This window comes from Nakamurella sp. GG22, from assembly GCF_052976845.2.
The window spans coordinates 1-115343 of sequence record NZ_JBRIIO020000017.1 but is presented as its reverse complement, the minus strand read 5'-3'; the positions used below and the strand labels follow the sequence as shown (position 1 = coordinate 115343).

At 68.7% G+C, this 115343-nt stretch carries 95 protein-coding genes, 1 tRNA gene and 3 pseudogenes (1 of these 99 running past the window's edge); 41 read left to right on the top strand and 58 right to left on the bottom strand.

Annotated elements, in window-relative coordinates; translation table 11 throughout:
* Positions 1-433: the 5' portion of a siderophore-interacting protein gene (locus ACVBEQ_RS17525; RefSeq protein ID WP_447154588.1), read on the bottom strand. The gene continues 326 nt to the left of window position 1, outside the view; only the first 433 of its 759 coding nucleotides appear in the window; its start codon is at positions 431-433; the stop codon falls past the left edge of the window.
* 100 nt (positions 434-533) lie between these two features.
* Here ACVBEQ_RS17525 and ACVBEQ_RS17520 point away from each other — a divergent pair, with 100 nt between their 5' ends.
* Genes ACVBEQ_RS17520 through ACVBEQ_RS17505 form a run of 4 tightly spaced genes read left to right on the top strand, consistent with a single transcriptional unit; the run spans position 534 to position 4457 of the window.
* Positions 534-1565, top strand: a complete 1032-nt coding sequence (locus tag ACVBEQ_RS17520; RefSeq protein WP_447154587.1) for an iron-siderophore ABC transporter substrate-binding protein — start codon at positions 534-536, stop codon at positions 1563-1565.
* A complete protein-coding gene (locus ACVBEQ_RS17515) occupies positions 1562-2605 on the top strand; it encodes a FecCD family ABC transporter permease (RefSeq protein ID WP_447154586.1) in 1044 nt (347 codons plus the stop codon). Before ACVBEQ_RS17520 ends, ACVBEQ_RS17515 begins: the two co-directional genes overlap by 4 nt.
* Positions 2602-3654 carry a FecCD family ABC transporter permease gene (locus tag ACVBEQ_RS17510; protein WP_447154585.1) on the top strand — a complete coding sequence of 351 codons (1053 nt, stop codon included), beginning with the start codon at positions 2602-2604 and terminating at the stop codon, positions 3652-3654. Before ACVBEQ_RS17515 ends, ACVBEQ_RS17510 begins: the two co-directional genes overlap by 4 nt.
* Entirely contained in the window at positions 3651-4457 is an 807-nt protein-coding gene (locus ACVBEQ_RS17505; RefSeq protein ID WP_447154584.1) for an ABC transporter ATP-binding protein, read from the top strand. The genes ACVBEQ_RS17510 and ACVBEQ_RS17505 overlap by 4 nt, the downstream gene beginning before the upstream one ends.
* On the opposite strand, the gene ACVBEQ_RS17500 is transcribed toward ACVBEQ_RS17505, so the two are convergent.
* On the bottom strand, positions 4446-5312 hold the full coding sequence (locus ACVBEQ_RS17500) for a helix-turn-helix transcriptional regulator (protein WP_447154583.1): 867 nt from the start codon (positions 5310-5312) through the stop codon (positions 4446-4448). The two genes, ACVBEQ_RS17505 and ACVBEQ_RS17500, sit on opposite strands and share 12 nt — an antisense overlap.
* A 102-nt stretch (positions 5313-5414) precedes the next feature.
* Between ACVBEQ_RS17500 and ACVBEQ_RS17495 the strand changes: the two genes are divergently transcribed.
* Positions 5415-6107 (top strand): SDR family NAD(P)-dependent oxidoreductase, encoded by a 693-nt coding sequence (locus tag ACVBEQ_RS17495; protein ID WP_447154582.1) that lies wholly within the window; start codon positions 5415-5417, stop codon positions 6105-6107.
* A gap of 7 nt (positions 6108-6114) precedes the next feature.
* Here the strand turns inward: ACVBEQ_RS17495 and ald are convergent, their stop codons facing one another.
* From ald to ACVBEQ_RS17480, 3 genes are read right to left on the bottom strand one after another with little or no spacing between them, the layout of a single operon-like run.
* Complete coding sequence (gene ald, locus ACVBEQ_RS17490) at positions 6115-7239, bottom strand: alanine dehydrogenase (RefSeq protein WP_447154581.1); 1125 nt, start codon at positions 7237-7239, stop codon at positions 6115-6117.
* A 46-nt stretch (positions 7240-7285) separates the two neighbouring features.
* Entirely contained in the window at positions 7286-8143 is an 858-nt protein-coding gene (locus tag ACVBEQ_RS17485) for a peptidoglycan-binding domain-containing protein (RefSeq protein ID WP_447154580.1), read from the bottom strand.
* Entirely contained in the window at positions 8143-9045 is a 903-nt protein-coding gene (locus ACVBEQ_RS17480) for a M23 family metallopeptidase (RefSeq protein WP_447154579.1), read from the bottom strand. Before ACVBEQ_RS17480 ends, ACVBEQ_RS17485 begins: the two co-directional genes overlap by 1 nt.
* Positions 9046-9254: 209 nt before the next feature.
* Here ACVBEQ_RS17480 and ACVBEQ_RS17475 point away from each other — a divergent pair, with 209 nt between their 5' ends.
* Entirely contained in the window at positions 9255-9890 is a 636-nt protein-coding gene (locus ACVBEQ_RS17475) for a winged helix-turn-helix transcriptional regulator (RefSeq protein ID WP_447154578.1), read from the top strand.
* 338 nt (positions 9891-10228) lie between these two features.
* Here ACVBEQ_RS17475 and ACVBEQ_RS17470 read toward each other — a convergent pair whose 3' ends face one another.
* The 5 genes from ACVBEQ_RS17470 to ACVBEQ_RS17450 form a co-directional block, all read right to left on the bottom strand.
* A complete protein-coding gene (locus ACVBEQ_RS17470; RefSeq protein ID WP_447154577.1) occupies positions 10229-11092 on the bottom strand; it encodes a class I SAM-dependent methyltransferase in 864 nt (287 codons plus the stop codon).
* A gap of 216 nt (positions 11093-11308) precedes the next feature.
* Positions 11309-13276 (bottom strand): FAD-dependent monooxygenase, encoded by a 1968-nt coding sequence (locus ACVBEQ_RS17465; RefSeq protein ID WP_447154576.1) that lies wholly within the window; start codon positions 13274-13276, stop codon positions 11309-11311.
* Positions 13230-16772, bottom strand: a complete 3543-nt coding sequence (locus ACVBEQ_RS17460; RefSeq protein ID WP_447154617.1) for a BTAD domain-containing putative transcriptional regulator — start codon at positions 16770-16772, stop codon at positions 13230-13232. The genes ACVBEQ_RS17465 and ACVBEQ_RS17460 overlap by 47 nt, the downstream gene beginning before the upstream one ends.
* Positions 16773-16866: 94 nt before the next feature.
* Positions 16867-17826, bottom strand: coding sequence for a carbon-nitrogen hydrolase family protein (locus tag ACVBEQ_RS17455; RefSeq protein WP_447154575.1), 960 nt, complete (start codon positions 17824-17826; stop codon positions 16867-16869).
* A 14-nt stretch (positions 17827-17840) separates the two neighbouring features.
* A complete protein-coding gene (locus ACVBEQ_RS17450) occupies positions 17841-18692 on the bottom strand; it encodes a class I SAM-dependent methyltransferase (protein WP_447154574.1) in 852 nt (283 codons plus the stop codon).
* A 135-nt stretch (positions 18693-18827) separates the two neighbouring features.
* Between ACVBEQ_RS17450 and ACVBEQ_RS17445 the strand changes: the two genes are divergently transcribed.
* Both ACVBEQ_RS17445 and ACVBEQ_RS17440 read left to right on the top strand, forming a co-directional pair.
* Positions 18828-21530, top strand: coding sequence for an ATP-binding protein (locus tag ACVBEQ_RS17445; protein ID WP_447154573.1), 2703 nt, complete (start codon positions 18828-18830; stop codon positions 21528-21530).
* A 37-nt stretch (positions 21531-21567) separates the two neighbouring features.
* Positions 21568-21875: pseudogene (locus tag ACVBEQ_RS17440) on the top strand (helix-turn-helix domain-containing protein); the annotation flags it as partial.
* Between the two features lie 120 nt (positions 21876-21995).
* On the opposite strand, the gene ACVBEQ_RS17435 reads toward ACVBEQ_RS17440, so the two are convergent.
* Positions 21996-22433 (bottom strand): MarR family winged helix-turn-helix transcriptional regulator, encoded by a 438-nt coding sequence (locus ACVBEQ_RS17435; protein ID WP_447154572.1) that lies wholly within the window; start codon positions 22431-22433, stop codon positions 21996-21998.
* A 71-nt stretch (positions 22434-22504) separates the two neighbouring features.
* Here ACVBEQ_RS17435 and ACVBEQ_RS17430 point away from each other — a divergent pair, with 71 nt between their 5' ends.
* The 6 genes from ACVBEQ_RS17430 (at position 22505) to ACVBEQ_RS17405 (ending at position 28159) form a co-directional block, all read left to right on the top strand.
* A complete protein-coding gene (locus tag ACVBEQ_RS17430) occupies positions 22505-22921 on the top strand; it encodes a nuclear transport factor 2 family protein (RefSeq protein WP_447154571.1) in 417 nt (138 codons plus the stop codon).
* A complete protein-coding gene (locus ACVBEQ_RS17425; RefSeq protein WP_447154570.1) occupies positions 22918-23718 on the top strand; it encodes a maleylpyruvate isomerase family mycothiol-dependent enzyme in 801 nt (266 codons plus the stop codon). The genes ACVBEQ_RS17430 and ACVBEQ_RS17425 overlap by 4 nt, the downstream gene beginning before the upstream one ends.
* A 604-nt stretch (positions 23719-24322) precedes the next feature.
* Entirely contained in the window at positions 24323-24859 is a 537-nt protein-coding gene (locus ACVBEQ_RS17420) for a phage integrase central domain-containing protein (protein ID WP_447154569.1), read from the top strand.
* Positions 24852-25439, top strand: a complete 588-nt coding sequence (locus ACVBEQ_RS17415) for a site-specific integrase (RefSeq protein WP_447154568.1) — start codon at positions 24852-24854, stop codon at positions 25437-25439. Before ACVBEQ_RS17420 ends, ACVBEQ_RS17415 begins: the two co-directional genes overlap by 8 nt.
* 1436 nt (positions 25440-26875) lie before the next feature.
* Positions 26876-27163, top strand: a complete 288-nt coding sequence (locus ACVBEQ_RS17410) for a hypothetical protein (protein ID WP_447154567.1) — start codon at positions 26876-26878, stop codon at positions 27161-27163.
* Between the two features lie 255 nt (positions 27164-27418).
* Complete coding sequence (locus ACVBEQ_RS17405) at positions 27419-28159, top strand: ANTAR domain-containing protein (protein ID WP_447154566.1); 741 nt, start codon at positions 27419-27421, stop codon at positions 28157-28159.
* A gap of 851 nt (positions 28160-29010) precedes the next feature.
* Here ACVBEQ_RS17405 and ACVBEQ_RS17400 read toward each other — a convergent pair.
* Positions 29011-31482, bottom strand: a complete 2472-nt coding sequence (locus ACVBEQ_RS17400; RefSeq protein ID WP_447154565.1) for an ATP-binding protein — start codon at positions 31480-31482, stop codon at positions 29011-29013.
* A 403-nt stretch (positions 31483-31885) separates the two neighbouring features.
* On the bottom strand, positions 31886-34480 hold the full coding sequence (locus tag ACVBEQ_RS17395; protein ID WP_447154564.1) for an ATP-binding protein: 2595 nt from the start codon (positions 34478-34480) through the stop codon (positions 31886-31888).
* 172 nt (positions 34481-34652) lie between these two features.
* Between ACVBEQ_RS17395 and ACVBEQ_RS17390 the strand changes: the two genes are divergently transcribed.
* From ACVBEQ_RS17390 to ACVBEQ_RS17375, 4 genes are all read left to right on the top strand, one after another.
* A complete protein-coding gene (locus ACVBEQ_RS17390) occupies positions 34653-35348 on the top strand; it encodes a MerR family transcriptional regulator (RefSeq protein WP_447154563.1) in 696 nt (231 codons plus the stop codon).
* Positions 35345-36739: a DUF7125 family protein gene (locus ACVBEQ_RS17385; protein ID WP_447151844.1), complete on the top strand. Its 1395-nt coding sequence runs from the start codon at positions 35345-35347 to the stop codon at positions 36737-36739. Before ACVBEQ_RS17390 ends, ACVBEQ_RS17385 begins: the two co-directional genes overlap by 4 nt.
* 798 nt (positions 36740-37537) lie before the next feature.
* Positions 37538-37903, top strand: coding sequence for a hypothetical protein (locus tag ACVBEQ_RS17380; RefSeq protein WP_447154562.1), 366 nt, complete (start codon positions 37538-37540; stop codon positions 37901-37903).
* 212 nt (positions 37904-38115) lie between these two features.
* Positions 38116-38529, top strand: coding sequence for a hypothetical protein (locus ACVBEQ_RS17375; protein WP_447154561.1), 414 nt, complete (start codon positions 38116-38118; stop codon positions 38527-38529).
* Positions 38530-38684: 155 nt separating this feature from the next.
* On the opposite strand, the gene ACVBEQ_RS17370 is transcribed toward ACVBEQ_RS17375, so the two are convergent.
* The 4 genes from ACVBEQ_RS17370 to ACVBEQ_RS17355 form a co-directional block, all read right to left on the bottom strand.
* Positions 38685-38915: an SRPBCC family protein gene (locus tag ACVBEQ_RS17370; protein ID WP_447154560.1), complete on the bottom strand. Its 231-nt coding sequence runs from the start codon at positions 38913-38915 to the stop codon at positions 38685-38687.
* Between the two features lie 828 nt (positions 38916-39743).
* Complete coding sequence (locus ACVBEQ_RS17365) at positions 39744-39974, bottom strand: three-helix bundle dimerization domain-containing protein (protein ID WP_447151831.1); 231 nt, start codon at positions 39972-39974, stop codon at positions 39744-39746.
* Positions 39974-40198: a hypothetical protein gene (locus ACVBEQ_RS17360; protein WP_447154559.1), complete on the bottom strand. Its 225-nt coding sequence runs from the start codon at positions 40196-40198 to the stop codon at positions 39974-39976. Before ACVBEQ_RS17360 ends, ACVBEQ_RS17365 begins: the two co-directional genes overlap by 1 nt.
* A gap of 373 nt (positions 40199-40571) precedes the next feature.
* On the bottom strand, positions 40572-40784 hold the full coding sequence (locus tag ACVBEQ_RS17355) for a hypothetical protein (protein WP_447154558.1): 213 nt from the start codon (positions 40782-40784) through the stop codon (positions 40572-40574).
* 350 nt (positions 40785-41134) lie between these two features.
* Between ACVBEQ_RS17355 and ACVBEQ_RS17350 the strand changes: the two genes are divergently transcribed.
* The 4 genes from ACVBEQ_RS17350 (at position 41135) to ACVBEQ_RS17335 (ending at position 43874) form a co-directional block, all read left to right on the top strand.
* Positions 41135-41917, top strand: coding sequence for an ANTAR domain-containing protein (locus ACVBEQ_RS17350; RefSeq protein ID WP_447151832.1), 783 nt, complete (start codon positions 41135-41137; stop codon positions 41915-41917).
* Positions 41917-42681: a GAF and ANTAR domain-containing protein gene (locus ACVBEQ_RS17345; protein ID WP_447151833.1), complete on the top strand. Its 765-nt coding sequence runs from the start codon at positions 41917-41919 to the stop codon at positions 42679-42681. Before ACVBEQ_RS17350 ends, ACVBEQ_RS17345 begins: the two co-directional genes overlap by 1 nt.
* A 168-nt stretch (positions 42682-42849) precedes the next feature.
* Complete coding sequence (locus ACVBEQ_RS17340) at positions 42850-43317, top strand: phage integrase central domain-containing protein (protein WP_447154557.1); 468 nt, start codon at positions 42850-42852, stop codon at positions 43315-43317.
* Positions 43314-43874, top strand: a complete 561-nt coding sequence (locus ACVBEQ_RS17335) for a tyrosine-type recombinase/integrase (RefSeq protein ID WP_447154556.1) — start codon at positions 43314-43316, stop codon at positions 43872-43874. Before ACVBEQ_RS17340 ends, ACVBEQ_RS17335 begins: the two co-directional genes overlap by 4 nt.
* A 939-nt stretch (positions 43875-44813) precedes the next feature.
* On the opposite strand, the gene ACVBEQ_RS17330 is transcribed toward ACVBEQ_RS17335, so the two are convergent.
* Positions 44814-45506 (bottom strand): GntR family transcriptional regulator, encoded by a 693-nt coding sequence (locus ACVBEQ_RS17330; protein ID WP_447154555.1) that lies wholly within the window; start codon positions 45504-45506, stop codon positions 44814-44816.
* Between the two features lie 77 nt (positions 45507-45583).
* On the opposite strand from ACVBEQ_RS17330, the gene ACVBEQ_RS17325 reads away from it, so the two are divergent.
* From ACVBEQ_RS17325 to ACVBEQ_RS17300, 6 genes are all read left to right on the top strand, one after another.
* Positions 45584-46753 carry a mandelate racemase/muconate lactonizing enzyme family protein gene (locus ACVBEQ_RS17325; protein ID WP_447154554.1) on the top strand — a complete coding sequence of 390 codons (1170 nt, stop codon included), beginning with the start codon at positions 45584-45586 and terminating at the stop codon, positions 46751-46753.
* A 264-nt stretch (positions 46754-47017) separates the two neighbouring features.
* Entirely contained in the window at positions 47018-48364 is a 1347-nt protein-coding gene (locus tag ACVBEQ_RS17320) for a cation:dicarboxylate symporter family transporter (protein ID WP_447154553.1), read from the top strand.
* A gap of 151 nt (positions 48365-48515) precedes the next feature.
* Entirely contained in the window at positions 48516-50228 is a 1713-nt protein-coding gene (locus ACVBEQ_RS17315; protein WP_447154552.1) for an NAD-dependent malic enzyme, read from the top strand.
* A 44-nt stretch (positions 50229-50272) separates the two neighbouring features.
* Complete coding sequence (locus ACVBEQ_RS17310; RefSeq protein ID WP_447154551.1) at positions 50273-51259, top strand: malate dehydrogenase; 987 nt, start codon at positions 50273-50275, stop codon at positions 51257-51259.
* 41 nt (positions 51260-51300) lie between these two features.
* Positions 51301-52170 (top strand): fumarylacetoacetate hydrolase family protein, encoded by an 870-nt coding sequence (locus ACVBEQ_RS17305; protein ID WP_447154550.1) that lies wholly within the window; start codon positions 51301-51303, stop codon positions 52168-52170.
* An 80-nt stretch (positions 52171-52250) separates the two neighbouring features.
* On the top strand, positions 52251-53330 hold the full coding sequence (locus ACVBEQ_RS17300; RefSeq protein WP_447154549.1) for a tartrate dehydrogenase: 1080 nt from the start codon (positions 52251-52253) through the stop codon (positions 53328-53330).
* 842 nt (positions 53331-54172) lie between these two features.
* Here the strand turns inward: ACVBEQ_RS17300 and ACVBEQ_RS17295 are convergent.
* The 3 genes from ACVBEQ_RS17295 to ACVBEQ_RS17285 are packed head-to-tail and all read right to left on the bottom strand — an operon-like array spanning position 54173 to position 58051.
* The gene (locus ACVBEQ_RS17295; protein WP_447154548.1) at positions 54173-54859 is read right to left on the bottom strand and encodes a TetR/AcrR family transcriptional regulator; all 687 of its coding nucleotides are present in this window, start codon (positions 54857-54859) and stop codon (positions 54173-54175) included.
* A 52-nt stretch (positions 54860-54911) separates the two neighbouring features.
* Entirely contained in the window at positions 54912-56474 is a 1563-nt protein-coding gene (locus tag ACVBEQ_RS17290) for an amidohydrolase (RefSeq protein WP_473163186.1), read from the bottom strand.
* Positions 56475-56515: 41 nt separating this feature from the next.
* Complete coding sequence (locus tag ACVBEQ_RS17285) at positions 56516-58051, bottom strand: APC family permease (protein WP_447154546.1); 1536 nt, start codon at positions 58049-58051, stop codon at positions 56516-56518.
* Between the two features lie 82 nt (positions 58052-58133).
* Between ACVBEQ_RS17285 and ACVBEQ_RS17280 the strand changes: the two genes are divergently transcribed.
* Complete coding sequence (locus ACVBEQ_RS17280; RefSeq protein WP_447154545.1) at positions 58134-59240, top strand: LacI family DNA-binding transcriptional regulator; 1107 nt, start codon at positions 58134-58136, stop codon at positions 59238-59240.
* A 231-nt stretch (positions 59241-59471) separates the two neighbouring features.
* On the opposite strand, the gene ACVBEQ_RS17275 is transcribed toward ACVBEQ_RS17280, so the two are convergent.
* Positions 59472-59993, bottom strand: a complete 522-nt coding sequence (locus ACVBEQ_RS17275) for an ATP-dependent DNA ligase (protein WP_447154544.1) — start codon at positions 59991-59993, stop codon at positions 59472-59474.
* A gap of 41 nt (positions 59994-60034) precedes the next feature.
* On the opposite strand from ACVBEQ_RS17275, the pseudogene ACVBEQ_RS17270 reads away from it, so the two are divergent.
* Positions 60035-60649, top strand: a pseudogene (locus tag ACVBEQ_RS17270) (hypothetical protein); the annotation flags it as partial.
* 46 nt (positions 60650-60695) lie between these two features.
* Positions 60696-60887: pseudogene (locus ACVBEQ_RS17265) on the top strand (DUF3500 domain-containing protein); the annotation flags it as partial.
* A 104-nt stretch (positions 60888-60991) separates the two neighbouring features.
* Here the strand turns inward: ACVBEQ_RS17265 and ACVBEQ_RS17260 are convergent.
* Positions 60992-61064: transfer RNA gene (locus ACVBEQ_RS17260), tRNA-Asn, on the bottom strand.
* 208 nt (positions 61065-61272) lie between these two features.
* Between ACVBEQ_RS17260 and ACVBEQ_RS17255 the strand changes: the two genes are divergently transcribed.
* Complete coding sequence (locus ACVBEQ_RS17255) at positions 61273-61455, top strand: hypothetical protein (protein ID WP_447154543.1); 183 nt, start codon at positions 61273-61275, stop codon at positions 61453-61455.
* 19 nt (positions 61456-61474) lie between these two features.
* Here the strand turns inward: ACVBEQ_RS17255 and ACVBEQ_RS17250 are convergent, their stop codons facing one another.
* The 6 genes from ACVBEQ_RS17250 to ACVBEQ_RS17225 all read right to left on the bottom strand — a co-directional run bounded on the left by ACVBEQ_RS17250 (position 61475) and on the right by ACVBEQ_RS17225 (position 67816).
* Positions 61475-62140, bottom strand: coding sequence for a DUF1707 SHOCT-like domain-containing protein (locus tag ACVBEQ_RS17250; RefSeq protein ID WP_447154542.1), 666 nt, complete (start codon positions 62138-62140; stop codon positions 61475-61477).
* A 55-nt stretch (positions 62141-62195) separates the two neighbouring features.
* Positions 62196-62726 carry a hypothetical protein gene (locus tag ACVBEQ_RS17245; protein WP_447154541.1) on the bottom strand — a complete coding sequence of 177 codons (531 nt, stop codon included), beginning with the start codon at positions 62724-62726 and terminating at the stop codon, positions 62196-62198.
* Positions 62723-64720 (bottom strand): DNA primase, encoded by a 1998-nt coding sequence (gene dnaG / locus ACVBEQ_RS17240; RefSeq protein ID WP_447154540.1) that lies wholly within the window; start codon positions 64718-64720, stop codon positions 62723-62725. The genes ACVBEQ_RS17245 and dnaG overlap by 4 nt, the downstream gene beginning before the upstream one ends.
* An 81-nt stretch (positions 64721-64801) precedes the next feature.
* Positions 64802-65863, bottom strand: coding sequence for an NAD(P)-binding domain-containing protein (locus tag ACVBEQ_RS17235; protein ID WP_447154616.1), 1062 nt, complete (start codon positions 65861-65863; stop codon positions 64802-64804).
* Between the two features lie 73 nt (positions 65864-65936).
* Positions 65937-67202 (bottom strand): deoxyguanosinetriphosphate triphosphohydrolase, encoded by a 1266-nt coding sequence (locus tag ACVBEQ_RS17230; RefSeq protein WP_447154539.1) that lies wholly within the window; start codon positions 67200-67202, stop codon positions 65937-65939.
* A 2-nt stretch (positions 67203-67204) separates the two neighbouring features.
* Positions 67205-67816 (bottom strand): YdcF family protein, encoded by a 612-nt coding sequence (locus ACVBEQ_RS17225; protein ID WP_447154538.1) that lies wholly within the window; start codon positions 67814-67816, stop codon positions 67205-67207.
* 136 nt (positions 67817-67952) lie between these two features.
* Between ACVBEQ_RS17225 and ACVBEQ_RS17220 the strand changes: the two genes are divergently transcribed.
* Entirely contained in the window at positions 67953-69584 is a 1632-nt protein-coding gene (locus ACVBEQ_RS17220) for a M1 family metallopeptidase (RefSeq protein WP_447154537.1), read from the top strand.
* A gap of 3 nt (positions 69585-69587) precedes the next feature.
* On the opposite strand, the gene ACVBEQ_RS17215 is transcribed toward ACVBEQ_RS17220, so the two are convergent.
* The 5 genes from ACVBEQ_RS17215 to ACVBEQ_RS17195 all read right to left on the bottom strand — a co-directional run bounded on the left by ACVBEQ_RS17215 (position 69588) and on the right by ACVBEQ_RS17195 (position 77174).
* Complete coding sequence (locus ACVBEQ_RS17215; RefSeq protein WP_447154536.1) at positions 69588-70967, bottom strand: glycine--tRNA ligase; 1380 nt, start codon at positions 70965-70967, stop codon at positions 69588-69590.
* 160 nt (positions 70968-71127) lie between these two features.
* Complete coding sequence (locus ACVBEQ_RS17210; RefSeq protein ID WP_447154535.1) at positions 71128-71469, bottom strand: antibiotic biosynthesis monooxygenase; 342 nt, start codon at positions 71467-71469, stop codon at positions 71128-71130.
* A 64-nt stretch (positions 71470-71533) separates the two neighbouring features.
* Entirely contained in the window at positions 71534-74521 is a 2988-nt protein-coding gene (locus ACVBEQ_RS17205; RefSeq protein ID WP_447154534.1) for an AAA family ATPase, read from the bottom strand.
* Positions 74518-75666, bottom strand: a complete 1149-nt coding sequence (locus ACVBEQ_RS17200) for an exonuclease SbcCD subunit D (protein ID WP_447154533.1) — start codon at positions 75664-75666, stop codon at positions 74518-74520. The genes ACVBEQ_RS17205 and ACVBEQ_RS17200 overlap by 4 nt, the downstream gene beginning before the upstream one ends.
* Positions 75667-75722: 56 nt before the next feature.
* Positions 75723-77174, bottom strand: coding sequence for a serine/threonine protein kinase (locus tag ACVBEQ_RS17195; RefSeq protein WP_447154532.1), 1452 nt, complete (start codon positions 77172-77174; stop codon positions 75723-75725).
* Positions 77175-77252: 78 nt separating this feature from the next.
* Here ACVBEQ_RS17195 and lipB point away from each other — a divergent pair, with 78 nt between their 5' ends.
* From lipB to ACVBEQ_RS17175, 4 genes are all read left to right on the top strand, one after another.
* A complete protein-coding gene (gene lipB / locus ACVBEQ_RS17190; RefSeq protein WP_447154531.1) occupies positions 77253-77990 on the top strand; it encodes a lipoyl(octanoyl) transferase LipB in 738 nt (245 codons plus the stop codon).
* Between the two features lie 146 nt (positions 77991-78136).
* On the top strand, positions 78137-79207 hold the full coding sequence (locus ACVBEQ_RS17185) for a hypothetical protein (protein ID WP_447154530.1): 1071 nt from the start codon (positions 78137-78139) through the stop codon (positions 79205-79207).
* Positions 79204-80160 (top strand): lipoyl synthase, encoded by a 957-nt coding sequence (gene lipA / locus ACVBEQ_RS17180; protein WP_447154529.1) that lies wholly within the window; start codon positions 79204-79206, stop codon positions 80158-80160. Before ACVBEQ_RS17185 ends, lipA begins: the two co-directional genes overlap by 4 nt.
* A 146-nt stretch (positions 80161-80306) precedes the next feature.
* Complete coding sequence (locus ACVBEQ_RS17175) at positions 80307-81074, top strand: DUF4191 domain-containing protein (RefSeq protein ID WP_447154528.1); 768 nt, start codon at positions 80307-80309, stop codon at positions 81072-81074.
* A 20-nt stretch (positions 81075-81094) separates the two neighbouring features.
* Here ACVBEQ_RS17175 and ACVBEQ_RS17170 read toward each other — a convergent pair whose 3' ends face one another.
* Positions 81095-81556, bottom strand: coding sequence for an RDD family protein (locus tag ACVBEQ_RS17170; RefSeq protein ID WP_447154527.1), 462 nt, complete (start codon positions 81554-81556; stop codon positions 81095-81097).
* A 241-nt stretch (positions 81557-81797) separates the two neighbouring features.
* Between ACVBEQ_RS17170 and glnA the strand changes: the two genes are divergently transcribed.
* From glnA to ACVBEQ_RS17155, 3 genes are all read left to right on the top strand, one after another.
* Positions 81798-83213 (top strand): type I glutamate--ammonia ligase, encoded by a 1416-nt coding sequence (gene glnA, locus ACVBEQ_RS17165; RefSeq protein WP_447154526.1) that lies wholly within the window; start codon positions 81798-81800, stop codon positions 83211-83213.
* 99 nt (positions 83214-83312) lie between these two features.
* The gene (locus tag ACVBEQ_RS17160) at positions 83313-83633 is read left to right on the top strand and encodes a YciI family protein (RefSeq protein ID WP_447154525.1); all 321 of its coding nucleotides are present in this window, start codon (positions 83313-83315) and stop codon (positions 83631-83633) included.
* 183 nt (positions 83634-83816) lie between these two features.
* A complete protein-coding gene (locus tag ACVBEQ_RS17155; RefSeq protein WP_447154524.1) occupies positions 83817-86774 on the top strand; it encodes a winged helix-turn-helix domain-containing protein in 2958 nt (985 codons plus the stop codon).
* 16 nt (positions 86775-86790) lie between these two features.
* On the opposite strand, the gene ACVBEQ_RS17150 is transcribed toward ACVBEQ_RS17155, so the two are convergent.
* The 19 genes from ACVBEQ_RS17150 to ACVBEQ_RS17060 all read right to left on the bottom strand — a co-directional run bounded on the left by ACVBEQ_RS17150 (position 86791) and on the right by ACVBEQ_RS17060 (position 107204).
* Complete coding sequence (locus ACVBEQ_RS17150) at positions 86791-87249, bottom strand: Clp protease N-terminal domain-containing protein (RefSeq protein ID WP_447154523.1); 459 nt, start codon at positions 87247-87249, stop codon at positions 86791-86793.
* 8 nt (positions 87250-87257) lie between these two features.
* Positions 87258-87461: a helix-turn-helix domain-containing protein gene (locus ACVBEQ_RS17145; protein WP_447154522.1), complete on the bottom strand. Its 204-nt coding sequence runs from the start codon at positions 87459-87461 to the stop codon at positions 87258-87260.
* Between the two features lie 67 nt (positions 87462-87528).
* Positions 87529-88137, bottom strand: coding sequence for an RNase H family protein (locus tag ACVBEQ_RS17140; protein WP_447154521.1), 609 nt, complete (start codon positions 88135-88137; stop codon positions 87529-87531).
* A 21-nt stretch (positions 88138-88158) separates the two neighbouring features.
* Positions 88159-88701, bottom strand: a complete 543-nt coding sequence (locus ACVBEQ_RS17135; RefSeq protein WP_447154520.1) for a phage tail protein — start codon at positions 88699-88701, stop codon at positions 88159-88161.
* A complete protein-coding gene (locus tag ACVBEQ_RS17130) occupies positions 88698-90638 on the bottom strand; it encodes a putative baseplate assembly protein (RefSeq protein ID WP_447154519.1) in 1941 nt (646 codons plus the stop codon). The genes ACVBEQ_RS17135 and ACVBEQ_RS17130 overlap by 4 nt, the downstream gene beginning before the upstream one ends.
* Before the next feature lie 2 nt (positions 90639-90640).
* Positions 90641-91132, bottom strand: a complete 492-nt coding sequence (locus ACVBEQ_RS17125) for a GPW/gp25 family protein (protein WP_447154615.1) — start codon at positions 91130-91132, stop codon at positions 90641-90643.
* A 2-nt stretch (positions 91133-91134) separates the two neighbouring features.
* The gene (locus ACVBEQ_RS17120) at positions 91135-91416 is read right to left on the bottom strand and encodes a PAAR domain-containing protein (RefSeq protein ID WP_447154518.1); all 282 of its coding nucleotides are present in this window, start codon (positions 91414-91416) and stop codon (positions 91135-91137) included.
* A 58-nt stretch (positions 91417-91474) separates the two neighbouring features.
* Positions 91475-93295: a VgrG-related protein gene (locus tag ACVBEQ_RS17115; RefSeq protein WP_447154517.1), complete on the bottom strand. Its 1821-nt coding sequence runs from the start codon at positions 93293-93295 to the stop codon at positions 91475-91477.
* 1 nt (position 93296) lies between these two features.
* A complete protein-coding gene (locus tag ACVBEQ_RS17110) occupies positions 93297-94067 on the bottom strand; it encodes a CIS tube protein (RefSeq protein ID WP_447154516.1) in 771 nt (256 codons plus the stop codon).
* A complete protein-coding gene (locus ACVBEQ_RS17105; RefSeq protein ID WP_447154515.1) occupies positions 94064-94501 on the bottom strand; it encodes a phage tail protein in 438 nt (145 codons plus the stop codon). Before ACVBEQ_RS17105 ends, ACVBEQ_RS17110 begins: the two co-directional genes overlap by 4 nt.
* 63 nt (positions 94502-94564) lie before the next feature.
* The gene (locus ACVBEQ_RS17100) at positions 94565-97330 is read right to left on the bottom strand and encodes a hypothetical protein (RefSeq protein WP_447154514.1); all 2766 of its coding nucleotides are present in this window, start codon (positions 97328-97330) and stop codon (positions 94565-94567) included.
* A 65-nt stretch (positions 97331-97395) separates the two neighbouring features.
* Entirely contained in the window at positions 97396-97551 is a 156-nt protein-coding gene (locus tag ACVBEQ_RS17095) for a DUF6760 family protein (protein ID WP_447154513.1), read from the bottom strand.
* A gap of 2 nt (positions 97552-97553) precedes the next feature.
* Complete coding sequence (locus ACVBEQ_RS17090) at positions 97554-98036, bottom strand: hypothetical protein (RefSeq protein WP_447154512.1); 483 nt, start codon at positions 98034-98036, stop codon at positions 97554-97556.
* Positions 98036-98479: a phage tail protein gene (locus ACVBEQ_RS17085; protein ID WP_447154511.1), complete on the bottom strand. Its 444-nt coding sequence runs from the start codon at positions 98477-98479 to the stop codon at positions 98036-98038. The genes ACVBEQ_RS17090 and ACVBEQ_RS17085 overlap by 1 nt, the downstream gene beginning before the upstream one ends.
* Positions 98480-98552: 73 nt before the next feature.
* On the bottom strand, positions 98553-100103 hold the full coding sequence (locus ACVBEQ_RS17080; RefSeq protein WP_447154510.1) for a phage tail sheath family protein: 1551 nt from the start codon (positions 100101-100103) through the stop codon (positions 98553-98555).
* A gap of 333 nt (positions 100104-100436) precedes the next feature.
* On the bottom strand, positions 100437-101159 hold the full coding sequence (locus ACVBEQ_RS17075) for an eCIS core domain-containing protein (RefSeq protein ID WP_447154509.1): 723 nt from the start codon (positions 101157-101159) through the stop codon (positions 100437-100439).
* 171 nt (positions 101160-101330) lie between these two features.
* On the bottom strand, positions 101331-104117 hold the full coding sequence (locus ACVBEQ_RS17070; protein ID WP_447154508.1) for a COG1470 family protein: 2787 nt from the start codon (positions 104115-104117) through the stop codon (positions 101331-101333).
* Positions 104118-104244: 127 nt separating this feature from the next.
* Positions 104245-106311: an ATP-binding protein gene (locus ACVBEQ_RS17065; RefSeq protein ID WP_447154507.1), complete on the bottom strand. Its 2067-nt coding sequence runs from the start codon at positions 106309-106311 to the stop codon at positions 104245-104247.
* Positions 106308-107204 (bottom strand): Pvc16 family protein, encoded by an 897-nt coding sequence (locus tag ACVBEQ_RS17060; protein WP_447154506.1) that lies wholly within the window; start codon positions 107202-107204, stop codon positions 106308-106310. Before ACVBEQ_RS17060 ends, ACVBEQ_RS17065 begins: the two co-directional genes overlap by 4 nt.
* A 135-nt stretch (positions 107205-107339) precedes the next feature.
* Here ACVBEQ_RS17060 and ACVBEQ_RS17055 point away from each other — a divergent pair, with 135 nt between their 5' ends.
* Positions 107340-108284 (top strand): LLM class flavin-dependent oxidoreductase, encoded by a 945-nt coding sequence (locus ACVBEQ_RS17055; protein WP_447154505.1) that lies wholly within the window; start codon positions 107340-107342, stop codon positions 108282-108284.
* Between the two features lie 24 nt (positions 108285-108308).
* Here ACVBEQ_RS17055 and ACVBEQ_RS17050 read toward each other — a convergent pair whose 3' ends face one another.
* From ACVBEQ_RS17050 to ACVBEQ_RS17035, 4 genes are all read right to left on the bottom strand, one after another.
* Positions 108309-111065 (bottom strand): winged helix-turn-helix domain-containing protein, encoded by a 2757-nt coding sequence (locus tag ACVBEQ_RS17050; protein WP_447154504.1) that lies wholly within the window; start codon positions 111063-111065, stop codon positions 108309-108311.
* Between the two features lie 57 nt (positions 111066-111122).
* Positions 111123-111749, bottom strand: coding sequence for a helix-turn-helix transcriptional regulator (locus ACVBEQ_RS17045; RefSeq protein ID WP_447154503.1), 627 nt, complete (start codon positions 111747-111749; stop codon positions 111123-111125).
* A gap of 200 nt (positions 111750-111949) precedes the next feature.
* Positions 111950-112798: a hypothetical protein gene (locus ACVBEQ_RS17040; RefSeq protein WP_447154502.1), complete on the bottom strand. Its 849-nt coding sequence runs from the start codon at positions 112796-112798 to the stop codon at positions 111950-111952.
* Between the two features lie 214 nt (positions 112799-113012).
* Positions 113013-115343, bottom strand: a 2331-nt coding sequence (locus tag ACVBEQ_RS17035; RefSeq protein ID WP_447154501.1) for an AAA family ATPase, incomplete at its 5' end; no start/stop codon positions are given.

The window sequence follows — 115343 nt, the reverse complement described above, 5'->3', positions numbered from 1 at the left end:
CGGTGGCACGCGCGTTTTCGGGTAGCGATTCCAGGGACGCCGCAATGGCCGGGAGCGCGGACAGATCACCGGCGAACAGGTGCCATTTCACAGTCGGGTCCGGACGGTAGGCCCCGCCCGGCCCGGTGGCGACCAACCGCTGCCCCTGTGTGGCTCGGGTTGCCCACGGCGCCGCGATGCCGAGATCGCCGTGCGTGACGAAATCGATCGCAAGCCGGCCCTCAATGGGATCGACGCTGCGCACCGTATAGGTGCGGGTCGTCGGACTGCCGTCGAAGGAGAGCTTCACGTAGGAATCGGTGTATCCGTCGACGCTGAAGCCGGGCAGCGACTCCGCCTCGAAGAACACCCGCACCAGGTGCGGCGACAACCACGAGGTGGACCGCACGGTCAGCGTGTGCGTCAACCGTGTCTTCGTGCGCGCTGCCGTCACGAGGCCTCCTCGGGCTTGGCGGGGTGGTTCAACATCATCTTGGTCTTAGGTTAGCCTAACCTCGCCCGCACCGGTTGCGGCCATCAACGGAAGGAAATCGATGCTCCGAACATCACGACTGATCGGCTTGTCCGCCGCAATGGTGGTCACCGTCGGCCTTGCCGCCTGCTCGTCGTCGACCTCGGCCGACGAGCCGACCTCCGCGACTGACGCCGGATGGGCCCCGGTCAGCATCACCCATGCGTTCGGAACCACCACGATCGAGGCGAAACCGGAACGCGTGGCGACCGTGCAGTGGGCCAATCACGAGGTTCCATTGGCGCTCGGAATCGTACCGGTCGGCATGGCGGCCGCCAATTTCGGTGACGACGACGCCGACGGACTGCTGCCGTGGGTGAAGGAAAAGCTCGACGAACTGGGCGGTCCGGCGCCCGCGCTGTTCGACGAGACGGACGGCATCAACTTCGAGGCCGTCGCCAACACCAAACCCGACGTCATCCTGGCGGCCTATTCGGGGCTGACGAAGGAGGACTACGACACGCTGAGCAAGATCGCGCCTGTCGTGGCCTACCCGAAGGCGGCGTGGTCGACGTCCTGGCGCGAGACCATCGAGATGGAGAGCCGCGCACTGGGTCTCGAGACCGAGGGCAAGCAGATGATCGCGGACATCGAGCAGCAGATCGACACCGCGGTGGCGAAACACCCACAACTGCAGGACAAGTCGACGATGTTCCTGACCCACGTGGACACCACCGACCTGAGCGAGGTCAGCTTCTACACCTCGAACGACACCCGGGCGTTGTTCTTCGAGGACCTCGGCCTGTCCACACCGAAGAGCGTTGCGGCCGCTTCCGCCGCCGACGACCAGTTCGTGGGCAAGGTCAGCGCCGAACGCATCGACACCTTCGACGACGTGGAGATCATCGTCACCTACGGGGACGATGAACTGCTCGACACCTTGAAGGCCGACCCACTGCTGTCCAAGATGCCCGCAGTGGCGAACGGGGCGATCGTCACGTTGCCCGCCAGCAGCCCGCTCAGCACGGGCGCCAATCCGACCCCGCTCGCCATCCCGTTCGTGCTGGACGAGTATGTCGCGCAGCTCGCCGCTGCGGCCGACAAGGCGAAATGACCCTGCTGGACTCGGAACCCGCTGCGGACGTCGCCTCCGGGCGGCGTCCGCAGCGGACCCGGCTGCTGTGGCCGGCGCTCACCATTGTCGTCATGGCAGTCCTTGCGACCCTGTCGGTCGTCATCGGGTCGCGTGACGTCTCGTGGACCGACATCGTCGCGGGGATCGGCGGATCCACCGAGAACCTCGGCCAGGCAGCCGTTGTCAAACGGGTGCCGCGGACTGTCCTCGCCCTGCTGGTCGGCGCGGCGCTTGGGTTGGCCGGCGCGATCATGCAGGGTGTCACCCGTAATCCACTGGCCGACCCGGGCATTCTCGGGGTCAACATGGGGGCGTCACTGGCCGTGGTGGTCGGCATCGCCTGGTTCGGTCTTTCGTCGGCAACGGGCTACATCTGGACCGCCATCGCGGGAGCGGCGGTCGCCGCTCTGTTCGTCTACACGGTGGGATCGCTCGGACGAGGCGGCGCCACTCCGCTGAAACTCGCACTGGCCGGTGCGGCGACGTCCGCGGCGCTGGCCTCCTTCATCACCGCCGTCGCCCTGCCGCGCGGCGACATCGCCGAACTGGTCCGTTCCTGGCAGGTGGGCGGTGTCGGCGGCGCGTCCTTCGACAGCATCAGTCAGGTATGGCCCTTCCTGGCGGTGGGAGTGGCCATCAGCGTTGTCGCTGCGCGAAACCTCAACTCGCTGGCGCTCGGCGACGACGTGGCCGCCGCCCTCGGGGTCAGGGTGACAGCGACCCGGGCGACGGCCGCCCTGGCCGCGGTGCTGCTCTGCGGCGCGGCGACCGCGGTGGCAGGGCCGATCGCGTTCGTCGGGCTCGTCGTCCCGCACTTCTGTCGCCTGCTGATCGGAGTGGACTACCGCTGGCTGCTGCCGTTCTCGGCGTTGGCCGGCGCGTGCCTGCTGGTCGCGGCGGACATCGTCGGCCGAATCGTCGCCAGGCCGAGCGAGATCGACGTCGGCATCATCACGGCCATCATCGGCGCTCCCGTCTTCATCGCGATCGTGAGGCGACAGAAGGTCCGCGAGTTGTGAGCACCGGTCTGGTTGCCACCGACGACGCCATCCGGACGGTCTCCGCCGGCCGGGCCAGGCGCACCTACCGTCGCCGCGTGGTCATCGCAGCGTTGACGCTGGCCGTCATCGGTGGTTTCTGCGCCTCGTTGATGTTCGGGCAGACCTACTATTCCCCCTCGGATGTGGCGCGGGTCGTGTTCGGTGGGGACGTCCCCGGCGCATCATTCACCGTCGGGGATCTGCGGCTGCCGCGGGCCACCCTGGCCGTCGTCGCCGGACTCAGTTTCGGTCTCGCCGGGGTGACGTTTCAGACGATGCTGCGGAATCCACTCGCCAGTCCCGACGTCATCGGGATCAGTTCCGGCGCGGGCGCAGCCGCCGTGTTCGCCATCGTCGTGCTGTCCCTGAACCCTTCGCTCGTATCGCTTTTCGCCATCGTCGCCGGTTTGGCGGTGGCAGTGCTGGTCTATGTCCTGGCATTCAAGGACGGGGTGGCCGGCACCCGGTTGATCCTGATCGGGATCGGCATCGCCGCGATGCTCGACAGCGTGACCGCGTACGTGCTGTCGGTGGCCGGGCAATGGGACATCCAGGCGGCCAGTCGCTGGCTGACCGGAAGCCTCAACGGAATCACCTGGGATCGGCTCGCGCCCAGCGTTGTCGCGCTCATCGTGCTGGCCCCTGTGGTGCTGGGCCGATCCCGCAACCTGTCGATGATGCAACTCGGGGATGACGCGGCGTCCGCGCTCGGCGTCCGGATCGAACGGACCCGACTGGTGGCCATCGTCGGCGCGGTCGGCCTGGCCGCATTCGCGACGGCAGCAGCCGGACCCATCGCATTCGTCGCCTTCCTGTCCGGCCCGATCGCGGCCCGCTTCGTCGGCCCGAACGGTTCGCTCTTCGTGCCGGCCGCGCTCGTCGGCGCGATCCTCGTCCTGGTCTCGGACTTCGTCGGCCAGTACGCCTTCGGAGCGCGCTATCCCGTGGGAGTCATCACCGGGGTACTGGGAGCGCCCTACCTCATCTACCTGATGGTCCGGAGCAACCGGGTCAGAGGATCACTGTGACCAGCAATCACACCTTGGCCGCCGAGGAGCTGACCGTCGGCTACGGCGACCGGTTGGTGCTCGAATCGCTCGACCTTGCCGTGCCCTGCGGGAAGGTCACCGCCATCGTCGGCGCGAACGCCTGCGGCAAGTCGACGCTGCTGCGGTCGATGTCGCGCCTGCTCGCGCCGCGCACGGGACGAATCCTGTTGGACGGCAAGGCTGTTCACCAGCTGCCCGCGAAGGAGCTGGCCCGGACACTCGGTCTGCTGCCGCAGTCGCCGATCGCGCCGGACGGCATCACCGTTGCCGACCTGGTCGGCCGTGGCCGCCATCCGCACCAGCGGCTGTTCTCGCGCTGGAGCGGCGCGGACGACGTGGCGGTGGCAGCGGCGCTGGAGGCGACCAACACCCTGCCACTCGCCGACCGGCCCGTGGACGAGTTGTCCGGCGGCCAGCGTCAGCGTGTGTGGATCGCCATGGCCCTGGCGCAGCAGACCGATCTACTGCTGCTGGACGAGCCGATCACTTTCCTCGACGTGTCCCATCAGATCGAGGTTCTCGACCTGCTCACCGACCTCAATCGCGACCGGGAAACCACCATCGTGATGGTGTTGCACGACCTCAACCTGGCCGCGCGGTATGCCGATCACCTCATTGCCCTCGCGGCCGGCCGGCTGCACGCGGCCGGCGATCCGGCGGACGTGCTGACCGAGGAAACGGTTCGGGCGGTCTTCGGGCTCGACAGCCAGATCATCCACGACCCGACCACCGGCAAGCCGCTGATGCTGCCTATCGGGCGCCACCACATGTCAGCGCGCTGATCCGAGCGGAGCCGCTCCGGTCACCCGCAGGAAGTCGAGTTTCTCGGCCGCCGCCGACCCGTCAGCCGCTGTGTAGACGACGATGCGCAGGTCAGTGCCGGAGACGCTGAAGACATCGCAGTCCAGCTCGATGTCGCCGACGACGTCATGGCGCACCACTTTCCGTTCCGATCTGTGCTCGCCCACCGCGCCGCTCTCCCATAGCTCGCGGAACCGGTCGCTCGCCGACAGCAACTCCTCGATCAGCGCGGTGACGCCCGGATCATCGGGGTACCGGCCACGGACCCTGCGCAGATCGGCCACCAGCGAAGCGCCGAACGCGTCAACTCCGACTGTCCGGCTGATGATCCGGTTGTTCGCATCGCCGATGGACGCGCCGGCGAAGTGGGCCCGCAACAGGTTCGGCCGGCCCGTACCCGGTCGCAGCGGTTCGCCGAGCAGGGCAACCCACAACGGGCTCCAGCTGAGCAGATCCCAGGACGCGGTGAACACCGCCAGCGGGATCTCACCGAGGCGGGCCAGCAGGCGTTGCACGCTCGGCGGGATGTGCGCGGGCACCTCGCTGGGTGAGGGTGGCAGCAGCCCGGCGAGGACGAACAGGTGATCCCGCTCGCTGTCGCTCAGTTGCAGTGACCGGGCCAACGACGACACCACCTGGGCGGACGGCCGGCGGGCACGCCCCTGCTCCAGGCGCACCACGTAGTCGACGCTCAGCCCGGCCAGCGCGGCGAGTTCCTCGCGGCGAAGGCCGGCCGCTCGTCGTGGATCACTCACCCGAAGACCGACGTCGACCGGTGAGAGCCGGTCGCGCCAGGCACGCAGCATCGTCCCTAGCTCGCCGTGTGAATCCTGCATGGATCCCAGTCTGACAGTGCCGGCGTCGACCAGGGTGGTACTGCGGGTCCATATGCACGGCTGGGCCTGGATGAGCGGGCGGTGGCGCCGCAGACTCGAAGCATGACAACAACATTGATCACCGGCGCCAACAGAAGCCTCGGTTACGAAACCGCCCGCCGCCTCATCGCCGCCGGGCACACCGTGTGGATGGGTGCGCGCGACCCGGAGCGCGGTCACAGGGCGGCGGACGCCCTCGGCGGCCGGTTCGTGCAAGTCGACGTCACCAGCGACACGTCGGTTGCCGCCGCCGCCGATACCATCGCCGCCGCAGGGGGTCTCGACGTGTTGATCAACAACGCCGGCATCCCTGGCCCGCACAAGGAGGCCGCGGCGCTGACGGCGGAGGACGCCACCGCCGTCTTCGACACCAACGTCGTCAGCATCGTTCGGATGACCAGCGCCTTCGTCCCGCTGCTGCGCGCTTCCGCGGCTCCGACCATCATCAACGTGACCAGCGGCCTGGGATCGTTCGACCATGTTCACAATCCAGACCGGATCGAATCGATGGTCAACGCGCCGCTCTACACGTCATCGAAGTCGGCCGTCACGATGCTGACGGTCCAATACGCCCGGGCATTTCCTGAGATGCGCATCAACGCAGCGGATCCCGGTTACACGGCGACCGACTTCAACGGGCACCGCGGCCGGCAGACCGTCCAGGAGGGAACGGACGCGGTCTTCGACCTTGCCACCCGCGGCGGCGACGGCCCGACGGGCACGTTCGTCGACCGTTCCGGCATCGCGCCCTTCTGATGCGGCGTCACATGAGCAGCTCGGCCGGTTTGCGGTAGGCCAGGCCGTGCGCCTGCGCGACCGGCTCGTTGACGAGATGCCCGCGCAGAGTGCTCAATCCCAGCGCGAGCGCGGGGTCGGCCGCCGCCGCTCCGGCGATCCCCTTCCCGGCCACCTTGACCAGGTACGGCAGCGTGGCGGAGGTCAGGGCCAGTGTCGAGGTGCGGGCGACCGCGCCGGGAATGTTGGCGACGCAGTAGTGCACGACACCCTCCTCGACGTAGGTCGGGTCGGCGTGGGTGGTGGCGCGGCTGGTCTCGAAGCAACCGCCCTGGTCGATGGCGATGTCCACCGCGACGCTGCCGGGTCGCATGCTGGCGATCATCTCCCGGCTGACCAGCTTGGGCGCCTTCGCGCCGGGCACCAGCACCGCCCCGATGACGACGTCGGAGTCGGCGATGTACGCGGCCAGCCGCGCCCGGTTCGGGGTCACAAGATCCAGCCGCCCGCCGAAGATGTCCGACAGGTAGGCGAGCCGCGCCGGGTTGGTGTCGAAAACCCGGACGATGGCCCGCATGCCCAGCGCGATCTTGGCGGCCTCGGTGCCGGACACGCCGCCGCCGATGATCGTGACCTTCGCTGCCGGGGTGCCGGGTACACCGCCGAGCAGGATGCCGGCGCCACCGGCCGGGCTTTCCAGGGCGTGGGCGGCGGCCTGTACGGCCAACCGGCCGGCGACCTCGCTCATCGGGGTCAGCAGCGGAAGTTTCCGGTCCGGGGTCTGCACCGTTTCGTAGGCGATGGAATCGATCTTCTTGGCGATCAGGAACTCGGTGAGTTCGCGATCGGCGGCCAGGTGCAGGTAGGTGAAGAGCTGCTGGCCCTCGCGGAACCGGTGGTACTCGGCCGGGATGGGCTCCTTGACCTTGACGATCAGGTCCGCCGATGCGAACACCTCATCGGCGGTGCCGACCACCGTCGCACCGGCCGCCGCGTACTCCGCGTCGGTGAACCGCGACCCGTCGCCGGCGCCGGACTGGACCAGCACCCGGTGGCCGTCGTGGACCAGTTCGGCGACCCCGTCGGGCTGCACCGACACCCGGTTCTCGTTGTTCTTGATCTCCATGGGAACGCCGACGACCAGTGTGGGCACAGCAGACTCCTTCACGAACGCTGGACGATTCTTGGCGTCCAGAATGTCACTGCTGTCGCAGATACTCCTCCCAGGTCACCTTGGGTCCGGCGGGACCGGTGTCGGGTCCGTTGTTCTTCAGCCCGTTCCGGCCCAGGTAGTAGTCACCGACCTGCGCCTGGGCCTCCGGGGCCAGATCCGGGTCGCTGATCGCGACGGCGTGGATGTGCCACGGCCAGTCCCCCTCGGTCGGGCTTCTCACCCACGCGGCGAAGCCGACGCTGCGCAGCACGCCGGCGACCGTTCGGCGACGAGCGGCGGACCACCCATCGACATTGACGTCGACGGCTCCCCCGCCCGCATGGGTACCCGCCGACGTGGGGTCGGACGTGCTGTAGGAACCCTGGTCCAGCCGCAGCGACGTCCCGAGGATCGATGCCGCCTCGGTGAGCATGGCCGCCGTCCGGGCATCAACCGTCTGCCCGTCGAACAGCACCCGCGCGCCCGGCCGCACCACAGCTGTGACCGTGAAGCGATTGGTCGCCAGCTTCTTCAGCGACGTCTCTCCGGGGATCCCATTGGCCCCGAGCCCGGAGTAGCCGAGTTGTCGTTGCCAGCGGGTGCATGCGGTCACCGTCGACGTCCCGTAATGCCCATCGACGTAGGCGCCGTTCAGCAGACCCTTGGCATTGAGCGCTTTTTCAACGAGAAGGACGCTCGGTCCTGATCCGCGGGTGATGCCGGAACCCGCCTTCTGCGGATCCCATTGCGCTGCCTTGAGAACGGCGTCCATGTTGACGACCGGTAGCGCCGCCGCCTGCTGTGCGGCGCTCGCGCCGGACGGAACCGCGACGTGGCCGGCCACCGCAACTGCTATAGCAGCGATCAGCGTCGCAATCCGGTGCTGACGAATCGGGACCGGCATCAGCAATGCTCCGACCGGCTGTTGTAGGACGAGCCACCGATGGCGCCACCCCACTTGATGCAGGTGGGTGAATTGGTGCGGACCGGACCGGCGTACTCGAAGAAGTTGCCGGAGTCGGACTTCTTCGACTGTCCCTGCGGGGTGATGTACACACTGGTCGCCGTGCGGCTGCCGAGATTGCCGAACTTGAGGGTGACGGCGCAATTGTTCTTGGCCGCCTTGTTGTAGGTGAGGACGACCGCGCCGACGGATCCGAGCTTGGCGGTGTCGTTCACGACGTAGCCACTGCCGCACAGCGCCGCCGGGTCCTGCTTGGTGGCGCAGTTGTTGGACTTCATGCTCTGGCTGCCACCCTTGGCGTAGCTGTAGCCGGGGACCGCGCGGATGTTGCCGGGATAACCTGCACCGAGACGGATCTCGAAATGCAGGTGCGGGGTGATGTTGCGGTAGCTGCTGTTTCCGACCGACCCGATCGGTTGGCCCTGCAGCACGGCCTGTCCGCTGACAACCGCCAACGTCTCGAGGTGCGCGTAGTAGCTGACCCAGCCGCCCCCGTGGTCGATGGTGACCAGGTTGCCGTAGCCGTTGACGGTGCCCTGATTCTTGGCCGTCTTCACGGTCCCGGCAGCGGTCGCGACGACGGTGTCACCGCGATCGTCCGCGGCGGTGGATCCGCGGTTGAAATCGAGTTCCTCGGCGACGTGCGCGCTGGAATTGTCGTTGTTGGCCACCCAGGTCTGCCCGCAGGGGAACGGCATCTTGAATGTCGGCGCCGCCGACGCTGCGGTGGCCATGAGGACGGACAACGCCGCTGTCAACGACGTCACGAGGACTCCGGCGATCAGTCGGTGCACCAGAGAACCGCCTCGACGGTTCGCTGAGGCCGGTGGTTGAGCTGTCATGGGCTGCTCCTCGCGTGACGGTGGCCCCGGCCGGGTAGGAACCGGGTTCTCCACGGGAGAGCGTCGGCCCGCGGGGTGGCCGATGTCACCGGCAGCCTCTGCCCCCTGAGTGCCTGCAAATGCCGGGACCGCCGGCGCGACGGTGTGGCGATCAGCGCTTGCGCGCGGAGACCAGCAGGTACTCCCACTCGGACACGAAGGTGCCATCCGTGGCGAGGTTGAACTGCTCGGCGAGGGCGACCAGGTCGGCGCGGAACGCCGCCCGCCGGCAGTCAACTTTCGGTGACCTCCAGCGTGGGGTCCCGAAGATGTCGCCGACCTTGCTGTCGACGCGCCTGCGGGCCCTTTCCCGGGCCGGCGTGATCGATCGGCACGAGCAGGGCAAGCGGGTGTACTACACGCTCACACCTGCGGGCCGCGAGCTGCAGCCGGTCGTGGAATCCATTGGCCGGTGGGGCATCCGGTGGATGCCCGAACTCGGCGAACAGGACCACGACCCCCACCTGCTGATGTGGGACGTCCGGCGCAACGTCGACGCCGATGCCTTTCCGCCGAGTCGAACGGTTCTGCAGTTCTGCTTCAGCGATGTTCCACCGAACCAACGGAACTGGTGGCTTGTACTGAGCCAGGAACCTGTGAACCTGTGCGACTTCGATCCCGGTCACCCGTTGGCCGGCCGGATCGACACGCCGTTACGCCTGTTCACCCGCCTCTGGCGCGGCGGCGTCGCGTGGGCGCAGGCATTCCGGTCCGGAGAGCTTCGGGTCGACGGTCCGGCCACCGTGCAGCGGAACCTCCCCCACTGGCTCACCCGGTCCGAATTCGCGACGGTCGGGCGGCCCTGATCTACTTCGGGGTGGCCGGCGTGACGGCGTGACGTTCGACGTCAGGCAGGCCTTCCAGGTCGCAGTGTGCACACACGGTGAAGCCCCCCCGCAGGTACAGCCTGCTCAGGCACAACGTGCATCGCTTTCCGATACGAAGCATGATCATCGTCCTCTCGTCGGGACCAACTGCTGTCCGAGTCAGTCTGTGATGAAACAAGTCTCGGCGATCGGCGTTGAGTATTCGTTGAGGCTGAGTTGGTTTCGGTGTGACAGTGATGAGGTGTGGAAACGCCGCGTGTCCCGGTTCCGACGAGTGATGAACTCGGGACCCGGGACATGCGGGAACAGCTGCGATGTCAGCCGATCGGCACCGATTTCTTGACAGCGGTGACCACCAGGTACTCCCATTCCATTGCCCTGTTGCCGCCCGCGGTGCGGAACCGGCGGGCCAGGTCGTCCAGTGCCCGGTCGAGCTCGGCGACCCGCTGTTGGTCATCGGCGATGTTCCGGTAGGTCACGATCGTGGGCCCGTACGCGGCCTTGAAGAACTCCCGGAAATCCGCGTCGCCCGGAAAGCGGGTCACGGTAAGGGTGCGGCGCTCGAACCGCACATCGGTCACCCGGTCCCCGAACAGCGACAGCACGTGGTCGGGGTTGCCCCACAGCGGCGGCGGCTGTGCGCCGGGCGGCGGAACCGGCGCGTAGGGCTTCATGGTGGCGAACATCTGGCCGATGAACCCCTCCGGTGTCCAGTTCAGCAGCCCGATCCTCCCGCCGGGCCGGGTCACCCGGATCAGCTCGTCGGCGCCGGCCTGGTGGTGCGGGGCGAACATGACGCCCAGACAAGACAGCACCGTGTCGAAGCTGTCACTGTCATACGGCAGGTTCTCGGCATCGGCGATGTCCCAGGTGATGTCGACCCCCTCGGGGGCTGCGTGCCGGCGTCCGGCGTCGAGCAGCTCGGGGGTCAGATCGCTCGCGGTGACCCGGCCACCGCGCAGGGCGGCGGGGATGGCGGCGTTGCCGCTGCCGGCTGCGACATCGAGAACGTCCTGTCCTTCGTCGACGCCGGAGGCGTCGACCAGGACCGGACCGAGGGGTCCGACGACCTCCTGGACGACCGAGGGGTAATCGCCCAGGGCCCACATCGCGCGGTGCCGCTGCTTGAGCGCACTGTCGCCAGGGTCATTGGTGTGTACGGCAGAAATCGTGCTGGTCATGACTGGCTCTCCTTTGAAAGTGTTGTCGTTGTAGACATTCAGGTGGGTCATGCGGGCGGGTTGCCCGCGTCGGCGCACTGCGACAGGCACCGGGCGACAGGCACCGGGCGGACCGCGGATGACAGGTGTGATGGGCACGGCAAAGCTGCTTTCCTCAAGGGTTTGTCGTGGTTCCGCCGGCGTACGCACAGCGGCGGGGTGGCGTTGCTGGGGGTGTCAGCCGGAAATTGGGTATGGCGCGATGATCGGCAGGTGCCGCGTCGGATCGCCGACCCACTTCATTGCGAGGATGTCGGCGGAGCTCCGCCGTCCGGCGATGACGCGGAACAGTTCGTGGCGGTCGCCGTGAAGGGTGGCGACCGGATCGCCGTGCCCGACGGTCCACTGTCGCTGGCCGTCGGTGAGTTCCAGCGCCGGGAGACTGAGCCGGGCGATGCGCCCGGCGAGCCAGTCCCGGTACAGGGCGAAGCCGGTGCGGGTCACCAGGCTGCTGACGTGCGCTGGGGCGTGCAGTGTCTCGAGAAGGTCGTCGAGGTGGACGGCGAGATCGCCGACTGGGGCGAGAATCATCCACTCCGGCATCCCTTTGACGATGCCGGTGCCCTGGCGCAGGGCCTGCACCAGGTCGTTCCCGTGCCGGTGAAGTTCGCTCAGCAGAGACTCGACGTTGTCGTGACGACGGGCGTCCACGTGGTTCGCGGTCCACCGCTCGCGTCCCGCGGCGCGGTCGGGGTCGTGCCAGGCGTCGAGCGCACCGGCGTAGTACGCGCCTCGACCGGCGTCCGTGGCAACTCCCGCGACGTGCGCGAGAAGGTCACGGATCGTCCACGCGGGGCAGGCCGGCACGACGCTGGTGAGCTGCGCAGGGGGCACTTCGGCGAGAAGCGCGTCAAGACGGCGCAGCCCGTCCTCGTACGCCGCGGCAGCGCGCCACCGCTGCACCCGTTGCGGGGTGAGCACGTCGGCCATCCGGCGGCGTTTGGTGAACGTGTCGAGGAAGTCCTGGCGTGCGTCGGGGTCCGCGGCGATTCCGGCGTAGAGACTTTCGGCGTCCGGGGTCGGGAAGCGCGCCGCACGGAAGGACCATTCGGCGTGGTCCGCGGCGCGTTCGTCACGCCACCGCCCGTACCCGGCGAGATCACCGCCGTTCAGCAGCTGTTCCGCGACGTACTTGGTGTGTGCGAGCGCATCCCCGATGCCTTGGGCGGTCGAGGGGTGCTTGAGGTGTCCTGCGTCGCCCACCGTGAACCAGCCGGGCCCACTCGCCGCGCGGGAGTATCCGCGCATCATCGTCTCCGGCACCGCCGTCACCGGGCCCACCTGTGTGGCGCTGTCCAGCAATCTCGGATTGAGCACGGCCGGGAACCGTCTGACCGCTGCGGTGTAGCGCCGTTGCAGCTCCTCCGGGGTCCCTCGGGTCAGTTCCCGGGGCCCGGTGACGGAGATGAGATGCAGCCCGTCCTCGACCGGCACGGACATCACACCCGCATCGAGGTGCATGTCGATGCGGCACCAGTGCGCCGTGGGGAGCCCCGCCCAGTACGCGAGCAGGAACGCCATGTCGCCGCTCCGTTCCTCTTCGGTCGTCAGGGCGAGCCGTCTGGCGACGGTGGAGTTCCGTCCGTCCGCCGCTGCCACCCATCGCGCCGTGACGTGGCTCCCGTCGTCGAGAATCACTCCCCGCGCGGGGTCGGACACGGTTCCGCCGCCAATCACCCCGGTGACGCGCCGGCCCAGGAGAAGGCTCACTCCGGCGTCGGCGGCTGTCCGGATGAGCGCCGCATCCAGGGTCACCCGGCGGATTGACAGGCAATGATCGTGTCCACCCACGGGGCTGAAGCTGCCGGCGACCTCGCGGCCCAGAACGCGCCAGCTGAACTGCACCGGTGCAAGGCGGTGCTCTGCCCGCAAACGGTCCAGCACACCCAGTTCGTCCAGCTGGGCAAGGGAGTCCGGGAACATCACATGCGTGGACACCGTGTCGCTCGGGAAGTCGTCACGATCGATGAGGGCGACCCGCCAGCCGCCTCGGGCCAGACGAATCGCCAGGCTTGCCCCGGCGCACCGCCCACCCACCACCGCGACGTCGAAGTCCGCCGCTGGTCTCTCGGCCGGCTGATGCTCCGAGAGGGCACGCTCATGCATGCGGTGACGCCGGTGCGGGATCGTCGCTGCTGAAGTCATGGAAGGACTCTCGCCCCACCGTGTTGAGATCGCGTTGAGGCGTTGTTGACGTCGAGGCGACACCCCCGGCCTCGGGTTCGTCGACGACCCGGAGCCACCGTTCGGCGGCGCCGATGCCCCGGTACACCCGGCGAGCGTCCTCCCGGCGGTCCGCGGCCTCGCCGACGTAGCCGGCAGCGGAGAGAGCGCGCGCCCACGCCGCGAACGTCGCAGCTCGTCGCCACGGCAGGCGGTAGGTCAGGAACTCGGCCGCGGCGTCGTCGAACGATTGCCGCGCCGCGGCCCAGGCGCCTCGGGCGGCGTCGACCACCCCGGCGGCGAGCAGCACCTCACCGCGGAGACCCCGCCAGTCCTGCCCGGACGCCATGATCGACTCACAGCGGGCCACGTGTGCGGCGCCAACTACCGGTGCGGCGGCTCCCGTCACCGTTGCCAGGCGGCTGCGGATCCACACCTCCGAAGGCACCTGCGGGCCGGCCATGGAAACATCCAAAGCCCGATCGAGGACGACGACCGCTTCGTTCTCGCGACCCAGCATGAGCAGGGCTTCCGCGCACCATCGTGCGTTGAGCAGCGCGTCCTGCCGGTCTCCCGCGTCCTCGTCGCGCTGCAACGCGGCCGCCCAGTCGGCAACAGCTTGCTCCCATTTCCCGTCGCAGAAGCCGAGCAGCCGGCGGGAAACCGCGTCGGCCGGCAGCGGTGTGATCGTGCGCCGAGCCCCCTCGAGCTCACCCATCTCGATCATGGCCACGCCCAGCTGGTCGACCACGCTGGCGTGTGGATCGGTGAACGAGTCGAACCGAGGCTGGCTCAGCCCACGCCGACACCACGACCGGCCGGCCGCGGGATCCAGCAGCAACTCCGTTGCGAACAGGGCGGCGGCCTCGACCGGTCCCCATGCCAGGTAGGCGTCGCCGAGGTCCCTGGCCACCATCCAGCCCTGCTCCAGGGCGGCGAACGCCGCGGCCGGGTTGCCGCGGTCGATGGCATCCCATCCTCGGCCCCAGAAGGCGAACACCGACAAGTCCGGACGACCGATCCGGTCGGCCAGCTCCCCGGCCGACGTCGATGCCTCGGAGAGAATGTCGGTGCGCAGGCCGTACATCGCCGCCTGCGCCCTGCCCCGGTGGAGATGGAAAACGTTGCCCGGATCGGGAAGCAACCGTTCCGCGGCCTGAAAGTGTTCGAGCGCACGCGGAATGTCCATCGCGGAGTGGTGAACGCACAGAGCGCCGCCGAGCCGGCTGTGCACCGCACCTGCCGCGGCCCGGTCGCCCGAGGTCACGTACGTGGTGAGGGCCGACTCCAGCAGTGCGATCGCGCGCTGGTAGCCGATGCCGGACCGCAATCGCAAGATGGCCAGGTCCACCTCGGCATCTGCGCGCTCCGTCGGCGGCGCTGTGCGGGACAGCACCGTCAGTGCGGACTCCGCATGATGGACCGCTTCTGCCCAGGCGAACCCGCGTCGAGCGGCGGTGGACGCCTTTCTGCTCACCTCGATGGTCGCTGCGGGATCAGCCGCCGCGCCCGCTCGCTGCAGGTGTGTTGCGGCGGCGATCACGGTGAGGTCGTCGACAACGGGGGCGGACAACAATGCCGACGCGGCCTGAACGTGCAGGCGCTGCCGGCGGTGCACCGGGATGTCCGCGTAGACCGCGGCCCGCATCAGCTCGTGCGGAAACGAGAACGCTCCGGCCCAGGACTGGCCGGATTCCACCAGGAACCCGCCCCGCACCGCAGGGTCGAGGTCCGCGACCACTGTGTCCTCCGACGCGGTCACCAGCGCGGAAAGGGTTGTCAGATCCGCATCCACGCCCAGCACGGCGGCAGCGCCGAGGGCCTCGCGGGTCGCCCCGGGGAACGACGACACCCGCTGCCGGAGAACGTCCCTCACCCCGGCCGGCACGGTCGACAATGCCGCGTGATCGGTGAGGATCGCCGGCCCTTGATCGCGGACGATCTCGGCTGCGAAGAAGGGGTTGCCACCAGTGTGGTCGGCAAGTCGCCGGACGACGTCGGCGGTGGCAGTGGCACCGGTCATTCCGGTGATCAGGGCTGCGACGTCGGTCAGGGACAGTGGCGGTAAACGGATGTGCTCTGCGGTCAGGCGCACCGGATCAGCACCGAGCAGCTGCAGCAGGGCGGGATGCCGACTTCCGGGTGGATCCCGAAGGCAGACCAGGAGCATGACTGCAGGTGGAAGGTGCAGCGCGAGATCCCGCAGCAGGGTTGCGGTCGCCATGTCGATGCGCTCGGCATCCTCGATCACCAGGAGCAGCCCCTGCTGGCCGGCAATCGTCCGCAGCAACCACTGCACCGCCTGCACGATGGCTTCGTGCCGACCCGGCCGCCCGAGCGGCGTGCCGGACTGGCCATCCGCGGCGGGCACCAGCAACGTGAGCGCGGCGCGGACATCGTCCGGTGCAGAGTTCAGCACCGCCGAGATGTGAGTGCTCGCACGGAATCCCGATGCCAGCGACTGATAGGGCACTGACTCGTCCGTGCACCGGCCGACCACCACCACGGCACCGCCATCAGCGGCTCGGTGCGCCACCTCGGCCGTCAGGCGGCTCTTGCCGAAGCCGACCGGCGCCGACAGGAAGGCGACAGCGTTTCCACCCGCCGACGTGGTCGACCACAGCTCGAGCAGCCGGGCCAGCTCCTGGGTCCGACCCACCATGGCTGTACGGCGCAACGCGGCGAACACCGCATCTGGTGGCGGATGGACGGCGGCACGGACAACCGGGCGCGGCTGCTCACCCCACTCATCACCCAGCAGGACGACATCCTGCCGGAGCATGGCACTTTCGAGTTCGCGAAGCTCCGGTCCCGGGTCGATGCCCAGGTCCTCGGACAGTCGATGGCGCGTCGACCCGTACGCCGACAACGCCTCCGCCTGCCGCCCGCAGCGGTACAGGGCCAGCATCAACTGAGCGGTGAAGCGCTCATGAAAGGGGTGCGCCGCCACCAGCGACTGCAGGCGCCCGACGATCGCCCGATGACGGCCCATCGCCAGCTCGGCGTCCGCGGCCGCCTCTTCGGCGGCCACCTTCAGTTCCTCCAGCTGCGCGGCGCGCGCCTCCGCAAAAGCGGGGCCGCCCAGGTCAGAGAGCACGCTTCCGCGCCACAACGCCAATGCGTCCTGCAGTCTCGCTCGGGCAGCGGCGGGATCACCCAGGGCCAATGCCTCCTGCCCGCCCTCCACACCGCGCTCGAACAGGACGGTGTCGATGGACGACGGGTCCACCATCAGTGCGTAGCCACCGGATCGATTGACCAACGCCCCTGCCGCCCCGGCTCGTTCCAGGACGAGGCGGACGTTGGAAACATGGGTGCGCAGCGTCGTCATGGCGCCGGCGCTGGCAGATTCCCCCCACAGCCAATCCACCAACCGCTGCGATGAATGTGACTGGCGGGGATGCAGCAGCAGCGCGGCCATGAGCGCACGCGCCTTTCGCCCGCCCAGCGGTAGCGCTTCCCCCTGCGTGCCTAGCACCACCAGCGGACCCAGCACGCGGAAGCGCGCCCGCCCAACTCCCGAGCCGTCCACACACGCAACCTAGACCGGCGCCACGTCCACGAAAAGGCATTCACCACCCTGCAAGCGAGGGCGTCGCCTGACCCTGGGTGGTCGTGGTGACGGCACGCCTCGACCTGGTATCGACGGTCAGGCTGAAGATGTCCGGCCGGTGGTAGTGGCCGGTGGGATCGAATTGTCGGCGCATCTCGGCCACCTGGTTCAGATCGATGGTGGCGGTGAGGATCCCCTCCTGCAACCGCAGAGGTCCGGCGACCAGCTCTCCGGCCGGGTTGCAGATGACGCTGTTGCCGGGCTCGATCCAGTCGCCGTCTCCGGGGTCCGGCTGCGGGGCGATCCGGTGCCGGTCGGGTATGTCGTGGGGGATCTGGCTGCGATGCAGGGCCGGGTTCACCCCGACGACCCATACCCGGCCTTCCCGTGCGATGTGCTGCATGGTGGCCACCCAGCCGTCCCCACGGGCCAGCGTCGGCGCCAGCCAGACCTGCACCCCCTGCGCGTACAGGTGGAACCGCGCCAGCGGCATGTAGTTTTCCCAGCAGATGAGGCCACCCAGGCGGCCGAGGGTGGTGTCGACGACGTCGAGGGTCGAGCCGTCGCCCTGTCCCCACACGGTGCGCTCGGAGCCGGTGGGCACCAGCTTGCGGTGCTTGGTCAGAAGCCGGCCGTCGGATCCGAAGTAGAGAACGGTGTTGTAGATGGTGGTGCCGTGTGGCTCACGTTCCTGCACGCCGATGACCAGGTGCACCCGATTCGTCCGCGCGATTGCGCCGAGCCTGGCTGTCACCGGGCCCGGCACGATGACGGCCTGCTCGACGAGCCGTGCGTACCACGGGCCGTCACCGTCCCAGATGGGTGCGCTGTCGATCCACAGCGGCGTACCCGGGATGAACGCCTCCGGTAGCACGACCAGCTCGGCACCCAGCCCGGCGGCCTCGGCGACCAACTCCTCCACCCGCGCGATGGTGGCGTCCCGATCGAGCAGGACGTACGCCGCTTGTACGGCGGCCACCGTAAACCGGCCGTTCATCGTGAGCCCGAGATGACGTGCAGCTCGCAGGGGCCCACGAAACCCTCGCCGGTCTCGTACGCCTGCAAGGTCGACCCGATGTCGTCCCAGATCCGCTCGCGCTCATCCTCCTCGAGTCCGGACATCATCTGGTGGAGGGCTCCGAACGACTCCCGTTCAAACCGGACGCAGTCGGCGGCTGACGCCAGCACCAGTGGCGCGGACATCGTGTCGACCTTGATGTCGGTGAAACCGGTTTCCCGGAAGGCACTTTCGGCGACCTGCGGATCGCCGAGGCTGAACGGCCCGGGCTGACCGGGCAGCGGCGCCGGAAGCCCGGCACGCCGGCGGATCAGGGCGACCGGCTCGGCGAAGAAGGCGTTGCGGTCGGCGGTCGAATAGACGATCGCCGCGAACCGCGCACCGTCGCGCAGGCTCGACCGGATCCCCTGTAGTGCCCGCGCGCGGTTCGGAAGGTAGATCAGCCCCAGTCGGGAGATGGCCGCATCGAACTGCCCGGACCAGGTGCTGCCGATCTCCTCGCCGTCCACCTCGACGGTGGTGACGTGGCGCAGGGCGTTCTCGTCGGCCGCGCGCTGCGCATAGGCCAAGATGGCCGGTGAGATGTCGGTGACGGTGACGCTCCCCGCGGGGCCGGTCCGCCGGGCCGCAGCCATGGCCTGCCCGCCCGCGCCGCCGGCGACGTCCAGCACCTGCGATCCGGCGCCCACACCGGCGGCGTCCAGCATCGCGGCGGTGGACTCGCCCAGCCAGTCCTCCAGGGTCGGCCCCCACCGGTGCCAGGCCTCCGCGGCGTCATCCCACTGCCTCTTGGTCGTCGCCTTGTAGGCGACTGCGTCGAACGTCATGCTTCCTCCTCGGATCAGGGCTTCGACTGCTCCGAGCCAGAATCGCGCCGGTCAGCGGTACTCCACATCCGTGGTCACCACGGAACCGGCCTGCGTAGCGGGACCGACGGCAGCCCTGGGCGATGGTGACCGGCGGTGGAACGCGCGATACTGCGGCGGATGAAGACCCGGGCGTCGTCACCGGTCGGAGTGACCGACCGGGAGCGTGACGTCCTCGTCCTTGTCGCCGGGCACCTGACCAATGTCGAGATCGCCGAGCGGCTGTGGCTCTCGGTGCGCACCGTCGAGTCCCACGTGTCCTCGCTCATCCGCAAGCTCGGTGTCTCCGATCGACGAGCGCTGGCGCGCCGCGCTCAGGAACTCGACCTCCTGAGCCCGCGTCGTCTGCACCATTGGCCCCACCCGGCGAGCCGGTTCGTCGGTCGCGGCCTCGAGACCGCCGACCTGCAGGATCGCGTGCGCGAGCACCGGTGGGTGACCGTGACCGGACCAGGCGGAGTCGGGAAGACCCGACTCACGACTCATGCCGTGGAGCAGGTCGCCCGCGACCGCCCCGACGGAGCGTGGTTCATCGACCTGAGTCAGGTCGCCTCACCGGACGCAGTGATACCTGCCGTCGCGGCGGTCGTCGGGGTGGCGGAGCCGCCGGGGCGCTCGTTGGACGACACCTTGACCGAGGTGCTGAGCCGCTGCGACGCCGTCCTGGTGATCGACAACTGCGAGCACCTGATACCGGCCGTCGCTGCCTATCTGGATCGGCTGGTCGCGGCATGCCCCCGGCTCTCCGTCGTCGCCACCAGTCGCGCGCCGCTGCGCTCACCACACGAGTGGGTCTACGAGCTGCCCAGCCTGTCTCCGGACGATGCGGTGCAGCTCTTCCGCATTCGTGCCGAGGCGGCCGGGGGCGTCGTACCCGACGACCCGCGGGTCACCGAGCTGTGCGGCCGGCTGGAAGGGATGGCCCTGGCGATAGAGCTTGCCGCGGCGCGCTATCCACCGCTCGGGCTCGACGGTCTTGCCGCAGGGCTCCACGATCCGCTTCGGCTGCTGGGCTCCGAAGACGGGGCTCGTCAACGATCGCTGCGGGCCACCATCGGCTGGAGCGTCGACCTTCTCGACGATGAAGCCCGGGAGATGTTCGCTGCCCTGTGCGTTTTCGCCGGGCCGTTCACGGTCGCCTCGGCTCACACGGTCGCCCTGTCTGATCGGCTTGCGGCGGACGCGGCGCGGGTGCTCGCCGCACTCGCTGACCAGCACCTGCTCTACGTCCGGCCCGGCAACCCGACCAGGTACCACTTCCAGGAAGTCGTTCGCCAGTTCGCCGCCGAACTGCTGGCCGACCAAACGCAGCGGGTCCAGCAACAGCATGCGCAATGGGCTGCCGCAACCCTGCGGTCCCTCACGTCCGCCGAACACCCCGACATCTGGAGTCAGCGTTTCGACGAACTGGCGGTCGAGGTACGCGCCGCGCTGACCCGCCCCGTCGAGATCAGCCCGCTCGGAGAGGACTTCGCCGAGGCGCTCGTCCTGCGCGGTCGTCTCGAGGAGTCGCAGCATCGCTTCGAGGCCCTTGCTGCCGCCTCGGCCGCCGACGTCGAGGATCGGGTGCGACTACTGCGCCTCGCTGCGGGTGCCGCCGCGGCACGGCTCGTCGGCGACGAGACCATCAGACTGCTCGACACAGCCGCAGAGACGGCCGGCTCGGCGTCCGACCCGAACGCAGCCGCCGATGCTCTCGCCTGGTCGGTGATCTTCGCCGCTGCCCACTCGGGGATCATGGCTCATCCACCCCAGCAGCCCGAGATCACCCGCCGACTCGCAGAAGCCCGCCGCCTGGCCGCGGTGGGGTCGACTGCTGACGTGACCGTCGCGACGGCAAGCGCAGTGTGCCTGTCCGCCGACGATGACGAGGCCATGGCCGTCGGTCAGCGGACCGCAGACGAGGCGATCGCCGCCGGACTTCCCATCACGGCGTCAGCCGCCTTGGACAACGTCTGTAGCCGTCAGCTGGCAACAGGAGCGTTCACCGAGGCGCTCGCCACCGTGCGTGCACGCGGCGTCCTCATGAATGCCGTGAAGCTCAGTGCCGCCACGGCGTACCCGTTCAACGACTACCTGTTGATGGGCTGCGAGGTCTCGCTGGCTGCCGGCGAGCTGGCCGGCGCGCGCGACTATGCCGAACGTCTCGCCGCCCTTCCCTGCTACCGCGACTACGCGCACCCGGCCCTTGCTCGCCGGTTCCAGGTCGACCTCCTCTCCGGGGATCTGACGGGAGCAGTCCGGCGCGGGGACAGCTTCCTCACCTCGTGGGAGCGGGCCGGTCGGCACCGCGCCTCGACCCTCGCGGTCGGCACCTACTCACTCGCGGTGGCCCACGGGCTCCTGGGCAACGACAGTGAATTCGAGTTGTGGCGCGCCATCACCGAACACCTTCGGGGCGGCTCCATGACGCACACCGATGCGCCTGCCGTCGGCTGGGCGCCGACACTCGATGCCTGGCTGAGCCTGCACCGCAACCAGCCGTCCAAGGCGCTCGGCAAACTGGCTGCCGACCTGGATGACCCGCAGTGGCGCAGGAGCCCCACCTCGCTCATGTGGCGACCTTGGTACGCCGCTGCCCAAGCCGAGGCCGCAGCGCTCTCCGGGAGTCGAGAACTCCGCGCGCTGCTGACCAAGGCAACCGCCGCGGCGCATGCCAACCCCGTCGCCGCCGCCCTCGTTCGCCGTGCCGCGGCCCTGGCGCGCGGCGACCACGACGAGGTGGCCTCCCTGGCAACGACTTTCGATGAGTTGGGCGCCCGGTATCAGCGAGATCGCAGCCTGAGCCTCGCCTTGTAGTTGCCATGCCTCGTGGTGCAGCGACGGGTTGCTGCTGCTGTCGGAGCTGGGCGTGAAAGCGTTCGCCGAACGTACCGCCCGCGAGCTGCGAGCGACCGGCGTGCACGCCCGCGGACGAACAGCCCAGCCGACCGACGTCCTCACGCCCACGAGCTGCACATCGCGCGACTGGTGGCCACCGGCGCAACCTCCCGCGAGGCCGCCTCGCAGCTCTTCCTGACCCACCACACGATCGAAGCTCACCTGAGCAACATCGTCCGCAAGCTCGACATCACCTCACGCCGCCAGCTCAAGGAGGATCCGGGAGCCGTTGCCGGTCGGAATTCACTTCAAGAACCGGCATGACGCGGGTATGAAAGCTAGGCAGGAGGTTGCTGGAACAGCCGCTCAGTGCTGTCTGCCCCGGATCACCGTTGCTGCGATGCCCGGGCCTACCGGCGGCTCAATTGCCGTGCTGAAGTGCGCTCAATTCTGATGACGGACCACATTGACAATCGCGCGAAGCGTCGCGTGAAACTGGTCGTATCGCTGCTGGCCGAGGGCCCCGGCCCAGCGCTGGCCCACTGCACGGCTGATGCGGCTTCCGGTCCGGAAGAGGTTCCAACCGCGGTCGGTGTAGCGGAGAACCCGTGCCCGTCCGTCGGTGGGATCGCGTTCCAGCCGAAGGTAGCCGAGGTTCTCCAGGTCGCGGATCAGGTCATTGGTGGCTTGCTTGCTGAGCTTGAGGTGCGCTGCCAACTCGGTGGGGCGCATTCCGTCGATGGGTGGGTAGCGCAGAACCGGGCGGTGAATCTCGCGCAGATCGTCGAAGCCGGCTGCGTGCAGCTCGACATAGAGCTCGGCTTGCAGAGCTTCCCACGCCAATCGCAGCAACGCGCCGACCTGTGGCTCTTCCTCATCCATGATGCTTGACAGTGTAGTACGGTGCGCCGTACTTTCAGTAGTACCATCAGCCGTACTATCTGGAGGTCGAGATGACCCTGCCCGCCACCATGGACCGTCTCATCGAGCAGCACATGGCCGCCGAGTTGGCTGCGGACACCAGCGCAGCCGTGGCGGTTTACACCGATGATGTCGAACACGACGTGGTCGGCTGGCCCAGCGGCCCGGTGTCGGGACCGTTGGCCGCAAAGGACTTCTACGACCAATTGATCGCCGTGTTCGTCAACGAGGAGATGGCCCCGGTCCGCACGCTCTATGGTGACCACCACTGCGTCACCGAGCACCGGGCCCGCGGACGATTCCCGCACGGATTCCTGGGCGCACCACCGAGCGACCGGCAGGTGGAGTTCCGCATGCTGCACGTGTTCGAGTTCCGCGGCAATGCCATCAGCCGCGAGAACATCTGGCTCGACACCGGCGCCATCGTGGCGCAGCTGACCGCCGCATGAATAACACCAATCGGTTTGTCGCAGCAGCCGACCTACCCTCGGTCGACCGCGATGAAGCCGCCGAGGTTGGCCATGCCGAAGGCCGAGCGATGCTGGCGGTGCTCCGGACCCTCGGTGACGGCGACTGGCAGCGTGCAACCGACTGCACCCAGTGGGACGTGCGCGCATTGGTGTCGCACCTGGTCGCGCAGTGCGAGGACGGCATCAGCCTGCCGATGCTGCTGCGCCGCGAATTGGACGGACGACGACGCTTTCGAGCCCTGTCCGGGGTCGACGCTCACATGGCTGCACAGGTGGCGCAGCATGTCGACGAGCCGGGGCCGCAACTGGTGGATCGCTTCGACACGCTATGGCCGCGGGCCGTGCAAGCGCGGCGGCGGCGGCCCACCGTGCTCCGCCGCATCCCTATCGACCTGGGTGTTCCCGGCGGTTTCCGCGCACCCCTCGGCTACCTGTTCGACGTGATCTACAACCGGGACTTGTGGATGCACCGAATCGACCTGACCCGTGCCTCCGGGCAGCCGTTCGTCGTCGGGAACCACGACCGGTACATCGTCGCCCAGACGATCCGCGACCTCGCCCGACAGTGGGCGGGCCCGCCGGTGGCACTCGAACTCACCGGGCCGGCCGGCGGGTTCTTCACACTCGGCGCTGGCTGCCCGGCCACAGTTGCGAGGGCCGATACCGTCGACTACCTCCGGACACTCGCCGGTCGCTACGACGACGTGACACTGGTAGCCATCTCCGGCGACGACGCCACCCTGCCGCTGATCCGCCAGGCACGGGTTGTCTTCTGACGGCGGGCGCACCATCTCCATGGAGATCCTCTCTGCGCGGATTGGTGGATGCCGGCCGCCAGTTGGCATCGACACCTGTACGTCCATCAGACACTCGACCAGACTCTCCGAAAACGCACCGGCGCCCCGTGCTACCCGAGGCACAAACCCCCGACCGCCGGTCATCCGTTCAACGGTGCACCGGCCGACAGCCGGTCACACTCCCCGACGGGCGAAGTTGCGGCCTGCTGTATCGGAGTCCGCGACGTACGCGCGTCTGAGATGTTGCCTGGCGTACCGGATGACCCGGATCGCACACTCAGGCCAACCCGAGGCGATGGAAAGGCGCGGGGGTGAATGGGCTTGGACCCTGCAACGCGACCCGCTGCGGATCTTTTGCCTGGTGAAAGCTCCCCCGACTGGACTCGAACCAGTAACCGTCCGATAAACTGAACCGGCCATCACACTGATACTTGTTATGACCCCAATATACTGTCTGAGCTGCAGTTATCGGGGTTTGGCTGGCCACCTTCACGCCATTAAGTCCACGATGATCCACGTCGTTTCTTGTGGGTAAAGTGTGGGCTCGGGCAAGCTATCTCCCGTGGGACGACCTCAACTCAGCGTGGGCACAGCCGGCAAGGTCCGCATCTACCCCGAAGGCGCCGGGTTTCGCGCAACCACGATCTACCGAGATTTCGACGGACGCAACCGCCGCATCGAACGGCACGCGAGGACCAAAGGCGCCGCGGAGCGAGCACTGGCCGAGGCGGTCAGAGACCGAAGTCAGCCGACGGTGCACTCGGTCCTGACCCCTGGCAACAAGGTTTGCGTACTGGCCGAGGCCTGGTACGGCCAGATCGAACAAGGCCGGCGCTCCCCCGGCACACTGCGCCTGTACAGGGATCGCCTCGACCGCCAGGTCATCCCATCGCTCGGAAAACTCCGCATCCGCGAGCTCACCGTGGGCGCCGTGGACCGCCACCTCCGCGCGGTCACCGCCAGCAACGGCGCAGCGGTCGCCAAGGCTGTCCGATCAGTGCTGTTGGGGATGTGTCGCCTCGCCTGCACCCACGACGCCATGGAACGCAATCCCGTGCGGGGAAGCGACACCCATCGCTACCAAGGCAAAGCGCAAACCACGCTCCCTCACGGTGGCTGAGGTTCGCCAGCTCCGGGCGATGCTGACCTACGACGACAGAGCGATCGCCAGGGACCTCCTCGACTTCGTCGACATGATGCTCGCGACCGGCCTCAGGATCGGCGAGACCGCCGCCGTCCGGTGGCCGTTCATCGACCTCACGAACGGCACCATCGACGTGGGCACAGGCATCGTCGTCCGGGCCAGAGGCTCGGGATTGCATATCCGGGACAGCGATTCGTCGAAACCCACCGCCCGCACCCTGAGCCTGCCCAATTGGTGCGCCGCCATGCTGAGCCGGCGCAGGGCCGTAGCGATTGGTGATCTGGTGTTCCCGGCTCCGAAGGGTGGCCTCCGCGACCCGTCGAAGACCAGCGCGGATCTCAAGGACGCCTTCACCGCCGCGGGATACGACTGGATGACAAGCCACGCCATCCGGAGAACTGTTGCCACGCTGATCGATGGCGCCGGGCTATCCACTCGTATTGCCGCAGACCAACTCGGGCACTCAAAACCATCCATGACCCAGGACCGCTACATGAACAGAGAGCTAAAGGTCGCCGCCGGTGCCGCCGTTCTTGAAGTTCTCGCCGAGCCTTGATCCTCTCGCGCAACCGGTTTGCGCGTGACCCTGTGTTCGCAGTGGTGATGGCCGGACCGTACGAACCACCACCCAACACCCGCTGCACGCCACTCCTTCGGCTACTTGATGGTCATCGTGCCTTTCCCTGGGCGAACAGCGGCGCTTGGTGCAGCTGCTCCTGAACGCATGCGCGGACACTGCGGGTCAGAACCCGCCGGACTGGGGCGCGCACGACAGCCTGCAGCCAGCGATCGCATTCCAAGACGAGGACGCCTGCGGCTTCTGGATCGAGACGCTGACGGCGTCATCTGGGCGCCGGGAGATTCCAGGTTGATTCGTGATCATCACCCGATGACGCCCACCCCGACCGCGATGTTAATCGACTTTTCTTACAGCGAATGGCATTTCGGGCTTGAAGGCGCAGTCGAAATGGCAAACGCCTACCCGCGGACACCGCTGCTGCTGTACCACTGGGGGTTCGGTCGACGCCCCCCCGATTTCCCGCCCTTCAACGGCGACCCCGCGTCGCTGCTGCCACTGGTGACCCAATACCGGAAGGATTCGGGTACTGGCCCCGGGAGAGCCTTACATCCTTGGCCACTGAACCGAACCCGGTGGCGGCGCACCTCGCGGCTTTAACCCACTACTCCTGGTCGGTGCCGCCGCTGCGATTAATTGAAGCTCCTCGATCATTGATGGGAGGCTCACCGCTGTGGCCGGCCCCGTCGCGGGCGCATTGATGCCAATGACCAGAAGGTCGTTTCACCGTCTAGACGCAGGGAATCGGCAGGAAAAGAGCGGCGACGACCTCTACCACATCCAGTTCCTGCCACTTTTCTGATCCATCCCGCCCCGTTCCCCGTCCGGGCCCACTCCGCGGGCCAGTTCGAAAGGACCGGCACCGGGATCCGCTCGCTCGAGCCTTGTCGCCTGCCGCGGCCGTGGTGAAACGATATGTGACACAACGCACCTACGGTCTTCCGTTTACTGCCGCGTCTCCCGGAACGGCACCCCGAAGACCAACGAAACCTCGTTCCGGTTGTTGTTTGAGTCGCGTCGTGCGGGGCATCTTCAGGTTGCTCAGCAGTTTGCCCGGCTAGTCAATTCGGCCGCCGAACTGCGGATCTGAATGGGTCTACCGGCCCGTTCACGAAGTTGGCACGGACGCCCGCTCATCCTTGAGTGGTATGTCCCTGCCCAGATTTGGAAAGGCACCGCAGCATGTCGCTCGACCCCACCGGAGTCGGATTTCGCACCGACGCCGAAGAGTTCACCGAGCGCACGCATCCACGGCAGGTGGCTCACGTCACCCGCACAGCGCACCCTTTCTGACCGGGAGAACTGAAATCCTGCAAAGGCTCTCACTCTTCCCTGAGCGAAAAGCGGACCCGCATCCGGGTCCCGTACAAGTGTGCCCAGACCCCGGGCACGCCGACCTGATAGGAGCACCACCCATGACCAGCACCGAGAGCACCTTCCGCGCCGACACCCGCGCAGTTGAGCCGCAGCACCGGTCCAGCACCGAGACCAAGGCGTCCACCAAGACCACCGAGTTCTACGTGTTCCTGGCGGCCGTCGCCGCCGTGGTGATCACGGCATTCCTTGTCGGCCAGGACGAGAACACCGGAATCGACCCGTTCGGTGCCGTCGACGCGCTGCAGTACATCACCTACCTGTCCATCGGATACATGGTCGCCCGCGGACTTGCGAAGTCCGGCAGTCGGGAGAACTACACCATCTGATCCCGGCGGATCTCATTCGGTCGGTAACGACTCGAATGCGCCTGCGATGAGGTGACAACCGGATCGGCCCGCGCTCGCCTGCGCGGGCCGATCCGGCGACCGTACCCTGGGCGTAACGACGGCCCCGGTTGTCAGACCCCTACCGGCCGAGCGCTCACCGCCGCCGAGCCGGACTGATGGGAATGTTGCGCCACACCCTTTGCGGGTACCTCACCGCCGTCAGGTGATGAACGGTGAGGATGAGCGAGGTCGTGCGTGACCATTGTTGAGGAGTTCCAGGACGCGGTGCACTCCGTTTCCGTTCCTGCGGACACCGGGCCGGCGCGGTTGCCCATCCGGTTGACCAAGGCTTGCGTCCGGGTGCTCCCGGTGATCGGGGCGGGTTTGAGCCTGTTCAGTGCCCCGACGATGCGGATACCGATCGGCGCCAGCGACGACACCGCGGCGGTCGCGGAACGACTCCAGTTCACCGTCGCGGACGGCCCCTGTTATGCCGCGCACCAGACAGGTCGACCGGTGATCGCCGGCACGGCCGCGATGGCCCACCGGTGGCCGCTGTACTACGACCAGTTGGTCACCCAGACGTCCGTCCGAGGGGTGCTGTCCACTCCGCTGCCCGGTCCCCTGATCGGGGTAGGAGTGCTGGACCTGTACGTGGATCACCCTGAGGACCTCGACGGACTCCGCATGGACCATGTCGCAGCGGTCGCTGAACATATCGCTCACCGCTTGACGGCGGGCCCGATGCTCCCCAGCTTGCGGGACGCCTCACCTTGGGCCGGCCCGCCATGGATGACTGACCCTTCCGGTGGCCGCGGGAACGTGATGCTGGCCATGGGGATGCTCAACGTCGCGCTTGGCCTGCGAATGGACGATGCCCTGGCCGCGTTGCAGGCGCACGCCTTCGCGCACGGCCGCACCGTGGACTCCATCGCCTCGGACATCGTCCAACGAGCCCTACCCCCCACCGCGCTGGCCAACGACAGCATCATCTGAAGCAACCCGGTCCGACGCCCCCACTCCCACCACGCGACGCCTAAACGCCCACCTGCAGGGACTTTTCCGTGGTTCTTGCTCAGTTACGTGCACAGCCGCGACGGGCAAACCGGTTATCCGGCCGTACGGCAGGCCCCAGTTTCGCCGGGAACACAGGCGACACGTGTGCTAAGACGCGATGAGCACTCGGTTGGCACGAAACTCTGTCACCGCGCGGCTCCCCGGAACGGCTCACATCTGCTCGTCATCAAGGCCGTACCGCCCTAGTTGGCGGCTGTGACGGTGTAGATGACCAGCTCGGCAGACGTCCAGGCGGTCGCGGTCGAATGTGGGCTTGACCAGCGGTTCGGCAGCGGTCGCCGTGCCGCTCACCGACGTCCAGTCCGGTCTTCCGGAACGGGTCAGCGAATTCGAGACCAGACTCGGGCACGCGTTGAGCGGATGCTGCGGGATTTTCCAATTCGTGATCGCCCCGGGAAATTCTTTGCCTCTGAGTGAATCCGGGCGGGGATTGCCCGGGTGGACTAATTCCTGTCGATTTCTTCACCACCGTCGTCTCGGGGCCGATCGGTGGCGCAGTATGGGGTTCAGGGTGTCCCGCGTCCCGGGTTTTTCCGTTGGATGCTTTAAGTCCGGTCGGTTGAAAAACAGCCGGCCGGGCCGAGATCTTCTTGAGGTTGATGCGCCAGCCGTTTTCTGGCCGTGCTGCGCTGCCTGACCATCTGACTCAGACCAGCGGTGTACGGCGGGGGCCGAGCATGGTCACCGAAATCCGCGCGGGGCGCCGATCGTTCTTGACGGCAAATTCGCGAACGGTTCACGGAGAGCTCAGTTCATCTGCGATCTTGTCACTACTTCGTCTGTGACGGGGCGGTGGCGGTGCGGATGAGCAGGTCGTCGATGGTGGTGCGCCGGTACGGGAGCGCGCCGGTCGTCGTGACGGTGGCGGCGAGGTCGCGGAGTTTGGTGTTGGTGTTCTGGCTGGCCAGGGTGAGCAGCCGGAAGGCCTGTTGGGCGGTGAGCTGGTAGGTGGCCATGACCATGCCGGTGGCGGTGCCGATCATCCGGTTGGTTTCCAGGGCGCCCTTGATCTGCTCGGCGCGATGTTCGGCAGTGCTGACGGCGGTTTCCCGCAGCCGGTGCAGTTCGTGGTTGGCTCGGACCCGTGCCAGCAGTTCCCGGGAGGAGAATGGTTTGCTGATGTAGTCATCAGCGCCGGCGGCCAGGCCGTCGGCGGCGGCATCTGGCCCACCGCGGGCGGTGAGGACCAGGATCGGCAGCCGCTCGGTGACCGGGTTGCTGCGGAGCTGACTGACCAGGTGCAGGCCGCTGCGGCCGGGGAGCATGACGTCGGTCAGCACCAGGTCGGGTGGGTTGGATGTCGAATACGCCACTGGCAGCGCGGCTTCGGCGTCCGCGACAGCGGTGACCGCCCAGCCGTCATCGGTGAGCAAACGACGCAGATAGGCACGCAGGTCCTCGTCATCCTCGACGATCAACACCGCGGGCGCCGCGCCGGTGCCGACCGGTCGGCCGGTCACCCGGTCGTCCAAGGTCTTCTCGCCGACCACCGGCGGCGTGCCCAGTGGAATGGTGACCGAGATGGTCGTACCCCCACCGGGGGTACTCACCAGGTCGACCCGGCCGTGATGGGCGCGGACCAGGTCGGCGACCAGGGAGAGCCCGATACCGGTCCCGGTCGCCGGTTCCTCCGGGGCGGCTCGGTAGAACCGGTCGAAGACCTTCGCCTGGTGATCCGCGCTGATACCGGTGCCGGTGTCGGTCACGGTCAGCACCGCGTCGGCGCCGACGGTCGCCAGCCGGACCCGCACACCACCGGCGGGGGTGTACTTCACCGCGTTCGACACCAGATTGGTGACGATGGTGAACCACATCGACCTGTCTGCCGCTGCGGTCACCGGGTGTTCCGGCACCTCGACGGCGAACGCAAGGCCGGCGTGTTCGGCGGTGGAGCGGAACATGCTGGCTGCTTCGGCGGTGACCGTGCCGACGTCGATGGGGCGGCGGTCCGCGATCAGGGCGCCCGGTTGGGCGCCGGAGGCATCCAGTAGTGCGTCGACCAGGCCGCGGAGGCGTTCGGCGGCCCGCACCGCCGCTTCCAGGTCCGCCCTCACAGTGGGGTTCTCGCCGGTACTGGACAGCAGGTCCTGCAAGGGCGCCAGCAGCAACGTCAACGGAGTGCGCAGTTCGTGACTGACGTTCTGGTAGAACACCGTTTTCGCGTGATCGAGGTCGGCGAGTAACTGCAGGCGACGCTGCTCACTTTCGTGGGCGTCGGCGTCGGTGAGCGCGACCCGCAACTGCCGGCCGACGAGGTCGATGAAGGACTGGTACTCCTGATTCAAGGGCCGGTAAGGGCTGATACCCAGGATTAGTGCGCCGACCGGGACCGACCGGCCGGTCAGGATCAACGGCATCACCACTGCGGTGTCCGGCAGCAGCGGCCCCAACGGCCCCGGCGTCAAAGTTTTCCCCGCCAGCTCCCGAAGGCCTTGCAACACTTCCGCTTCCCCGGTCCGGGTGACCCTGGCCGCGGCGTCCTTCACCCATCCCAGCGCGCCGCTCCCAGCCCTCGTCGACGGGTCGGATTCCGTTGGCTCGGTGGTCAGCCCGTAACTGGCCACCACCTCCAGCCCAAGCTCCCCCGCGCCGAACTCAGCCTGGCTACCGGTCAGGTAGGCAAGCGCGAACGGCAGGCTCGCCCGCGCCCCCTGCAGCACCCGTAACGCGGCCCGGCAGGTCCCGGTCACCCCAGCCGCGGCCCCACCAGAGACCTCGCCGAGCTCACGCGCAACCCGCAATCGCCGCTCGGACAGCACCCTGGCGGTGGTTTCCGTTGCGACCGTCAGGATGCCGCCGATGCTGCCGTCGACGTCGATGATCGGGCTCTGCGAGAAAGTGAAGTAGCACTCCTCCGGGTACCCGTGCCGGTGCAGAATCTGCTGCTCATCCTGGAAGGTCACGGTGGCGCCGTCCCGGAACACCCGCTCCAGTCGGGGCCGCACCCATTCCCAGGCTTCCGGCCAGGTGTCCCGGGTGCCCTTGCCGACGGCGGACGGGTGCTTACCGCCCATCACCGGCACGTAAGCGTCGTTGTACACGGCAACGAAGTCCGCACCCCAGTTGATGATCGTCGGGAACCCCGACCGCAACACGGTCGGCACCAACATCCGCAACACCGGCGACCATGACTCCACCGGTCCCAACGGGGTCGACGCCCAGTCCACCGACCGCAACAACCCGCCCAGCTCAGCCGACGCGCCGTCGAACACCCCGTTGACGCGGGCACCATCCGTTGCCATCCGCGCTTCCCACCTTCCGTCTGCAAGCTCGCTGTTGGCCACGCCGGTCAGCGGGTGGGTCTGGTCGCGCACTCATCGTGCGTGAGCTTCGCGCGAAGCGCCACGAACACCTCGAACGGGTAACAACTTCTCCGGGCCGCCACTGCCGCCAGCGTGACGAGCCTGGGTTTCATCCCGACGTCGAACTTCCACCAAGCCGTGGAAGTCGTCGGTGCCCAACTGCCCGGCCCACTGCCTGGTCATCGTTGCCGCGTGCAGTATGTGGCGCGGAGCATGCCGCGACAGCCGGCGTGGGGGCTGCGGCGCCGCACCGACTGGCAGCGGTTGTTGAGCGCCGCCGCCGGTCCGGGACAAACGATACGAATCAGCCTTCCGCCCGCGGCACAGCGCCACCCTCGGCGCTTCAAGGTGTGACTCTCGCGCGTGAGTGCGGTCCCCGAGGGCTGGGCATTACGGGGCTGGTGCTGCCTGCGGTGCGTGCAGGTGCGGATGATGTGCGGATGATCAGGTCGTCGATGTCGGTGCGACGGAACGGTAGCGCGCCGGTTTCGCTGACCGTGGCGGCGATGTCGCGGAGTTTGCTGTTCGTGTTCTGGCTGGCCGTGGTGAGCATCCGGAACGCCTGCTCGGCGCTGAGCCGGTAGGTCGCCATGATGACCCCGACCGCGGTGCCGATGGTCCTGTTGGTGTCCAGGCCCCTGCGGATCTGTTCCGCCTTCGCCTGGGCGTCGCCGATCGCACCCTCGCGCAGTTGGTGCAGTTCGTGGTTCGCCCGGACCCTGGCGAGCAGTTCCGGTGACGAGAAGGGCTTGGTGATGTAGTCGTCGGCGCCGGCGGTGAGTCCTTCCTCGGCGGCGTCGGGACCGCCCCGGCCGGTCACCACGATCACCGGGAGCCGACAGGTCGCGGGCGTCGCCCGCAGATCGGACACCAGTTGCAGTCCGCTCCGGCCCGGCAGCATGACGTCGGTCAGGACGAGCGCGGGCGGCCCGTCGGTGTGCGAGACGGCAAGGGCCAGCGCCGTTTCCGCGTCCGCCACGGCCGTCACCGCCCACCCGTCCCTGGTCAACAAACGGGTCAGGTACCGGCGGAGGTCGGCGTCGTCCTCGACGACCAGCACCCTCGGGGCATCGGGGGCGGCCGACGGCGACCCTGATCCCGGCACGTCCGCGATCGACACCGGTTCGGCCGCCAACGGGACGGTGACCGTGACCGTGGTGCCGGCGCCGGGTTCGCTCTGCAGATCGACCCGGCCGTGCAGCGCCCGGACGAGGTCGACCACGAGGGCGAGACCGATCCCGGCACCAGGGGTGCCCTGCTGCGGTGACGCCCGGTAGAACCGCTCGAAGACCTTCGCCCGTTGCTCGGCGCTGATCCCGACCCCGGTATCGGTCACCGTGAGCACCGCGTCGGCCCCGGCCGTGTGCAGCCGCACATCGACCGCACCGTCCCGGGTGTACTTCACCGCGTTGGAGACCAGATTCGTGACGACGGTCGCCCACATCGGTGCGTCCACCACGGCCACCACCGGACGCTCGGGAAGGCACACCCCGAAACGCAGGCCGGCGCGTTCCGCGGTCGACCGGAACATGCTGGTCGCCTCGGCGGTCGGCACCGTGAGGTCTGTCGGCCGATGCTCGGCGGTCCGCACACCGGCCCGGGCGTCGGAGAAGTCCAGCAGGGCGTCCACCATGACGGTGAGACGCTCCGCGGCCCGCACCGCCGCCTGCAGGTCATCCCTGTCGACGGTGTGCTGACCGACGGTGTGATGGTCGACGCTGTGAGCACCGGGGCGGTCATCCCCGTCCACCGACTGCAGCATGTCCCGAAGCGGCGACAGCAGCAGCGTCAGGGGGGTACGGAGTTCGTGGCTGACGTTCTGGAAGAACTCGGTCTTCGCGGCATCGAGGTCAGCCAGCGCGCGGAGCCGATGCCGCTCGCTGTCGTGGGCCAGCGCGTCGGTCAGCACGATCCTGATCTGACGCACCACCAACGACAGGAACGCCTGGTACTCCCCGTCCAGGATCCGGTACGGGTTGAGCCCGAACAGCACCGCACCGACCGGGCGGGCGCGGCCGCTGACCGTCAACGGCATCATCACCGCCGAGTCCGGGGTCAACGGACCCAGCGGACCCGGTTCCACGACACCCAGAACCCTTGCGCGCACACCGGTCATCACCTCAGGGTTGCCCGATCCGATGACCCTGGCCGCGGCCGCGGTCCATTCGGCGAACCACGGTGCGTCCGCAGCGCTCACCGCCTCCGGGACCAGTCCGTAGTGGGCGACCGGCGCGGCCGGGGCTGTTGGTCGGTCGGCAGCTCCGTCGGGCGCGGCGCTGAAAGCAACGGCGAACGGAAGGCTCTCCCGAGCGGTTCCCAGGATCTCCAGAGCCGCCTCGAGCGCCATGGGAAGGCTGCTTTCGCCCAGTTGGCCGGGCGCATGACCGCCCTGAGCGATGCCGGCCATGGACAGGCCACCGAGTTCGCGGACGATCCTCATCCGGCGCTCGGACAGGATGGTCGCCGTCGTCTCGGTGGCGACCGTGAAAATGCCGCCAATCGTGCCGTCCACGTCGATGATGGGACTCTGCGAGAACGTGAAATAGCACTCCTCGGGGTACCCGTTGCGTTCCAGGATCTGCGCCTGATTGTCGAACTGGACCGTCCGTCCGCCACGCAACACCTGATCCAGGCGCGGCGCCACCCACTCCCAGGCCTCCGGCCAGGTGTCCTTGGTGGACTGCCCGACCGCCTGCGGGTGCTTGCGCCCCAGCAACGGCACATAGGCGTCGTTATAGAGGGCGACCATCTCCGGCCCCCAGTTGATCACCGTCGGAAAACCCGAGCGCAGCATCGTGGGCACCATCATGCGCAGCACCGGTGACCAGCCCGACACCGGACCCAGCGGGGTGGAGGACCAATCACGTGCGCTCAGCAGGCCGGCCATCTCACCGTCGACCCCGTCAAAGATCCGCGCATTGCTCTGCAAGAGGTTCACACCGATCCTCCGACCCCTCATCAGCGTGGTACATGTTTGGGCGGTTCGCCCGGATGACCAATAAAGAATGTAGAGCTATCAGCGCCGCCTGGCAACAGTTGAAGAAGGACTGCGCAGGTTCTTCATCAAGGCTAATAGACAGAAGCCCACGGGGTGGTCCATGATGTGCGGCGTGGAGGGGGATATAGATCGCACCGGTGTGTACAGCATCGGTGCTGTCGCCAAGATGGTGGACGTCCCGGCTCAAACGCTGCGTTCCTGGGAGGACCGCTACGCGCTGATCGTGCCGGTGCGCAGCGCGGGCGGGCAGCGGCTGTACACCCGGGACCACGTCGATGAGCTCCGTTTCGTCCGCGACCAGATCCAGTCCGGTCTCCAGCCGGCCGATGCGCACCGATTGCTCGCCGAACGGCGGCGGGCGAAGGCCGACGCCGCGGACCCCACATCGGGCGCGCGTGACGGCCGGGACGGACGTGACGACGGCGCACCGCTGGCGATCCTGCTGGCCGAACGTGACCCCTACGCCGCCGAATTGGCCGAGTACTTCCTGCGGACAGAGGGCTACATCACCACCATCGTGCTCAACGGCGACGACGTCACCCGCATTCTTGCCGACAGCCGACCCGACCTGCTGGTCATCGACCTGATGATCTCCGGCGGCGCCGGGCTCGCACTGTGCCGCGACGTTCGCGACACCAGCGCACTGCCGATTCTCGCGGTCTCCGCCATCGCCTCCGAAGACGCGGCGCTGGAGGCGGGCGCGGACGCGTTCCTGCAGAAACCCGTGCAGCCCCTGCAGTTCGTCTCGACCGTTCGGGACCTGCTGGGCACCAGCGCCTTCCTGCGTCGAACCGCGTCCGTTCGATGAGCGACCGGCTCTCGAGCGGGTCGTCGCGGCTGGATTCGATCCTCGGCGGCGGGCTGCCGCTCAACGTGATCACCCTGCTCAGCGGCCGCCCGGGAACCGGGAAGACGATCCTGGCCCAGCAGTACGTCTTCCACAACGCCACCAGCGAACAGCCCGCCCTGTACCTGACGACCGTGTCCGAGCCACTGGACAAATTGCTGCGCTTCGGCCAGTCGCTGGAGTACTTCGACAACTCCGCGCTCGGCGACCGGGTGTTCTACGAGGACCTCGGCCACGTCCTGAACGAGGACGGCCTGCCCGGTGTGCTCGCCCGGATCGGCCAGCTCCTGCGGCAACGCCGGCCCGGCCTGTTGGTCATCGACAGCTTCAAGGCGCTGCGTGCCTACGAAAAGGACGACGGAGCGTTCCGCAAGTTCCTGCACCAGTTGGCGGGCATGTTGACGGCGATGCCGGTGTCCTCGTTCTGGGTCGGCGAGTACGACGAGGAGCAGACCGCCGAGGCACCAGAGTTCGCGGTCGCCGACGCGATCATCGTTTTGAGCACGGATCGCACGGCCGAGCGCGAGATGCGGATCCTGCAGGTGCGCAAGCTCCGCGGGAGCGGCTACCACGCCGGAAAACACACCTACCGGCTCGCCGCCGACGGAATCGACGTCTTCCCCCGACTCGCCGACCCGGTCGACGCCAGCACCTACGGCGGCGAACAGGAGCGGATGTCATCGGGCGTCCCCGCACTCGACGGCATGCTCATCGACGGCTACTGGCGCGGCGCCGCCACAGTGATCGCCGGCCCGTCCGGCATCGGGAAAACCCTGCTGGCACTGCATTTCGTGGTCGCGGGCGCCGAACGGGGCGAGAAAGGGGTGATCGCCACCTTCCAGGAAAACCCGGTTCAACTGGAACGGATCATGTCCGGATTCTCCTGGACGCGAACCGATCCGAACATCGAGCTGATGTACCGCAGCCCCGTCGACCTGCACCTGGACGAGTGGGTCCACGACTTCTTCGACACGCTGGCCCGGACCGGCGCCCGCAGGGTGGCGATCGACAGCCTCGGGGATCTCCGGGCCGCCTGCGGGGACGAACTGCGCTTCCGCGAGTACATCTACTCGCTGCTGCAGCGCTGCGCCAGGGCGAACATCAGCGTCATGATGACCCAGGAGGTCCCCGAACTCTTCGGCGTCACCAAGCTCTCCGAGTACGGCATCTCCCACCTGTCCGACAACGTCATCCTGCTGCAATTCCTGCGCGGCGACTCGGAACTGAAACGTGCCCTCACCGTGCTGAAGACCCGTGGCAGCGCGCACCTGCAGCAATTGCGCCAGTTCGAGATCACCTCGGACGGCGCAGTCCTGGGAGAGCCCTTCGACTCCCGGCAAAGCCTGGACTGACTTAGAGATCCCGGGCGCCCGGGCCAGATTTCCGCTCAGCACCGTCACGGCAGCAGCGAACCCTTCCATGGCCGCTCGCGTGGAGCGAACCGGTAACGCCTCTAGGCAGGTGCCCCAAAGTGCCGTGACGGAAAGAACGATCGAGCTAGGGAACGAGGTCGCGGCCAGGCATCAATGCAGTCCAGCATCGGCCGGTTCGGTCAGTGCGGTCCCGGTTGTCCCGATCACCCGTAGCGCCAGGATGCCCCGTCGATCGACACGTGGCGCCGGTCGCTCAATGGCCTTCGCGCAGCCTGTACGTGGTGTCGCGGTCAGGCTCGGTGGCCTGCCGCACGGCATGGTCGAATCGTGACCATTCTGGCGAGTACGACCCTACGGCGATCATTAGTCCGCATGTCGGGGTCCGGTCTCCCAAAATAGCTGGAGACAAAACGGTTCAGCGACCGGTATTGCCGTAAGGTCGCAACCAGTCCGGACAACGATTCTCGCCGATTGCATCCTTCGAAAGTCAACTGCGACCGCGCGCCGGGTGACGTCCATAAGCATTCTACGGTTTGACAGGAACCCGCCGGCGATGCTGCTGCAGGCCGTCGAAATTCCGATTTGCCATCGAGACTGGGTCGTCGCGGCCGATCTGATGATCGCGAGGACTTCCACACGGGAAAGACCCGTTGTGATGCGTGACCGACATCCGGTCATCCATCAGGTCCGGTGCCACGGATTCCGTGTGGGTCGTCGACGATCCGATTGAATCGCATTTCAACGACAGCTGACACCCACTACCGTGCGGAGCCACTCATGGGCGTTACCCCAGCGCTGGTCAATGACCTCACCACCCTTGGTGATGCCCTTGATGATCCGGGCACCAACCTCGGAGCGGTCTGCGGCGTGCTGAACGAAGGTTTCGCCGCAGCGATGCCTTACTACCTCGGCATGACTGTCATGGTCCACCTTGATGACAACCCCCTCGTGATCAACAGCGTCGACCCGCGCTGTCGGGAAGCGATCCGCGCATCGCTGCGCTTGTCGCTACTGCCACTGGGTACGGCCACCACGACCGGCAGTGTCTCGTTCTACAGCGGCGCACCCGGGGAATTCGTCGATCTCGCAGACGACGTCCGGTGGATCTTCAATCTGGACGGACGCCCCGTTCTGGACGGGTAGCTGTCGAAGAACCCCGACCCGACCACTGTTCGCAGAGGCTGTGGCCCACCATCTGCGAGGCCGCGGCGACACGACCATTCGCGGACAGCGGGTAAACGGCGCCGATTGACCTGACGGTATACCGGTCATTTCCGCTCCGGACCTGCCCGCCAGGCCGGGGCAAGGCCGCACGGATCCCGTTGACCGTCTGTCCCAGCCAACGCGGAGGGCGTGTGATCGCCCAGCAGTTCGACGGTGGGTCAGGCGTCTCCGTCGTCTTCCGTCAGGGCGACCCTGTCGTCGTGAGAGGCCGAGCGATCTTCCTTCGCGTGCCAACGGTCAAGGTTGGCATTTCGCCGCTCCGGCCAATGGGTGCCGTACCTCCCGGACTGTTCCAGCATGTCGGCGCGGTCGAGGTCGTTCTCGCGCCGGTCGGCGGCCACGTCGCGCGCATTGGAGACCGCGTCCCGCCCATCAGCGGCCTCCCGTATTGCATGAGCGGCATCCATCGACTCGCCGTGCGTCGCCTCCCGCGCCTCGACAGCCGCCTCGCGGGCCTCGACAGCAGACTCACGGAGTTCGACAGCGGACTCACGGAGTTCGAGGTCAGCTGGAGGCGCGGAAGGGGTCTCCAGAGGTTCGGCTGATTAATCGCGTTCGTCGAACCCAGCTGCCATGAAGGGAGTCAACCACTCACTGAAGCCGTTGAACAGCAATAGCCGTTGAACAGCAATAGCCGTTGAACAGCAATAGCCGTTGAACAGCAATCTGATCGGTCGGCGCAGGCCATCCATTGCCTCTGCTATCCGGCCAGCTGGCCGCGGTAGTACTCCACCATGGCCGGGTAGTAGTCCCGGTCGAAGTCGATGCCGGCGACGTCGCCACCGGTCTCGGCCGCGACGAGCCGGTCGAGGTAGTACTCCCAGCCCGGGCCGAGCTCTCCGCCTCGACCGGGTCGAAACCGGGCTGGGTGAAGGTAAGCCGTGTTCCTCCGTCGATGTGCGGAGCCCCCGCCCGCCTGGCCGCCACGCAAAGAAACACGATGCCTGACCCGGCCCACCGGCTCCTCGAGTCCGCCACCCGACAGGCTTGAGTAGTAGCGGTTGCTTGAGTGGGTTGCTTCCTGGCTTCCGGGGTGTGTCCGCGTTGCTGTTTCTGATGCAGGCCCTGTCGGGCTGGTCGGGGTGGTTGTCGGATATTTGGTGGCGGATCCGTAGCGGCGGTGAGCAGCCGCTGCCAGGCGGTGAGCCAGATGGGCAGCCCCCACGGCGGAATCGAACCAGGTCACTGCACCAGGGTCGTGACGACCACGAATGTCGTCCAGCCGTGACGGGCTGCCGCTCAGCAACATGCGAACCGCACGCACCCAGCGAGGAGGGATCGCCATTGGCGGATTGGAGTCATCGTGGTGTCAGCGTGCTACGCGGCGTTGCCCACGGCAATACAGCTCCCCGACCGACTCTAACTATAGGGCCCACCAGGACAGACTGAAAGCAACCTGCTGCCGCCCCGCATGATGTCCATGGCCATTGACACCAGTACCAGCACTTGACCCCGCGTCAGGCGGGGGTGCTACATGCGGTGGCAGAGGATCGGGTCCAGCGGGGATCGTTCTCAGCACGTTGGAACCACACTTGCTCAACGATCAGGACGTCATCTGGACGTTGCGTGCACTTGTGATGAAGAGGCTGGTTCAACTTCAACCCATCCGTCACCCACACTTGACCGACCGTGGTCATTTGTATCTGCGCACCGCGGCCTGACCACGGCCATGACGTCGGGACGGTGATCGCACTGAGGAGCCCGACCCGTTCGTGGTTCATTGCCGATTCGGCAGCGCGTTCACGGAGTCCTTGGGCTCCTAGAGCCGCGACCCTCCGCGTATCGAGCAGGCTTCGAGGTGTCCTCTGAGCCGGTCCCGCGAGGTTTCCTCGACCAGCACGGGCACAAAATTCGGATTGGGATGATCCACGTACTGCCGGTAGCTATCAGAAACCACCCCGGTCACGACGAGAGGATCGACCGACGGGAACAGTGCCGATAACCGTTGCACCACACGATGTGTCGCCGCATTGCTGGTTCCCGGGTCCATCAGATGAGGGTATCGGTCGCGGCTGATGCACTGTCAATGACGCGAACGGGTCCGAACTGCGCCGTGCCCACGGACGAAGCGACAGCACCAACAATAATCACCGGCATCGCGTAGTAGCAGCAGCGTGCCGCGGGTGGACGGACCGTCGTCGCCGCGGCGACGGCCAGCCCGGGGCAGCCCGAATGGTTGTGCACAATAGGTGGATAACCGGTGGACAGATTCACCGAACGCTCCCGAAGTGGAGGGTTCCGGTTAAGGACGGCGGCCGATCGGGCATTGCTGGCTTCCCCCAATGGCTCATCGCCTGTTTCGCCGCGATGATCGCTCCGCGACGGAGAACCGACCGCGACAATGCGCGCTCGCTCACCTTGTGACCTCATCCGGACAGCGGCGGTCGCCACGGTGTTTCTTCGCAAGAGCGGTTCATTAATGGGTCCGCATCAATGAACGGCGGGGGGAACGCGCCGCGACTCTCGGCAGCACCGTGGGTGAGGAATCGACATGCCTCCAGGCGCTTCCGTTCCGCGAGCGGTCCCGGCCGGGCACCGCTCCCGGCATCTCACCGACCGTCACCGACACCCGCCCGCCGGAGGTTATTCACGTGCGCCTGTCCGGTCCATCTTCCAGGGAGAGAACCGCTTTGCTGGCCGCGTACAGGTCGGCGAAGCCGGGCGTCACACCCGAGTCCAGCGAATTCAACCCGTCATCGCTGCCACTCCGCCTGGTGGCGGCTTCGGTCGCCGCCTGTAGATATTCGCGGGTCGCCCGGACATGCCATTCACGGACCGACTCGTTGCCGTCACGGGGCATGACTTTTCTTCCCGGGCCGAGCGTGCGGCCCAACGTCTTGATCCGAGAGCACATCAGCCCGAGCGCGCAACGCTCAGCGAGCGACAACATGCTCTACGCGGACACGTCCGCACCGACCGCACTGAACGGGCAGTACCCGGTCTGGGCGCCCTCACACGGGTAGGCGGCGTCGTCCCGGCGACTCCAACGGTTGAAAGGACGCTCGACGCGCCGGCGGGCACCGCGGTGGCCAGGGTCGTCGCCCGCGCGTGGCAATGGTCAGTTCGGGACGTCGACGAGTTCACTGCCTTTCCAGGATGCTCACTCACGTCGAATGACCGGAATCCTTAGCCGGGCGATAGATTGAACCGGTGGCTGAGGGGTGGGATGTGGTGCGCGACGGGCTCACCGCGGCGGTCGGCGGGTCGGGCACGGCCCGCGCCGTGGCGAAACAACTGTGCTTGGCCTGCGTTGATCTACTCGGCATGCAGGGCGCCGGACTGTGGTTGGTGACCGGTGATTCAACAGGTCATTCACTGAGCCGGTGCGGTGTGGTGACCGCGTCGTTGGAGTGGTCGCAATTTTCCGCCGGCAAGGGTCCTTGTTGGGAGGCGGTCGAGACAGCAAGTTTCGTCACGGCCCCGGACCTCACGGGTGCTGACTCGGCGCGGTGGCCCGCTTTCACCGCCGCGGCCGCGGCTGGGGGCGTCCGGGCGGTCTTCGCGATGCCGGTCACCGTCGCGGGCGTCCCGATGGGGGCGTTGTACCTGTGTCGATCCCGGCCCGGCCGGCTGACCGGGCCCGCGCAGAGTGGCGCTTTTCTTGCCGGGGAGCTGGCCGCCTTGCCGCTGCTCGACCTGATCGCCGAGACCCGTTCCGTGGCAGTCGGATCACCCCCTTCGACCCGATCCGATATCGGGTGGCTGACCCGGTCGGAGGTGTATCAGGCGGTGGGGATGATCACCGCCCAGTTGGGCGTCCATCCGGCCGAGGCGATGTTGCGGTTGCGCGGGCACGCCTTCGCCCACGACCTGACCGTCAGCCAGGTCGCGTTCCAGATCATCGAGCGGCAGCTTCAGTTGGACGACGACGGCACCGGAACCGACGGCTGGCACGACTTGGACGGCTGGCCAGAATCAGGGGGTGGGCTTTGATGATCAAGAGCCGCGAACAGGACATCATCGACTCGTTCAGCAGCCTGACCGATCGGGTGGTCGGGAACATGGACGTGCTGGAGCTGACCGCTGAACTCGCTCAGGACTGCGCCCGGTTGCTCGACGTTGCCGCGGCCGGGCTACTGCTGGCCGACGCCGGCGGGGTGCTGCACCTGCTCGCCGCGACCTCCGAAGAGGCCCGCAATCTCGAGCTGTTCATGCTCCAACGCGACGAAGGACCCTGCCTTGACTGTTACCACACCGGTGAAGCGGTCAACGTCGCCGACCTGAGCACCCAGACAGCGCGGTGGCCCCGGTTCACGGCGGCCGCGGCCGACCAGGGCTTCGCTTCGGTACACGCCATCCCCATGCTGCTTCGCGGCGATACCCTAGGCGCTCTCGGTCTTTTCGGCACGACACCCGGCGCTCTCGGCGAAACCGATCTCGCATTGGCGCAGGGCCTTGCCCATGTTGCATCCATCGCGATCGTCCAATCCACCACACGCGCCGACCGGGACGAAGTACTTCCCGCCCTGCAGGCAGCGATCACCAGTCGCGCCGTCGTCGAAACAGCCAAGGGCGTCCTCGCCCATATCCACGGCATCACCATGCAAGAGGCGTTCACCGCGCTCCGTGACACCGCCCGGAAGTACAACCGGCAGCTCGCCGACATCGCCCGCGAGGTCATCGCGAACGCTCCGCCAACCTCTCGTCAATTGGGCAAGTCCAGCCCGGCATCGCCGGGACCGAAAAACGTGCCTTGAACACCCATCGTCAGGGGCGTGAACAACGTGGCGCTCGTCGATTGCAGTCGCCACGCGGTGTTCCGCCGTCGAGTAACCCGAACCGCCGCGATGCGGTGCTCGTCGAGGCGATCCGCCGTGGCCAGGGCGGGTGGAGCTGGGCGTTGAGTTGCCCGAGGGTGGGGGGCCGTGGGCGAGGACGCCGACCCGGACCTGTTCGCGGCGTTCCGCGCATGCCACGGCGGTCCCGCTCGGAATCAGATAGAGCACTCGACACTGTCACCCCAAAGCAAAGGCACTGCCCTCGCCGAAATGTGGTGGGCAACCTTCGAGGCGAGCCAGCGCTCCCCCGGCACCCTGCGTCTCTACCGCGACTGCTTGGACCGCCAGATCATCCCCTTGGTCGGCAGCCTGCGGCTTCGGGAGCTCACCGTCGGCGTGGTGGATCGCCACTTGAAGGCCGTGACGGCCACCAACGGCGCAGCAGTGGCGAAGGCCGTCCGATCGGTCCTCAGCGGCATGTGCACCCTCGCCTGCACCTACGACGCCCTCGAGCGCAACCCCGTCAGAGATGCAAGCCCGGTCTCCACCAAACCCAAGAAAAAGCCACGATCGCTCACCACGATGGCCGGGTGCGTCAGCTCCGTGCGACGGTGACCTACGACAACAAGGCCATAGCCCGGGACCTTCCCGACTTCATCGACATGATGCTGGCAACCGGTCTCCGGGTTGGCGAGGCGGCGGCAATCCGATGGTCCTCCATCGATCTCCACGCGGGCACTATCCAGGTCGGCGACGGCATCGTGGTTCGAGCCAGGGGCGAGGGTCTGATCATCCGCTCCTCCGAATCGAGCAAGCTGACTCCTCGGACGCTGCTCTTGCCAACGTGGTGCGTGGAGATGCTTGAACGACGCTGGGAAAGCCGGTCGGACAGCGACATCGTTTTCCCGGCTCCGAAGGGTGGATTACGTGATCCGTCGAATACGTCCGCCGACCTGAAGGACGCATTGACGGCCGCTGGCTACGATTGGATGACCAGCCATTCACTACGCCGAACGGTGGCCACACTGATGTCGAAGGCTGGTCTGATGGCATTAGAAGCGTCTGACCAGCTCGGTCACCGGCGTCCATCGATGACGAGCGATCGGTATTTCGATCGGTCCTCCTACATCACATCTGGGGCCCGGGTTCTCGAGACGATGATCGAAAGTTGAATTAGCAATGAAAGTAGCTTCCGAGCTCCAGGCACGCCACCCTGAAGCAGCTGACTCGTATTCAGCGGGATCGCGTTTCGAGTCCCTGATGGCGCACTGCTTCCCACTTCACAGGCCATGTGACCGTGGTCCCAATGATGAACAGCCCCCCTTTTGAAGCAGCAGTGGCCCGCTGATCAACGGTTGGACGCCGCCCCCAATCCACATGGTGAAAGTCGGCCGGTCGCCCTGTAGGCCCGGGGCCCGGCGTCGACGTCACCCCTGCCGTGGACCATCAGGACACGCACGTCCAGTCCGGTGGTGGCTTGGGAGTCTGCGCCTGTTCCACCTTGCCGTAAACCGCGCGGCCTCGGTCACTTGACACGGCGGGCCGCGTTGTTCACGCGCCGATCCCAGGACCCGTTGCGGACGTTACTCATCGCCCTGGCCCCGCCGACTCGTCGACGTCATGTGCGCGCTGATCAGGGGACTGCCGAAGTTGCCCGCCGGACCACGTGGGTGCCCGTTGGTGCAAGAAAACGTTGATGCATTCGGTGGCGTCGTCGGACGGCAGCTCTCCAGCTGCGACGCGACGCAACCCAGCGACGCGGAGCGCGGGACGCGGGGATCCGTGTCCCAAATCAACAAGTGCCTCGATCGCGAAGACGAGGCAACGAGCCCGAAGGCGAAGTCGAAGTCAGGAGAGCACCAGATTGGCGCCTTACGTGGCCGGTACGCCGACTCAGCGAGGCGAGAACAGTGGAGCATGCGCAGCTCCCGACCGCGCTCAAGGTTAGAGCGTCACGATAACCTGCCGCGGGTCGCGGGCACCGGTGTGTCATCGGGGGCGGTCAGAAAGTGGAATGTCACCTGGGCGCAGGTGTGGTCTGCGTCGGTGCAGTCCGATACTGGTGAGGTGGCGAATTCTGCTGCTGGAGGCGGTCTCTCATCGGGGCCCCACTACCGCTTGGCCGCGGCGGTGTTGCCGAGTTTTTCGTCGAGGGCTTCGATAGCGGCGACGGTTAGGCTGAGCCGGATGTGTTGGCGCATCAGCTCTGCGACGCCGGGGGCGTCGCCGTCGATGATCATTTCCATCATCTTGCGGTGCTCGACGAAGTCGCGTTCCCGGTTCTCGGCGCCGGAGGGCAGCATGAGCCCGAGCCGGCGGTAGCGGTCGGACTTGTCCCACAGCCCGTCGAGCATAATGATCATGTTGTTGTTGTGGGATGCGACGTAAATGGCGCGGTGGAACGCGGAGTGGGCCAGCAACCCTTTCTCCCCCCAGGTACGGGTCACCGGCACGAGGTGTTTGGCGGCGATCTGCAGGGTCTTGATGTCGGCGTCGGTCCGGCGCTGAGCGGCCAGTTCAGCGGCCGCCGGGTCCAGGGCCAACCGGATCTCGAACAGCTCGCGGGCCTCGGTGGCGTTCAGCGGGGTCACCCGGGTGTTCTTGTGCACGTCGATGTCGATCAGCCCTTCCCCACGGAGGCGGCGCAGTGCTTCCCGCAGCGGGGTAATGCTCATGCCCATCGAGTCCGACAGTAAGTACTGGTCCAGGACCGACCCGGGGGCGAGTTCGCCGGCCAGGATGCGCCGGCGCACCTCGGCGTAGGCGGCGTCGCTCTTGGTGGAAAAAACGTTCGGCGACGTCATCGCTGCCCCTTGCGCTCGGAGACTTCTTATAATACCGTCCTACACATCTTATAAGTTACAAGCCAGGAGGTCAGACAGTGAAGATCGTGTCGGTGCATGAGGGCATCGTCCCCATCAGCTCGTCGATCCGGAACGCGTGGATCGATTTCAGCTCGATGGACTGCTCGATTGTCGCGGTGGTCAGCGATGTCATCGTGGACGGCAAACCCCTTGTCGGCTACGGGTTCAACTCCAACGGCCGGTACTCCGCGGGGGACATCCTGCGGCGCCGGATCATCCCCCGCCTGCTGGCCGCGCCGGCCGACGAGATCCTGAACGAGGACGGGACCAACTTCGATCCCACCAAGGCGTGGGACTTCCTGATGCGCAACGAGAAGCCCGGCGGTCACGGGGAACGCTCGGTCGCGGTCGGCGTGATCGACATGGCCTTGTTCGACCTGGCGGCGAAGGTCGCCGGCCAGCCGCTGTACCGGTTCCTGTCCGACAGGTACGGCGACGGGCAGCCCGACGACTCGGTGTTCGTCTACGCCGCCGGCGGCTACTACGCCCCGGACAAGGGCCTGCCCGAGCTGCAGGACGAGATGCGCAAGTTCCTGGACCTGGGCTACCGGGTCGTGAAGATGAAGATCGGGGGCGCACCGCTGGGGGAGGACCTCAAGCGCATCGAGTCCGTGCTCGACGTCGTCGGTGGCGACGGGCAGCGCCTCGCGGTCGACGTCAACGGCCGGTTCGACCTGTCCGAGGCGCTCGAGTACGCCAAGGCGATCGAGCCCTACAACCTGTTCTGGTACGAGGAAATCGGCGACCCGCTGGACTACGCCCTCAACGCGACGGTGTCCGAGCACTACAAGGGCCGCATCGCGACCGGGGAGAACCTGTTCTCCCTGCAGGACGCCCGGAACCTGATCCGGTACGGCGGGATGCGCCCCGACCGGGACATCATCCAGGTCGACCCCGCGCTGAGCTACGGGCTCACCGAGTACCTGCGGATCCAGGACATGCTCCGCCAGCACGGCTGGTCCTCCCGCCGCTGCATCCCGCACGGCGGGCACCAGTTCTCCCTTCACATCGCGGCCGCGCTCAAGCTCGGCGGCAACGAGTCCTACCCAGGTGAGTTCCAGCCCACCGGCGGTTTCGCCGACAACGCGGTCGTGCTGGACAGCCAGGTCGGGCTCACCGATATCCCCGGCATCGGCTTCGAAGGCAAGGCCGCCTTCTACAAGGTCCTCAAGGCCCTGCACGACTGATCAACCCGGACCACCAGCACTCCACAACGGAACTTGTCCGGCAAGGATTCTCCCGCCCGTTCCAGCGAGCACCGGCCCGGCCCGTGCCCGCTGGAACGGCGCGCCACGCTGCGCCCGCACAAGCGGTCACCCACGCGATCCGAGCCCCGCGCACCACCGTCAACGTTCACCACAAAGATGTGTAAGGAGTGGGGCCACATGTCCCAAGAAATCGCAGCGAAAAAGGCAAGTCGCTCACCTTTCCGGCATTTGAAGGAACTCTGGGTGCAGGTCGTCATCGGCGCCGTGCTCGGCATCGCGATCGGCCTGCTGTTTCCCCCGGTCGGAATCGCACTCAAACCGCTCAACGACTGGTTCATCGCACTGGTGAAGATGATCGTCGCACCGGTCATCTTCGTGGTGGTCGTCCACGCGGTCGCCACCATGGACAACGTCCGCCGGGTCGGGAAGATCGGCATCAAGGCGCTGGTCTACTTCATCGGACTGTCGCTGTTGTCGATGCTCATCGGGCTGCTGGTCGGCAACATCTTCAAGCCCGGCGCGGGCATGAACATCGACGCCAGCACCCTTGACCCGTCGAAGATCCCCGGCCAGGGCCAGGAGACCGGGTTCGTCCACTTCGTCACCGAACTCATCCCCGAGACCCTGCTGTCCGCGTTCACCGACGGCGCGATCCTGCCGGCCCTGCTGGTCTCGATCGTCTTCGGCTTCGCGCTGAACATGGCCGGTCCCAAGGGGAAACCGGTCACGGATTTCATCACCGCCCTGCAGGGGATCATCTTCCGCATCGTCGGTTGGATCATGAAGCTCGCCCCCTACGGCACACTCGGGGCGCTCGCCGCCGTCACCGCCACCTACGGCGCGTCCAGCCTGGCCAACCTGGGCATGCTGGTCCTGGTCTTCACCGGCACCTGCGTGGCCTACGTCTTCATCGTGCTCTGGCCGGTCATGCGGGCCTGCAACCTCAGCCTGTTCGGACTCATCCGATACCTCAAAACCGAACTCATCATCGTGCTCGCCACCGTGTCCAGCGAGACCGTGCTCCCGCAACTGATGCGGAAACTGGAAAACCTTGGCGCCAGCAAACCCGTCGTCGGCATCACCATCCCCGCCGGCTTCTCCTTCAACCTCGACGGCTCCGCGATCTACCTGACCATGGCCACCCTCTTCCTCGCCCAAGCAACCGGGATCGACCTGTCCTGGCAGGAGCAGCTGTTGTTGGTCGGCATCATGATGCTCACCAGCAAAGGCACCGCAGGAATCGCCGGCGGCGCGTTCGTCGTCCTGGCCAGCAGCCTGGCCGCGATCGGCACCGTCCCGGTCGCCGCGCTCGCCCTGATCGTCGGAGTCGACCGCATCCTCAACGAGGGCCGGGTGTTCATTAACGTGCTCGGCAACGCCATCGCCACCATCGTCGTCGCCAAATGGGAAGGCGACTTCGACCACGACCGCGCCAAGCAGGTGCTCTACGACGCCAAGCACAACCCGCACCTGCTCACCTCGGAAGCAGAACTGGAAATCGAGGACATCGACGTGCACCACCACACCGTCGACGCCGACACCCACACCAACAGCCACACCAACAGCAACGCGACATCACCCGCGCAGTAACCCCTTTCCGGCCCGGACGCCCCGGCCCCGGAACACCGCCCCCCGCACCCGGACGCCCCGACGTGCGAAACGGAGCACCGGCGACCGCCCCGGCACCGCACTCCGGTGCTGGGGCGGTCCCCTTTCACAACCACTCAGACAAGGAACCGTGATGACGCAAGCACCGTACGAACTGCGCAGCAGCCCGCAGGGGGTGGTCGCCACCATCCACGCCCGCGGCAGCGCCGTGCTGGCGTCGCCCACGATCAACCGGGGCACCGCGTTCACCCTCGAGCAGCGGGAAGCACTGGGGCTGACTGGCCTGCTGCCGACCGGGGTGACCACCCTGGAGGGACAACTCCGCCGGGTGTACGCGCAGTACCGCGAGCAGTCCGGCGATCTGCGGAAGTGGGTGTACCTGGCCAATCTGCGGGACCGCAACGAAGTGTTGTTCTACCGACTGCTGACCGAGCACATCTCCGAGATGATGCCCGTCGTCTACACCCCGACCGTGGGGCAGGCCATCGAACGGTTCAGCCACGAATACCGCCGCCCCCGCGGGGTCTATCTGTCGGTGGATTACCCGGAGGCCGTCGAAACAGCATTGCGGAACACCGGTCTCGGCCCGGACGACCTTGACCTGCTGGTCGCCACCGACTCCGAGGGTGTGCTGGGTATCGGGGATCAGGGTGTCGGCGGGATCGAGATATCCATCGGCAAACTGTCGCTGTACACCGCGGCCGCCGGGATTCACCCCCGCCGGGTACTCCCGGTGGTGCTGGACATGGGCACCGACAACCTCACCCTGCTCAACGACGATCTGTACCTCGGTGCCCGGCACGCGCGGGTCCGGGACCAGCGGTACGACGACCTGATCGATGCGTTCGTCACGGCCGTCCAGAAGCTGTTCCCCAGTGCCCTGCTGCACTGGGAGGACTTCGGCGCCACCAACGCCCGCCGCATCTTGAACAAGTACGCCGACCAGGTCTGCACGTTCAACGACGATATGCAGGGCACCGCAGCGGTTGTCCTCGCTGCCGTGTTCTCCGCGGTCCGCGCCGCCGGCACCCGACTGCGGGATCAGCGGATCGTGATCCACGGCGCCGGCACCGCAGGCCTGGGCATCGCGGACATGCTGCGCGATCAGATGATCCGGGAAGGACTCACCCCACAGGAAGCGACCCGCCGGTTCTGCCCGCTGAACAAGGAAGGCCTGCTGCTCGCGGAGTCCGGCTCCCTGCTGGACTTCCAGCAGCCGTACGCCCGGACCAGGGAGGAGATCAGTAGCTGGGCGCCCGCCGGGACACCCGGGCTCGCGCAGGTTGTCGCGCACGTGCACCCGACGATCCTGATCGGCACCTCCACGCAGACCGGCGCGTTCACCGAGGCCATCGTCAAGGACATGGCCGCGCACACCGACCGGCCGATCATCATGCCCCTGTCGAACCCCACCTCGAGGGCCGAAGCGGTACCGGCCGACCTGATCACCTGGACCGACGGGAAGGTCCTCACCGCCACCGGCAGCCCCTTCGCGCCGGTCACCCACAACGGCAGAAGATTCCAGATCGCCCAATCCAACAACGCTCTCGTCTTCCCCGGCCTCGGCCTCGGAGTCGCCGTGGCCAAGGCAGCCCGGATCAGCGACCGGATGATCGCCGCCGCCGCGCAGGCGGTGGCCGACCTTTCCGACGCCGGCACCCCCGGCGATCCACTGCTCCCACCCATGACCGACCTGCGGGCGGTGTCCGCCGCAGTCGCCGCCAAAGTCGCCGCCACCGCCGCCGATGAAGGCCTCGCCCGGGTGGAACTCACCGACCTGGTTCAACAGGTACACGGCGCGATGTGGCGACCGGAATACCCGCTGATCGCCGCCGACCAGAACTGATCCGAACCCACTGACACGCAACACATCCCAACGAGGAGAACGTGATGAGCAAGCCACCGGTGACGGTGACCGTGACAGGTGCCGCCGGGCAGATCGGCTACGCCCTGCTGTTCCGCATCGCCGCCGGCGCCCTGCTCGGACCGGACACCCCGGTCCGGCTTCGGCTGCTGGAGGTCCCCCCGGCGCTCAGGGCCGCCGAGGGTACCGCGATGGAACTGGACGACTGCGCGTTCCCGCTGCTCGCCGGAGTCGACATCACCGACGACCCGAAGCAGGCCTTCGACGGCACCTCCGTCGGGTTGCTCGTCGGCGCCCGACCCAGAGGCCCGGGAATGGAGCGGGCCGACCTGCTCCAGGCCAACGGCGGGATCTTCGGCCCGCAGGGCGCCGCCATCAACGCCGTCGCCGCCGACGATGTCCGGGTCCTGGTGCTGGGCAACCCCGCGAACACCAACGCACTGATCGCCCGGGCCCACGCACCCGACGTCCCCGCCGACCGGTTCACCGCGATGCTGCGGCTGGACCACAACCGGGCCCTCACCCAGGTCGCCAAGAAGCTGGACGTGCCGGTCACCGACGTCCACCGCATGACGATCTGGGGCAACCACTCCGCCACCCAGTACCCGGACCTGTTCAACGCGCAGGTCGGCGGCCGGCCGGTCGCCGATCAGGTCGGTCCCGGATGGCTGTGGGACACCTTCATTCCCACCGTCGCCCAGCGCGGCGCGGCGATCATCGACGCCCGTGGCCTGTCCTCCGCCGCGTCCGCGGCGAACGCCGCGATCGACCACCTGCGGTCCTGGGTGTTCGGGACCCCGAACGGTGACTGGGTCAGCGCGGCCGTGGTGTCCGACGGCTCCTACGGGGTACCCGAAGGACTGCTCTGCGGCTTCCCGGTGACCGCAACCGACGGCACCTTCCGGATCGTCCAGGAACTCCCCATCGACGACTTCTCCCGGGGCCGGATCGACGCCTCCGTCGCCGAACTCATCGACGAGCGGGACACCGTCAGCCACCTCGGCCTCATCTGACGGCCCGAGCCCACCGAAGTCGACAACAAAGAGGGTGCACGGTGCGTATCGGCAACCTGTTCGGGCGGTTGACCATGTTCACCGACGCGGGCGCGGTGGATGTCGAGAAGGCCTCCGGCGGGCGCTTCGGCGCAGATCCGCAGCAGATCTACCCGGTCTGGGATCGGTTCCTCGATTGGGCGGCCGGCGTCGACAGGGCCGCCTTCCGTGACAACACCGTCGACTACGACGTGGCCGATCTCGGACCGCCCACCCCCAGACCCGCCCAGGTGTTCGCGGTCGCCGCCAACTACCACCCCGACGCCGCGGATCCGGCATTCCCAGTGCCGCAGACGTTCCCGCCGACGTTCACCAAATACCGGACGGCGTTGTCCGGGCCGGTGACCACGGTGGTGATACCCGCAGGCGGGAAGGTCGACTGGGAGGTCGAACTGGTCGCGGTGATCGGACGACGGGCCGACAACGTAGCCGCCACCGATGCCTGGTCCCATGTCGCGGGACTTACCGCCGGGCAGGACCTTTCGGAACGCATCACCCAACTCGCCGGGCCTTCACCGCAATTCAGCCTCGGCAAGTCCTACCCCGGGTTCGCCCCGCTCGGCCCATGGCTGGTCACCCTCGACGAGTTCACCGACCCCGACGACATCGAACTGCACTGCGCGATCGACGGGGAAACCGTGCAACACGGCACCACCAGGAACTACCTGTTCAGCGTCCCTGCGTTGATCGCCGGCCTGTCCAGGGTGACTCCCCTGCTGCCCGGCGACATCATCTTCTGCGGGACCCCAACCGGGGTGGGGCAAACCCGCAACCCGCCGCGGTTCCTTCAAGCCGGGGAGGAACTCGTCAGTCACATCGCAGGAATCGGGGAACTGCGGCAAACCTTCATCGACGCCCCCGCAACCGGCTGACCTACGGCCCGACGCCCCGCTCCACCGACCGACGACACTCGTGACCGACCCATACCGCTGCTCTGCCAAAGGACCTCACCATGACCCGCACCTACCGCATCGCCGCAATTCCCGGCGACGGCATCGGCAAGGAGGTGGTCCCGGAGGGCGTCACAGCGCTCCGCGCCGCCGCCAACACCTTCGGTTTCCACCTAGACATCGTCGACTTCGACTTCGCCAGCGCCGACTACTACCTCGAGCACGGGACGATGCTGCCGGCGGACTGGTTCGACACGCTGCGCTCGTTCGACGCGATCTTCTTCGGCGCCGTCGGCTGGCCCGAGGTCGTCCCCGACCACGTGTCGCTGTGGGGCAGCCTGCTGCAGTTCCGCCGCGGCTTCGACCAGTACGTCTCCCTGCGTCCGGCGAAACTCCTGCCAGGGGTGACCAGCCCGCTCGCCGGCCGGGTCCCCGGTGACGTCGACTTCTATGTCGTCCGGGAAAACACCGAAGGCGAATACTCCAGCATCGGCGGCAAGATCTTCGAAGGCACCGACCGGGAAACCGTCATGCAGGAAACGGTGATGACCCGCACCGGTGTCGACCGCATCCTCACATACGCCTTCGAACTCGCCCGGTCGCGTCCGAAGAAGCACCTCACCTCGGCGACCAAGAGCAACGGGATCTCCATCACCATGCCCTACTGGGACGAACGGGTGCAGGCCATGGCCGCCGGCTATCCGGACGTCAGCGTGGACAAGTACCACATCGACATCCTCACGGCGAACTTCGTGCTGCACCCCGATTGGTTCGACGTCGTCGTCGCCAGCAACCTGTTCGGCGACATCCTGTCCGACCTCGGACCCGCATGCACCGGCACCATCGGCATCGCCCCGAGCGCGAACATCAACCCCGAACGGGCCTTCCCAAGCTTGTTCGAACCCGTCCACGGATCCGCACCCGACATCGCCGGCGAAGGCATCGCCAATCCGATTGGCCAGATCTGGTGCGCCTCAATGATGCTCGAACACCTCGGCGAACACGAAGCCGGTGCTGCCGTCCTCCGCTCGATCGAAACCATCCTCGCCCGCGGCCGCAGCATGCTGACCCTGGACATGGGAGGCACCGCAACCACCGCACAACTCGGAACCGCCATCAGCGACGAAATCCGCCGTCGCTAGATCCGCCGATCTCCGGGCGTCATCCGCTTTCAGTCAGCTACGAGCGGGGCCATGTGGACATGTCCCTGACGGCGCGTCGCAATCCGTTCACGGCTGATGCGCGGGTTGCTGAACGCTCGCCGTGCGTGCCGACGAAGTGGCGTTCCAGTCTCGGCCGGCCCGCCGGCCCAGTTCGTCGCGGTGGAGATGCTGATGTCGAAAAGCCCGCTCACCAGTGTGGTGGGCAGTTCTCAGGTGTCATGGGTCGAAACAACCGGCCGCTGATCGGCGGCCAGGCCCAAGATGCCGCCTATCCGCCCTTCTGAGCGTGTTCAGAAAGTGTGGGTATGTCATCCGGATGCAACTCGAGTCGGAATGTTGGCGCAGTCTCGTATTGATGACCTGTCGAATACTCGGGCGGTGTCCCGACCTGGCTTACGTTTCCCCCCTGAGGGCGGACCGGTATGCCCGGGTCACCGTCCGGCAGCGGTACCAGGCCGCTGCATCCGTTGCCGCAGCTCCGGGTGTCCCTTCAGGGGGATCACCACCCGCCTGTGACAGGAGATGACTAGGTCGCGACCTTGGCGTCAGCTTTGTTCACGAGTTCCTCTTCGGCCAATAACCTTGATGCTTACGACGGCCGGCCGGTGTGATACCCGGAGCGATCAAGCCCGTAGAACAACTCGTCCTGCAACGCACTCGGCGCGAGATCCGCGTTCACACGTTTCGAGGATGGCGCAAGGTCCGGGATGATGCCGACCCGCACCAACGCAGGTATACCGCCTGCGCCGCCCCCGCTCCCGTGGACGTGCCAAATGTTCGACCTGACGAACCGGTCTCGTGTGCGGTTCGTCGATGCGGGGTTATGTCGTGGCTGACGGGGTGGGATTGGAGCCATTGAGTGGCAGTGTTTCCCGGATTTCGTGGGGGGCTGCGCGGTGCGCGCGTTCGTTGCACAGGTGCCGGGCCAGCTCGCGGACGATGAGGGCAAGCTGCACTTCGAAGGCATGGCGGGTCCGGTCGACGGTGGGGGTCGCCTGGGCCAGCGCCCGGGAAAGGGCTGACTGGTCGGTTCGTGGTTCCCAGATGACAGACGGGGCGGCTAGGTCAAGTGCCGCCCCCAAGGACAGGGTGTCGAGCATCGTAATGGCCATGATGATGGCATCGGCTGCGAAACCGGCCTTTTCCAGGATCCCCGCGACTAGGTCGTATTGTTCGAGGGTGTTTGGGGCGCTGACGGTCTGCGCGACGAGGGCGGGGATGGCGGCGGGATGCGCGGCGAAGGAGTCCCGGTACGCGCGGGCCCATTCGGTGATGGCGTTCTCCCAGGGTGTGTCTGAGTTCAGCGAGGTGAGTTGAGGGGTCATCAGCCCGCGTATACCTTCGACGATGTCGGCCCTGCCCCGCACGTGGTGGTAAAGGGAGGAGACGCTGACCCCGAGCCGTTGGGCGAGTTCGGGCACGGTGAACCGGCCAACCCGGTCCGTCATCTCCAACGCAGTCTGAAAGATCAACTCGCGGGACAGGATGGCTTGATGCGGGCGCGGCACAGACTCTCTCCTTGACTGGTCTTTAGGTCATCATCGGCTATCGGGCCGAGTTTCAGGCTTGGTGCACAATGATTCCGTCAACAACTGTCAGCCGGACCGGTGATTCGGCGAACTCGTCGGGGGGCGCGGTCAACGGGTCCAGCCCGAATGCGCTCAGGTCCGCTCTGAATCCTTCGCTGATGCGACCGGTGACGTCGGACAGGCCTGCGGCGGCGGCGGCGTGGGTGGTGTAACCCTCGAGGGCCATCAACGCGGTGAGACCTTGGTCGGCGAGGACCGGTTCAATGTCGTGCTGACCGTGTGGGCGGCGCAGTTGCGCGTCGGCGATGACTCCACGGGCGTCGAAGGGCGCAATCGGCCAGTCCGACCCGAGCGCCAGTCGGGCGCCCACCTGCCGGAGGTCCCGGGTGCGGAAAGCGCGGTCCGCCCGGGTCTTGCCCAGGCGCTCGGACCAGTTGTCGGTGTGGTCGGCCTTGGTGTAGAGGGTGCAGTGGGTGGGTTGCATGCTGGCCGTGACGTTCTGCGTCGGGAACCGGCCGAGTAGGTCCGCGGGGATGGTTTCGATGTGCTCGATGCGGTGCGGCACGGTCGTTGCAGCGGAGCGGATGTGGAGAAGTGTGTCCAGGACGTACCTGACGCCGGCGTCGCCGATCGCATGGGTGACAGTGGGGACACCGTTGGCCGCGAGGTAGCGAACGGCTTCACGATAGGCGGCCGGTTCTGGCCAGTACGGTGCCGTTGATTCGCCGCGCGAGTCAGGCTCGTCAAGCCAGGCGGTGCCGCCATCGATGGTTCCGTCGATCATGAACTTCACACCGTCCACCTGCCATCGGCGTCCAGCCGCGCGCTGGAGATCGACGATGTGATCGAGACTTTCGCGTGTGGCCCCCGGCATGCAGAACGGAGCGAACCGTAATCGCAGCGGCAGCTCTACTTCCGCCGCGAGGGTGCCGATCAAGTGCCGGGCGTCACCCTCGAAATCCATGACGTTGCCGGCGGTCAGGCCAGTGGCGGCCATCTGGTTCAGCAACGTGTGCAGGCGACTGGTGCGTTCCTCCGCTGGTTGGGCCGGAACCTGTTCCCGGACCAGTTCATAGGCAGGTAGCTCCAGCAGGTGACCCGTGGGGCGACCGTACTCGTCGCAGACCACTCCGGCTCCGCCGTCGAAGGACCGGGGGCCGGTGATCCCGGACAGCTTCAAGGCGGCCGGGCTGGCAATGGCCGAGTGCGCATCGAAGAGCACGACAAGGACCGGTCGATCGCCAACGGCCTCAACCAGTGGCCTGTTGCTGATCGCTGCACCGCCGAACGCATTCGGGTCCAAGCCCCAGCCCAGCACCCATTCACCTGGCCCGCTGCCGGCGGATGCACGCAGCGCCGCAACGAGTTCCGGCAGTGAGCCGACGCCGCTGAGGTCGACACCCTGCGTCAGACCTAGGCCCATCACCGGATGGATGTGCCCGTCCACCAGACCCGGGGTGACGGTGGCCGCGTCGAGATCAACGACATCGGTTCCGCTACCCCGCCAATCATCGGCGTCCGACCGGTCGCCGATCCCGCTGATGATCCCGTTGCTGATAGCCACGGCCTGGGCGGACGGCCTGGCCCTGTCCATGGTGTGAATTCGGTCGGCCATAACGATGAGGTCTGCGCCACTCATGACCGTGTGCCCTGCGCGATCGGAGCGGCCGGGTCGCTGTGGCCGGGGTCAACCGGTTCCGGTGGCGGAATGTGCCCGTCCTCGGTGTGGATTCCGCCGATCCCGGCGAAGACAACGGGATTGCGGACCTTGAGGATGCTGGCAGCAATCCAGCCGACCACCAGGGTCACGGGCACGATCCCCACCAGCAGGATGTTCGTTGTCTGGTCGGCAGCGGTCAGCAGATCGATGTGCCAGACCAGCAGTGACACCGCCACTGCGAGCAGCACAGTGGCGACCCCTGCGCAAGCGGTCGCGAACCTCGCGTTGATGGTGTGCCAGCGGCGGACGAAATAGGCGACCACGGCCGCGGACGTGACCGCCTGCAGCAAAATGATTCCGACCACCCCGGGGGTGTTCACCTTGAGAAGCAGATCTGCATAGGGGTCCGCCCCGAAGACAGCGAACAGTGCGACGACGACCAGGGCGAGGATGCTCTGCGCCATGCCGGCGGCGGCCGGTGATCCGAATTGCGGGTGAGTATGCGCCAGCCGCGCCGGCAGCAGTCCGTCGCGGGCCAGGGTGAAGGTGTACCGGTTGATCGCGTTGTGAAAAGCGATCTGCGAGGCCAGGACGCTCGTGATGATCAGGATGTACATGGCATCACTGGCCCAGGTACCGACGTACTGCTCCATCGCGACGAAGAACAGTGATGCAGGGTCGGCGGCGGCCGCGGCGATGACACCCTGGTCGCCGAACGCCTGAATGATCGCCCACACCACCAGGCAGTAGAACAGGCCCATGAAGATCACCGCGGCGTAGGTCGCCCGTGGAATCGTCCGTTCCGGGTTCCGGGCCTCCGGCCGATACAACGCAGTGGACTCGAAGCCCATGAACGCTGCGAAACAGAAGGCCAGCACACCGAACATGCCGGGTGAGAACACGGCTGACGGTGTAAAGCTCGACCCGCTGAGGCCGTCGGCACCGCCCTGGAAGATGACAGCGAGCACCAGGAGCGCAAGGATGGCGGTTTCGGCGATCAACAGCACGCCCAGCACCTTCGCCCCGACATCGATTCCACGACGGCCAACGAACCACACGATCCCGATGGCCAGCAGGACGAACAGCCACCAGGGCAGGTCAACCCCGGTAAGGCGCTCGACCGCGTCGTGGGTCTGCTGTCCGAGCAACCCGTACACCCCGATCTGCAGAGCGTTGTACGAGACAACAGCCAGGATCCCGGACGCCATGCCCAGGCGGCGGCCCAAACCCAGGGTGATGTACGAGTAGAACGCACCCGCGCCCCCGGTGTGCTTGGTCATTGCCATGAAACCGACCGCGAAGATGACAAGCACGATCCCGGCTGCGAGATAGCCAACCGGGGCCCCGATCCCGCCGATCAGGATGGCCAACGGAGCCACCCCGGCCATCACCGTGAGCGGGGCCGCTGCCGCAATCACCAGGAACGCGATGTTGCTCGCACCCAACGCGTCGGCTTTGAGCTTCTCGGGCGCGGCCTGTGCCGGCGGGCCGGAAGCAGGAGCAGTGGACATTGTTGTTCTCGCCTTCTACGGCTGGAGGGCTGGGTTCGCTGGACCAAGATCAGGAACCGAATGTGATTCGGTTTAGACGACTATGGCGGCCGCGACAGAGGCCTGTCAAGAGGTTGCGGTAACGTTTCTTCAAGTTCTTCGCTTACCGTCAACGCTCCCGGGGAGGCTCATGTCCGAGAACCGGACGGGCGAACACGGCTCCGGTCGACGCGTCACCATCCGAGACGTTGCCCGAGAGGCCGGGGTGTCCGTCACGACGGTTTCCGCAGCACTCTCGGGCAGCGGGAGACTGGGTGCACAGACACGGCAGCGGGTGGCCGCGGCGGCCGCCGCCCTCGGCTACTCCCCCAGCCCGAGCGCCCGGCACCTGCGCACGTCACGCACAGGGACGATGGGGTTGTGCCTCCCGGACCAGGTGCTGACGTTGGAGTACTACATGCAGTTGGCTTTCGGGGCCGCGGAAGCGGCTATGGCCCAGGGTTTTTCGCTCACTCTGGTACCTGCACGATCGTCACCGAAGGCGATGTCCCAGATGCCGGTGGACGGCATGATCGTGGTGGACCCCGTCCTGGACGACCCCACAATTGCCGCGCTGGTCGACGCCGGCACCACTATTGTCACCTGCGAGGACGACCCGTCCGGAGCGGTACACGCGGGCTCCGTCGTCGGGGACCACCGGCCCGGCGTGAAGGCTCTGCTAAATCACCTTGTTGCCCAGGGCGCAGGCCTGATCGCCCTGATCGCCCCACCGGCGAACAGCAGCTGGTCAGCGACTGTGCGGTCGGAGTATCAGGATTTCTGCCGAACAGCTGGTGCCGCCGAGCTGCTTATCACCGTTCCGTTCATCAGCACCGTCGACATGGTCCGGGAGGCAACACATCGGGTCCTTGATCAATCGGCAGTCGACGCTGTGGTGGTCCTGCCCGACGGCGGAGCAGTCGGTGCGCTGCAGGCAGCAATGGAGCGCGGCCTCCGAACGCCAGCGGACTTACTAATTGGCGCCGGGGTCGATAGCACCGTCATGCAGTCCTCCGCCCCACCAATCACCGCACTAAACCTCAACCCGCGCCAAATGGGCGCCGAAGCAGCGCTGTTGCTGGGCTTGGCATTGAAGAAACAAGAGCATCAGAACCCGACGACCATCCCCATTGAGCTCAAACAGAGAGCCTCGACCCTCCGCGCAAGCTGACGGGCGCCAATTGAATGTGAATCAATGACACTGAATCCACCGAACGCGGGTCGTTCAAGAGGTCAACAACAGTGCCTTGGTCACCGACCGCTGCTTTATGCGCCTGTGTCACTGCCGCCCGGTCTCCGGGCCGCTCGAGGCGCAATCGCATGACGTCCGGAGCCAAGGTCATGCCAGGGACTTGTCAGCCGCGCTCACTCCGATTTCACTGACGCGGCGACCCCATCAGAATCACGCCGCCGATCTCGGTTCGCTGCCTTGGCTGAACCGGTTGGCCAGCATCCGATCCGGCCACGGGTGATCCGGTGACGCCGGAGTGAGCCGCTCGGCGAGGAGGCGGGCGTGGCGGTCGGCGAGCTGCCCGGCGCGGCCGACGATGGTCAGCTCACCGTCGATGTAGAGGCCGGCGACGACGGCGGTCGGGTGCTCGATGGGCCCGATGACGGCACCCGCGACGACATCAAAGGTGTTGCGCTGCTTAACCTTGACCCAGGCTCGTTCACCGGGGATGTACCGGCCGTTGGCAGCCTTGGCGACGATCCCCTCCACGCCGGCCGGCCGGTACAGCTGCATCCAGTGCCGGGCCAGCTCGACGTCGTCGGTGACCGGGGTCAGCTGCAACGGCGGCACCCACCCGGTGCCCAGTTCCTCGAGCGCGGTCTGCCGCTCGTCCCAGGGTCGGTCGCGCAGGTCCTGTCCGCGCCATCGGCCGGGCCGCGTTCTCCCTCGGCGCCGGTCAGCTCGCGGCCTCACTTGGCATCCAGACCGTGTTCCTGTGGGTGCTGGTCGTCCTCATGTTGGTCAACGCCGCCCTGCTCACCACCCTGTACTTCGTGTACCCGCGGGACGTCCGCAAGGTCACCGCCACCCTGGAACAGCGCCGGTCACGGTTCTGGCCAACTCCTGAGCAGCTGGGGACGGGCCTTCGTGGCCCGTCCCCCGATGTTCTCAAATCCCCCCAGAACACATCACGCCCCCCGCATTACTCGGGCGGCCGTCCACCAGCGAAGGAACCCCGTGACCTCAACCCGAATCACCCATCCCGATCAACAATCCTCGACCGACTACGACCATCTGATCGAGACTCTCGACCTTCCCGCGAAGGTTCGGTTACTCACCGGTGGGGTGACGTCTTCACCCTCGGCGCTGAACCGTCGATCGGTCTGCGCACCGTCGCCCTGTCCGACGGTCCAACCGGGGGCCGCGGCCTGAAGTTCAGCGGCGGACGCACCGTCGCGCTGTTTCCCAACGCCACCCTGCTCGCCTCCGCGTGGAGCGAGGACACGGCCTACGAGGTCGGCACCCTGCTCGCCGAAGACGCCATGGCGCAAGGCGTTCACGTGGTCCTCGGGCCGACGAACAACCTGCACCGCTCACTGCTCGGCGGCCGACTCTTCGATGCCTATTCCGAGGACCCCTTGCTCACCGGCAAACTCGCCGCCGCCTATGTTCGCGGCCTGCGGAGCCGACGTCGAAGGGGTCAACACGTCCGGTTGGGGCCACGTGCACACCATCTACCGCGACCCCACCAACGACTACGCCAACAGCGTCACCCAGCAGGCAACAACGGGCGGAATAGGCGCCGCAGGCGGTGGCGGAACTCCACCCTCCGGCGCCCCTGGCGGCACCGCAACCTCCAGCGGCTGACGCCAGGAGTACGTACGGATGAGCTTTTTGAGTGCCTTTTCTGTGCCGTTTGAAGCGAACCAGGGCCCATTGATGGTGTTCTGGGCTTCTGACCTGGGCCTTTGCTCCCCCGACTGGACTCGAACCAGTAACCGTCCGATTAACAGTCGGATGCTCTGCCAATTGAGCTACGGAGGACCGGCGCCGCCGGCTAGCGGTGACGCTGGACCAGAATAGCCCAGAACAAGCCGTGATCCGAACCGGCCGTCGCCCTGCGACGACGCGATAGGGACCGAACGGCCGACTCGGGCAGGAAGCGGGCAGCCGCGCGTCGGAACCGGTACGGGATAGGGAAGACTGACCCGACGAGTCCGGGTCGCCGGCCGTCACGAAGGAGGTTCCAGGGATGATTCGCCTGGTCGTCGGGATCGCCATCGGCTACGTGCTGGGCTCCAGAGCTGGCCGTGAGCGCTACGAGCAGATCCAGCGGTGGAGCTCCAGCGTCGCGGATCACCCTGCGGTGCAGGGTGCGGCCGGTTTTGTCCAGGCCAAGGTGTCCCGTGTTTTCTCGAAGGACGGCGGGTACTGACCGCTGGCGCAGAGCCGACCTAGTCCTCCAGCTGCCCGCGGCTCTTCTTCGGACGGTGGACGTCCACCCCACCCATCAGCGCGAGCCCGTTGATCCGCACCACCGGCCCGTCAGCGGGTCCGCGTTGGTTCGCGTTGTCCTCGAACGCCCCCATGAAGCCGACGCCGTTCACCTGCACGGTGACACCCTCGGGTACGACGATGTCGATGCCGCCCATCACCGCGACAGCCGTGATGGTGACCACCTGCTCGGCGAAAGTTGCTTTTGTGAGATCGATGTCGACCCCGCCCATCAGGGCCAGCGCGGTGAACTGAGCGGGCACCACCCACGGCCCGTTGCGGGTTGCTCCCGACATGATCCCGACCGCGACCGTCGAGGTGGGAACGCCACCGATCGGGATTGACACGGCGGACGAGGGTGTGGACTTGTTCAGGTTCGGCCGGGTCTGCGGCACCGTTGGCACCCGCGGAACCAGCGCAGCATGGCCGGGTAGATCCCAGGTGATCGGCTCCAGCTCGCTGAGTGTCTTCGACGCATACACGGTGTCCAGCCGCTCCTGCAGTTCGGCGACGCTCAGCCGGCCTTCCGCCATCGCCGTCTGCAGCACCTTCGCCACCGCCTCGCGATCGGCGTCGGAGGCGCGGAGCTTTCCGGGATCGAACGGCGCGTCGGAGGCATCTGTCACGTGCAAAAGCTTAGCCCGGTGATCGTTCTCGGTCCTCGGGCAATTCAAGCCCCGATCATTCCGGGCCGCTGGACTCCAGCTCGGCCGCGACCGCGTCCACCGCCTCCGGGAAGCCTGCCGCCCAGACGTCGGCGCCCGGGTCGAGCCGGACCTGCCTGACCAGGCCGTCCCGGCCGGGCATCCGCCGAAGCACCACCCACCCTGCGGCGCCGGGGTGCTGGAGGTGCGTACTGGCCGCCACCGATCGCCGCACCCTGGTGTGAACGACGTCGGTGAGGCCGGTGCGACCCGCGAGCTGGTACCGCCGGACCGGGTCGTCGACGAGCACCTGGGTGCCGTCGGGTAGTTCGTCCACAACATGGGTCGGCGTGATCAACAGCGTGGACCCGGCCAACGAGGCCTTGGCGACCAGCTCCCACCCCAGCCGGGTCGGTTTGTCGTTCTCGACCAGCCACAGCCCGAACCGGCTGGCGGCCAGCACGCCCGCACCCTCCAGATCGGCGAGAACGAGCACCTGCTCGTCTTTGTCCAGGGCTTCGGTGAGGGCGCCGGGAAGGGTTCGGCGCTGCCAGGGCCGCCACCTCATACGGAATCCCCCCGCGCCCGGTCGGCCAACGCGCGCCGGTAGTTCGCGACGGCGAGCAAGTCCGCCTGCAGCTCACCGGCCCGATCCCGGTCACCGGCGGCTTCTGCCCTCTGCAGCGCAGATCGCAGGTCCCGCTCGTCGGCGATCGCCACCCGCAAGGCCATCCCGGCGACGATGGCACCTGCGTAGCGGGCATTCACCTGCAGGGGCGATACCGGCGGCGCCTGCACGGCGAGTTCGGTCACCAATGACCGCAGAACGCCGGCAGGGAGCCGTTCGGCGACCGCGTCGACCCAGGCCGCGGTCGATCCGTCGCCCGGCGGTCCTCCGGCCGCGGTGATCGCCTCGTGGACCGCCGCGTAGGCCGGGTTCGTATAGGCCTCGACCCGCACATGCGGGTACCCGTCGACCACGAGATCCGGTCGCTGCAAAGCCAACTGGAGCGCTTGGCGTTCGACCAGGAACGACCGGTCGGAAGGATTCGGACGTTCGAGGAGGACCGGCGGGGTGCCGGCGCCTTCGTGGTCGAGGTCGTGCGGGGGTTCGAGGTCGGTCTCCGGTGGCTCCGGCGGTAGGTCCTGCGCTGGCGAACCGTTGCGGGCCTTGCGCTCTCGCGGATCGGGAGCCGGCGGCCGGCGGTCGGCCTGTCGCGCCGTCCGCGCCGCGGTCGCGTCGAACTCCCGGATCCGCTGCTGGATGGGCGTCAGCTCCGAACCCAGCAGCCCGGCGAGCCGCCGGACGTACTCGTCACGCAGCGTCTGCTCCTTGATGCCGGCCACCAGCGGGACGGCGGCGTTGGTGGCGGCGACTCGCCCCTCGGCGGTGTCGAGGTTGTAATGATCGAGGGTGGTCTGGATCGCGAAGGCGAAGAGCGGGGTGCGGTTCTCGACCAGCGCCCGGACCGCCTCGTCTCCCTTGGACTGTCGCAGCTCACACGGGTCCATCCCGGCCGGGGCCACCGCGATGAAGGTGTTGGCGGCGAAACGCTGGTCGGAGTCGAACGCCTTGAGCGCTGCCTTCTGCCCGGCGGAGTCACCGTCGAAGGTGTAGACCACCTCGCCCCTGATCACGTCGGAATCCAGCAGATACCGCCGCAGCACGCTGATGTGCTCGTCGCCGAAAGCCGTGCCGCAGGACGCCACCGCGGTGGTCACGCCGGCCGAGTGCATCGCCATCACGTCCGTGTAGCCCTCGACCACCACCACGCGGCGTTGCCGGACGATGTCACGCTTGGCCAGGTCCAGACCGAACAACACCTGAGACTTCTTGTACAGCATGGTTTCCGCTGTGTTGACGTACTTCGCCTCGAGCCGATCGTCGTCGAACAGCCGCCGCGCGCCGAAGCCGACGACGTCGCCGGAGCTGTCCCGGATCGCCCACAGCAGCCTGCGGTGGAACTGGTCGATCGGCCCGCGTTGGCCCTGCTTGGCCAGTCCTGCCCGGTACAGCTCCTCCAGCGAGAACCCGGCCGAGGTCAGCGCCTTGACCAGCTTGTCCCACCCCTCGGGGGCGTAGCCGCAGCCGAAATGCGCGGCGGCCGCCAGGTCGAATCCCCGTTCCGCCAGGAAGTTCCTGGCCGTCTCCGCCTCGGGCGCCGTGAGCTGCGCGGCGTAGAACTCGGCGGCCGCCTTGTTCGCGGCGAGCAGGCGCGGGCGGGTCCCGCGTTCGGCGCGGGTGGAGGTGCCGCCTTCGGTCATGGTCAGCGGGATGTTGAACCGTTCGGCCAGCCTCTGCACGGCTTCCACGAACGTCAGCTGCTCGATCTCCTGCAGGAACCGGAAGACGTCGCCGCCCTGCCCACAGCCGAAGCAGTGGTAGTAGCCCCGCGCCGGGGTGACCTGGAAGGAGGGGGTCTTCTCGTCGTGGAACGGGCACAGGCCCTTCAGGTTGCCGCCGCCCGCATTGCGCAGCGCGACGTACTCCCCCACCACCTGCTCGATGCGGCTGGCGTCACGGACCCGTTCCTTGTCCGCTTCCGATATCCGCCCCGCCACGCAGGCGAGTCTATGTCCGCTGCCCGGTGCCGCTCGCCGGTTGTGCACCTCCGCGGATCGGTCAGCCCTGCGGCTCCGCCGTCAGACCGCCGCGCTGAGCTTGTCGACAGCGTGCCGGTCCAGCCATCGGGCGACCCCGCGAGCGGCCACCCGGCCGGCCCGGTTCGCACCGATGGTGCTCGCCGACGGCCCGTACCCGACGAGCTGGATCCGCGGATCGGCGACGGCCGTCGTGCCGTCGAGTTGGATGCCGCCATGAGGCGAGCGCAAACGCAGTGCGCCGAGGTGTGAGACGGCGGGCCGGAAGCCGGTGGCCCACAGGATGACGTCGGCCCGTTCGAAGGTGCCGTCGGCGAACCGCACCCCGGTCGGTTCGACGAAGGTGAACATCGGCCGGCGCTGGTAGGCGCCGAGCTGCTCGGCCGCGCGTTCCTGCTCACGTAATGCCAGACCGGTCACGCTGACCACACTCGCGGGCGGAAGACCCTTGCGCACCCGGTCTTCGACGAGGGCGACGGCGGCGCGGCCGGCGTCCGGTGTAAAGTCGTCGGTGCGCCAGACCGGCTCGCGACGGGTGACCCACAGCGTTTCGGTGACCGGCGCCAGCTCCCCGAGGAACTGGACGGCGGACGCGCCGCCGCCCACCACGACCGTCCGCCGGTTCCGGAAATGCTGCGGTCCCGGATAGTCGGCGGTGTGCAGTTGTTCCCCGCGGAAGGACTCCATCCCGGGGTAGTGCGGCACGAACGGCCGCGACCAGGTTCCGGTCGCGTTCACCATAGTCCTTGCACGCCATTGCTTGTCATCGGCCCGCACGGCCAAGACGCCGTCCTCGTCGCGGACGCTGTCGACGCGAACGGGCCGGATGATCGGGAGCTGATGGCGGCGTTCATAGGCGCCGAAGTACTCAGGCACGATCTCGTTGGCTCGGGCGGCCGAGCCCCCAGGCGAGCGCGAGTCGGGCAGCGCGGCCACTCCGTGCACGTCCGCCATGGTCAGCGAGTCCCACCGGTGTTGCCAGGCGCCTCCCGGCGCCTCGTCGGCGTCCAGCACAACGTGCTCGATGCCGAGCCGCTGCAGGTGATACGACGCCGACAGGCCCCCCTGGCCGGCGCCGATCACGATCGAGTCGAGAAGGTCCACAGTGCTTGTCAACGCAGTGCCCGACCGCGGAATTGCTTCGTTCCAGGTGGATCGGGACACGGCTGCGGCCGGCTCAGCGCATCAGCCGGCGGTGCCGGGTGATTGCCTGCGCGTCGGTCAGCAGCGATACCTGATCCAGCACGATGCGCAGCTTCTCCGCGTCGCCGCCCGCGGCGTCGTAGGAGCCGGCGAACATCGGGTCGAGCGCCGCCGATCCCAGCTCCGCCGTCCTGACGACGAGTTCGGTGAGCAACCGCTGCTCCCGCTGCTGGATCGCCAACCGGGCGGGATCGGCCATCACGTAGCGCCGGGCGATCGCCTTGAGCAGCGCGACCTCAGCTCGCAGCACATCGGGCACCCGAAGGTCCGCGTCGAAACGGCGGAGCGGCCCCGGGCCGGCAGCCGCCCGGGTCGCCGCGATCGCACCCGTCGCGAGCCGGCCCGTCAGCTCACTGGTGAGGCGTTTGACGGCGGCGTCCGCGACCGGGCCGGGCCGGTGACCCATCGCCGCACCGACCACGGGTAGCGCGAGCAAACCGTCGAGCACGGCACCGAGATCGTCGATCGACTCGCCGGAGAACTGTTGTGCCGCAACGGCGACCGCGACCTTTTCGTCCGGGTGGGTGAGCCGGCCGAGGTCGATCCGGCCGGCGCTGACACCGTCCTCGACGTCGTGTACGGAGTAGGCCACGTCGTCGGCCCAGTCCATCACCTGGGCCTCCAGGCTGCACCGGCGGTCGGCCGGGCGGCCCGCCCTGACCCACTCGAACACCGCGGCGTCGTCGGTGTAGACGCCGAACTTGCCGCCCCTTACCGGTCGCTGCCACGGGTACTTGATGACCGCGTCCAGGGATGCCCGGGTGAGGTTCAGCCCGGCGGTCCGACCATCGTCGGTGATGATCTTGGGCTCGAGCCGGCTGAGCAGCCGCAGGTTCTGCGCATTGGCCTCGAAGCCCCCCGCGGGGGCGCCGACGGCGTCCAGCGCGGACTCCCCGTTGTGGCCGAACGGCGGGTGCCCGATGTCGTGGGCCAGACCGGCGAGATCTACGAGATCGGCGTCACAGCCGAGTTGTTCACCGATCTCGCGGGCGATCTGCGCCACCTCCAGCGAATGGGTGAGCCGGGTCCGGGGCACCGCGTCCTCGTCGGGAGCGACCACCTGGGTCTTGCCGGCCAACCGGCGGAACGAGCCGGAATGCAGCACCCTGGCCCGGTCGCGGGAGAAGGCGCTGCGCCCGCCGGCGCCGGCGGATTCCGGCAGGCCGGCCGTCTTCTCCGGTTCGACGACGAGTCGCTCCAGGTCGAACGCGTCGTAGGTGGCTGAGTGCGGAGAGGTCATCGCTACATCACGGTCGTTCCCGCGCCGGAGGAGCCGCCGGTGAGCCGGTAGTACAGAACGCCCAGGGTTTCCCGCAGCACATAGGGAAGCCGGACGTCGCTGTCGAGCGCCGGGCCCTGCTGGACGGGCGACACCTGCACCGACAAGCCGAGATCGGTCGCCATCGCGGCGGCACGCGCGGCATGCCATGGGTCGGTGACGACGACGACCGACCGCCAGCCGTTGTCGTCCAGCAGTTCGTCGGTCGCCCGCAGGCTGGCCAGGGTGTCGTCACCGGTCCCGACAGCAAGCAGCACGGAACGGTCGATGCCGTCGGCCGCCAGGTAGTCGGCTCCGGCCGCGCCCTCGGTCGTTCGGTCGCCGGTCCGGCCGCCGCCGACCGTCAGGATCCGCGGGGCGACGCCCTCCCGGTAGAGCTCGGCAGCGTGGTCGAGCCTCGCCCTGAACACCGCCGACGGTTCGCCGTCGTACTGGGCGGCGCCCAGCACGACGATCGCATCGGCCGCCGCCCGCTCGTCGGCCGAACCCGTCTGCACGACACGCACGGCGACGCCACCGACGATCAGCGCGGTGACCAGCACGGCGCCACCGAGGTAGCGCGGCAGGGTTCGCACGTGACCTCCGGGCGCAGGATCGTGGATCGGCGCCGGTCGGCCGCCGGCAACCGATCATGCCAGGCGGACCGACGCTCCCATCCGCCTCTCACTCCATGAGCCGGGGAGTGACAGGGACGCCTTGTACGGTGCCGTCATGCCCCGTTCGTCCTCCCGCCGGCTTGCCGCTGTGCTCCTCGCCGCGGCGCTGACCGCCGCCTGCTCGTCCACCGTGGCGGGGTCCGCGGTCACCGGCTCCGTTCCGCCCAGCGGGGCACTGTCCAGTACAGCGCCGCCCTCTCCTACCTCGGCGACGCCCCGGACGAGCCCGTCGCGACCGAGCCCGCCCCGGCCGACGCTGCCCAGTTCCTCCCCGTCCAACTCCTCGCCGCCCAGTTCGTCGAGCGCGGCGGCAGACTCCGACGGCTCGGACGGGACCATCGGCGACGTCGGTATCGGGGACCCCTATTACCCGACCTCGGGCAACGGCGGCTACCAGATCGACTCGTACGACATCGATCTGCGCTACGAACCGGACACCAACGACCTGCAGTCCACGGCGCAACTCGACGGCACGGTGCTGTCGGACGACGGGCTCACTCAGTTCAACCTCGACCTGCAGCCCGCGCTCACCGTCACCGATGTCACCGTGAACGACGCGCCCGCCACCTTCGAGCAGGACGAGGCGGAACTGGTCGTCACGCCCGCGGAGCTGGTTCCGTCTGGGGCGCCGCTGGCGATCACGGTCACCTACGGCGGCAATCCCGGGTTGATCAGCGGCGGCACATCGGGACTCAGCGACGGCGGGTGGTACCGCACGGCCTCCGGCGGCGCGGTCGTGACCGGCGAGCCGTTCAGCGCGTCGGCCTGGTACCCGGTCAACGAGCACCCCGCGGACACCGCGTCGTTCGCCGTCACCGCCACGGTCCCCAGCGGCTGGAAGGTGATGTCCAACGGCGTCCAGCAGACGGATCTGCCGACGCCGGAGGCAGGTGAGGAGATCTACCGGTGGGAGCTCAGCGAGCCGGTGGCCAGCTACCTGACGACGATCTACATCGACGACTTCACCGTGGTGGAAGGCGAACTGGCCGACGGCACGCCAGTGGTCTCCGCGATCGCCGCCGACGCGAATCCGGACGCGACCAGTCTCGCCAAGAGCACGGCCCGGATCGTCGACCTGCTGTCGACCTATTTCGGGCCCTACCCGTTCCAGGCGGCCGGCGGCATCTTCACCGGGCTGGACATCGGCTTCGCCCTCGAGACGGCCAGCCGCCCGACATACGGCGGTGGCCGGATCGCGAGCTTCGAAACCGTGGTGCACGAGTTGGCCCACCAGTGGTACGGCGACGACGTCACGGTGCAGCGCTGGTCGGACATCTGCCTGAACGAGTGCTTCGCGTCCTACGCACCCTGGCTGTGGGCCGCCGACGTGGAGAACCAGGATCTCGACAACCTGTGGAAGCAGCAGATGGTGAACGTCGCCGACCAGCCGGACTTCTGGCGGTCCCCGCTGGTCGACATGGGTCCGGGCGAGGAGTTCACCCGGGTCTACGACCGCGGGCCGCTGGCTCTGCACGCGCTGCGGAACGAGATCGGTGACGACGCGTTCCTGACGCTGCTCAAGCAGTGGCCGTCGACCTACGGCGGGAAGAACGCGACGTTCGAGGACCTCGAGACGATGGTGAACGCGCTGGCCGGCCGGGACGTTACGCCGTTCATGGACGCCTGGTTCCGCGGGACGACGGTGCCCGCCCCGGAGTTCAGGTACCCGGGCGACCTGGGCAACTGAGCCTCAGCAGCCCACCAGCCGCGCCGCGAGGTACGCCTGAACCTGATCCAGCGCGATCCGCTCCTGGGTCATCGAATCCCGGTGCCGGATCGTGACGGACTGATCCGCGGCGGTGTCGAAGTCCACCGTCAGGCAGAACGGCGTGCCGATCTCGTCCTGCCGCCGGTACCGCCGGCCGATCTGCCCCGCGTCGTCGAAGTCGACGTTCCAGGTCCGGCGCAGTGACGCGGCCAGATCCCGGGCGATCGGCGACAGGTCGGCGTGCCGGGACAGCGGCAGCACCGCGGCCTTGACCGGTGCGAGACGGGGGTCGAGCCGCAGCACCGTCCGCTTGTCCACGCCGCCCTTGGTGTTCGGCGCCTCGTCCTCGGCGTAGGCCTCCAGCAGGAAGGCCATCATCGGCCGGCCGACACCGGCCGCCGGTTCGACGACGTACGGCGTCCAACGCTCGCCGGTCTCCTGGTCGAAGTAGGACAAGTCGACACCGGAATGCTCGGAGTGGGTCTTCAGGTCGAAATCGGTGCGGTTCGCGATTCCCTCGAGCTCGCCCCATTCGCTGCCCTGGAACTTGAAACGGTACTCGATGTCCACCGTCCGCTTGGAGTAATGGGACAGCTTCTCCTTGGGATGCTCGAACTGGCGCAGATTCTCGCGGTCGATACCGAGGTCGACGTACCACGCCGTCCTGGTGTCGATCCAGTACTGATGCCATTCCTCGTCGGTGCCGGGCTTGACGAAGAACTCCATTTCCATCTGCTCGAATTCGCGGGTACGGAAGATGAAGTTGCCGGGGGTGATCTCGTTGCGGAACGATTTGCCGATCTGCCCGATGCCGAACGGCGGCTTCTTCCGGGACGACGCGGCGACGTTGTTGTAGTTCACGAAGATGCCCTGTGCCGTCTCCGGCCGCAGGTAGTGCAGGCCGGATTCGTCCTCGACGGGGCCGAGGTAGGTCTTCAGCAGGCCGTTGAATTCCTTGGGCTCGGTCCAGGCGCCGCGGCTGCCGCAGTTCGGGCAGGTGATGTCGGCCAGGCCGTTGTCCGGCTGACGGCCCTTCTTCTCCGCGTACTCCTCTTCCAGGTGGTCGGCGCGGTACCGCCGGTGGCAGACCGTGCACTCGACCAGCGGGTCGACGAAGGCGGCGACGTGCCCGGAGGCGACCCACACCTGCCGGGGCAGGATCACCGACGAATCGAGCCCGACGATGTCGTCGCGGGAGCGGACCATCGCGTTCCACCACTGCCGCTTGATGTTGTCCTTCAGTTCGACACCGAGCGGGCCGTAATCCCAGGCCGACCGGGTGCCGCCGTAGATCTCGCCGCTCGGGTACACGAATCCCCTTCGCTTGGCGAGGGAAACAACGGCATCGATGCGGTCGGCCACGGCGAACTCCTGTGCTGCGGGCCCAGCGCCTGTCCGGCCACCGGGCGATGTCCCCGACGGTGGATTCCGCGGGGTTCGGTCAACGAGCGTCGAGCCTAATGACTCCACGCCCACGTTGTGACCAAACGGCGGTGACCAACGGCTGTGACCACAACGGTGATCAGCGCCCCGGGTCGGGCACCGTCACCTCCGGCTCCCACCAGCGAGAGCCGTCCGCCGCTGCCAGCACTTCGAACGCCCCCGACGTGTCGATCTCCGCGGTGGACAGCCAGGGAATGAGAACCGCCCTGACCTCCAGCGGCGACTGGGCCCTGCGGTAGGCGGCTGCGGTGTCGAATTCGGCGATCAGCACGAGCCGGCCGGCGTCTTCGGTGGACCGGCCCCACCGCAGCCATCGGGTGTCCGGTTGCTGCGCGAGCAGACGCACGGGGCCGGCGCCGTCGGCGAGCGCGCGCTCGGCGTCGGCGGCTTCGACCGCGAAATGGGCGATCAGCAGGAACACCGGGACCTCCGCTCGCGGGCCGGGGCTCGGCCGGTCACCAGTCTGCCGGTCGTCGGGGTGACGCTCATCCGGTGGTCACCGTCAGCGTGGAGCCCTGCGGGGTCCGGCTGACCCGGACCTGGCTCGGGATGCGTTGGCGCAGCTCGTCGACATGCGAGACCACCCCCACCACCCGGCCACCTGCCCGCAGTTCGTCCAGCGTGCCCATCACCAGATCCAGCGTGTCGGGATCCAGACTGCCGAAACCCTCGTCCACGAACAGGGTGTCGAGCACCCGGCCGCCGGATTCCGCCGCCACGACGTCGGCCAGCCCGAGGGCGAGGGCGAGGGACGCCAGGAAGGATTCCCCGCCCGACAGTGTCTTCGCCGGCCGCACCAGCCCGGACCACCCGTCCAGGATGTCCAAACCGAGGCCCCCGGCCTTGCCCCGCGCCTCCCGCTCGGTCGAGTGCACGAACGTGTAGCGGCCGGCCGACATCCGGTCCAGCCGCTGACCGGCGGCGGCGGCGACCTCGCGCAGCCGTTCGGCCAGGACGTAGGTGCGCAGCGACATACCGAGCGCGTTCTGCCCGCGACCCAGCATCACGTCGGTGAGCGCTGCGATCTCCGCCTCGGCCGACCTGATCGGTTCCCGCTCCCGGGTCGCCGCGAGCAGCCGGCGGGACGCTGCAGCCACCTGATCGCGTCGGGCCGTGGCCGTGTGCGCGGCCGCGACCGCTCGTTCGGCGTGTTCGGCTGCCGCTCGTGCGGACTCCTCGATGCCCGCGACGTCGACGTGCTGGTCCTCCGACAGACCGGCCAGCACCGGATCGCGCAACTGGTCGGCGACCGATGCGTACTCGTCGTCGGCGGCGCGCACCCTGCGACCGAGCTCGGCGACGTCCACCTCGGCGGCGGCCAGGGCGTCGGCCACCGAGGCGAATCCGGCGGCGCCGACCGCGGCATCCACCGCGCGATCGGCCGCGGCCGCCCCGGCGCGTGCGCCGGCCATCTGGTTGACCGCCGCCACCACCGCATCGCAGGCCGCGGCACGGTCGAGCAGGAAAAGCCGCCGCGCCTGCACCGACTCGTGACCGGCCCGCGCCTTCAGCAGCCGAGCGGCGCGCCGCTCGGTTCGCTGGGCCAGCATGCTGATCTCCTTCAAGCCCCCCGCGAGCGTCGTCGCGAGGTCCTCGCGCCGAAGGCCGTGCTCGAACTGCGCCTTGGTGGCGGCGTCGCGCAGCCCGAGCAGCGGGTCGAGGTTGCGCGCGATGGCAGCGAGCCGCTCTTGGGCCGCGGCGCGGTCGGCCAATTCCGTCTCCGCGGTGACCACGTCCCTACCGGCGGCCAGTCGCATCGCCGTCATCAGTTCCGCGTCCAGTGCCCATCTGTGCTGCGCGGTCCGCTCGCGCTCGGCGGCGGCCCTGGCTTCGGCCTTCTCAGCGGCCCGCACCTGCTCCGAGGTCACCGCGGGGGCGGCGACATGGGCCGGGTCCGGGTGGTCGCACGACCCGCAGACCGCGCACGGGCTGCCCGCGACGAGCGCGCCGGCGAGTTCGGCAGCCATCCCGGCGATCCTGGTCTGGACGAGGCCCTGTCGGGCGTCGACCGCCTGCTGGTGCCGGTCGGTCGCAGCATTCGCCGTGGCGAGCGCGGCCGCCGCGCGCTCCTGCAGCACCGGGACGGTCCGCGCGGCGTCCCGCACACGCTCGGCCGCGGCGAGTTGCTCGGCGGCGGCCGGCAGCAGGTCACGGGCGGACCGCGCGGCTGTCACCCGCTTGTCGAGTTCGGCGATCCGACCCGGCAGACCGGCCAACCGCTGCTCGACGTCGACCGCGGCCACCTCGTCGCCGTGGTGACGCCCCCGGGCCCGGGCCAGCGCGACCAGATCCCGGTCCTGTTCGGCGGCTTCCGCGATCAGTTCCTTCAACGTGCCCGCGAGTTCCCGATCTGCGGCCGCGGCGGCGTGCACGGTGACCGGATCGTCGGCGAGCAGGCCGAACTCCAGCCGGTCGGGATCACCAACCGTCGACGAGAGGTCGCCGAGCGCACGGTGCGCAGTCGCGCATTCCCGTTCGGCGGCGGCCAGCCCGGCGCGGGCCGACGCGGCCGCCGTCACCGCGCTCACCACCGGAGGGGTTCGCGTTGACCGCTGGATCAGCTCGCGCTCACGGTCGACGGCCGGCCGGCAGCGTTCGAGTTCGCGCCAACGGTGTCGAAGGCGCCGCAGCCGGGTGATCCGCTCTTCGAGCGCCCTTGCTGCGTCGAGTTCAGCGGCGGCCCGGGTGCGTCGTTCCCGGGCGACGACGGCGGCTTCGACCGCGAGGTCCGCGACGTCGGCGAGCCGGTCGCGAACGAGGGCCAGCCACGGGGCGTCCTCATCGCCGCCGCCTTCGGACCCGGCAGATTCGGCCACCCTGGCGCGATGCTGCCGGACCTCTTCGTCCCGGTCCCGCAGCCGCACGCCGGCCTCACGCCGCTCGGCGGCGAACCACTCCTCGATGCGACCGAAACGACCGGTGTCGAAGAGCCGCTCGAGCAGGGTGGCGCGCTCAGCCGTGTCGGCGCGCAGGAATCGCGCGAACTCCCCCTGCGGCAGCAGCACCACCTGGAAGAACTGGTCGGCCGACATGCCCAGCAGGTCGATGACGGCGTCGCCCACCTCGTCCGCGCGGGTCAGCCCTTCGGCGGGCCGGCCCGCCGGTCCCGCACCGATCCAGCGCAGCGTCACCTTGCCCCGCTGGATCGTCGTACCCGTTCCCCGCGACTTGGGACGTTCGTACTCCGGCCGGCGGATGATCTCGAGCCGGAAGCCGCCGATCGTGGCCTCCAGCCGGACCTCGGTCACGACGTCCGGCGCCGACCGGTCGCAGCGCAGACGCTTGGCCTCGTTGCGGGCGCCGGGCACCCGGCCGAACAACGCGAACGCAACGGCGTCGAGCAGCGTCGTCTTCCCGGCGCCGGTGTCACCCTGGATGAGGAACAGCCCGTCCGCACCCAGCGCATCCAAGTCGACCTTCTGGGTGCCCGCGAACGGACCGAAGGCACTGAGCTCGAGCCGGTGCAACCTCATCGCGCGCGCTCCACCAGGCGCTCCGCCGCGAGAGCCTGCTGCAGCAGCAGACGCTCGCCGCCGGACGGCGCACTCCCCCGCGCGGTGGTCACGAAATCGGTCACCAGAACCGCGTCCGCTCGGTGTCCCGTCGGCGGCCGCCGCGTGCCGTCGGCGCTCCCGCCGGTCGGCTCGGGCAGCCACTGGGTCACCATGACGTGCGGGAAACGCTCCCGCAGCCGGCGCATCGGCTCGAGCGGTCGGACCGGGTCGGTCAACTCGACGGACAGATAGTGGTCGACGAGATCGGCGTGCCCGTCAAGGATGTCGGCCAGTCGACCCCGTACGGTGGCCAGTCCGCGAATCACCGGCAGCTCGAGTCGACGGACATCGACGGCGCCGTCGGCACCGAGATCGACCAGCCAGACGCACTTGTGGTGGCCGGCCTCGGTGAACGCGTAGGGCAGCGGCGAACCCGAGTAGCGAATCCGCTCAGTGACCTGTTGTGCCCCATGCAGATGGCCGAGGGCGACATAGTCGAACCCCTCGAACAGCTCGGCGCTCACCGACTCGACACCACCGACGGCAATGGACCGCTCGGACCCGCCCGCAACGGCGCCGGTGACGAACGCGTGCGCCAGCACGATCGAGCGGGTACCCGCCGGGCGCCGGGCGAGGTCCGCCCGCACCTCGCCGAGAGCCGCCGCCAGCACATGCTGGTGGCCTGCCGGTGACGGCAATTCCCACAGACCGCGGGCGAGATCCGGTTCCAGGTAAGGGACCGGGTAGACGGCGACCGGACCGTGGCCGTCATCGAGTTCGACCGGAGCGCCCACCGCGGACGCCGCCGTCCGCAGGTGCAGGCCGCCGGAGGCGAGGAAATCGGCGAAAGCACCGAGCCTGGGCGCGGAATCGTGGTTGCCGGAAATGGCGACGATCGTGCTGCCGGCCCGCCGGATCCGCGCCAGGATGCGGGTTGCGCACTGCACCGCTTCCGGCGAGGGCACCGCCCTGTCGTAGATGTCGCCGGAGATGAGCACGACATCCACGCCGTGCTCGGCAACCAGGTCAGCGACGGCCCCCAGCACAGCTTCCTGGTCGGCCAGCAGGCTCTGGCCGTGGAAGGTCCGACCGAGGTGCCAATCGGAGGTGTGCAGCAGGCGCATTGGGTCACGGTAGGAGCGAGGTCCGACAGTCCCCGGGATCAACGCGCGGAACGGGCTCAGGGATCGGTGATCCCGGCGATCCGGTAGCCCGCGGGGGTCCGGTCGAGCAGCACGATCCGTTCCTGCTGCTCCCGCGCCGGCGTCATCCCGACCTGGCTCCCGGACCCGTCCACGATCGGCCGCGACGGCAGCCGGTCCTGCACCGCAAGGCGAACCGAGCCCGGCTCGCCGGGCGGTGCGGGACCGACCGGCGTCACGCTGCTGATCTCGTGCAGCCCGGCGGACACGTGCCAGCCCTGGTGCGCCAGCTCCGCAATCAGCGCGGCGTCGGCCGCTGCGGCGGCGGACCCGTCCAGATAGACGTCCGCCAACAGGGCCGGGTCGGCAACTTCCAGTGCACGCCCGCGCGCGGCATCGAGGTCGGCGACGATCTGCGGCCAGTCGGGTGCCGCGTCCGGGTTCTCGCCACCGTTCGACCAAACCGCCGCCTGGATGACGAAGACAACCACCAGAAGAGATGCCAGGACTGCGATCCCGGCCCGCGCGAGCCGCGTGGGCCCGGAACGGGGTGGACCGGGTGAGGCTGCGTCCGGAGGTTTCGGGGAAGGGGGTCGGGTCGCGCGGATGGCGGCAGGCACCGTCGGCACTGCGCCGAGCCACCGGTCGGCAGACCCGGCGGCCGGGGCGGGCCTTGCGCCGAAGCTGATCGGAGCGGGGCGGCCGACAGCCGAGAGCCGTTGCGCCGCATCGGCAGCGCTGGGCCGTTGATCCGGGGACCGGCTGAGCATGGCCCGGATGAGATCGAGCAGAGCCGCCGGAGCCGCTCCGTCCGGTGGGTCCGGCCACACCCCGGCCGCCGACTGGATCAGCACATCCGCGGGGTCGTCAGCCGGCCAGGCGGACCTGCCGGTCAGGCAGAACAGGGCAACCGAGCCCAGCGAGAAGACGTCGGCCGCAGGGCCAGGAGGGTCCCGCTGCAATCGCTCGCCGCGCACCACCTCGGGCGCGACATCCCTGCTGTCCGAAAGCATTCCGTGCTGGTTCCGGGCCGCGATCCTGGCGACCGCCGGAGCGCCCAATTGTGGACGCCCGTCGTCGTCGAACCAGATCGACCCCGCGCCGACGCCGCCGTGCCGGATCTGGTGACCGTGCACGGTCGCCAGTGCAGATGCGACCGGGATCAGCACGGTCAGCGTCTCGGCGGCGGTCAGCGGACCGTGCCGCACCAGCAGCTCCAACAGCCGCCCGCCACGCGGCCAGGATGAGACAACCGCCACATGTTCCGCGTCGGACACGACATCATCGACGGGCAGCAGATGCGGATGACAGATCTCGGTCAGCGCTTCGACATCAGCGGAAACGGCCGCGGCTTCATCGGCCGGCAGTACCAACAGCAGCACGCTCTCGCCGGTGCCCTCGTCCTCGCCACGCCAAAGAACCGATCCTGCGGCGCGATGCCCGCGGCCGGGACGCTCCACCGCTGCGTACGGACCGATGCGAAGCGTCATGGGCGCGACCCTAGGACGATCGGACACCTGCCCGACCGGGTTGTCCACAGGGGCGGACCGGCGGCGTACGGTCGTGCCATGCGCGACCAGAACGTTCCGCTGCTCTTCGAGCGCGCGGGAATGGTGGATTACCTGACGGCGTGGGAACGGCAGCGCCAGTTGGCGACGGCCAGGTCGGAGGACTCGGGCCCGGACACCGTTCTGCTGCTCGAACATCCCGCCGTGTACACGGCGGGCAAGCGCACCCAGCCGGAGGACCGGCCGACCGACGGCACGCCGGTGGTAGAGGTCGATCGGGGCGGCCGGATCACCTGGCACGGACCGGGCCAGCTCGTCGGGTATCCGATCGTCAAGCTCGCCGCGCCGGTCGACGTCGTCGGCTACGTCAGGCTCCTCGAGCAGGTGCTGATCGCCGTGTGCGCCGATCTCGGGCTGGACGCCGGTCGGGTCGCCGGCCGCAGCGGTGTCTGGCTGCCGGCCGGCGGTGGCCGGCCGGAACGCAAGGTCGCCGCGATCGGCGTCCGGATCGCCCGCGGGGTCGCGATGCACGGATTTGCACTGAACTGCGACCCGGACCTTGCCGCGTTCGACCGGATCGTGCCGTGCGGGATCACCGACGCCGGCGTGACCTCATTGACCGTCGAGCTGGGCAGGCACATCACGGTGGCCGACGCGCTGGACCCGGTGACCCATTGGCTCGTAGAGGGATTGGCCGGGCGGCTGCCGGTGAGCGTCGCAGCCGCGCGCGAGCAGCAGATCGCCCCCACCCCGGGCGTCGACTGGCACCTGCACCCGGCGCTGGCCGGTCCCGGCTGACCCCTCCAGCGGGTCACGGGTGAGGATGGAACAATGACCCGTTCGATGTCGGTGTGGCCGTGACCGTAGCGGGGAACCGGCATACCGGACGCCCGTGTTTTGCGGGCAAACGTCCTGAGTTTCAGGCGAATGATGAGGAGCTATTGATGAGCACGTCGACGGATCACCGCACCACCGCACACGACCTCGCCGTCCGGGCGACAGAGATCGCCGAGAAGGTCGTGGACAGGCTCAGCGATGCCACCAGTGAGGCAGCCACCAAGGCGTCGGTGCTGGCCGGAGAGGCCGCGCACGCCGCGACCCCGTACGTCACCAAGGCCAGCGAATCGGTCGAGGAATCGGCGAAGGCGCTGAGCCGACGCGCGCGCAAGGCCGCCAACAAGGCCTCGATCCGTGCCACCAAGGCCGCCAAGTCGGCCGAGAAGTCCGCCTCCAAGCGCGCGCATTCGCTCGCCGGCACAGCGACCGAGAAGGCCGCCGCGCTCGCCGGCGCTGCCAGTGAGAAGGCGCATGTCTCGGTGACCCAGGGCATCGCCGCAGCCGCGGCCTCCGCCGCCGGTGCGGCACACAAGGCCAGCAAGGTCGCGGACAAGGCCTCCAAGAGCGCGGCCGCCACGGCAGCGAAAACGGAGAAGAAGGGCCACCCCATACGGCGGCTGCTGATCGTCATCGTGGTCGCGGCCGGCGGTGCCTACGCCTTCAAGAAGCTGCGCGGCGGTGGCACCCCGATCCCGGACAACCACCCGGCCCCGACCTACGCGCCGCCGACCAAGCCGGGCGCCGACGCGGCGGACAAGGCGGCCGACAAGCTCGCCGACGCCAAGGACAAGGCCGGCGACGCCGTCGACACCCTGAAGGACAAGGCATCCGACGCCGTCGACGCGGCGAAGGAGGCGGCGGACAAGGCGAAGGACAAGGCCGCCGACGCCCTCGATTCCGCCAAGGACGCGCTGGACACCGCCAAGGACAAGGCCGGCGACGCCGTCGATTCCGCCAAGAAGGCCGCCGGCAGCGCGAAGAGCACCTCGTCCGACGGCGTCGGATCGGCGACGGTCATCGTGACCGACGACGCCGATGACGCCAAGGACAAGCTCGACGCCGCCACCGGCAGCGCCGAGAAGGCCGGAGAGAACGCCAAGGACGCCGCCGACAACGGCATGCATGCTTCTGCGGAGGCCGTCGAGGCCGCCAAGAAGAGGTTGGGTGGTGCCTCGTGACCCTGGCCCCCGAAGGTCGCAAACTGCTTCGGCTCGAGGTCCGCAACGCCGCGGTCCCCATCGAGAAGAAGCCGGAATGGATCAAGACGAAGCTGCGGACCGGCCCGGAGTTCCAGAAACTGCAGTCACTGGTCAAGTCCGAGGGCCTGCACACCGTGTGCCAGGAAGCGGGCTGCCCCAACATCTACGAATGCTGGGAAGACCGCGAGGCGACGTTCCTGATCGGTGGCGACCAGTGCACCAGGCGCTGCGATTTCTGCCTGATCGACACCGGCAAGCCCGGTGAACTCGATCGGGACGAGCCGCGGCGGGTCGCCGAGTCCATCCGGGCGATGGACCTGAAGTACGCCACGATCACCGGCGTCACCAGGGACGACCTGCCCGACGAGGGTGCGTGGCTGTACGCCGAGACGGTCCGGCAGGTGCACGCGGCTGCTCCGAACACCGGTGTCGAGATCCTGACGCCGGACTTCTCCGGTAAGCCGGAACTCCTCGGTCAGGTCTTCGACGCCGCCCCCGAGGTGTTCGCGCACAACCTGGAGACGGTGCCGCGGATCTTCCGGCGGATCAGGCCGGCCTTCACCTACGAGAAGTCGCTGGACGTTCTCGCGCAGGGCAGGGCCGCGGGGATGGTCACCAAGTCGAACCTCATCCTGGGGATGGGCGAGACGCGGGCCGAGATCAGCCAGGCGCTGGTGGACATGCACAGCGCCGGGTGCGACCTGGTCACCATCACCCAGTACCTGCGGCCGACGCCGCGGCACCATCCGATCGAGCGCTGGGTCAAGCCTCAGGAGTTCGTCGAGCTGGCGGACGAGGCACGCAGCATCGGCTTCGCCGGCGTGATGTCGGGTCCGTTGGTGCGGTCCTCCTACCGCGCCGGGACGCTGTACCGGCAGGGCGCCGAGGCGCGCGATGCCCGGCTCGGCCGGACAGTGCCAGCAGCGGGCTGACCCGCCGCGGCGAGCGGTCCACGACCTGCCCCGCCCCGACAGCGTGGCACCCGCTCGGGTGCCCGTCGGGACGGGGCATCGTCGTGTCTGGACCTGACATGTCCGCGGGTCCGCCCGCGGCCGCTGGGGGCACTATCCTGAACGACATGGCCAAGACTGCCGCCAACGCTGGCGCCTCCTCCAAAGCTGCCGACAAGGAAGCCAAGAAGGCGACCCGCGCGGCGAAGAAGGTCGCCGCCAAGGAGCGCCGCAGCCAGATCTGGCAGGCGTTCCAGATGCAGCGCAAGCAGGACAAGCGCCTGCTGCCCTACATGATCGGCGCCCTGATCGGTACGGCGGCGATCATCACGCTGATCTTCATGTGGTTCGTCCCGTGGTGGATGGTGCTCCCGATCGGCATCCTGTTCGGCGCACTGGTCGCCATGATCATCTTCTCCCGGCGGGTGCAGAGCAGCGTCTACAAGCAGGCCGAGGGCACCCCGGGAGCGGCGGCCTGGTCGCTGCAGAACAACCTGCGCGGCAAGTGGCGGATCACCCCGGCGATCGCGGGCACCTCGCACATGGACGCCGTGCACCGGGTCGTCGGCCGGCCGGGCATCGTGCTGGTGGGCGAGGGCACGCCGCACCGGGTCAAGCCGCTGCTGGCCCAGGAAAAGAAGAAGATCGCCCGGGTGGTCGGCGAGACCCCGATCTACGACGTCGTCGTCGGCAACGAAGAGGGCCAGGTCCCGCTGCGCAAGCTGAACCAGTACCTGATGAAGCTGCCGCGGAACATCTCCGCCAACGCCGTGGTCGAGTTGGACAACCGGTTGACGGCGCTGTCCGCCCGCACCGCACAGGCCGGGCTGCCGAAGGGCCCGATGCCGGCCGGCGTCAAGCAGCGCAACGTCCAGCGCGCCATGCGGCGCCGCTGACCGGCGATAGCGCAATTGGCTCAGCGGTAGCGCAGCACGACCGTCCGGCACAGCCTGTCGTGCAGGCCGCGGCCGTCCGAGTTCTGCAGCAGCGGCGGCACGATCAGGAAGATCAGCGCAGTCCGCGGCACCGCCCACAACCCCACGAAGTCCCCACCGCTCATCGGCACCACCCGGATGCCGACGATCGCCTGCCCCGGCGTGATGCCGAACAGGGCCACCGTCACCACCGTCATCACCGCCCAGATCAGCAGGCTGGTGTTCCGGGGCGGTTCCGGTGCCGTGAACGCCCACGCCGCCACCGCCGACAGTGCGATGTCGATGCCGAACGCACCGGCCCGCCGACCGAACGACGCCACCGAACCGACACCGGAACTCGGCAGCCCGAGTCCCTGCCCTCGATAGAACTGCTCGGCCGGACCGCCCGTTGTGACCATGTCCCCAGCGTAGAGATCGTCCGCGCCGGCACGGGTGGGCGTCATGGTCGTCACGTTCGGGTGAACAGCTCCCCGAACGCCGATCTGTCGTACCTTCGTCGGCGCAGCCGATTAACCGGCGTGAAACAACAGCGAGACGGCCGGGCAACACACTCTGCCTAGCGTGGCCGGGGCGTGTTGAGGCACCTTGATGCCCGCGGATCACCCGGGCGGCCGAATATGCGCCGACCGCTGTACCGTCCCTGCCACCAACGGTTGTCCCCCGACCACCTCAAGGAGCGCGTGCGTGTTCTCCACTCCAGAAGAGCTTGTTGCCTACATCGCCGAGAACGATGTCGAAGTCTTCGACATCCGATTCTGCGATCTGCTGGGCGTCATGAACCACCTCACCGTGCCGGCGTCCAGCGTCTCGGTCGACTCGTTGGCCGGCGGCATGGCCTTCGACGGCTCGTCGATCAAGGGCTTCCAGTCGATCCACGAGTCGGACATGACCCTGCTCCCGGACGTGACGACGGCGCGGGTCGATCCCTTCCGCCAGCGCAAGACGCTGACCTGCAACTTCTTCGTGCACGACCCGCTGACGCTGCAGCCGTACTCCCGCGATCCGCGCAACGTCGCCCGCAAGGCCGAGGAATACCTCGCCAGCACCGGCATCGCCGACACCTGTTACTTCGGTGCAGAGGCCGAGTTCTACATCTTCGACAACGTCCAGTTCGAGACCGGCATGACCGGATCGTTCTACAAGGTGGACAGCGAAGAGGGCTGGTGGAACACCGGCCGCGACGAGCAGCCCAACCTCGGCTACAAGGTGAGGACCAAGGGCGGCTACTTCCCCGTCCCGCCGTACGACCACCACGCCGATCTTCGCGAGGACATGACCGCGAACCTGATCAGCATGGGCTTCGACATCGAGCGCGGCCACCACGAGGTCGGCGGCGGACAGGCCGAGATCAACTACAAGTTCAACACTCTCCTCGCCTCGGCCGACGAGGTGATGCTGTTCAAATACATCATCAAGAACACCGCATGGGCCCAGGGCAAGACCGTCACCTTCATGCCGAAGCCGCTGTTCGGTGACAACGGTTCCGGCATGCACGCGCACCAGTCGCTGTGGTCGGGCGGCAAGCCGCTGTTCTACGACGAGGCCGGCTACGGCGGCCTGTCCGACACCGCGCGCTACTACATCGGCGGACTGCTGCACCATGCGCCGTCGCTGCTCGCCTTCACCAACCCGACCATCAACTCCTATCACCGCCTGGTGCCCGGGTACGAGGCTCCGGTCAACCTCGTCTACTCGGCCCGCAACCGCTCCGCCTGCATCCGCATCCCGCTGACCGGCACCAACGCCAAGGCGAAGCGGCTCGAGTTCCGTTGCCCCGACCCGTCGGCGAACCCTTACCTGGCGTTCGCGGCGATGATGATGGCCGGCCTGGACGGCATCAAGAACAAGATCGAGCCGCCCGCTCCGGTCGACAAGGACCTCTACGAGCTGCCGCCGGACGAGGCCGCCAACATCCCGCAGGTGCCCGGCTCGCTCGCCGCGGTCATCGACCGGCTCGAGCAGGATCACGACTACCTCCTCGAGGGTGGCGTGTTCACGCCCGACCTGATCGACATGTGGATCAAGCTGAAGCGCGACGAGATCGACGCCATCAGGCTCCGCCCGCACCCCTACGAATTCGACCTGTACTACGACATCTGATCCACCGGTCGCGGCCGTCCACGCTGCACCGCACGATTTCCCGCAGGCCCCCGGCACAGCGCCGGGGGCCTGCGTGCGTCCGGTCGCAGGTCGGCGATGATGCTCCAGACCCTCATCGGAGAGAGCAGGCCCGCCATGCCCGTGTTCGCCGTTCACTACCGCTACGCCGACGACCCGGACGCGCTGGCCGAGCACCGGCCCGCCCATCGACAGTTCCTGCGCGACCTGCTCGAGCAGGACGTCGTGCTGGCCGCCGGCGCCTACCCCGATGGCCCGCCGGGAGCGCTGCTGGTGTTCCGGGCGGAGACCGAGGAGGACGTCGCTCGTCATCTGCGGTCCGATCCATTTCTCGCCCAGGGTCTGATCGCCGGCACGGAGATCCGCCGGTGGACCCAGGCGATGGGGCCGTGGGCGGACTGATGCGCTGGCATCCGCGTTCTCTTTGATCAGCGACGTATCACCGGGGTAAATGTCCGCTCTGGGGTTGTAATCTGTTTCAGCCTCTCTCGGCGGTGGCACCTTGGTGATCGGACCCGACATGGCCGTTCCGCGCGCGTCCCGGTTGATCCTCACCCCGTTCCGGACCACCTGAGCGGGCCGCCGGTGAGTGCTTCCATCGTCCTGACCGAGAAGCTGCGGCGCCCGGAACCGGTGGGCCTGCCCCGGCGGCGGCTGGAAGCGCGCCTGCTCGACAGTGCGGAGAGTCGGCTCGACCTGGTGGTCGCGCCGCCCGGCTCGGGCAAGACGACGCTGCTCGCCAGGGTGGCCGCCGCGGCGGCGACGCTCGGTCCGGTGGCCTGGTACCGGGTGACGGCCGACGACGGCGCCGAGACGGCGCTGGTGGCGCATCTGGCCCGCGCGCTGCGGGACACAGCGGGGATCGACGCCGCCGACGCCTCGATGAGCGCGCTGCTCGAATCTCTCGAGAACTGGCCGGCCGGCCGGGCCTTCCTGATTCTCGACGACCTGCACGAGATCGCCGGCTCGTCGGCCGAGCGGGCGTTGGAGCAGTTCATCCTGCTCCGGCCGCAGGCACTGCGGGTGCTGGCCGGGTCGCGCCGGCAGCCCGAGATCAACATCCCTCGGCTGCGGGTATCCGGCGCGCTGCAGGAGGTGTCGAGCGACGACCTGCGGTTCCGCTCCTGGGAGGTCGAGGAGTTGTTCATCTCGATCTTTCGCGAACCGCTGTCACCGGAATCGGCCGCCGCGCTGACCCGCCGGACCGGTGGCTGGGCCGCCGGCCTGCAGTTGTTCCACCTGGCGACGTCGGGACGCAGCGCGCTCGACCGGAAGCGGGCCGTCGACGACCTCGGCGGCCGGTCCAAGCTCGTGCGTTCCTACCTCGCCCGGAACGTGCTCGCCGAGTTGCCGGAGGACCGCCGGCTGTTCCTGCTGCGCACCTGCACGCTCGGCTCGCTGACCGGCGCCCTGTGCGATCGGCTGCTCGAGACCACCGGCAGCCACAGGGTTCTCGATGAACTGGAACAGCAGCAGCTGTTCACCTCGTCGGATGACGACGGTGAGACCTTCCGGTACCACCAGGTGTTGCGCTCGCATCTGGAGTGGGCACTGGTCGAGGAATTGGGCGCCGCCGGCGCCCGGCAGTGGTACGCGCGCAGCGCGGCCGTCCTCGAGGAGATCGGTGATCAGCGGGGTGCCGTGCGCGCATACGCCCGGGCCGAGGACTGGGGCGCGGTCGCGCGGATCATCCAGACCAGGGGGCACGGCCCGCACGACGCGACGGCCGGGGCCAACCTGCTGCTGCCGCCCGCCGTCGTCGAGAACGACCCGTGGCTGTCCTTCGCCGAGGCCCGCCGCCGGGTGCGCGACGGGGCACTGGAATCGGCGATCCAGGCGTTCCGGCAGGCCGAGAATCTTCTGGACGAACCGGATTTCCGGGAGAACTGCCGCCGCGAGCGAACCATCGCCGAACTCTGGACGGCGGGGCCGGACGCGCGCCGGGACCGGGTCGACATCTCGCATTGGTCCGTGCCGTTGCGGATGGCGACCAGGCAGGGCCGATCCGCGCGCGACGGCGCCGGCTGGAATCCGACGTTGCGCGCCGAGTCACAGCGGACCGGGGCGCTCCAGACCGATGCAGCAGGAACCGGGCAGCAACTGGCCACCGGCACCGCCGCGCTGCTACACGGCGATTTCTCGCGCGCGAGGGCCGCGCTCGCCGTCAGCCACGACCCGGACGCGGACGGCTCGCACCGGCTGCTCGCCCAGCTGGCCGGGGTGCTGCTCGACCTGCTCACCGCCGCCTGCGACGACCCCGCGGGCAGGCTCGGTCAGATCTGCCTCGAGGCGGAGGTCACCGGCCTGCCCTGGGTCGCTCGGCTGGCCAGGGGTTTCGCCGAGGCGGTGCTGGTCGCTCAGGGGTCGCCGCCGTGGCGATCGACGGCCTGCGCGGATCTGATCGAGGAATGTGACCGGGCCGGCGACGAGTGGGGGGCCGCACTGCTCAGCCTGGCGGCCGCCTGCGCCGTGCAGCTGGCCGGTCAGGTCGGTGGCCCACCGGCCGGCCCAGAAGGCTTCGCCGACACCGCCCGCCGGTTCCGGCTCCTGGACGCGGCGGTGCCGGCCGTCTGGGCCGAGGCGCTGCAGGCCTGTGTGCAGGCCCGGGACGCAGCCCCCGACGCCGCAGAGGTCGCGCAGCGCGCAGCCGGGAATGCACGGGCGATCCACCTCGACGCGGCGCAGGCACTTGCCCAGGCGGCGCTCGCGGTCGCCACGGGGGCCGGCAACGCTGCCCTGTCAACAGCGCTGACCCGGGCCGTCGCCGTCGCGGGTCTGTTCCTGCAACGGCCGGACGTGACGGACGAGCCGGACGAGCCGAACCGGCCAGACGTGCCGACGAGCCAGGGCAGCCCGACGCTGAGCGTGCGCTGCTTCGGCGGTTTCGCGATCGAGGTCGACAGCGTCGCGGTGGAGCTGACGGCACTGCGCCCGCGGGCGCGCACGCTGTTGCGGCTGCTCGCCATGAACGCCGGGCGTGATGTGCACCGCGAGTTGCTGGTGGACGCCCTCTGGCCCGGGGTCGACGTCGTCATCGGGACCCGCCGGCTGCAGGTTGCCGTATCGAGCGTTCGCCAGCTCCTGGAGTCGGCGGGCCTGTCCGGTTCCGAGGTGCTCGTCCGGCACGGCGACGCCTACCGGTTGGCGCCGCCGCCGGGCAGCGTCATCGACGTGCTGGATTTCGAAAACGGACTACGGGCGCCGGCGTCCGATATCGATTCCCGTGCAACGGCTCTCGCGTTGTACAAGGGCGATCTGCTGCCCGAGGAGGGGCCCGCCGAGTACGTGGTGGTGGAGCGGGATCGACTCAGGCTGATGGCGGCCGCGGCCGCCACCACGCTCGCGCGGGAAAGCCGAGCGCTCGGCCGGGACCGGCAGGCCCTGGACGCGGCCCGGCTCTCCGTGCAGTTGGACCGCTACCAGGATCTGGGCTGGCAACTGCTGATCGAACTCCATGAGACCTCCGGGGACAGCACCGCCGCGTCCCTTGCCCGGCGGGAGCACGCCCGGGCGCAGGCGGAGCTGGGTGTCCCCACGGCCTGACGCTCCAGTTCTTCGCTCAGCCCTGCGCCGCTCGCCTGCGCAGATCCGTGCGGTCGACGCCGAGGCCAGTCAGCAGCGTCGCTGCGGGATCGGGTTCGTCGCGTTCCAGCAGCGCGATCAGCAGGTGCCGGCTGGTGATCCGCCGGGACTTCTCCGTCGTCGCCAGGGTGAGGGCGCGCGGTATCACCGCCCGCGCGCCGGAGGTGAACGGTGCATGCCGCGGGCGGCGGGGGGACCGAGCCGGGGTGAAGTCTCCGACGTCGACCCCGACGGCCGCCAGCGCCTGCTGATCGAGCGCCGCGGACTCGGCACGTGCGCGTTGCACATCGACGCCGACCAGGGCCGACATCTCGGGGTCGTGCAGCAAACCCAACAGCAGGTGATCGGTGCCGATGCGCCGGTCTCCCCGGTACTCCGCCTCCTGCACGCTGGAGGTGACCGCACTGCGGGCGGCAGCCGCGAATCGCTCGAACATGACCTGACCTACTTTCCGTACTTGGCGTGGACCGATTGGCGGGAGACGCCGAGCGCGTCCCCGATCTGTTCCCAGGACCAGCCCTGCTCGCGGGCGAGGCGGACGTGGGTGGCCTCGACCTGCTCGGCGAGACGGTGCAGGGCGCCGACCGCGCGCAGGCCGGTCGCGGGGTCCGTCGACCGCAGCCGGCGTCCGAGTTCGTCGTTGTCCATGCCGTCAGTCTGGACTGACAACACAAGGTTTGTCAATCCAGACTGACGGATTTCTAGATGGGGCCAGCTACCCGCGGGTGCTGCCCCGGGCGGCGCGGACGTCCCAGTTGATCTCCATGACACCGGAGTCGAACACCGGCGCGCCGGCCGCCTGGGTGGCGACCGCGGCCTGGCCGCAGACCACATCGACAGCGGTGTTCAGCGGCCACTTGTTGCTCAGGTCGTGGCCCTTGACCTTGGTGAACGTCAGCGGCGCCGTCCTGGCGTCGATCAACTCGTGCAGGGCGCGGATGATGTCCAGGTTCGAGACCGTCTTGCGCTGGCTGTTCACGTAGTTGTTGCGCTGCCAGCCGGGTTTCCAGGTGGTGGCGCAGCCGATGGCATAGGACGAGTCGCACTGGATCTCGAGTGCGTCATCCGGGTGGTCCGCGAGGGCGAGCACGACGGCCTGCAGTTCGCCGATCTGGTTCGTGCCGGACGGCGAACTGCCGTACGCCCAGGCGCCGTCGCTGCGGACATAGGCCCAGCCGGTCGCTCCCCCGGGGTTGCGCAGGCAGGAGCCGTCGGTGGCGAGCAGGACCGCGGGCCGGGGTTGGTGCACGGCCGGGGCCGGTTCGTCGACGTCGAAGAGTCCGGGTCCGTCCCACGGTGCTGTTGCCACGGTTCGCTCACGCATCCCGACAGCCTGCCTCATCGGTCAGCCGACGCCGCGCACCTCCACCCGGTGTGGCACGTGCGCCGGTTTGACCATGGCGATCAGTGCCTCCAGCCGCCGCACGTCGAACGCCTCGGGATCGTCGACGGCGATCCGTACCAGCAACTCCGCGCGCTCGGAACCGGGGAGCGCCGCGCCGGCCGTCTCCGACCAGGCGGCGCCGCCGGATTCGACGATCTCCGGTTCGGCATCGAGGAGGGCGCCGACCGCGGCCCGCACTCCCCGCACGGTCCCGCGCCACTGCAGCAACTCGACGCCGGCCTGGACCAACTCACGCTGCCGCTCGGCGCTCTGGTGGCCGTCGAGCACAATCCCCATCCAGCCGGCGAGCCAGCCGAGCATGTCGTCCGGCGCCGTGGACGGGTCCAGGTAGGCGGGCAACGAGTCCAGGGTGGCGATCACCGGGGCGAGCACGTCGTCAAAGCTCTGGCACAGCCGCTGCGCGAACGCGTCCTCGCGGAACAGGGCGGGCAGCGACTCCCCCAGCGGATGCGGGGATGCGAGGCCCGGGAGCAAACCTCTCATTGCCGGACCCTCACCTGGTGCTCGTAGGAGAACACCAGCGCGGTCGGCGGCAGCGGCAGCCGTTGCACCGCCGCACCCCGCCGGCCGGTCGCCGGGTCGGCCGGGAAGAGTTGGACGCTGACCTCCTCGGCCATGTCCACCCCGGGGATCCGGGCCAGGGCGGCGTTCACCTCGTGGGCCTGGACGGACCGGCCGAGCGGCCAGCCGTTGCCTTCCGGGCCGCCGAGCAACGGGTCGAAGAGCCGGTAGACGGCGGCCAGCACCTCTTTGCGGACGTCCTCGCCGCGGTAGCGGGCGCGGGCCCGCACGCTGATCACCGCGGTGATCCACTGGTACTCCGGTGGCTCGATCACCATCCGGGTGCCGACCAGCCTGCGCTCGTCGAGGTAGGCGCTGATCCGGCTGAGCGATTCCGGCAGCGGCTGCAGGTCCTCCCGCCGGATCCGGCCGACCTCGTCGCCGGCGACGGCCGGCACCACGAGCACCCGCACTCCCCCGGCGTCAGCACCTATGCAGTGCACCCGGGCGATCTCCGGCGCGACCTGCTTGGTCAGCTCGACGAAATCCTCTGCGGTGACGGCTCTCCCGCGGGATCGCAACACCAGCGGGCCACGCAGCTTGGCGTCCTCGATGTCCTCCGCGCGAGCCCCGCCGACGGCCGGGGTGCGGTTCTCCACCCTCGCCACGTACGGCACGCTGGTCTTGAGCACCCTGATCTGCCCGGTGGCGACGTTGCCGCTCACCCCGCCGCCGGTCCGGTAGACCACGAGCCGCAGGTGGGCCCCTTTGGGCGGCACCGCGCCGTACTGGCGCAGGGTCCCGTCACCCTGCCGAACGGCCGGGCCGAACTGCACCTCACCGGCGAAGGCGTCGATGTGGAAACAGGCGTCGGCCGAACCTGATTCGGCGAAGTGCTCCACCGCCATCCAGTCGGTGACCCCGGTGTCGTCGATGACCTGCAGCACACTGCGTTCCTCCCACGGCACCACCGGCCGGCGCTGCAGCAGGAACCGCTGGGCCGGGGTCCCGTCGGACACCCCGATGTCCTCGTTGCGGATCACCTGGGCGTGCACCATCCGGGCGGTGCCGCCGATGGTGAACGCCGACAGCGACCGGATGCGGGGGGACGCCGTGTACGTGGGTTGGCCCTCTTCGGGTGTCAGCAGCCGGCAGCGCACCCAACCCGCCCGGTTCCGCGCGAGGATGGAGGTCTCGTGCCGCTCCGGCAGGTGCAGCACCACGTCGCCGGCCTTGTTCATGCCGCCGGTGTCGTCCCGGTCGACGTCACAGGTCGCCCATCCCGAACCTGTCCAGGCCTCCCAGATCAGCGGCGGCCAGTCCGGCCGCACACCGACACCCCTGACGTGGCAGTCCATCCTGATGACGACGGCGCAGGCCGGCACGGCATTGGACAGGCCGATCAGTAGGGCGTCGCCGGGTTGCGGCGAACTCTGGAAGCACTCGAATTCGCCGCCGGAACGCAGGGCGACGCTGTGGTCGACGGCCTCGCCGCCGGCCGGCATGGCCCCCGCCCTGGCGAACGAACAGGGCACGATGTCGAGGTCCTTGATGGTGGAGAAGACCACCGGATCCTCGACGTCGGTTCGGGGGGTGGCCACCTCGGTCTCGGCGCGGACCAGCACCGTCTGCGGCTGCGGCGCCGACAACCAGAAGGTGACCCTGCCCCTGGCCGCGGCCGGCGGCCGCAATTCGACGCCGATCAATTCCAGGAACTTGATGTAATTGCGCTCCGGGACCCGGTTCAGGCGGTAGATCAGTTGATCCACCATCTGCGCGAACGCCTCGATCAGCGTCACACCCGGATCGGAGACGTTGTGGTCCGTCCATTCCGGACAGCGTTGCTGCACAAGCCTTTTCGCGTCATCCACGAGGTCTTGGAAGTGCCGGTCGTCGAGGTTCGGGGCGGGCAGCACCATGATCAACGGTTCCGTTCTGCGGCGGCGAGCTGACGGGGGGCGGCGGCCGGGAGGGACGCCGGGGTCCGGGCCGCGGTGATGGCGGCAGCCGAGTCGGGCTCCTCCGGGATGACGTAGAACGGGAAGACGAGATTGCGCGGATCGTTCACACCGGTGATGCGGTAGTGGACGTCGATGTAGAGCGTGCCGGCGGCCGCCCGGTCGAAACTCACCAGGACGTCGAGCAGATCGATCCTGGGCTCCCATTGCTCCAGGGCGGACCGCACGTCGTGCGCGATGGCGCCCGCGGTGGTGGCGTTGATCGGCGCGAAGACGTGGTCGTGGACCCGGCAGCCGAACTCCGGGCGCATCGGGCGCTCCCCCGGCGCGGTGGCCAGGATCAGCCGGATCGCCTCCTCGATCTCCCGTTCTCTCACCACCAGCGCGATCCCGCCGGTGGCGTCGGTGCTGAGCGGGAACGCCCACCCGGCGCCGACGAAGTCACTGCCCGCCATGGTCATCCGCCGATCATCACGGTGGGCGCGCCGAGGACGATCGGTGCGCCGCACAGGGCGAGGTCTCCGAGCCGGGCGGCGGGCAGGCCGCCGATCAGCACCGTCGGGCAGCCCGGCGGCGCGATGGCGGTCGGTGGGTGGACGGCGGGAGGCGGGAACGAGCAGATGTGCGGTGTGCCGACGGTCGCCGCGGGCATGCCAGCGATGAGCACGGTGGGCACGCCCGGCGGGCCGATCACCCCGGGATGGCCGGTCGGGTCACCGACCCTTGCTGCTGGTGGCATCACACACCTCTTTCCGCACGGCTCTTTTCGCACGATTCTTTTCGCACGGTGCTGGTCATCAGTTGATCTTCACCAGGCTGCCTTGGACGGTGAGCACACCGCTGGCCTTGACCTCGGTGGTGGCGCTGCCCTCGAGCTTGGCCGTCGTGCCCTTGAGGGACAGGGCGCCGTTGGTCAGCACGCTGACCGCACCGCTGCCGCCGTCGACCTTCACCCCGTTCGTGGCGGAGATGGACACCTCGCCGCCCTTGAGTTCGAGCTTGGAGGACGCCGAGTCGATCACGATGCCGCCCTTGCCCTCGACCAGGACCTGCCCGTCGCTGTGCACGGTGATCATGGTCGCAACGGAATCCATGGTCAGCCTGAGCTTGTCGCCGGTGGTGGACAGGGTGATCCCTTCCGTCCGGCCGTCCTCGTCGACGAGGTCGATCCGGTGGCCGCGCCGGGACACCATGGACCGCCGGTTCACCGCGCCGGAGCTGCCGTCGATCAGCCCCGGAACGCCGGCCGGTGGCGTGTCGACGCCGTTGTAGAGGCCGCCGAGAACGTACGGGCGGCGGATGTCGCCCTGCTCGAACAGCACGAGCACCTCGTCGCCGACCTCGGGCAGCACCATCGCGCCGCGGTCCTTGCCCGCGCCGGGTTGCACCGTGCGCGCCCAGTCGCTGACGTAGGTGTCCGACAGCCACGGAAACGTCAGCTTGACCCTGGCCTGCTGCTCCGGATCGTTGACGTCGGTGACCTGTGCGACGACGGGTCCCTGCCCCGACCGCGCCGCACCGCTGCCGCCCGACGCCAACCCGTAGAGGCTGCGCTCCTGCCGGCCGGTCACCGAGAAGGCGGTGGTGTAACCGGTGACCGGGTCGTAGCGGTGGTGCGAGGTGGTCACGGTGTACTTGCCGTCGAACGGCGCGCCGACGTTGTCGACGGCGATCGCGGTTCCGGCCCGGAGCTTCGGGTTGCCGCGGGACACCCCCTCGAACTCGGCGAAGGCGCCGGCGATCTGTTCTGCGATGGCGGCCGCGGCGACGTCCACCTCGGCCTGGGTGCGGTAGGCGACGTCGCTGGCGACGTAGACGGGCGAGCCGAAGGTGCCGGCGATCTGCGCCGGGTTGACGGTCGGCAGGACCGCGCTGGTGGTGGCTGCGGGCGACGACGCGATCAGCGCCTTCTTCTGCGCGAGATCCCAGCCCCTGGCCTGCACCTCGGTGACCTGCTCGGCGGCGGTGATCAGCGACCGGAAACGCAGCAGGTCACCACCGAGCCGGAGCACCAGCGGGTTCTGCGCGGCGCCCTGGCCGCCCTGCGGTGCGGTGTCGGCCTTCTGCGGTGTGCGGAAGTCGAAAGCGCCCTTCTTGACGGTGATCTCGTAGCCGATCTCGCGGGAAATGGACTCCAGGAACTCCCAGTCGGTGACGCCGGCCTGGGACAGATGATCAAAGACGGTGCTGGTCGATTCGATGGTGCCGACCTTCAGCCCGGCGCGCTGGGCGACCTTGGTGGCGACGTCGGACGCGGTGCTCTGGGTGTAGCTCTCGGTCCGGCGGCCGCGGAACAGCCGGTGCGCCTGGTCGTAGCCGCGGATGACGGTGTACGTCCCGGTGCTGTCGAACTCGGCCTCCAGCGCGGTGACGTCGCCCTCGATCAGCGGCTCGGGACTGACGCTGGCGTCGCTGGCCACCGAGATCTTGACTGTGGAACCTATCTTCGCGCCGGACTTGGTCAGCACGATGCGGTCGGTGTCGCGGAAGCGCAGCACGAAGGTGTCGGGGAGCCGGAGGCTGTCGTCGACGAAGGCGGAGACCAGCAGCGCCTTCGCGTCGGCGGCAAGGGGGGCACCGTCGACCTCGACGACGAAACCGGAACTGGTGGGCGCCATGTCAGTTGGCCGTCCCGGTCAGCTCGGCGGCGCTGGGCAGCATCAGGACGCTGCCCAGCGGGACCCGCATCGGGTCGTCGATGCCGTTGAACGCGGCCAGTTGCCGCCAGAGGGTGGGGTCGCCGTATTCGCCGTACGCGACGGAGGCCAGGCTGTCGCCGACCACGACCCTGTGGATGCTGCGGGCGGCGATCGCACCGGAGGTCGGATTCTGCTTGCCCTTCTCGCCGGGCATCTCCTGCAGCGAAACCGTGCAGATCGCCCGGATCGGGGTGCCGTCCGCGGTGAACAGCGTGTACTTCGCGCTGACCGAGGTGACATACGCGGGGAAGCTGGTGATCTTGCCCCAGGTGAAGACGACGAGCGGCGGCACCGGCTTGTCGTTGGCGTGGGTCTTGTCCGTCGCGACGCAGCACGAGAACAGCTTGTCCACCGCCTCGACGACGCTGCCGTCGTGCTTCGCCGTGGCATCGAAGAACATCTCCAGCGTGAGCTTGCCGGGCTCGGGGCCGGTGAACTGCGGCGGGGACGCCTTTTTCGCTCCGGTCGACGGCTTGCTCTCCCACTTCGCCGTCTTGGCGATGGTGACTTCCTTGGGGTTGAACTGGAAGTCGATGGTGCCGATCGCCCCATCGAGTTTGCGGCCGCCCTGGGTGGGCGACGAGTCGTACATCTTGAGCGACGCACGCTGGACCTGCGGCCGGCTGCTGTCGCCGGACGGCGAGGGCGGCGACAACGCGCCGCCGCCGACCCCCTGCACCGGGGAGGTCATGCCGAACCACCGGGCGGCAGGATGCCGTGATGCGCCACCTCGAGGGTCTCGGTGGCGACCTTCGGTGAGTCGAAGTTCAGGCTGGGACCGGTCCAGCGCACGGGGATGACGCCGAACAGCGACCATTCCGCGACCACCCGGTCGTCCATCGTCATCGCCGAGATGACCATGGTGGTGGGCTTGACGCCGTTGATCATCCCGGCGAACCAGCTGGTCAGCTTGGCGCTGTCCGCACCGATCGGCCGGGTCAGCTTGACGTTCGAGAACTTCATCCTGGTCGGCAGTTGCCACACCATCGAGTTGTTGCCGCCCTCTTCCCGCTGTTCGAGGACGATCTCGCAACCGAGGCCCTCACAGCTGTTGAAGATTCCCAGCGAGTCCTTGTCGATGCTGACCTTGAAACAGACGCTGACGGCGGGATCCTGCGTGTCCAACGGATCTCCCCTTCTTGTGGTGGGCTGGCGGGCTCGGGTCGTTCGCTGCTCCGGTCAGGCGGGTCAGCGTCTGAGATCGGTGACCATGCCGGCCCTTTCGCGGTCCAGCCACAGTTCGGACTTGAGCCGGGCGCTGAGCGGGTCGAACAGTCTCCGGGCGAGCTCGTTGAGGTCCGTCGGCAGCGCCCCGGCGGCCCCGGCAGCCCCGGCGACCGCGCCGGCCGCACCGGCCGCGAGCCCGGCCACTCCCGACGCGGCTTGGCCTGCTGCGTCGCTGATCCCGCTCGCGGCGGAACCGACGGTGTCGCGGATCCCTCCCGCCGCGGTCGTCGATGTGGCCTGATCGACCGCGCCGCCGACCGCGTCCTCCGCTCCGGCCAGTTGGTTGCCCGCGCTCTCCCGGGCCGTGCGCAGGTAACCGCCGGCATCATCTGCGGCGGATCGCGCACCGCTCATGATCGAGGATGCGTCCGGGATCGAGGATGCTCCGGGCAGCGATGACAGGTCCGGCATGCTGGGCACTGTCGGCAGGCTCGGCATCGTCGGCACAGTCGGCAGCGACGGCATGTTCGGCATCGCCGGCACCGTAGGCAGGGACGGCATCTTCGGTAGGGACGGTGCGCTCGGCAACGACGGCAGCCCGAAACGCTGAACAGGCGGCGATGAGACAGAGGACGCCGATCCGGTCGAAGACGGCGGGTGGAAGATGACCGAGCCCGCGCCGTCCGAGTACGCGGCGCCACTGGCGATGGCCGCCGATCCGGGGTCGAACATCCGCTGCAGCGACATCTGCCTGACCGTGACCCGATCGTCCGCACCGCTCGACGACCCCGCCGACGTCATGCCGGGGAGGGCGTTGTCGAGGGGAGTTGTCGGGACGATGGGTACCGCCCGCTGCACGACAAAGTCGGCGGTCCGCGCCGGCGGCGACTGGCGTGCCGGAATCTGTTGCGCGGTTCGCGATCCCGCGCCGGAGGTGTGCCGGACGGGTAGCGCAGCGTGCGTATCCGGGGCGGACAGCGCTCGCTGCACGGCCGGCGTCGGCGAGGTGCCGCTCTGGGGTGCCGCCCTGGTCGACCAGCCTTGCAGCACGTCCGGCGAGCCGCCGAGCAGTGGTGCGATCACCGGGGGGATCTCGGCTGTCTGCGGTTCGTCCGCCCGCTGTCCGTGCGTCGGCTGCGGCGAGGGTGGTTGACGTGTGTGCGGTGCCGATGGGTGCGCCGGCGGCGTCGTTCCCGATCTGCTCAGCACAAGAGCCGGACCTTCGTGTGTTGCCCTTGGCGCTGCGGATTCGGGTGTGGATGCGGAACCCGTCGACGGCGTCGTCGGTTCATCGGCGGTCGGTTCACCGGCCGGTTCGGCGACCGTCGGCACGATGACCTGCCGCTGAACCGGCGGCGGAGTCATGCTCGACAACCCGACGGTCTCGAGCGGCGCACCCGCAGTGCCTGGCTCCGGAAGGTGGGGCTCGGGACCGTAGGGCCCGGGAACGAGTGGCGCGGGAGCCAGGGGCGGCAGGGACAGGGGGGCACCGAGTCCGATAGGCCTCGGGCCGGGGCCGGCGGCGGCCCGCGCGACGGTCGGTGCTGGAGCGACCGCATGATCGGCCGGCGTGAACACCTCGTCGAGCACCGAGTCGTCGCGCGTGGTGTCAGAAACTGGCTGTGCGAGTGCTGGATTCTCCGCCGGGCCGAGTAGCGGGGCGATCGGGGCGGTTGACGCGGGCTCGGGCGTCGACGGCCTCGGCTCCGGTCGGTGGGACGGAGGGACCGCCGCCGCGGGGGCACCAGACGAGGCGGCACCAGACCAGGGGGCACCAGACCAGGCGACGGGGGCCCGGGACACGGTCGGCGGAATCGACAGCGGCGCACCGAGTCCCAGCGAACGCTGGACGGACGAGGGTTGGCTCGAGTGGACGGGTCGATCACCGGCATGCTGCCCGGCAGCGGCGGTTCCGGAACCCGCAACCGGCGCAGCGGGATCCGCAGCCGGCGCACCCGGACCCTGACTGGCCGTTGATGATTCGTCCCCGACCAGCGGCGCGAACGGCGGCAACACGACCTCCGACCGGCCCAGGGCCGGCTCTTCCGGACGGGTGTCAGCCGGGACCTGCTCGTCGGTAGAAGTCGGCTCGGCGCTGCGGGAGACCGTCGGCACAGCTGCGTCAGCCTTGAGATCCGTCCGCACCACCGGATACGTTGCGCGTTGACCTGTCTCGGGCGCGGTCGTCATCGGCCCCGCCCACACCGGACCTCCCGCCTCGACCGTCGGCAACTCCCGTAGCGCGCTCGGCGTGGGCGGGAGGGATTCGGCGAAGAGCTGAACGGACGGCGAGGAAGACTCGCCCGTTGGAGTGGGCGGCGTCCGAGAATGCGCAGCTGACGGCAGCGGTGTCTGCGCGGCCACCGATGTTTGCGGGGACACCGATTCCTGCACGGGCACCGATTCCGGCACAGGCACCGATCTCTGAACAGGTGGAGCGGCCGCGGGCGCGGAGCGCAGCCATGGAGTGATCAGCCGCTGCACGAAGCCGGCAGAAGGCGGGCCGCCCGAGGGGAGCGGGAGTTCGGTCCCGGCCGCCAGCCGTTGCGGCACAACAGGTGCCGCCAATCCCTCGACCGTTCCACTCGGGCCGTCCGGATCGACGACGTGACCCAACGAGCCGAGGAAGCTCGGGTTCCTGGCGGTCGCCAGCGAGGCGGTGAACGAATCCAGCGGTGCCACCGGCGAGGTCGCTGTCACCGTGGGGCGCAGCGGCGGAAGGTCCCGCCAGGCCGCCCGCTGCACCGACGCGGCGGGCGATGGGGCGGTGGGCCCGGGACTGCTCACCGCTGGAACACCCTGTGTGGAGGCCGGATCCGTGCCGGGGTCGCGCCTCCACCACCGTGCCACGGTCACCTCCCTCGGTCGAGTCGCTTGTTGATACGGCCGATCTCGTCGGCGAACCGCTGTCTTTCGTGGTGCTCGAGATCGAGCAGATCGTCCATCGGCCAGTGGAAATGGAAGGCGATGTACGCGACCTCCTCATAGATGCGGTCGGGCGCGTACATCGCTATTCCCCCAGGCGCCCACCAGCGACGTCGACGGCGAATTCGTGCTCGCAGTTCGGGCAGGTCACCGCTGCGCGGGTGTGGCCCTCCTGGTTGATTCTCCGGTACAGGTCCTGCAGGAATGCCAGGTCAGAGGCGAAGAGGTTCTCGATGATGCCCGCGTGCACGTCATCGATACCGCCGATCCGGGTGACCACCCGGCCGAGCAGGACCACCGTCAGGTAGGCCGGGTTCTCCCGGACCCGGTCGTCCCGCAGCGGCACCAGTTCGTCCCGCGCCGTCGCCAACCGCATCACGCCATCCCGGTGCACCGTCCCCGATCCGTCGACGTAACCCCGCGGCAGGATGAAGCTGAACTCCGTCCGCAGCCCCTGCTCCGGTGGATTCGTCCGCATGGATGAACCCGCGCCGGACGGCCCGGCGTGGACCTGGTCCGCGGACTGCACCGCCTCCAGCGCGGCGACGGCGGCCGAGCTGCGGCGCATTACTCGACCTCGAGCCGCTCGTAGGTGACGACCAGCTTCTCGGTCAGCACGCTGGTGTCGCCGGCCTTCAAGGAGCCGATCTCCAGGCTCTTCGGCCAGGCCGCCGTCAGCTTGTAGCGCTTGACGGCGTTGCCCTCGTAGTCGTAGACCACCACCGCCCCACCCTTGCGGACGTCGGACATCTTGCCGAACTGCGAGTCCTTGACCCACTTCTCGAAGCTCTGGTCGGCCGTCAGCGGCCTGGTCAGGGTGACCTCCCCCGCCTTCCACCGGCCCGGCAGCTTCTTGATCATGTACTTGCCGTCGGGCCCGTTCTGCTTGAGCTCGATGACGTCCTGCTCCATCTTGAGTCCCGACACCTCGGTGATGGACTTGATGGTGATTCCGTCGACCTCGAGTCCGAAGGAATGGCCGACCGAGCTGTCGAGATCTGGCAGAGCCATCGTCGTGCTCCCTTTCGTGGTTGCTGTGGTGGTGCTGGTGGGTCGTGGTCAGAGCCGGGCCGGGTGGCTCCGACTACTCGGCGACCAGGCTGGTGCCGCCGGAGAACTGGGACAGCTGGAAGATGACGAACTCGGCCGGTTTGACCGGTGCGACACCGATCTGGCAGAGCACCTGGCCGGCGTCGATGCCCTCGGCGGGATTCGTTTCCCGATCGCATTTGACGTAGAAGGCTTCGTCCGGCGTGAGCCCGAACAGCGCGCCCTTTCGCCATTCGTTGACCAGGAATGCGCTGATGGTGCGCCGGATCTTCGCCCAGAGCGCGTCGTCATTCGGTTCGAACACGACCCAGTTCGTGCCGTTCAGGATGGATTCCTCGAGGTAGTTGAACAACCGGCGGACGTTCAGGTATCGCCATGCCGGATCGGAGGACAGGGTCCTGGCACCCCAGACCCGGATGCCGCGACCGGGGAAGCTGCGCAGGCAGTTGATGCCCACCGGGTTCAGCAGGTCGTGCTCGTTCTTGGTGATCTGTACCTCGAGTGAAATCGCGCCCCGGACAACCTCGTTCGCCGGCGCCTTGTGCACGCCGCGGGTGTCGTCATTCCGACCCCAGATGCCGGCCACGAAGCCGGACGGTGGCATGTGGATGTTCTTGCCGCTCGCCGGATCGGCCGCCTTCACCCAGGGCCAGTACAGCGCCGCGTATTTCGAGTCGTATCCGGCCTTGTCGACCCGCCATTCCTTCACCTGCTGCGCATTGAGGCCGGGCGGCGGATCGAGAATGGCGATCCGGTCCCCCATCAGTTCGCAATGGCCGATCATGGCCAGCTGGACGGCCTTGACGGTCTCCTGGTCGATGGCGCCCTGCTGGTAGGCGCTCATCAGGTCGGGGACGCAGACCATGGTGATCTCGTCGACGGCCTCGAGACCGGAGAAACCGGTGCGCTCGGCCACATCCCCGACGTAGTCGTCACTGGAGAGCCGCGGTGACGGCGTCGCGGCCGGCGGGGGCGGTGACGTCAGCGAGACGTTCGACCCGATGCTCGGCGCCTCGACCGAGGCGCCGGTCGCCGTCTCCTCGATCCGGATGAGCTTCGATGCGGCATTGACGGCGGTGGCGACGTTGGCCTTGCCCCGCCCGGTGTTCAACCGGTCGAACTCCTCGACCGTCTCGCCCTGCCGGGCCACCAGCTTGAAGGTGCCCTCGGGCGCGTCGCCCTCGACGCCGTAGATGTCCACGCTGATGGAACCTTCCGGCGCGCCGGGGTCGAGCGCGACGACCCGGTAGCTGCCGAGCATCCCCTGCGGGCCGGCCGTGATCGCCTGCCGACTTCGCCCGCTGCCGCCGTTGCCGCCGCCCTCCTGACCGATCCGGACGACATAGCTGTTGCCGCCGCCGTTCTGGAAGTAGGCGTACACCGACTGGGCCAGGTAGGACCCCTCGACGAACCCGCCGAAGTTCCGGACGAACTCCGTCCAGTTCGGCACCAGCGTCGGTGTGTTGAACGGACCGGTCTCTGCCAGGCCGACAAAGGCGGCGACCGCGGTCCCGACGCCTTCGATCGGTCGCGATCCGGAATCGACCTCTTCGACGTAAACGCCGGGAGAGAGGTAGGTCGGCATGCTGCCTCCTTGATTGACCAGCTGAGATTGCAGTGATCGTGCGCTGTTTGGGAGTCAGCCGGTATGTGCGGACGGACGGGGTCGGGGGCATCATTTGCTGCCCGATGAGGCACCGCGGCGCGGGCGCTGGGCAGGCAGCTGGGCACGGCGAGCCTTGGGGCCGCCCTCACTCTCGCCGGGGCTGCCGTGCTCATGCTGAAGGGCGTAACCGGGTCGGCGCCGAGAGCAACGCCCCGGACAGCCCCGTCAGGTGAGCAACGGGTGACGCGGCGCCGGGCAGCGCGCAGCGGGAACGGGCGCCGGGGTCGGAGCGCCGGAAGACAGTGGGCCGGATCAGCCCTCGAGCTCGTCCTGCTCCTCTTCGGGGGCGGCTTCACGTTGGACGAAGCTGCCCTGGACGGGTTCCTCTTCCTCCTCGGGCACCTCTTCCCGTTGCACAGCGGCCGCTCCGGCGACACCTGCGGTGACCGGCGCGGCGGGCGCCGGCCCGGACATGACCTGCTCGGCGTTGGCGGCCGCTTCCTGTTCGAACCGATCGGAAGGGTCGCTGACCTTGATGCCGCCCTGCGCGGCGGTTCCGTCGACCGGACCGCTGCGCTGCTGCACCACGTGGGTCAGCTCATGCGCGAGCATGGTCTTGCCTGCCGCCGATGACGGGTCGTACTTGTCCCGTTGGAACACCACGTTGGAGCCCACCGTGTAGGCGTGCGCATTGACCGAATGCGCCGATTCGTGCGCGCGGGAGTCGTTGTGCACCCGGACGTCGCTGAAGTCGTGACCGAGGCGGCCCTGCATCTCGTCCCGGACCTCGGGGGCGAGCGGGCTGCCGCCGGAAGTGATGACGTCGTGCACCGGCGAGCGTTCCTCCTCGTTCAGCAGCGCGCCGACGCCGCTGTTCCCGACGGAGCGCTGGAGGTTGAGTAGAGCGGCCCCGTCGAGCACGTCGCTGCGCCCGGCGGCGGCCGCCCGGAGCACATGGGCCGGCGGGTGCGCGTCGATCCGCGCCGAGCGCGGCCGGAGGGTGGCTTCGTCGGATTCGTGATCATGGGATCGCATGGCAGGTCCTCCCGCACGGCGTCGAGTCGTCATCACACCGGTCGATGACGCACCAGCTCGATGCTCCCACCCGCACGCCGGGAGCGGCAGTGGGAGTCGGACGGCCGGAGGGGCCGGGCAGGCTGCCCCATCGGGCACCGGGCAGAGCCGGCACAGGCATCTCCGCCCCCGTCATTGGCGGCGGGGCTTGGCGAGCACGCCGCCCGCGAAGGCGATCGCGCACCCAGCGAAGATCGCGAAGACACCGGTGCCCGGGCGCCCGGTTCCGCCCTGGGTACTCACGGCCACGACGAATGCGCCGAGCGCTACGGCAGCGAGCAACGCGGCCCAGCGGGTCAGCCGGCCCGACGACCCAACGAGGCCGAGGAGCACGAGCGCGGCCAGGGCGATGATCACCGCTCCGGCGGACACCAGCGGGTCGATCCGGTCCGGCAGGTCGATGAGGGTCACGTCGGGGGCGATATCGTTCGACGCGATGTCGATGGCGGGCAGTCCCCACTCCAGCCCGGTGACGTTGCCGTTGACCGGGGAATCGAGCTGCGCGTTGGTGTTCCAGGCCAGGAAGGCGCCGGCGATCATCAGCAACGCGCCCACCACGGTGAGCAGGATCCGCCACAGTGGACGCCAGTCGCTCGACTCCTGGACGAAGCTGCCGGTCGCCTCGGTGTCCTTGGAACCGTCGGAGGCCTGGACGCTGAACGGACGGCTGACCTGTTCGCCGCCATCCGGACGCGGAGCGCTGATGTGCAGCCGCACCGCGCCGGCCTGCCCGGGCGCGAGGTCGATCACCGGTGGGTCGAAAGCGAACCGCATCACCCGTTCCGGGTCGGTCCCGGCGAACTGGACCCTGCGGTGACGTGAACCGCCGCGGTTGTCCGCGAAGACCGTCGCGGACCCACTGCCGCTGTTCCGCACCCGGACGATGCTCGGGTCCACCCGCAGGGTGAGCGGTTCGTCGGGCGGCGGCGGCGAGGTGAACTGGATGAACGTGCCGTCGGCCTCGACCTCCTTCGCGCCATCGGATGCGGACACCGAGAACTGCCGGGTGACCTCACGTCCGGGCTCCGGTGGGTATGCATCGACCCGGCCGGTGGCCCTGGCGATCTGCCCGCGGCCGACGTCGACCACCGGCGGCCAGAAGGAGAAGCCGACGGCCCGTTCCGGATCGGTGCCGGCGAGGGTGATCCGGCGCGGACGGATCCCCTGCCGGTTGTCGACGATCACCTGGAACTGGCCGGACGGTGTGTCCCGCGCACGGATCAGGCTCGGTTCCAGTTTCAGCGCCACCGGTGTCTCGACGGGGGCCGGCGAGGTGAACTGCACGAACGTGCCGCTGGTCTCGACCTCCTGGTCGCCGTCCGCGGCCAGCACCGTGACCTGTCGGGTGGCTTCCTGACCGGGCTCGGGCAGCGGCGCTTCTAGCCGGACCCGTGAGCGGCCGATGTCGCCGGGCAGGACATCGAGCGACGGGGGCGAGAACGACACCCTGACCAGCCGTTCCGGATCACGACCGGTCAGGAAGATCCTCCGCACCCGACGACCGTTGCGGTTGTCGATCAGCACCTCGAGCTGCCCGACGGCCGTGTCCCTGACTTTCACCACGCTGGGGTCGAGCCGCAACACGATCGGAGTGTCGACCGGCACGGCGGTGGTGGCCTGCACGAACGTCACGACTGCCTCGAGATCCGCTGCGCCCTCCGCCGATGCGAGCACCGTCAGGGTCCTGCTGACCTCCTGCCCAGGTGCCGGCTGGGGCGCCTCGACCCGGGCCCGCGCCCTGCCGAGTTCTCCGGGCAGCACGTCGATCGACGGCGGCGAGAAGGAGAAGTGCACGACGCGTTCGGGGTCGCGGCCGCCGAGGAAGATGCGGCGGATCCGGGTGCCCTTGCGGTTGTCGATGGTGATGTCGACCTGACCGGCGGCGCTGTCCGTGACCCGCAGCAGGCTGGGCTCGACCCGCAGCGTCAGCGGCACCTCGACAGCCGCTGTTTGCACGAGAGTCACTGCGCTGTCGACACTCTCGTCGCCATCGGTGGCGGAGACGGTCAGATTTCGGCTGAGCTGCTGGCCCGGATCGGGGGCCGGCGCCTCCACCCGGACGGCGGCAGTGGCGGTGGCCCCGGCCGGGACGGACAGGATCGTCGGCGAGAAGAAGAACCGCACCGCTCCCTCCGGGTCGCGACCGGCCAGTGACACCCGCCGCGCCTCGTTCCCGTTCTGGTTGTCCACCGTTGCGCTGAACCGGCCCGCCTCGGCGTCCTTGACCCGGACGATGCTCGGCTCGATCCGCAGGACCAGAGGCGTACGGATCGCCGGCACCGTGACGTCGACGTACTGGTCGACGACGATCTCCGGCTTCGCCACCGACTGCGTCCGGACCAGCACCCGGACCTGACCGGCCGGCACCAGCACGCCCGGCTCGATGGACAGCGCGAACCGGGTGCGGTCATTGCTGTTGGGCAGCAACCGCACCTCGGGGGCGGACGTCCGGAGCCAAGCGGGCGCGTCCGGCGCGGTGATCCGGTAGGCGTCGACGATGGACGAGAGGTTGTAGACCACGACCTCGACGGCCATCTCGTCACCGCCGGGCGTCACCTCGACCGCGGTGGGTTCGATCGCAACCCGGACCGGTTCCGCCGCGCTGTCCCCTCTGGTGTCCGGCGGGGGCGGGGTGACCGGGGTGACAGGGGCCGGATCGTTGACCGGCCCCTGATCATTGACCGGCGATGGCTCGGGGACCGGGGCCGTATCCCGGGCCGGGGCCGGGAACGGCGCCGTGGGCGGGGGTTCCGGGTCGCCGGCGCCCTGCTCGGGGGCGCTGCGTTCGGCGGCCGCGACCGCTGATTGCAGGTCGGTTTCCTTCGTGTCGTACCAGGGCAGGAACGACTGGCATTGCACGCAGAACTGCACTCCCGGCTCGTTCCGGGTACCGCACTGCTCACAGATGTTGTCGTCCATGTGCCCTCCCACGGGTGCCCGACCGCTCATGATCGCCGCGCGCGTTGCTCCCGGACAGCAGAATCATGGCGCACACCGGGTGACGGTGCGCGTGCAATAACCGGACGGGTCCCGGACGTGGTGATGATCATCGCCGGGCCGGACCCGCCAGCGGCTTGCTGAAATAGGGGCCGAATTCCCGCTCGAGTACCAGCCGGCCGAGTTTGCGGTATTCCTGGGCGATGGCGGTGACCAGTTCCGGCATTCCGATCGGGCGGCCGTTCCCGGCTGCCAGGTATGCGGCGGTGGTGGCCGCCGATCGGATGTTGCCGCCGGACAGGGTGAATGCGCGGGCGCAGAATTCCAGGTCGAGATCGCCCGCGCACGGGGCAGGCGGCTGCAGGCAGCGCTGCCAGATCGCGAGCCGGGAGTCCTCGTCCGGCGCCGGGAAATCAATGATCATGTCGAGCCGCCGGGTGAATGCGTCGTCGATGTTCGACCGCAGGTTGGTCGCGAGAATCGCCAGACCGTCGAACGTCTCCATTCTCTGCAGCAGGTACGCACTTTCGATGTTCGCGTACCTGTCGTGGGCGTCGCGTACCTCGCTGCGTTTGCCGAAGATCGCGTCGGCCTCGTCGAACAGCAGAACTGCGTTCACCCCGCCCGCCTCGCTGAAGATGCGCTCGAGATTCTTCTCCGTCTCGCCGACGTATTTGTCCACCACGGTGGCGAGGTTGACGGTGTACAGGTCGAGCCCGAGTTCGCCGGCAATCACCTCGGCGGACATGGTCTTACCGGTGCCCGAGTCCCCGGCGAACAGTGCCGTCACCCCGCGGCCGCGGCCGCCGCCGGTGCGCATGCGCCACTCGACGAGCACGAGGTCCCGATTCCTGGCCCGCGACGCCAGGTCGTGCAACTGCCCGCGTGATGCTTCGGGCAGCACGATGTCGTCCCAGCCAACTGCCGGCTCGATGCGCCTGGCCAGCCGCTCCAGTCCCGCGGCATTCTGCGCTCGCGCGCCCCGCCGGAGGTCGTCGGCCGTGATCTGACCCGATCCGACGACGGCGGCCGTCGTCGCGGCCCGCACGGCCCTGCTCACCTGGCCCGGTCCCAGCACGAAATGCGCGGGGATGGCGTCTGTCCCGACCCCGGAACCGTTCAGCGCGGACGCCCACAGGGCGGTCCGCTCGGTCGGGCTCAGGGTCGGCGCCTCGGTCAGCAATGGGACGCCGTCCGACCAGCCGGGGTCCCAGGAAACGGTGCCGACGATGGTCACCGGCACCGGCAGGTCGGTCAGCTGCCGCAACGCCGCCGGGCCGGAGGCAGACCCGGCCGCGGCCAACGCCTCCACCGGGCCCGCCACGATCCCGGCGCCGCGCAGCAACGCCTCCCTGCCGAGCACGGCCACCGTCTGCTGCAGATTGCCGGTGTCGGCAACCCTCGTCAGGTCGATGCCGAGCACCGGCCGGCCGGTCGCGGCCAACGCGGCGGAGGCCACCGACGGCCCGATCCCGATCCCGGCCTCCCGGACGTAGCTCAACCACTGCCCGGCCACCAGCGCGGCGGACAGCCGGGCCGCCTGCTCACCGGGGAACGGCTCAGGAGCGGTCAACAGCCCGGTGAGGTCCGGGTCGGGCGCGTCGTCCCCGAGCAGGTGCGCGGTCACCCGGTCCGGCACCCGCAGCGCACGGGTGAGAAAGGGCCGGTCCCCGTCTTCCACCTGCAGCAGCGCCCGGTCGATCAACGGCGCCCCCGGCAACAGCCGGGCACGTGCCGGCGCGGAGGCGGACGGCTGATCCGCCAGCGCCAGTGCGAGCCCGACGGTCGCCCGCCGCCGGGTCACGTCGTCGTTGAGGTAGCCGTAGAGGCGTTCGAAGCGGCTGTCCAGGTCCGGAACCATCGAGACCACCAGCAGTTCGACGTCCAGGTCGGTGAGCCCGGCGTCCGCCGCGAGCCGGCGGAGCCGGATCACCGCACCCGCGGCGATCGCCGCATCGGCCCTGGCTTCCAGCGCGGTACGCGCCGTCACCTCCGGCACGGGCGGATCCTCGGCCGGCGCGAGCAGTTGGTCGACCGCTTCGTCGGTCAGGTAGAGGCCGCGGAACGGGTCGTCGGGCGCCGGGTCCGCAGCGCGCCGGTGCAGCACCAGCGCCCTGATCCGGTCCTCGACCAGTCCCACACGACGCAGCAGGTACTCCAAACCGGCGTCGCTCACTGCTGGCTGATCCCGCCTTGACGGCGCCGCCGCGCCGGCGGCTTGCGCTTGGCCGGAGTGGGTTCGGCTGCCCGCTCCTGCGTCACGGGCTTCGTCACTGGCTCCGGCACGAGCTCCGCTGCGGCGCCGTACCCGGCCAGCTCCCGCCACGACACGCCGGCGCCTGCAGCACGTGTCGCCGTATCCAGGTCGGTACCGGCATCAGCCTTCGCGTCACCGTCGCCGGGTGGCCGGGCAGCAGTCACCCGTCGCGGCTGCGCCCTGAACGCCGCTGCAGACTGCTGTCGCCTCTCGGTCGGCGGCCACCCGGCCGCCGAGCCCCTGCCGAAGCCACCGATCGAGACGGCACCGGGCTCGGTCACCGGCGGTCCGGCCACATACTGCTGGCCGGTGTCGGTCGGAGCGCTCACGACGACGTCGAGGGACGGTTTGAGTTCGCCTCCCAACGCCGACCACACGTCGGCGAAGGACCGGTCTTCGGGCGGCGGCAGGGCCACCGTCACCGGGATCGGCAGCCCGAGCTCGGCAAGCGGACCGGTCAACAGGTCGGTCGGGATCACGTCGTGCCGCAGGAAGCAGGACAGCAGCGCCGACAGCAACCTGTGCTCGTCCTCCGGCCGCTGTGTCCAGGCCGTCACCAGGTACGACAACTTGAAGTGCCGGGGCGGCAGGTGGCGGCTGGCCACCCGATCACCGTCGTACTCGTTGATCAGGCCCCGCTCGCGGCGGCGCAGGTCCTCACGGATGTCGTAGAGGTAGACGTCGATGGTCGGGACGTTGCGCCGCCCGGCCCAGTCCTTGGTCGGCGCGTCGAAGGCGACCTCGACCTCGGTACCGGCGGTCGCCTCCCGCTCGATGAGCGCGCGCAGCGCTACGTCGACCTCGTGGATCACCCCGTCACTCTCCCGTCCACACCGGCGCGGCGGCACCCGGTCCGGGACAGACTGCGGGGCAGAGCTTCCTGCCCGATGGGGCAGTCGGCACGTAGTTTTGGCTCGGCGGAATGCTGTTCGAGCGAAAGGGTGACGATGGGCACCACCACCGGGGTCGTCATGCCGGGAGACACCCGTCCGTCCGACATGACGGCATACGCCAAGCGTGCCGAAACCCTCGGGTTCGACACCCTCTGGGTCGTCGAGGACTGCTTCCAGGGCGGCGGTATCGCCCAGACGGTTGCGGTATTGGCGGCAACCTCGAGGATCACCGTCGGAATCGGCATTTTGCCGGCGGCGGCGCGCAATCCTGCTTTCGCCGCCATGGAGCTGGCCACTGTGGCCGGTCTCTACCCGGGTCGGGTCATCGTGGGGGTCGGGCACGGCATGCGCGGCTGGATGCGGCAGGCGGGTTGTTCGGTGGCGAGTCCGATGACCCTGCTGCGTGAGACGCTGCAGGCGGTCACCGCACTACTCCGCGGCGAATCGGTCACTGTTGAAGGCCGCTACATCTCGCTCACCGACGTCCGGCTGAGCCATCCGCCCGAGGTGCTCCCCCGGATCGTCGTAGGTGCCCGAGGGCCGCGGTCGCTGCGGTTGGCTGCCGAACTCGCCGACGGCGTGGTACTGGCGGAGCCGGTGACCCCCGAGTACCTGGCGTTCGTCCGCGAGCACACGGGCCCTGACCTGCCCATCCATTCCTACAACGTCGCGGCCGTCGACGCCGACGCCGCCCGGGCGCGGGAGGCCGCGCGCACCGGTCTGACCTGGACCGGCGACCCGGACTGGGCACCGCACATCCGGGTGCTTCCGTTCGCCGCCGAGTTCACGGACCTGCGCCGCCGCCACTCGCGGCGGGCCGACTTCGCCGCGGCACTGCCCGATCAGTGGGTCGATCAGCTCGCGGTCACGGGCACCCCGTCCGACGCCCGGAAACGGCTGGCGCAGCTCGCGAGCTCCGGGTCCGCGCACGCCGTTCTCATCCCGGCAGGTCCGGACCCGTTCGGCGCGTTGCCCTCGCTCGCCACCGTGCTGCCCTGACCGATCGCCCCGAGCAGGTCAAGGTCAGGGGCGCCTCGTCAGCAGCTCTAGTTCCCCCGCCCGGCGAACCGCGGCCCGACGGTTGTTCACACCGAGTTTGGTGTAGATGTGGCTGGTGTGCGTCCGGACGGTGTTGACCGAGACGCTCAGCCGCCGGGCGATCTCGGGACCGTCCAGGTCGGACCCGAGGAGCCGCAACACCTCCAGCTCACGCTCGCTGAGCGGCTCGATCAGCACCTCGTCGGCGGGTGGTCCGGCCTCCGTCCGACTGGTTCCGGCAAGCAGACGTCGGACATAGCTCGTCGAGATACCCTGCTGCAGAGCGGCTTTCAGCAAGACAGTCATCTGCGTACCCTCGTCGAGGAACAGCCGGACGTAACCCTCCGGCTCGGCCAGGGCCAACGCACGGCGCAGCGCTGAAAGGGCGGACGGAAGGTCGTCGGCCGCCTGACGGGCCAGCGCCAGCACGATGCAGATCTGCAGGATGCTGCCCTTGCGGTCCTGCCGCTCCGCCGCATCCAAGAGGCGCGTCAGCAGCCGGATCGCGTCCCTCAGCGACTCCTCGGCGTGCTCCTCGGCGTGCCTGGCCAGCAGCACCCTGGCGAGGGTGATGTGCTCGAACTCGCGCACATACGTCAGCTCGTCGTCGACCGACAGGTTCCGCTGCCGCACCCAGCCGAGCGCATCGCCGACCGCACCCTGCCGGGCCCAGATCGCCGCGCGAAGGGCGGGAACCGGCCGTGTGTCCGGCGAGAAGTCGCCGGCGTACAGGCGTTCCGCCTCGTCCAGCAGTCTGATCGCCTCGTGGGGATCTCCCTGGGCGGCACGGACCCGGGCCATGCTCACCCGGTACCGATAACGGTTCTGCGGCAGCGCGGCCGGCTCACCGAGTTCGTCGCTGACTCGCAGGTGGTCGAGCGCGCCCTCGAGATCGTCACGCTCGCAGAGCATCTGGCTCAGACCGACGTGCATGTCCGCCGTGCCCCGCGGCACGGCAGGCTGTTCGGTGCCGCGCCGGACGAGTTGCTCGTAGATCGCCGTGGCGTCCCGCAGGCGGCCCTGCGCACTGCGAATGTCCGCCGCCGCGATCGCGCACCCCATGACGTCCGAGAGGTGTCCGGCGCGGTCGAAACTCGCCAGTGATTCGGCGTACCAGCCGTAGGCCGTCGCCAGATCCCCCCGGGTCCAGTACGCAAGCCCCAGGATCGCCGATGGCGCTCCGCGGCCGACGTGGTCGTCGGCACCGACCACGTCCAGTGCCCGGCGGGCGTGCGTCATGGTGCCGTCCAGATCCCCGAGGATCAGCGACCGTGCGGCCCGGTAGAGGAAGACTGCCGACGGCAGCCCGCGGAAGAGCTCGTGATCGACGACAACCATTCCCGCGGCTGCCTTGTCGGCACTGTCGGGCAGTGCCGGCGGATCCAGCCAACGTTCGGCGGCCCGCAGCCACTCCTCGACTCCCTCGGTCTCGCCGCGCACCATCAGCGATCCCGCACACGCGACGCAGAGCACCGGCCGGAGTTTGATGACGTCATCGGGCAGGGCTTCCAGCCAGCTGCGCAGGGTGGCGTCCCGGCGCTCCCTGCGGAGCATCGGAATGGCGGACTCCACCAGGTCCGCTGCGCGGGCGAAGTCCCTGCCGGCCAACGCATGTCGAAATGCTTCCGCCGTCTGTCCGTCGTGGTGCAGCCATTCCGCCGCCCGCCGGTGCAGATCGGGGAGCTCGGCGGGCTGCTCGTCCATCAGGTGCGCCTGCAGGACATCGGCGAACAGGTGGTGGTAGCGGAACCACCGGCGGCGGTCGTCGAGCGCCACCAGGAACATGTTGCCGCGCTCGAGGCCGACCAGCATCGCCTGCCCACCCGTCTGACCGGTGACGGCGTCACACAGCGGGCCGCTGAGCCGGCCGAGGATGGAGGTCTGCAGCAGGAAGCGCTGGATGTGGTCGGGTTGCCGCTGCAGTACCTCCTCGACCAGGTAGTCGACGATGTACCGGTCGTCCCCGGCGAAGCCGGCGATGAATCCGCCGACGTCCGCGCGACCCTGCAGGGACAGCGCAGCGAGCTGGAGCGCGGCGATCCACCCCTCCGTACGCGCCTCGAGCGCCTCGACGTTCTGCGCTGTCAGGGCCAGGCCCATCGCGTCGTTGAGGTAGTCCGCGGCCTCCTCGGAGGTGAAACGCAGCTCGGCGCCGCGGATCTCCACGAGCTCACCGCGGGCGCGCAGTCGCGCCAGCGGAAGCGCCGGGTCCGCGCGGCCGGCGATCACCAGGTGCAGCCGGGCCGGCAGGTGCGCGAGCAGGAACGCCATTCCGTCCTGGATCTCCCGGGACCCGATGACGTGGAAGTCGTCGAGCACCAGCACGAGTTCGCGGCCGATGTCCTCGAGATCGTTCAGCAGCGCTGCGAGGACATCCTCGATCGGCGTTCTCGGCGCCTCCAGCAGGGCGAGCGCCCCGGATCCGACGGACGCCTCGGTGGTCCTCAGCGCGGCAATCAGATAGGCCCAGAACACCGCGGGGTCGTCGTCCCGATGATCAAGGGAAAGCCATGCGGTCGAGCGTCTTTCGGGGTCGGCCCCGGCTATCCACTCGGCCAGCAGGGTCGTCTTCCCGAACCCGGCCGGCGCGGACACCAGGGTCAGCGCGGTCTGCGTGCCACGGGCCAGTCGGTCGTTCAGTCTCGAGCGCGCCACCCGGCCGTGCCGGCGCCGCGGGACGTGCAGTTTGGTCTCCAGCAGAGGGCCTGCCATCAGCACCTCTTCCCGGGGCGTCAGGCTCATCGTGCCAGGACATCCGGTCCGGTATCGACCGCTTTGCCCGTCCCGATCGGTACCGGGTCAGATCAGCCCTTCCCGGACGGCGTAGGCGACGGCATGCGACCGGTTCCGCAGCTGCAACCGGGTGGTGACGTCGTGCAGGATGTTCTTCACCGTCCGCTGGCTGTACGACAGCCGTCCGGCGATCTCGGCGGTGTCGTGGCCGGTTGCCACCAGCTTCAGCACCTCCGCCTCACGGTCGGACAACCCGGAGAACGCGAGGCCGCGCGGAGACAGCACCTGCCGCTGCAGCCGGCCGACCTGGCCGAGCAACCGACCGAGCAGGTCGGGGGGCACCTCGCCCTCCCCGGCGGCCACCCGCAGCAACGCCCTGGCGAGGGACTCCGGGGTCGCATCGCCGCGACGCAGCAATCCTCCGACGCCGACCTCGGCGGCAGCCACCAGGGTGGAGTCGTCGATCACCCGGGCCACCAGCACGGTTCGCGGCACCGACCCGCGCTGCAGCGCGCGCAGGACCTTCAGCACCTCATCGGTCAGCATGTCGGCGACCACCACGGCCACCACCGCCTCGCCCAGATGCTCGGCGTCGACCACCCTGATCTCCGGCCGCTGCCGGAGCTGGCTGATCACCCCCGCCTGCGAGATCGGGTCGCTGGCATACACATAGGTGGCCACGGGTGTCTGCATCACTGCCTCCGATTGCTGACGACTGTAGAGATTCAAGTGCGGATCGAGGTGCTGAAGGTCCTGCCTGAAAAGGCATTCTGAAAGGGCACGCTCAACGTCCGCTCAACACCGTTCTTCCGTCGAGACGCGGTCCGGCGCGGCAGCCGGTGATCGCTCAACAAGCGATCAACACGGCCACCGCGCCGGGCAGACATGTCGACTCAGCTGTTCATCAGTTCGGCGCAAGCGGGGATCTGCGCCATCAGCGCCTGCAGTTCCTCGCCCTGGAAATCGCTGAGCCCGAAGTCGCCCTCACCGAGCCGTTCGGTGTCGAACTGGATGTGCTCGACGATGTCCGCGATCGCCTGCGGGTCGGCCGGCGCCTCGTCGATCGCGATCGCTCCGGAACCGGAGATATCGGCCAACTGGATCAGGTACTGGAGGTAGCCGTCGTGCAGCGCTTGGCCGCCCTCGATCTGCGGCGGGTCCAGCTGTGCGAGCCGCTCCGTCATCCCGAGCAGGGTGTCGGCCAGGGAGGCGTAATAGTCCCGATAGGCCGCCCTGAAGTCCTCGACCGGGGCCGTCTCGTCGATGGTGGGGAGGGCGAACAGCGCGGCGAACAGCGTGCCGAGATCGGTACAGCTGTTCTCCAGCCAGAGCGCCGTGGTGGCGTCCACCTCGACCGGGTCGGCGGGGCTGTCCGTTCCGGGGTCCGGAACGGAGGAGTCGTCGGTGAGCGTCGGCAGCGCGGTGGCGCTGTCGTCCGATGACGAGGAACTGCTCGACGAACTGCTCGACGCGGTCGTCGCCGGCGACGGGGACGACGATGTCGAGCTCGCTGCGGGGCTGGAACTGGTGACGGCGGCCGTCGCGGCGACGACGCCGACGGAGGCGGTGCCGGCGGTCGGCGTGGCGCAGCCGACGGTGAGGACGGCCACGGAGAGCAGCGCGCCCGCGGCGATCCCACGTTTCAGGATCGTCGAGCGCGGGGTCGTCTGGCGTGCGGACGTGGAGTGGGGGGATGCCGAGCGCAGGATCTTCGGCCTGGGGAACGTGGAGCGGACGTTCACGGAACACACCTCTGGTTCGAGTGCCCGCCGAGCGGGACGGTGGAGGGGAACCGCGGCCGCTGCGCCTCGGGAGGGGGTGGAGGTCAGCGCGCCGCGCATCCGACGTACCGGCCGGACAGCCATCAGGAGCGCAGCGGCGGCCAGCACGGACATCCATCGGTCAAGATGTGAGCCAGGTCACACAGCCGAACGCCTGATAAGCCGCGCAGTCCGGTCAGCTGGCCGCGCCGACCGCCTCGCGTCGCGCCGTCGGCGATTCGGGCCGCTCGCGGATCCGCTGGCTGATCACCTGGGTGATGCCATCGCCGCGCATCGAGACGCCGTAGAGGGCGTCCGCGGATTCCATGGTGAATTTCTGGTGGGTGATGACGATCAACTGCGACGACTCGCGGAGTTCCGTCATCAGGCCCACCAGCCGGGTCAGGTTGACCTCGTCGAGGGCGGCCTCCACCTCGTCCATGATGTAGAACGGGCTCGGCCTGGCCCGGAAGATGGCCACCAGCAACGCAACCGCCGTCAGCGAGCGCTCCCCGCCGGACAGCAGCGACAGCCGCTTGACCTTCTTGCCGGGGGGCCGCGCGTTGACCTCGATCCCGGTCGCGAGCATGTCGGACGGGTCGGTCAGCACCAGTTCGCCCTCACCGCCGGGGAACAGGGTGGAGAAGACGGCCTTGAACTCGCGGGCGACGTCGAAGTAGGCCGACTCGAAGAGTTCGAGGATCTTCTCGTCCACCTCCTTGATCACCGACAGCAGGTCCTTGCGGGTCGCCTTCAGGTCCTCGAGCTGGGTGGCCAGGAACTTGTGCCGCTCCTCGAGCGCGGCGAACTCCTCCAGCGCCAACGGGTTCACCTTGCCCAGCGCCGTGAGGTCGCGTTCCGCCCGCTTCAGCCGGCGCTCCTGCGACGGTCGGTCGTACGGCATCGCGGGAGGCTGCGCCACCTCGTCACCGCGGTCCTTCGCGGCCTGGTACTCGGCCATCTCGTCCAGCGTCGGCGGCACCGGCACGTGCGGGCCGTAGCCGGCGATCAGCTCGTCGGCGGGGATGGTGAACTCCTCGATGGCCCGTTCCGAGAGTTGTTGCAGCTGCTGGGTTTGCTGGGCCCTGAGCACCTCGGTGGAGTGAACGGCATCGGTCAACCGCTCCCACTGGGTCTGCAGTTCGCCGGCCCGGACCCGGACGGCCGCCAGGTCGGTTTCCGCCGCCGTCCGGGCGGCCATCGTGCGGTCACGCTCGACTGCCGCGGTGGCCAGCGAGATCTCGAGTCGCTGCGCCACCCGCTTCCCGAGTTCGACCACCCGGACAGCGACCGCCGAACTCGCTGCGCGGCGCGCCTCGGCCGCGGCGACCCGCTGCCGGTGCTGACGCTCCTGGCGGGCCGACCGCCGCAGCGCCTCGGCGTTGCCTTCCGTCGCCCTGGCCCGCTCCTCGGCGGTGCGCTGGACGAGCCGCGCCTCCACCTCGCGCTGCCGGGCGAACGCGGTCCGCTCGGCGAGTGCGTCGCGAACGGCGGGGTCGACCTCTTCGGGGGCATCCTCCGATTGCACGGCGAACAGCCGGTCCTGCAGGTCGGACAGCGCCGCGCGATGTTGCTCCTGCGCCGCCTCGGCCGCCTGCCGCTGGCGGTCGAGGCGTTCTGCCTCCGCCGCCGACGATCGCGCCGCGGACCCGAAGCGGGCGAGTTCCTCGGCGACGGCGGACATCCTGGCATCCGAGTGATGCAGCGCGGCAAGGGTTCTCGCCTCGTCCTGACGGCGTTGGTCAACCTCGGCCGTGGCGCCGGCGAGCGCTGCGGTCAGTTCCGCGACTCTTTCCCGGGTGGCGGCCAGCTGTTCGGCCGCGCGGTCGCGGGTCGCGGTGATCTCCAGCAACGACTGCCGGTCCGTGCTGCCGCCGACGGCCCACTCGGGACCGATCAGATCGCCGTCGACGGTGACCGCACGGACGTCGGGGATCTGCTGCACGATGTCGACCGCGGTGGCCATGTCGCCGACGACGACGACCCGGTCCAGCCACCTGGCAAGGGCGGGCGCGAGCGCGTCCTTCGAGGTCAGCAGGTCGACGGCCCAGTGCGCACCGGCGGGGAGATCGGGCCAGCCGCGCCTGTCCGGGCGGGTCCGCGGGCCCTGCACCAGGACACCGGCGCGCCCGCCGTCCTGCTCGCGCAGGAATCCGAGAGCTCGGACGGCGTCGCCGACCGTGCCGACCGCGACCGCGTCGGCGACCGGGCCGAGGGCCGCGGCGATGGCGGTCTCGAAGCCCGGGGCGATCTCCAGTGCGTCGGACACCGCGCCGATCAGGCCCGGGACGGCACCCCCGGCCGTCAGCAGCGCCCGGGTGCCGTCCCGCCGGTCGATGCCGAGCGACAGTGCCTCGACCCGTGCCGACAGGGTGGACGCCTCGGTCTGGGCGGCGCGGAGCTGATCGGTCAAGTCAGCCGCCCGGGTCGCGGCGACCACGGCCGCCGCGGCCGCTTCCTCGTGCGCCTCGTCGAGGCCGACCTCCGACGAGTCGAGGTCGCCGACCGAATCCTGCGCGGCGGCGAA

Bases quoted from the DNA above. Each gene is read 5' to 3' on its own strand.
- ACVBEQ_RS17410 (WP_447154567.1), top strand. From the start codon at position 26,876: ATGACCAGCACCGAGAGCACCTTCCGCGCCGACACCCGCGCAGTTGAG.
- ACVBEQ_RS17195 (WP_447154532.1), bottom strand. From the start codon at position 77,174: ATGACGCTTCGCATCGGTCCGTACGCAGCGGTGGAGCGTCCCGGCCGC.
- ACVBEQ_RS17470 (WP_447154577.1), bottom strand. From the start codon at position 11,092: ATGACCAGCACGATTTCTGCCGTACACACCAATGACCCTGGCGACAGT.
- ACVBEQ_RS17200 (WP_447154533.1), bottom strand. From the start codon at position 75,666: ATGCGCCTGCTGCACACCTCCGATTGGCACCTCGGTCGGACCTTCCAC.
- ACVBEQ_RS17450 (WP_447154574.1), bottom strand. From the start codon at position 18,692: ATGACGTTCGACGCAGTCGCCTACAAGGCGACGACCAAGAGGCAGTGG.
- ACVBEQ_RS17230 (WP_447154539.1), bottom strand. From the start codon at position 67,202: ATGACCTCTCCGCACTCAGCCACCTACGACGCGTTCGACCTGGAGCGA.
- ACVBEQ_RS17400 (WP_447154565.1), bottom strand. From the start codon at position 31,482: ATGGCAACGGATGGTGCCCGCGTCAACGGGGTGTTCGACGGCGCGTCG.
- ACVBEQ_RS17315 (WP_447154552.1), top strand. From the start codon at position 48,516: ATGACGCAAGCACCGTACGAACTGCGCAGCAGCCCGCAGGGGGTGGTC.
- ACVBEQ_RS17255 (WP_447154543.1), top strand. From the start codon at position 61,273: ATGATTCGCCTGGTCGTCGGGATCGCCATCGGCTACGTGCTGGGCTCC.
- ACVBEQ_RS17080 (WP_447154510.1), bottom strand. From the start codon at position 100,103: ATGCCGACCTACCTCTCTCCCGGCGTTTACGTCGAAGAGGTCGATTCC.
- ACVBEQ_RS17140 (WP_447154521.1), bottom strand. From the start codon at position 88,137: ATGCGTGAGCGAACCGTGGCAACAGCACCGTGGGACGGACCCGGACTC.
- ACVBEQ_RS17170 (WP_447154527.1), bottom strand. From the start codon at position 81,556: ATGACGCCCACCCGTGCCGGCGCGGACGATCTCTACGCTGGGGACATG.
- ACVBEQ_RS17425 (WP_447154570.1), top strand. From the start codon at position 22,918: ATGAATAACACCAATCGGTTTGTCGCAGCAGCCGACCTACCCTCGGTC.
- ACVBEQ_RS17245 (WP_447154541.1), bottom strand. From the start codon at position 62,726: ATGAGGTGGCGGCCCTGGCAGCGCCGAACCCTTCCCGGCGCCCTCACC.
- ACVBEQ_RS17485 (WP_447154580.1), bottom strand. From the start codon at position 8,143: ATGCCGGTCCCGATTCGTCAGCACCGGATTGCGACGCTGATCGCTGCT.
- ACVBEQ_RS17145 (WP_447154522.1), bottom strand. From the start codon at position 87,461: ATGGACAACGACGAACTCGGACGCCGGCTGCGGTCGACGGACCCCGCG.
- ACVBEQ_RS17330 (WP_447154555.1), bottom strand. From the start codon at position 45,506: ATGACGTCGCCGAACGTTTTTTCCACCAAGAGCGACGCCGCCTACGCC.
- ACVBEQ_RS17175 (WP_447154528.1), top strand. From the start codon at position 80,307: ATGGCCAAGACTGCCGCCAACGCTGGCGCCTCCTCCAAAGCTGCCGAC.
- ACVBEQ_RS17285 (WP_447154546.1), bottom strand. From the start codon at position 58,051: ATGTCCACTGCTCCTGCTTCCGGCCCGCCGGCACAGGCCGCGCCCGAG.
- ACVBEQ_RS17185 (WP_447154530.1), top strand. From the start codon at position 78,137: ATGAGCACGTCGACGGATCACCGCACCACCGCACACGACCTCGCCGTC.
- lipB (WP_447154531.1), top strand. From the start codon at position 77,253: ATGCGCGACCAGAACGTTCCGCTGCTCTTCGAGCGCGCGGGAATGGTG.
- ACVBEQ_RS17345 (WP_447151833.1), top strand. From the start codon at position 41,917: ATGATCAAGAGCCGCGAACAGGACATCATCGACTCGTTCAGCAGCCTG.
- ACVBEQ_RS17310 (WP_447154551.1), top strand. From the start codon at position 50,273: ATGAGCAAGCCACCGGTGACGGTGACCGTGACAGGTGCCGCCGGGCAG.
- ACVBEQ_RS17090 (WP_447154512.1), bottom strand. From the start codon at position 98,036: ATGCGCCGCAGCTCGGCCGCCGTCGCCGCGCTGGAGGCGGTGCAGTCC.
- ACVBEQ_RS17115 (WP_447154517.1), bottom strand. From the start codon at position 93,295: ATGGCGCCCACCAGTTCCGGTTTCGTCGTCGAGGTCGACGGTGCCCCC.
- ACVBEQ_RS17280 (WP_447154545.1), top strand. From the start codon at position 58,134: ATGGCGGCCGCGACAGAGGCCTGTCAAGAGGTTGCGGTAACGTTTCTT.
- ACVBEQ_RS17300 (WP_447154549.1), top strand. From the start codon at position 52,251: ATGACCCGCACCTACCGCATCGCCGCAATTCCCGGCGACGGCATCGGC.
- ACVBEQ_RS17290 (WP_473163186.1), bottom strand. From the start codon at position 56,474: ATGGACAGGGCCAGGCCGTCCGCCCAGGCCGTGGCTATCAGCAACGGG.
- ACVBEQ_RS17130 (WP_447154519.1), bottom strand. From the start codon at position 90,638: ATGGTGCTGCCCGCCCCGAACCTCGACGACCGGCACTTCCAAGACCTC.
- ACVBEQ_RS17095 (WP_447154513.1), bottom strand. From the start codon at position 97,551: ATGTACGCGCCCGACCGCATCTATGAGGAGGTCGCGTACATCGCCTTC.
- ACVBEQ_RS17500 (WP_447154583.1), bottom strand. From the start codon at position 5,312: ATGCAGGATTCACACGGCGAGCTAGGGACGATGCTGCGTGCCTGGCGC.
- ACVBEQ_RS17205 (WP_447154534.1), bottom strand. From the start codon at position 74,521: ATGAGGTTGCACCGGCTCGAGCTCAGTGCCTTCGGTCCGTTCGCGGGC.
- ACVBEQ_RS17430 (WP_447154571.1), top strand. From the start codon at position 22,505: ATGACCCTGCCCGCCACCATGGACCGTCTCATCGAGCAGCACATGGCC.
- ACVBEQ_RS17150 (WP_447154523.1), bottom strand. From the start codon at position 87,249: ATGTTCGAGCGATTCGCGGCTGCCGCCCGCAGTGCGGTCACCTCCAGC.
- ACVBEQ_RS17515 (WP_447154586.1), top strand. From the start codon at position 1,562: ATGACCCTGCTGGACTCGGAACCCGCTGCGGACGTCGCCTCCGGGCGG.
- ACVBEQ_RS17435 (WP_447154572.1), bottom strand. From the start codon at position 22,433: ATGGATGAGGAAGAGCCACAGGTCGGCGCGTTGCTGCGATTGGCGTGG.
- ACVBEQ_RS17045 (WP_447154503.1), bottom strand. From the start codon at position 111,749: ATGCAGACACCCGTGGCCACCTATGTGTATGCCAGCGACCCGATCTCG.
- ACVBEQ_RS17070 (WP_447154508.1), bottom strand. From the start codon at position 104,117: ATGGACGACAACATCTGTGAGCAGTGCGGTACCCGGAACGAGCCGGGA.
- ACVBEQ_RS17075 (WP_447154509.1), bottom strand. From the start codon at position 101,159: ATGCGATCCCATGATCACGAATCCGACGAAGCCACCCTCCGGCCGCGC.
- ACVBEQ_RS17135 (WP_447154520.1), bottom strand. From the start codon at position 88,701: ATGAGAGGTTTGCTCCCGGGCCTCGCATCCCCGCATCCGCTGGGGGAG.
- ACVBEQ_RS17160 (WP_447154525.1), top strand. From the start codon at position 83,313: ATGCTCCAGACCCTCATCGGAGAGAGCAGGCCCGCCATGCCCGTGTTC.
- ACVBEQ_RS17125 (WP_447154615.1), bottom strand. From the start codon at position 91,132: ATGGCGGGCAGTGACTTCGTCGGCGCCGGGTGGGCGTTCCCGCTCAGC.
- ACVBEQ_RS17110 (WP_447154516.1), bottom strand. From the start codon at position 94,067: ATGACCTCCCCGGTGCAGGGGGTCGGCGGCGGCGCGTTGTCGCCGCCC.
- ACVBEQ_RS17220 (WP_447154537.1), top strand. From the start codon at position 67,953: ATGCCCCGTTCGTCCTCCCGCCGGCTTGCCGCTGTGCTCCTCGCCGCG.
- ACVBEQ_RS17085 (WP_447154511.1), bottom strand. From the start codon at position 98,479: ATGGCTCTGCCAGATCTCGACAGCTCGGTCGGCCATTCCTTCGGACTC.
- ACVBEQ_RS17520 (WP_447154587.1), top strand. From the start codon at position 534: ATGCTCCGAACATCACGACTGATCGGCTTGTCCGCCGCAATGGTGGTC.
- ACVBEQ_RS17055 (WP_447154505.1), top strand. From the start codon at position 107,340: ATGGGCACCACCACCGGGGTCGTCATGCCGGGAGACACCCGTCCGTCC.
- ACVBEQ_RS17120 (WP_447154518.1), bottom strand. From the start codon at position 91,416: ATGCCACCAGCAGCAAGGGTCGGTGACCCGACCGGCCATCCCGGGGTG.
- ACVBEQ_RS17465 (WP_447154576.1), bottom strand. From the start codon at position 13,276: ATGACTTCAGCAGCGACGATCCCGCACCGGCGTCACCGCATGCATGAG.
- ACVBEQ_RS17050 (WP_447154504.1), bottom strand. From the start codon at position 111,065: ATGAGCCTGACGCCCCGGGAAGAGGTGCTGATGGCAGGCCCTCTGCTG.
- ACVBEQ_RS17385 (WP_447151844.1), top strand. From the start codon at position 35,345: ATGAGCGACCGGCTCTCGAGCGGGTCGTCGCGGCTGGATTCGATCCTC.
- ACVBEQ_RS17365 (WP_447151831.1), bottom strand. From the start codon at position 39,974: ATGGACCCGGGAACCAGCAATGCGGCGACACATCGTGTGGTGCAACGG.
- ACVBEQ_RS17495 (WP_447154582.1), top strand. From the start codon at position 5,415: ATGACAACAACATTGATCACCGGCGCCAACAGAAGCCTCGGTTACGAA.
- ACVBEQ_RS17380 (WP_447154562.1), top strand. From the start codon at position 37,538: ATGGGCGTTACCCCAGCGCTGGTCAATGACCTCACCACCCTTGGTGAT.
- ACVBEQ_RS17480 (WP_447154579.1), bottom strand. From the start codon at position 9,045: ATGACAGCTCAACCACCGGCCTCAGCGAACCGTCGAGGCGGTTCTCTG.
- ACVBEQ_RS17355 (WP_447154558.1), bottom strand. From the start codon at position 40,784: ATGCCCCGTGACGGCAACGAGTCGGTCCGTGAATGGCATGTCCGGGCG.